Origin of the sequence: Herbaspirillum sp. 3R11 (genome assembly GCF_004563925.1) — a bacterium.
In the GTDB taxonomy this organism is placed as follows: domain Bacteria; phylum Pseudomonadota; class Gammaproteobacteria; order Burkholderiales; family Burkholderiaceae_D; genus Herbaspirillum.
Genome location: NZ_SPNJ01000003.1, coordinates 284684 through 400026, shown reverse-complemented (window position 1 = coordinate 400026; position 115343 = coordinate 284684). Strand labels below are relative to the sequence as shown.

At 60.0% G+C, this 115343-nt stretch carries 101 protein-coding genes (1 of these 101 cut by a window edge); 48 read left to right on the top strand and 53 right to left on the bottom strand.

Features of this window, described 5'->3' with window-relative positions; translation table 11 throughout:
• Positions 1–173: 173 nt before the first annotated feature.
• Positions 174–887, top strand: coding sequence for a hypothetical protein (locus E4P32_RS15240; protein WP_116434982.1), 714 nt, complete (start codon positions 174–176; stop codon positions 885–887).
• A gap of 242 nt (positions 888–1129) precedes the next feature.
• Positions 1130–2461 carry a hemolysin family protein gene (locus E4P32_RS15235; protein ID WP_116434983.1) on the top strand — a complete coding sequence of 444 codons (1332 nt, stop codon included), beginning with the start codon at positions 1130–1132 and terminating at the stop codon, positions 2459–2461.
• A 96-nt stretch (positions 2462–2557) separates the two neighbouring features.
• Here the strand turns inward: E4P32_RS15235 and E4P32_RS24135 are convergent, their stop codons facing one another.
• The 3 genes from E4P32_RS24135 to E4P32_RS15215 form a co-directional block, all read right to left on the bottom strand.
• Positions 2558–2971 (bottom strand): hypothetical protein, encoded by a 414-nt coding sequence (locus tag E4P32_RS24135; protein WP_147306547.1) that lies wholly within the window; start codon positions 2969–2971, stop codon positions 2558–2560.
• A gap of 230 nt (positions 2972–3201) precedes the next feature.
• Positions 3202–3984: a 3-hydroxybutyrate dehydrogenase gene (locus E4P32_RS15220; RefSeq protein ID WP_116434986.1), complete on the bottom strand. Its 783-nt coding sequence runs from the start codon at positions 3982–3984 to the stop codon at positions 3202–3204.
• A gap of 47 nt (positions 3985–4031) precedes the next feature.
• On the bottom strand, positions 4032–4772 hold the full coding sequence (locus tag E4P32_RS15215) for an acetoacetate decarboxylase (RefSeq protein WP_116434987.1): 741 nt from the start codon (positions 4770–4772) through the stop codon (positions 4032–4034).
• A 237-nt stretch (positions 4773–5009) separates the two neighbouring features.
• Here E4P32_RS15215 and E4P32_RS15210 point away from each other — a divergent pair, with 237 nt between their 5' ends.
• The 5 genes from E4P32_RS15210 to E4P32_RS15190 all read left to right on the top strand — a co-directional run bounded on the left by E4P32_RS15210 (position 5010) and on the right by E4P32_RS15190 (position 12379).
• Positions 5010–5777, top strand: a complete 768-nt coding sequence (locus E4P32_RS15210) for a GNAT family N-acyltransferase (RefSeq protein ID WP_116434988.1) — start codon at positions 5010–5012, stop codon at positions 5775–5777.
• On the top strand, positions 5774–6634 hold the full coding sequence (locus E4P32_RS15205; protein WP_116434989.1) for a UDP-2,3-diacylglucosamine diphosphatase: 861 nt from the start codon (positions 5774–5776) through the stop codon (positions 6632–6634). Before E4P32_RS15210 ends, E4P32_RS15205 begins: the two co-directional genes overlap by 4 nt.
• Entirely contained in the window at positions 6616–7662 is a 1047-nt protein-coding gene (locus tag E4P32_RS15200; RefSeq protein ID WP_116434990.1) for a glycosyltransferase family 1 protein, read from the top strand. Before E4P32_RS15205 ends, E4P32_RS15200 begins: the two co-directional genes overlap by 19 nt.
• Positions 7663–7975: 313 nt before the next feature.
• Entirely contained in the window at positions 7976–10093 is a 2118-nt protein-coding gene (locus tag E4P32_RS24370) for a methyl-accepting chemotaxis protein (protein WP_116434991.1), read from the top strand.
• Positions 10094–10642: 549 nt separating this feature from the next.
• Positions 10643–12379: a methyl-accepting chemotaxis protein gene (locus E4P32_RS15190; protein WP_116434992.1), complete on the top strand. Its 1737-nt coding sequence runs from the start codon at positions 10643–10645 to the stop codon at positions 12377–12379.
• A gap of 74 nt (positions 12380–12453) precedes the next feature.
• On the opposite strand, the gene E4P32_RS15185 is transcribed toward E4P32_RS15190, so the two are convergent.
• Entirely contained in the window at positions 12454–12912 is a 459-nt protein-coding gene (locus E4P32_RS15185; RefSeq protein ID WP_116434993.1) for a histidine phosphatase family protein, read from the bottom strand.
• A gap of 46 nt (positions 12913–12958) precedes the next feature.
• On the bottom strand, positions 12959–15067 hold the full coding sequence (gene ppk1 / locus E4P32_RS15180) for a polyphosphate kinase 1 (protein ID WP_116434994.1): 2109 nt from the start codon (positions 15065–15067) through the stop codon (positions 12959–12961).
• A 390-nt stretch (positions 15068–15457) separates the two neighbouring features.
• Here ppk1 and pstS point away from each other — a divergent pair, with 390 nt between their 5' ends.
• The 7 genes from pstS to phoR all read left to right on the top strand — a co-directional run bounded on the left by pstS (position 15458) and on the right by phoR (position 22466).
• A complete protein-coding gene (pstS, locus tag E4P32_RS15175; protein WP_116434995.1) occupies positions 15458–16507 on the top strand; it encodes a phosphate ABC transporter substrate-binding protein PstS in 1050 nt (349 codons plus the stop codon).
• A gap of 143 nt (positions 16508–16650) precedes the next feature.
• Entirely contained in the window at positions 16651–17670 is a 1020-nt protein-coding gene (gene pstC / locus E4P32_RS15170; protein ID WP_116435327.1) for a phosphate ABC transporter permease subunit PstC, read from the top strand.
• Positions 17670–18584 (top strand): phosphate ABC transporter permease PstA, encoded by a 915-nt coding sequence (gene pstA / locus E4P32_RS15165; protein ID WP_116434996.1) that lies wholly within the window; start codon positions 17670–17672, stop codon positions 18582–18584. Before pstC ends, pstA begins: the two co-directional genes overlap by 1 nt.
• 42 nt (positions 18585–18626) lie before the next feature.
• The gene (pstB, locus tag E4P32_RS15160; protein ID WP_116434997.1) at positions 18627–19412 is read left to right on the top strand and encodes a phosphate ABC transporter ATP-binding protein PstB; all 786 of its coding nucleotides are present in this window, start codon (positions 18627–18629) and stop codon (positions 19410–19412) included.
• A 207-nt stretch (positions 19413–19619) separates the two neighbouring features.
• The gene (phoU, locus tag E4P32_RS15155; protein WP_016835874.1) at positions 19620–20330 is read left to right on the top strand and encodes a phosphate signaling complex protein PhoU; all 711 of its coding nucleotides are present in this window, start codon (positions 19620–19622) and stop codon (positions 20328–20330) included.
• A gap of 39 nt (positions 20331–20369) precedes the next feature.
• Positions 20370–21047: a response regulator gene (locus tag E4P32_RS15150; RefSeq protein WP_116434998.1), complete on the top strand. Its 678-nt coding sequence runs from the start codon at positions 20370–20372 to the stop codon at positions 21045–21047.
• Between the two features lie 99 nt (positions 21048–21146).
• On the top strand, positions 21147–22466 hold the full coding sequence (gene phoR / locus E4P32_RS15145; RefSeq protein WP_116434999.1) for a phosphate regulon sensor histidine kinase PhoR: 1320 nt from the start codon (positions 21147–21149) through the stop codon (positions 22464–22466).
• 99 nt (positions 22467–22565) lie between these two features.
• On the opposite strand, the gene E4P32_RS15140 is transcribed toward phoR, so the two are convergent.
• The 4 genes from E4P32_RS15140 to E4P32_RS15125 all read right to left on the bottom strand — a co-directional run bounded on the left by E4P32_RS15140 (position 22566) and on the right by E4P32_RS15125 (position 26488).
• The gene (locus E4P32_RS15140; RefSeq protein WP_135008750.1) at positions 22566–23354 is read right to left on the bottom strand and encodes a DUF2846 domain-containing protein; all 789 of its coding nucleotides are present in this window, start codon (positions 23352–23354) and stop codon (positions 22566–22568) included.
• Positions 23355–23481: 127 nt separating this feature from the next.
• On the bottom strand, positions 23482–24369 hold the full coding sequence (locus tag E4P32_RS15135) for an NAD(P)-dependent oxidoreductase (RefSeq protein WP_116435001.1): 888 nt from the start codon (positions 24367–24369) through the stop codon (positions 23482–23484).
• Between the two features lie 81 nt (positions 24370–24450).
• The gene (locus E4P32_RS15130; RefSeq protein WP_116435002.1) at positions 24451–25269 is read right to left on the bottom strand and encodes a transporter substrate-binding domain-containing protein; all 819 of its coding nucleotides are present in this window, start codon (positions 25267–25269) and stop codon (positions 24451–24453) included.
• Between the two features lie 382 nt (positions 25270–25651).
• Entirely contained in the window at positions 25652–26488 is an 837-nt protein-coding gene (locus tag E4P32_RS15125; RefSeq protein WP_116435003.1) for a helix-turn-helix transcriptional regulator, read from the bottom strand.
• 147 nt (positions 26489–26635) lie between these two features.
• Here E4P32_RS15125 and E4P32_RS15120 point away from each other — a divergent pair, with 147 nt between their 5' ends.
• Positions 26636–27874 (top strand): MFS transporter, encoded by a 1239-nt coding sequence (locus E4P32_RS15120; RefSeq protein WP_116435004.1) that lies wholly within the window; start codon positions 26636–26638, stop codon positions 27872–27874.
• Between the two features lie 67 nt (positions 27875–27941).
• Here E4P32_RS15120 and E4P32_RS15115 read toward each other — a convergent pair whose 3' ends face one another.
• The 3 genes from E4P32_RS15115 to E4P32_RS15105 are packed head-to-tail and all read right to left on the bottom strand — an operon-like array spanning position 27942 to position 30278.
• Complete coding sequence (locus E4P32_RS15115; protein ID WP_116435005.1) at positions 27942–28976, bottom strand: alpha/beta hydrolase; 1035 nt, start codon at positions 28974–28976, stop codon at positions 27942–27944.
• Between the two features lie 46 nt (positions 28977–29022).
• Positions 29023–29547, bottom strand: coding sequence for a thioredoxin family protein (locus E4P32_RS15110; RefSeq protein WP_116435006.1), 525 nt, complete (start codon positions 29545–29547; stop codon positions 29023–29025).
• 11 nt (positions 29548–29558) lie between these two features.
• Positions 29559–30278: a cytochrome c biogenesis CcdA family protein gene (locus tag E4P32_RS15105; protein ID WP_116435007.1), complete on the bottom strand. Its 720-nt coding sequence runs from the start codon at positions 30276–30278 to the stop codon at positions 29559–29561.
• Between the two features lie 195 nt (positions 30279–30473).
• On the opposite strand from E4P32_RS15105, the gene E4P32_RS15100 reads away from it, so the two are divergent.
• The 4 genes from E4P32_RS15100 to E4P32_RS15090 are packed head-to-tail and all read left to right on the top strand — an operon-like array spanning position 30474 to position 33043.
• Complete coding sequence (locus tag E4P32_RS15100; RefSeq protein ID WP_116435008.1) at positions 30474–30845, top strand: GFA family protein; 372 nt, start codon at positions 30474–30476, stop codon at positions 30843–30845.
• Entirely contained in the window at positions 30842–30982 is a 141-nt protein-coding gene (locus tag E4P32_RS24130) for a hypothetical protein (protein ID WP_158559730.1), read from the top strand. The genes E4P32_RS15100 and E4P32_RS24130 overlap by 4 nt, the downstream gene beginning before the upstream one ends.
• Before the next feature lie 7 nt (positions 30983–30989).
• Complete coding sequence (locus tag E4P32_RS15095; protein WP_053195613.1) at positions 30990–31730, top strand: response regulator; 741 nt, start codon at positions 30990–30992, stop codon at positions 31728–31730.
• Entirely contained in the window at positions 31727–33043 is a 1317-nt protein-coding gene (locus E4P32_RS15090; RefSeq protein WP_116435009.1) for an ATP-binding protein, read from the top strand. The genes E4P32_RS15095 and E4P32_RS15090 overlap by 4 nt, the downstream gene beginning before the upstream one ends.
• Positions 33044–33129: 86 nt before the next feature.
• Here the strand turns inward: E4P32_RS15090 and E4P32_RS15085 are convergent, their stop codons facing one another.
• On the bottom strand, positions 33130–33549 hold the full coding sequence (locus E4P32_RS15085) for an organic hydroperoxide resistance protein (protein WP_116435010.1): 420 nt from the start codon (positions 33547–33549) through the stop codon (positions 33130–33132).
• A gap of 213 nt (positions 33550–33762) precedes the next feature.
• Between E4P32_RS15085 and E4P32_RS15080 the strand changes: the two genes are divergently transcribed.
• Both E4P32_RS15080 and E4P32_RS15075 read left to right on the top strand, forming a co-directional pair.
• Positions 33763–34239 carry a MarR family transcriptional regulator gene (locus tag E4P32_RS15080; RefSeq protein WP_116435011.1) on the top strand — a complete coding sequence of 159 codons (477 nt, stop codon included), beginning with the start codon at positions 33763–33765 and terminating at the stop codon, positions 34237–34239.
• Positions 34240–34569: 330 nt separating this feature from the next.
• Positions 34570–36321 (top strand): methyl-accepting chemotaxis protein, encoded by a 1752-nt coding sequence (locus E4P32_RS15075; protein ID WP_116435012.1) that lies wholly within the window; start codon positions 34570–34572, stop codon positions 36319–36321.
• Between the two features lie 12 nt (positions 36322–36333).
• Here the strand turns inward: E4P32_RS15075 and E4P32_RS15070 are convergent, their stop codons facing one another.
• Positions 36334–37203, bottom strand: a complete 870-nt coding sequence (locus E4P32_RS15070; protein WP_116435013.1) for a LysR family transcriptional regulator — start codon at positions 37201–37203, stop codon at positions 36334–36336.
• 93 nt (positions 37204–37296) lie between these two features.
• Between E4P32_RS15070 and E4P32_RS15065 the strand changes: the two genes are divergently transcribed.
• A complete protein-coding gene (locus tag E4P32_RS15065) occupies positions 37297–37737 on the top strand; it encodes a multidrug/biocide efflux PACE transporter (RefSeq protein WP_116435014.1) in 441 nt (146 codons plus the stop codon).
• Between the two features lie 231 nt (positions 37738–37968).
• Positions 37969–39591, top strand: a complete 1623-nt coding sequence (locus E4P32_RS15060; protein WP_116435015.1) for a methyl-accepting chemotaxis protein — start codon at positions 37969–37971, stop codon at positions 39589–39591.
• A gap of 75 nt (positions 39592–39666) precedes the next feature.
• Here the strand turns inward: E4P32_RS15060 and E4P32_RS15055 are convergent, their stop codons facing one another.
• From E4P32_RS15055 to E4P32_RS15040, 4 genes are all read right to left on the bottom strand, one after another.
• Positions 39667–40986, bottom strand: a complete 1320-nt coding sequence (locus E4P32_RS15055; protein ID WP_016835856.1) for an MFS transporter — start codon at positions 40984–40986, stop codon at positions 39667–39669.
• Between the two features lie 192 nt (positions 40987–41178).
• Positions 41179–41931: an SDR family NAD(P)-dependent oxidoreductase gene (locus E4P32_RS15050; protein WP_116435016.1), complete on the bottom strand. Its 753-nt coding sequence runs from the start codon at positions 41929–41931 to the stop codon at positions 41179–41181.
• Between the two features lie 138 nt (positions 41932–42069).
• Entirely contained in the window at positions 42070–42915 is an 846-nt protein-coding gene (locus E4P32_RS15045; RefSeq protein WP_016835854.1) for a fumarylacetoacetate hydrolase family protein, read from the bottom strand.
• Positions 42916–43505: 590 nt separating this feature from the next.
• Entirely contained in the window at positions 43506–44207 is a 702-nt protein-coding gene (locus E4P32_RS15040) for a glutathione S-transferase N-terminal domain-containing protein (protein ID WP_116435017.1), read from the bottom strand.
• A gap of 125 nt (positions 44208–44332) precedes the next feature.
• Between E4P32_RS15040 and E4P32_RS15035 the strand changes: the two genes are divergently transcribed.
• Positions 44333–45298 carry a LysR substrate-binding domain-containing protein gene (locus E4P32_RS15035; protein ID WP_348533511.1) on the top strand — a complete coding sequence of 322 codons (966 nt, stop codon included), beginning with the start codon at positions 44333–44335 and terminating at the stop codon, positions 45296–45298.
• A gap of 376 nt (positions 45299–45674) precedes the next feature.
• Positions 45675–47114, top strand: a complete 1440-nt coding sequence (locus E4P32_RS15030) for a sensor domain-containing diguanylate cyclase (protein WP_167735736.1) — start codon at positions 45675–45677, stop codon at positions 47112–47114.
• Between the two features lie 167 nt (positions 47115–47281).
• On the opposite strand, the gene E4P32_RS15025 is transcribed toward E4P32_RS15030, so the two are convergent.
• A complete protein-coding gene (locus E4P32_RS15025) occupies positions 47282–47551 on the bottom strand; it encodes a hypothetical protein (protein ID WP_116435019.1) in 270 nt (89 codons plus the stop codon).
• A 21-nt stretch (positions 47552–47572) separates the two neighbouring features.
• Positions 47573–48202, bottom strand: coding sequence for a carbonic anhydrase (locus tag E4P32_RS15020; protein ID WP_116435329.1), 630 nt, complete (start codon positions 48200–48202; stop codon positions 47573–47575).
• Between the two features lie 590 nt (positions 48203–48792).
• Between E4P32_RS15020 and E4P32_RS15015 the strand changes: the two genes are divergently transcribed.
• A complete protein-coding gene (locus E4P32_RS15015; RefSeq protein ID WP_116435020.1) occupies positions 48793–49734 on the top strand; it encodes a DMT family transporter in 942 nt (313 codons plus the stop codon).
• A gap of 7 nt (positions 49735–49741) precedes the next feature.
• Here the strand turns inward: E4P32_RS15015 and E4P32_RS15010 are convergent, their stop codons facing one another.
• From E4P32_RS15010 to E4P32_RS14980, 7 genes are all read right to left on the bottom strand, one after another.
• Positions 49742–50575, bottom strand: coding sequence for a transglutaminase family protein (locus E4P32_RS15010; RefSeq protein WP_116435021.1), 834 nt, complete (start codon positions 50573–50575; stop codon positions 49742–49744).
• Between the two features lie 124 nt (positions 50576–50699).
• Positions 50700–51389 carry an N-formylglutamate amidohydrolase gene (locus tag E4P32_RS15005; RefSeq protein ID WP_256371677.1) on the bottom strand — a complete coding sequence of 230 codons (690 nt, stop codon included), beginning with the start codon at positions 51387–51389 and terminating at the stop codon, positions 50700–50702.
• A gap of 213 nt (positions 51390–51602) precedes the next feature.
• Positions 51603–53036, bottom strand: a complete 1434-nt coding sequence (locus E4P32_RS15000; RefSeq protein ID WP_116435023.1) for an efflux transporter outer membrane subunit — start codon at positions 53034–53036, stop codon at positions 51603–51605.
• Between the two features lie 10 nt (positions 53037–53046).
• Positions 53047–56139: an efflux RND transporter permease subunit gene (locus tag E4P32_RS14995; RefSeq protein WP_116435024.1), complete on the bottom strand. Its 3093-nt coding sequence runs from the start codon at positions 56137–56139 to the stop codon at positions 53047–53049.
• Positions 56136–57233, bottom strand: a complete 1098-nt coding sequence (locus E4P32_RS14990; protein ID WP_116435025.1) for an efflux RND transporter periplasmic adaptor subunit — start codon at positions 57231–57233, stop codon at positions 56136–56138. The genes E4P32_RS14995 and E4P32_RS14990 overlap by 4 nt, the downstream gene beginning before the upstream one ends.
• Positions 57234–57334: 101 nt before the next feature.
• Positions 57335–57757, bottom strand: coding sequence for a MarR family winged helix-turn-helix transcriptional regulator (locus tag E4P32_RS14985; RefSeq protein ID WP_116435026.1), 423 nt, complete (start codon positions 57755–57757; stop codon positions 57335–57337).
• 137 nt (positions 57758–57894) lie between these two features.
• Positions 57895–58896: a helix-turn-helix domain-containing protein gene (locus tag E4P32_RS14980; protein ID WP_158559731.1), complete on the bottom strand. Its 1002-nt coding sequence runs from the start codon at positions 58894–58896 to the stop codon at positions 57895–57897.
• Positions 58897–59242: 346 nt separating this feature from the next.
• On the opposite strand from E4P32_RS14980, the gene E4P32_RS14975 reads away from it, so the two are divergent.
• From E4P32_RS14975 to E4P32_RS14965, 3 genes are all read left to right on the top strand, one after another.
• Positions 59243–60289 (top strand): carbon-nitrogen hydrolase family protein, encoded by a 1047-nt coding sequence (locus E4P32_RS14975; protein ID WP_116435027.1) that lies wholly within the window; start codon positions 59243–59245, stop codon positions 60287–60289.
• A 47-nt stretch (positions 60290–60336) separates the two neighbouring features.
• Positions 60337–61395 (top strand): phenylacetaldoxime dehydratase family protein, encoded by a 1059-nt coding sequence (locus E4P32_RS14970; protein WP_116435028.1) that lies wholly within the window; start codon positions 60337–60339, stop codon positions 61393–61395.
• A 62-nt stretch (positions 61396–61457) separates the two neighbouring features.
• Positions 61458–62426, top strand: coding sequence for a transporter (locus tag E4P32_RS14965; protein WP_199525650.1), 969 nt, complete (start codon positions 61458–61460; stop codon positions 62424–62426).
• Positions 62427–62522: 96 nt separating this feature from the next.
• On the opposite strand, the gene E4P32_RS14960 is transcribed toward E4P32_RS14965, so the two are convergent.
• The 3 genes from E4P32_RS14960 to E4P32_RS14950 all read right to left on the bottom strand — a co-directional run bounded on the left by E4P32_RS14960 (position 62523) and on the right by E4P32_RS14950 (position 65011).
• On the bottom strand, positions 62523–63521 hold the full coding sequence (locus E4P32_RS14960) for a sensor domain-containing diguanylate cyclase (RefSeq protein ID WP_116435030.1): 999 nt from the start codon (positions 63519–63521) through the stop codon (positions 62523–62525).
• Positions 63522–63641: 120 nt separating this feature from the next.
• Positions 63642–64238 carry an MSMEG_1061 family FMN-dependent PPOX-type flavoprotein gene (locus E4P32_RS14955; RefSeq protein WP_116435031.1) on the bottom strand — a complete coding sequence of 199 codons (597 nt, stop codon included), beginning with the start codon at positions 64236–64238 and terminating at the stop codon, positions 63642–63644.
• A gap of 23 nt (positions 64239–64261) precedes the next feature.
• Positions 64262–65011 carry a siderophore-interacting protein gene (locus E4P32_RS14950; protein WP_116435032.1) on the bottom strand — a complete coding sequence of 250 codons (750 nt, stop codon included), beginning with the start codon at positions 65009–65011 and terminating at the stop codon, positions 64262–64264.
• Between the two features lie 158 nt (positions 65012–65169).
• On the opposite strand from E4P32_RS14950, the gene E4P32_RS14945 reads away from it, so the two are divergent.
• The 3 genes from E4P32_RS14945 to E4P32_RS14935 all read left to right on the top strand — a co-directional run bounded on the left by E4P32_RS14945 (position 65170) and on the right by E4P32_RS14935 (position 67546).
• Entirely contained in the window at positions 65170–66033 is an 864-nt protein-coding gene (locus E4P32_RS14945) for a helix-turn-helix transcriptional regulator (RefSeq protein WP_116435033.1), read from the top strand.
• A 212-nt stretch (positions 66034–66245) separates the two neighbouring features.
• Positions 66246–67013, top strand: a complete 768-nt coding sequence (locus E4P32_RS14940; RefSeq protein ID WP_116435034.1) for an alpha/beta hydrolase — start codon at positions 66246–66248, stop codon at positions 67011–67013.
• Positions 67014–67114: 101 nt separating this feature from the next.
• Complete coding sequence (locus E4P32_RS14935) at positions 67115–67546, top strand: MarR family transcriptional regulator (RefSeq protein ID WP_116435035.1); 432 nt, start codon at positions 67115–67117, stop codon at positions 67544–67546.
• Between the two features lie 102 nt (positions 67547–67648).
• On the opposite strand, the gene E4P32_RS14930 is transcribed toward E4P32_RS14935, so the two are convergent.
• The 11 genes from E4P32_RS14930 to E4P32_RS14880 all read right to left on the bottom strand — a co-directional run bounded on the left by E4P32_RS14930 (position 67649) and on the right by E4P32_RS14880 (position 81945).
• Positions 67649–70030 (bottom strand): TonB-dependent receptor, encoded by a 2382-nt coding sequence (locus tag E4P32_RS14930; RefSeq protein ID WP_116435036.1) that lies wholly within the window; start codon positions 70028–70030, stop codon positions 67649–67651.
• A 96-nt stretch (positions 70031–70126) separates the two neighbouring features.
• A complete protein-coding gene (locus E4P32_RS14925; RefSeq protein WP_233526676.1) occupies positions 70127–71116 on the bottom strand; it encodes a FecR domain-containing protein in 990 nt (329 codons plus the stop codon).
• A gap of 1 nt (position 71117) precedes the next feature.
• Positions 71118–71630, bottom strand: coding sequence for a sigma-70 family RNA polymerase sigma factor (locus E4P32_RS14920; protein WP_116435038.1), 513 nt, complete (start codon positions 71628–71630; stop codon positions 71118–71120).
• Between the two features lie 159 nt (positions 71631–71789).
• On the bottom strand, positions 71790–74180 hold the full coding sequence (locus tag E4P32_RS14915) for a TonB-dependent siderophore receptor (protein ID WP_116435039.1): 2391 nt from the start codon (positions 74178–74180) through the stop codon (positions 71790–71792).
• 92 nt (positions 74181–74272) lie between these two features.
• Entirely contained in the window at positions 74273–75256 is a 984-nt protein-coding gene (locus E4P32_RS14910) for a FecR domain-containing protein (protein WP_116435040.1), read from the bottom strand.
• A 24-nt stretch (positions 75257–75280) separates the two neighbouring features.
• The gene (locus E4P32_RS14905; protein ID WP_233526677.1) at positions 75281–75769 is read right to left on the bottom strand and encodes a sigma-70 family RNA polymerase sigma factor; all 489 of its coding nucleotides are present in this window, start codon (positions 75767–75769) and stop codon (positions 75281–75283) included.
• 226 nt (positions 75770–75995) lie between these two features.
• The gene (locus E4P32_RS14900; protein ID WP_233526678.1) at positions 75996–78533 is read right to left on the bottom strand and encodes a TonB-dependent siderophore receptor; all 2538 of its coding nucleotides are present in this window, start codon (positions 78531–78533) and stop codon (positions 75996–75998) included.
• Positions 78534–78657: 124 nt separating this feature from the next.
• On the bottom strand, positions 78658–79674 hold the full coding sequence (locus E4P32_RS14895) for a FecR domain-containing protein (protein WP_233526679.1): 1017 nt from the start codon (positions 79672–79674) through the stop codon (positions 78658–78660).
• A 14-nt stretch (positions 79675–79688) separates the two neighbouring features.
• A complete protein-coding gene (locus E4P32_RS14890; protein WP_116435042.1) occupies positions 79689–80225 on the bottom strand; it encodes a sigma-70 family RNA polymerase sigma factor in 537 nt (178 codons plus the stop codon).
• 118 nt (positions 80226–80343) lie between these two features.
• Complete coding sequence (locus tag E4P32_RS14885; protein ID WP_116435043.1) at positions 80344–81243, bottom strand: alpha/beta fold hydrolase; 900 nt, start codon at positions 81241–81243, stop codon at positions 80344–80346.
• A gap of 81 nt (positions 81244–81324) precedes the next feature.
• Entirely contained in the window at positions 81325–81945 is a 621-nt protein-coding gene (locus E4P32_RS14880) for a TetR/AcrR family transcriptional regulator (protein ID WP_116435044.1), read from the bottom strand.
• A 176-nt stretch (positions 81946–82121) separates the two neighbouring features.
• On the opposite strand from E4P32_RS14880, the gene E4P32_RS14875 reads away from it, so the two are divergent.
• Positions 82122–82985: a patatin-like phospholipase family protein gene (locus E4P32_RS14875; RefSeq protein ID WP_233526680.1), complete on the top strand. Its 864-nt coding sequence runs from the start codon at positions 82122–82124 to the stop codon at positions 82983–82985.
• A gap of 130 nt (positions 82986–83115) precedes the next feature.
• Here E4P32_RS14875 and E4P32_RS14870 read toward each other — a convergent pair whose 3' ends face one another.
• The gene (locus E4P32_RS14870; protein WP_116435046.1) at positions 83116–83691 is read right to left on the bottom strand and encodes a C40 family peptidase; all 576 of its coding nucleotides are present in this window, start codon (positions 83689–83691) and stop codon (positions 83116–83118) included.
• A 231-nt stretch (positions 83692–83922) separates the two neighbouring features.
• Between E4P32_RS14870 and E4P32_RS14865 the strand changes: the two genes are divergently transcribed.
• The 4 genes from E4P32_RS14865 (at position 83923) to greA (ending at position 89728) form a co-directional block, all read left to right on the top strand.
• Entirely contained in the window at positions 83923–84330 is a 408-nt protein-coding gene (locus E4P32_RS14865) for a heme-binding protein (RefSeq protein WP_116435047.1), read from the top strand.
• 323 nt (positions 84331–84653) lie between these two features.
• Positions 84654–85817 (top strand): glutamine-hydrolyzing carbamoyl-phosphate synthase small subunit, encoded by a 1164-nt coding sequence (gene carA / locus E4P32_RS14860; RefSeq protein WP_116435048.1) that lies wholly within the window; start codon positions 84654–84656, stop codon positions 85815–85817.
• Positions 85810–89043 (top strand): carbamoyl-phosphate synthase large subunit, encoded by a 3234-nt coding sequence (carB, locus tag E4P32_RS14855; protein ID WP_116435049.1) that lies wholly within the window; start codon positions 85810–85812, stop codon positions 89041–89043. Before carA ends, carB begins: the two co-directional genes overlap by 8 nt.
• A gap of 202 nt (positions 89044–89245) precedes the next feature.
• Positions 89246–89728, top strand: a complete 483-nt coding sequence (greA, locus tag E4P32_RS14850; RefSeq protein WP_116435050.1) for a transcription elongation factor GreA — start codon at positions 89246–89248, stop codon at positions 89726–89728.
• A gap of 127 nt (positions 89729–89855) precedes the next feature.
• Here greA and E4P32_RS14845 read toward each other — a convergent pair whose 3' ends face one another.
• Entirely contained in the window at positions 89856–90320 is a 465-nt protein-coding gene (locus E4P32_RS14845) for a YhbY family RNA-binding protein (protein WP_116435051.1), read from the bottom strand.
• 96 nt (positions 90321–90416) lie between these two features.
• On the opposite strand from E4P32_RS14845, the gene E4P32_RS14840 reads away from it, so the two are divergent.
• The 5 genes from E4P32_RS14840 (at position 90417) to phoB (ending at position 96497) form a co-directional block, all read left to right on the top strand.
• Positions 90417–91061, top strand: coding sequence for an RlmE family RNA methyltransferase (locus E4P32_RS14840; protein ID WP_116435052.1), 645 nt, complete (start codon positions 90417–90419; stop codon positions 91059–91061).
• Positions 91062–91391: 330 nt separating this feature from the next.
• The gene (gene ftsH, locus E4P32_RS14835; RefSeq protein ID WP_116435053.1) at positions 91392–93275 is read left to right on the top strand and encodes an ATP-dependent zinc metalloprotease FtsH; all 1884 of its coding nucleotides are present in this window, start codon (positions 91392–91394) and stop codon (positions 93273–93275) included.
• 199 nt (positions 93276–93474) lie between these two features.
• Positions 93475–94326, top strand: coding sequence for a dihydropteroate synthase (gene folP / locus E4P32_RS14830; RefSeq protein ID WP_116435054.1), 852 nt, complete (start codon positions 93475–93477; stop codon positions 94324–94326).
• A 42-nt stretch (positions 94327–94368) separates the two neighbouring features.
• Positions 94369–95706 carry a phosphoglucosamine mutase gene (glmM, locus tag E4P32_RS14825; protein WP_116435055.1) on the top strand — a complete coding sequence of 446 codons (1338 nt, stop codon included), beginning with the start codon at positions 94369–94371 and terminating at the stop codon, positions 95704–95706.
• 95 nt (positions 95707–95801) lie between these two features.
• Positions 95802–96497, top strand: a complete 696-nt coding sequence (gene phoB / locus E4P32_RS14820) for a phosphate regulon transcriptional regulator PhoB (protein WP_116435056.1) — start codon at positions 95802–95804, stop codon at positions 96495–96497.
• A 60-nt stretch (positions 96498–96557) separates the two neighbouring features.
• On the opposite strand, the gene E4P32_RS14815 is transcribed toward phoB, so the two are convergent.
• Together E4P32_RS14815 and E4P32_RS14810 are read right to left on the bottom strand one after the other, a co-directional pair.
• Positions 96558–97862 carry a cytochrome c gene (locus tag E4P32_RS14815; RefSeq protein WP_116435057.1) on the bottom strand — a complete coding sequence of 435 codons (1305 nt, stop codon included), beginning with the start codon at positions 97860–97862 and terminating at the stop codon, positions 96558–96560.
• A gap of 10 nt (positions 97863–97872) precedes the next feature.
• Positions 97873–98550, bottom strand: a complete 678-nt coding sequence (locus E4P32_RS14810; protein WP_116435058.1) for a c-type cytochrome — start codon at positions 98548–98550, stop codon at positions 97873–97875.
• A 240-nt stretch (positions 98551–98790) separates the two neighbouring features.
• On the opposite strand from E4P32_RS14810, the gene E4P32_RS14805 reads away from it, so the two are divergent.
• Positions 98791–99354, top strand: coding sequence for a sigma-70 family RNA polymerase sigma factor (locus E4P32_RS14805; protein WP_116435059.1), 564 nt, complete (start codon positions 98791–98793; stop codon positions 99352–99354).
• Positions 99355–99791: 437 nt separating this feature from the next.
• Here the strand turns inward: E4P32_RS14805 and E4P32_RS14800 are convergent, their stop codons facing one another.
• Complete coding sequence (locus E4P32_RS14800; RefSeq protein WP_116435060.1) at positions 99792–102215, bottom strand: penicillin-binding protein 1A; 2424 nt, start codon at positions 102213–102215, stop codon at positions 99792–99794.
• 410 nt (positions 102216–102625) lie between these two features.
• Here E4P32_RS14800 and E4P32_RS14795 point away from each other — a divergent pair, with 410 nt between their 5' ends.
• Positions 102626–104536, top strand: a complete 1911-nt coding sequence (locus tag E4P32_RS14795; protein ID WP_116435061.1) for an ATP-binding cassette domain-containing protein — start codon at positions 102626–102628, stop codon at positions 104534–104536.
• 48 nt (positions 104537–104584) lie between these two features.
• Here the strand turns inward: E4P32_RS14795 and E4P32_RS14790 are convergent, their stop codons facing one another.
• Entirely contained in the window at positions 104585–105424 is an 840-nt protein-coding gene (locus E4P32_RS14790; RefSeq protein ID WP_116435062.1) for a tetratricopeptide repeat protein, read from the bottom strand.
• 91 nt (positions 105425–105515) lie between these two features.
• Positions 105516–107066, bottom strand: coding sequence for a murein biosynthesis integral membrane protein MurJ (gene murJ / locus E4P32_RS14785; protein WP_116435063.1), 1551 nt, complete (start codon positions 107064–107066; stop codon positions 105516–105518).
• 273 nt (positions 107067–107339) lie between these two features.
• On the opposite strand from murJ, the gene rpsT reads away from it, so the two are divergent.
• Positions 107340–107606 carry a 30S ribosomal protein S20 gene (rpsT, locus tag E4P32_RS14780; protein ID WP_034294187.1) on the top strand — a complete coding sequence of 89 codons (267 nt, stop codon included), beginning with the start codon at positions 107340–107342 and terminating at the stop codon, positions 107604–107606.
• Positions 107607–107833: 227 nt separating this feature from the next.
• Here rpsT and E4P32_RS14775 read toward each other — a convergent pair whose 3' ends face one another.
• The 3 genes from E4P32_RS14775 to E4P32_RS14765 all read right to left on the bottom strand — a co-directional run bounded on the left by E4P32_RS14775 (position 107834) and on the right by E4P32_RS14765 (position 109340).
• A complete protein-coding gene (locus E4P32_RS14775; RefSeq protein ID WP_116435333.1) occupies positions 107834–108283 on the bottom strand; it encodes a DUF192 domain-containing protein in 450 nt (149 codons plus the stop codon).
• Positions 108284–108425: 142 nt separating this feature from the next.
• Positions 108426–108620 carry a hypothetical protein gene (locus E4P32_RS14770; RefSeq protein WP_116435334.1) on the bottom strand — a complete coding sequence of 65 codons (195 nt, stop codon included), beginning with the start codon at positions 108618–108620 and terminating at the stop codon, positions 108426–108428.
• Between the two features lie 153 nt (positions 108621–108773).
• On the bottom strand, positions 108774–109340 hold the full coding sequence (locus tag E4P32_RS14765) for a pseudouridine synthase (protein WP_116435064.1): 567 nt from the start codon (positions 109338–109340) through the stop codon (positions 108774–108776).
• A 195-nt stretch (positions 109341–109535) separates the two neighbouring features.
• Here E4P32_RS14765 and icd point away from each other — a divergent pair, with 195 nt between their 5' ends.
• The gene (icd, locus tag E4P32_RS14760) at positions 109536–110789 is read left to right on the top strand and encodes an NADP-dependent isocitrate dehydrogenase (protein WP_116435065.1); all 1254 of its coding nucleotides are present in this window, start codon (positions 109536–109538) and stop codon (positions 110787–110789) included.
• A gap of 148 nt (positions 110790–110937) precedes the next feature.
• Here icd and E4P32_RS14755 read toward each other — a convergent pair whose 3' ends face one another.
• Positions 110938–111141: a cold-shock protein gene (locus E4P32_RS14755; protein ID WP_009665919.1), complete on the bottom strand. Its 204-nt coding sequence runs from the start codon at positions 111139–111141 to the stop codon at positions 110938–110940.
• A gap of 341 nt (positions 111142–111482) precedes the next feature.
• Here E4P32_RS14755 and clpS point away from each other — a divergent pair, with 341 nt between their 5' ends.
• The gene (gene clpS / locus E4P32_RS14750; protein ID WP_116435066.1) at positions 111483–111797 is read left to right on the top strand and encodes an ATP-dependent Clp protease adapter ClpS; all 315 of its coding nucleotides are present in this window, start codon (positions 111483–111485) and stop codon (positions 111795–111797) included.
• Positions 111794–114100, top strand: a complete 2307-nt coding sequence (gene clpA / locus E4P32_RS14745; protein ID WP_116435067.1) for an ATP-dependent Clp protease ATP-binding subunit ClpA — start codon at positions 111794–111796, stop codon at positions 114098–114100. The genes clpS and clpA overlap by 4 nt, the downstream gene beginning before the upstream one ends.
• Positions 114101–114324: 224 nt before the next feature.
• Here clpA and E4P32_RS14740 read toward each other — a convergent pair whose 3' ends face one another.
• Positions 114325–115343: the 3' portion of a M48 family metallopeptidase gene (locus E4P32_RS14740; RefSeq protein WP_116435068.1), read on the bottom strand. The gene runs 73 nt beyond the window's last position; the window shows 1019 of its 1092 coding nt (coding positions 74–1092); its start codon lies off the right edge, out of view — the gene reads right to left on this strand; it ends in the stop codon at positions 114325–114327.

Here is a 115343-nt window from a genome sequence, read left to right as displayed (position 1 = left end):
CTGTGTATGTGTAGTGTGACTGGCGCATGTCATTGTGGTTATTCTGCTCAGGTATTTCGAAATCTCCGGCTCGCATTCGATTTCCGATTGCTCGCGCCGGAAGCATGGTGCTAGCATCACGCCGGACGCAACGTCTTTCTGGTTGCGTCAGATTTCTGAAGACGGGGTAATCCATGAAAAAACAAATCGTGATCGCAACCGTGGCCGTCCACGGATTGCTGGGGATGCAGTCGGCGTTCGCCGCCGGCGCAATGAATGTCGACGACGCACAAGTCCTCGGCGCCAACAAATGCCAGCTGGAAGCCTGGGGCAAATTCAATCGCGACGGCACCGAGCGCTGGCTCAATCCGTCGTGCAACCTGACCGGCAACCTGGAAGTCTCGTGGGGTAATTCCTGGCAGCGCGACGGTACCGGCATGTACCTGGCCAACAGCCAGTTGCAGGGCAAGACCGTGTTCCGTGAAATGTCGCCCGACAGCTACGGCGTCGGCATGCTGGCCGGCGTGGTGCGCCAGACCGATAGTGGCGACGATGGCCGCAAGCGTTCCTGGAATGTCTATTCCAAGCTGTTGACTTCGTTCTCGTTCAAGGACGATGCGTTCCTGCTGCACACCAACCTGGGCGCGATTCGCAAAGGCAAGGAGCAGACCACGCGCCTGACCTGGGGTCTCGGCAATGAGACGAAGCTGATCGACCGGCTCTCGTTCATCGGTGAAGTGTTCGGCGAGAACAAGGGCAAGCCGTCCTACCAGGCCGGTGTGCGTGCGACCCTGGTGCCGGAGCATGTCGAACTCGACCTCACTTACGGCAATACCTTCGGAGCCGATACGCGCGGCGGCTATGTCGTGCTGGGACTGCGTTTCATCACTCCCGAGCTGAAACGCTGAGACGGCTTTTCTTGCCGGAATGACATCGATTCCGGAGAAGACGCCTGGTCGTACGCCGTCTCGTGGTAAATTACGTCTTGTGCTTGCAGCAACATGCAAGAGCAGCTAACAAAACCTTCGCAGTTTTTCCCGCTCGCGATTTCTTCATTGCGCATCCGCGGCCCGGCCCGTCGGACTTCGCGCTGTTTTGTTAGCTGCTCTTCGGCAGGTGCACTTTCTTTACTACTCAATAGGTACCCTCGTTGGAAAACATATTACTGATCGTCGCGGCCCTCTTTCTGGTCGCGCTGAACGGTTTTTTCGTCGCAGCAGAATTCGGTCTGGTCAAACTGCGCCAGACCCGCATCAGAGCCATCGTCAAGACGCAAGGTTTGCGCGGACGCATACTGGCGACTGTCCATACTCAACTCGACGCCTACCTGTCGGCCTGCCAGCTCGGCATCACGCTGGCGTCGCTGGGTTTGGGCTGGATCGGCGAACCCGCGTTTGCCAGCCTGCTCGAACCCTTGTTCGCCTTGCTCGGCGTGAGTTCGCCCGAGCTGATCCATGGCGTGTCCTTCGTGTTCGCCTTCGTGATCATTTCCTTCCTGCACATCGTGGTCGGCGAGCTGGCGCCGAAGTCGATGGCGATCCGTAACCCGGAGCGCATCGGCCTGTGGTGCGCGATGCCGCTGTACGGTTTTTACTGGACCATGTATCCGGCTATCTGGCTGCTGAACCTGAGCGCCAACTGGGTGCTGCGCATTACCGGCCTGGGCGGCGTGCATGGGCATGATTCGCACTATTCCTCGGACGAACTCAAGCTGATCCTGCGTTCCGGCGGCAAGACCGGCAAGTTCACGCCGCAGGAATGGAATGTGCTGGCGCAGTCGCTCGATTTCGGCGACCTCAAGGTGATGGACCTGATGCGCCCGGCCAACGAGATTGTCGCCCTGAGCGCGGCCAATACGCATGAAGAAAACATGCAGATCATTTACCGCAACCGGTTCAGCCGCTATCCGTTTTTCGACGCCGAGCAGCAGGAAGTCTTGGGCCTGCTGCATCTGAAGGACGTCTTCATTGCGCAGCAGGACGGCAAGGCCATCGTCGACTTGCGCCAGTACCTGCGTCCGGTGCAATACATTTCACCAAGCCTGTCGGCGCAAGAGCTGCTGCGCCGTTTCCGCACCGGTTCGCCGCACTTCGCGATCATCGGCCGCAAGGGGCAGACGCCGCTGGGCTTCGTCACGCTGGACAATCTGCTGAGCGTGCTGGTGGGCGAGATTCGCGATGAGTTCCGCCATACTTCCAATGAGTGGACGCGGCAGGATGACGGCACCTTGCTGGGCAAGGGCAGTCTGCCTATCGTGACGCTGGAGCACATGCTGGGCATTGACCTCGAATATGACGAGACGGTCGATTCGGTCGGCGGGCTGGTCATGGAGAAGTTGGGCGAGGTGCCGAAGGAAGGGCAGAAGGTCGAGTTTCATGCTTTTGACATTGTGGTCAAGAAGATGAAGGGGCCGAAGATTTTGTTGGTTAAGGTTTATCCGAAGATGCAGGATGGGGAGTGGGTGGGGGAGATGGAGGGATAGGTTTTTCTCTCCGTGTTTTGTTCCGACTTCGTGTGTGTTGTTGCTGAGGCTGTTCTCTCTTCGATCGACCTTTGCCGGGGGCGGCCCGGCAGCCGCTTACTTTCTTTGCTTCGCCAAAGAAAGTAAGCAAAGAAAGGCGACCGCGATTCGCCGCCCCTTCGGGGTTCCCGTTGGCGCCGCACTCAAATCGGGAAGGGAAACAAACTCGCTGCGCTCAAACAAGTTTCCCTTCTTTATCCGATTTGAGCACGTCACCAACGGCGACTCATAAGCGGAATTCTTCCTCGGCTCGCTTCGCATTGCCTTGGGTGGCTCGCCTGCGGCATCGTGATTCTCATCCTTGGTTTTATTGGTAGTGGAGAACTGCGACCGTCGTTCCATCTCAGTACCCTGGCGATGCGCAGCGAGCCAGTTTGGCCGTTCCGCTTGGAGCCAGCCGGTGATGCGATGCGAAAAATGGAAAAAGAGGGGAAACTTGTTTGAGCGCAGCGAGTTTGTTTCTCCTCCCATTTTTTGCTTCGCAGCACCGGGAAGTCCGAAGGACCTGGATCCCGCGGTCGCGTTTCTTTGCTTACTTTCTTTGGCGAGACAAAGAAAGTGAGTAGCTGCCGGGCTACCCCCGGCGAAGGGTTGATCGAAGAAAGAACAGCCTCAGCAACAACACACACGAAGTCGGAACAACAGAACAAAAAAAGCCGCCAACAAAGGCGGCCTCTTCATCCAACGTAAGCGCCAACCGCTTACTGCATAAACCAACCATGGCTAACCACCACCGACTGCCCGGTAAGCGCATTGGTAGGAAACGCCGCGAGAAACACCGCCGTCTGCGCCACATCCGCAGTCGTCGTGAATTCACCGTCCACAGTGTCTTTCAACATCACCTTCTTGATCACGTCTTCTTCGCTGATATTCAGTTCCTTGGCCTGCTCGGGAATCTGCTTTTCCACCAGCGGCGTACGGACGAAGCCCGGACAGATCACGTTCGAGCGGATCTTGTCCTTCGCGCCTTCCTTGGCGACTACCTTGGCCAGGCCGATCAGGCCGTGCTTGGCGGTGACGTACGGCGCCTTCAGCGGCGACGCTTCGTGCGAGTGCACCGAACCCATGTAGATGATCGAGCCGCCGTTGCCGGCCTTGATCATCGCGCGCATTGCGGCGCGCGTGGTCAGGTAGGCGCCGTCGAGGTGGATCGCCAGCATCTTGCGCCAGTTTTCCAGCGTGCTGTCGACGATCGGAGCGATGATCTGGATGCCGGCGTTGCTGATCAGGATGTCGAGCGTGCCGTAGGCGGCCACCGCGTCGGCGATGCCCTTGTCGACCTGCGCTTCGTCCACCACGTTCATGGCGACGGCCATGGCGGTGCCGCCGCTCTTGTTGATTTCTTCGGCGGCGGCCTTGGCGGCGTCGAGCGCCAGATCGGCGATGACGACCTTGGCGCCGGCTTTGGCGTATTCGATGGCGATTTCTTTGCCGATACCGCTGGCTGCGCCTGTGATCAGAGCGACTTTATCTTTGAGTACCATGACGTTCCTTTTTGTTAAGCAAGAATATTGAACAACATACTAAAAAACTATTTAGCAAGATAATCGTAAGCGACCGTGCCCAGCGGCAAAGTCAGGTCAGACAAGATGTGCACCGCGGAGATGACTTCCAGCACCGGCAGGTCGGCAATCGGCGCCAGTGCATGCGAATGCAGGTCCAGCGCACCGGGACCGGTCCAGGCGCCCTTGATGGTGATGTCGGACAGACTGTACTGTACCAGTTCGCAGATGCGCGGTGTGCCGTCGACGTGAGGAATGATCTTCAGCAGGAAACTCGGCGACGCCAGCGTCTTCGCCACCGCCTCGTGATCAAGCGCGCGATGCTTGAATCCCATGGTGCCGGTGGCGATGCGGAAGTCGCTGTAGTCGAGCGTGCCGACCAGCGTGTCGGTGTGCACGCGCAGTTCCGGCGTGCCGAGCTTTTTCGGGAAGCCCCACAGCTCGCGTCCGCCCGCAATCGGCGGATGGTCGTTGAGGTACATGCTGTGCACGTAGCCGCCGGCGACGCCGTTGAGCGTAACCGGAATCACCTGTCCAGACTCGCAATAGTGGCCGAAGCCGGTGGAGTCCGGCATGTTGATGAATTCGAACTTGACGATCGGTTCGACGAACTGCAGCGGCGCCGGGATGATCTTCCTGAGCGCGTCCGGATCGGTGCGGTAGGTGATGATCAGGAATTCGCGATCGACGAAGCGATAGGGGCCGGGCGGGAACGCCGGGTTGTGGATGGGCATGGCGAAAGCATTGCGACGGATTTCGTCTTCAGTCATGGCGTCTTTCTCTGCGGGGAATGGGAGTGAAGCGAGGCGGTAATTCGCTCTTGCCTGTTCGAGGGAAACGATTGCATAAAGTTCACCTCTTTACCGCCTGTTGTCGCCCTGTAAAGCTTGCTGGAGGCTGACAGCCGCACTGGTGTTGCTATCGCGCCATGCTGTGTTCAGGTGTCATTGGCCTGAAATAATCGACAGTTACGCTCTGCATCGTTGTCAACTGAAAAAGGACGATGCATGAGACTGCTTTCCACCCCGGCAGATGCTAACCCCAGTTCTTCCAAACTGTCCCTGAGTCTGGCCACCACGCCGGAAGAAGTTCGTGAAGTACAGCGTCTGCGCTACAAGGTCTTCATCGAAACGATGAACCTGTCGGCGCTGGCCAATGCAGAAGGTCTCGACAAGGACGAATTCGACGACTACTGCGACCACCTGATCGTACGCGACAACAAGACCCTGAGCGTGGTCGGCACCTACCGCGTGATGAGCCCGCACGCCGCACGCCGCATGGGCAAGTTCTACTCGGAACAGGAATTCGACCTGAGCCGCCTCAATAACATCCGCAACGTCATCTGCGAAGCCGGCCGTGCCTGCATCCATCCGGATTACCGCAGCGGCGCCGTCATCATGTTGCTGTGGGCCGGCATTGCCGACTTCATGCGTAAAGAGCGCTGCGACTACCTGATGGGTTGCGCCAGCGTCAGCCTGGCCGACGGCGGCCACAATGCGGCGGCGCTGTATCACGCCTTCCGCGAAAACAACATGGCGCCGCAAGAGTACAGCGTCACGCCGCACACCGCATTCCCGATCGAAGAGCGCGAAGCCGGCCACCAGCCGCAAGTGCCGCCGCTGTTGCGCGGCTACCTGCGCAGCGGCGCATGGGTTTGCGGCGAACCGGCCTGGGATCCTGATTTCCATTCCGCCGATTTCTTCCTGCTGCTGCCGTTGGCCAAGCTGGATGGCCGCTACGCTCGCCACTACCTGAAAGAATCGAGAGCCGCATGAAATCACGCGATCAATTTCTGGATGCCAACGGTATAGACGCCGCTCTGGGAAAGAAACGCGATCCTCTCCATTTCCGCACCATCTGGATCTCGGACGTGCATCTCGGCACGCCGGGATGCCAGGCGCAACGGTTGCTGGAATTCCTGCGCGCCACCGAGTCCGAGACGCTCTACCTGGTCGGCGACATCATCGACGGCTGGCAGCTCAAGCGTCGCTGGTACTGGGAACAAAGCCACAACAACGTGGTGCAGACAGTGCTCAAGAAAGCCAAGAAGGGCACCAATGTCATTTTTGTGCCGGGCAACCACGACGAAGTCATCCGTCAATTCATCGACCTCGATTTCGGCGGCATCAAGATCCGCGACGAACTGGTGCACACCACTGCCAACGGCAAGCGCATGCTGGTGATCCACGGCGACCGCTTCGACGGCGTCATTGCCTGCGCCAAGTGGCTGGCGTACGTCGGCGACAACCTGTACACCATGATCCTCAAGTTCAACCAGTGGTTCAACAGCTGGCGCGCACGTGCCGGATTGCCGTACTGGTCGCTGTCGCAATACCTCAAGGGCAAGGTCAAGAACGCGGTCAACTACATCACCTCGTTCGAAGATGCGCTGGCTGCCGAAGCCGCCAAGAAAGGCCTCGACGGCGTCATCTGCGGACATATCCACAAGCCGGAAATCCGCGACATCAACGGCATCACCTATTGCAACGACGGCGATTGGGTGGAAAGCCTGTCGGCTCTGGTGGAAGATGAAACCGGCGAATTGCGCCTGGTGACCTGGGGCGAAATCATGCAACTGAAGAAGAGTTCCAAATTGGCCGGAGTAGAAGATTTATGCGCATTGCCATCGTAAGCGACGCGGGCGAACCGCAAGTCAATGGCGTAGTCAACACCCTGCGGGCAACGCAACAATGCCTGCGCAACAAAGGCCACGAAGTCCTGATGCTGGCGCCGCGCGATTTCCGCACGTTCGCCTGCCCGACGTACCCTGAAATACGGCTGGCCTACAAGCCGTATGCCAAGATCGCCGCCGCACTGGACGCCTTCAAGCCCGACTGCATCCACATCTCCACCGAAGGCCCCATGGGTCTGGCGGCACGCCGTTATTGCCTCAGGAACAAGCTCGATTTCACCACCGCGTATCACACGCGTTTCCCGGAATACCTGAGCGCACGCAAGCTGTTGCCGAAGGCGCTGACCTATCGGTTGATGCGCTGGTTCCATGGTCCGTCCAAAGCCGTCATGGTGCCGACGCCGAAGATGAAGGAGTCGCTGGAAAAGAACGGCTTCCGCAACGTCGCCCTGTGGGGCCGCGGCGTCGACACCGAACATTTCCGGCCGGCGGCGGAAGACCATGCCTGCATCGCGCGGCCGCTATTCCTGTACGTCGGCCGCGTCGCCGTCGAAAAGAATATCGAAGCCTTCCTCAAGCTCGACCTGCCCGGTTCCAAATGGGTGATCGGCGACGGCCCGCAGCGCGAGGAGCTTGAGCAGCGTTATCCGCAGGTGCGTTTTCTCGGCGCCAAGGGACATGACGAATTGCCGGCGTATTACAACTGCGCCGACGTATTTGTTTTCCCCAGTCGCACCGACACCTTCGGACTGGTGCTGGCCGAAGCCATGGCTTGCGGCGTACCGGTTGCGGCCTATCCGGTTGAAGGACCGATCGACGTCGTGGCCAACGGATTCTCCGGCGCTTTGAACGAAGAACTCGACGTCGCCTGCATGGATGCCCTGCAGCTGTCGCGCGACGACGTGCGTGCGCATGCAATGACGTATTCGTGGGATGCCGCCACCCAGCAATTTCTGCAGCATCTCCACTATGCCCGCAGCGCGACCCCGGTGGAGTTGGGCGACGCCGTCCTGCATGACTCCCGATAAGTCCGCTCCGGATTTCCCTTCGGCATGCGCTGATCCTCGATAACGCCATCCCGCCCTGGGACTGGCGTTGCTGTTTCGATACGCCCGAACAAGCGGGCTTTTCATCATCTCTTTTCTCCATGCTCCTCTGCAGCCCGCACCGGCGCGGTCCGGTATGTTTTTTGCGTGCCGGCTGGCAGGTCAAGTCGCTTGCAATACGGCCGTTTCCATATAAAACAAATAAAGTGCGCAAGATGAAGTCCGCTTCATTGTCCTGTTGTCCGATGTGGTCATTTGCCGGCGATGCTTTACGGAAACATCCTTGGGGGGAGTCATGAAAAATCTGTTTGCCAGATTGCAGTTGTGGAAGAAATTCGCTCTGCTTGGAATTATCGGTCTCGCCTTGTTCGGCGTGCCGACCACGTTGTACATCATCAGCGCAGAAGGCGTGATCTCTCACAAGACCCTGGAAATGAAAGGCGTGGTGCCGGCGCGCGCCTTGCTGCGTTCCATGCAGCTGATGCAGCAGCATCGCGGCATGTCGGCGGTCCTGCTGGGCGGCAACGCCACGATCGCAGCGCAACGGCAAGCCAAGGCGCAGGAAGTCGACCAGGCGTTACAAAACCTGCAGGCGCAGTTGCAGAAAGCCGGTGCGCGCAATCCTGCCATCGGACAGAATCTCGCCGCGGTGATGACGGCGTGGAACGCCTTACGTGATGGAGTCGCCGCAGGACAGGTGACCGGGCCGCAGAGTTTCAGCGGACACAGCGAGGGTATCGCCAAGCTGTTCGAGATCAACGACCTCATCCTCGACGACTTCAGGCTCAGCCTGGATCCCGACCTCGATAGTTCGAAGCTGATCACCGGCGGCTTTGTGGCGTTCCCGTTGCTGACCGAAGAGCTCGGCAAGATGCGCGCACGCGGTTCGGCCATGCTCGGCAAGAAGGTTGCCACGCCCGACGACAAATTGGCAATCATCAGTCCTCGCCAAGGCGCCGTCGAGCGCCTGAGACAAGCCGATCAGTTGTTCCAGCAGGCTTTCCTTATCAACGCTTCGCTCAAGGACGTGCTCGGCGCGACGGTGGAAGACGCCAGGAAGCAAGCCGCCGCCGTGATTGCGCTGGCCGATGAAAAGGTCCTTAAAGCCGAGACTCTGGAATTTCCACCGCAGGAATATTTCGGCAAATTCACCGAAGCCATTGACGCCCAGTTCAAGGTCGTCGACGCTGTCATCGGCAGTCTCGAAAACACGCTGGGCCAGCAGACCGCAGAATTGCGCCGCATGGAAATCTGGCTGCTCGGGGGCATCGGCGCGCTAGCGTTATTTGCAGCCTGGGTCGGCTACATGCTGTCGCGTTCAATCACGGTGCCAATGTCGGAGTCGGTGGCGATGGCGCAGCGTGTGGCTTCCTGCGACCTGACTTCGCGTGCGGTGGTGACGGGCAGCGATGAGTCGGCGCAGTTGCTGCATGCGCTCAATGACATGACCGGCAGCCTGGTGCATATCGTCAGCGATGTGCGCACCAGCATCGACGTGATTCATGTGGCGTCGAAAGAGATCGCGATGGGCAATGCCGATCTGTCCAGCCGCACCGAATCGCAGGCGTCCAGTCTGGAAGAAACCGCCAGCTCGATGGAAGAACTCACCTCCACCGTGCGCCAGAATGCCGACAACGCGCGCCAGGCCAATTCGCTGGTGACCTCGGCTTCCGAACTGGCGGTCAAAGGTGGCAAGGTGGTCGGCGACGTTGTGCAGACCATGGGTTCGATCAAGGAGAGCTCGGGCAAGATCGTCGACATCATCAGCGTGATCGACGGCATCGCCTTCCAGACCAATATCCTTGCCTTGAACGCCGCAGTCGAAGCCGCGCGCGCCGGCGAGCAGGGCCGTGGATTCGCCGTGGTCGCATCGGAAGTGCGTAGCCTCGCACAGCGGTCGGCATCGGCGGCGAAAGAGATCAAGCAGTTGATCAGCGATTCGGTCGGCAAGGTCGACGCCGGCGGCAAGCTGGTCGATGAAGCGGGGGCGACGATGACCGAGATCGTGACTTCGGTCAGGCACGTCGCCGACATCATGGGCGAGATAACCGCCGCCAGCCAGGAGCAGAGCAGCGGCATCGAAGAAGTCAATCGCGCCATCACGCAGATGGATGAAATCACGCAGCAGAATGCCGCGCTGGTGGAGCAGGCGGCCGCTGCCGCCGAGAGTCTGCAGGAGCAGGCCTACGTGCTGGCCAAGGCGGTCAGCGTGTTCCGGATCACGCCGGCGGAGGCGCAGCACAAGCCGGCGATTTCGCTGGCTGCACTGTCGCGTACTCCTCCGGCTGTTGCGCCGGCGAAGTTGCCTGCGCCGGCAAAAACATCGGCGCTGAAAGCGACCGGCAAGCCTGCGCCGAAGACGATTTCCAAACCGGTCGAAGCCGGCGGCGCCAACGAGTGGGAAGAGTTTTAAAACGCGATTGCAAGCGCAGCATGTTGTGCCGCTCAAGGAAATACGCGCCAGCCCGCACGATCCGTCGTGCGGGCTTTTTTCATGCATTTTTCCACCTTGGGTGCGCCGCTTTCGTGCGTCTGGATTGCGTTTAAAACAACTATGCGATAAAGGTATAGTTACATGCGCACAAAGCATTAGCCTTGTTTTCAGCGCTTATCTAAGATGCGCCACAAGCATCAAAGGGCAACGAAACGCCGGAACAGGACACGCGCGCAGACGCGGCATTCCCGGCATTCATAGCAATAACGGAACGACCGAGGCAGAGAAATCCCGCCTTGGTGTACCGCGTTTTCCCGATTGAATAATGTTGCTGCAAACCAAGAAAAATAAGTGCGAAAGCCGTACAATTTAAAAATATTCAGGCAGGCATGAATCCTGCTGACGAGACAAGGCAGACCGTCACGCCGGTGACCCCGGTCCGATCTGCCGGCAACAGTAAGTAATCGAACTATCCGGCGGTTTGCATCTTCAGGGACGGCAGTTTTTTATCAGGGGAAGTTGAGCGTTATGATTTCAAATATCAAAATTGGTGCACGCCTTGCACTGGGATTTTGTCTGGTCTTGCTCTGCGCAGCGGCGATCCTGCTTAACGGCCTGTGGCGCATGACCGAGATGGAACGCAGCAGCGCCTACATCATCGACCAGAAGGTCGCCAGCATGACCGCGGCGATGAGCATGCGCGAATCCGGCAGCGCCCTGGCGCTGGCCTTGCGCAAGGTGGTTACGCCTACCGACGCCGCCGAAGGGCAACAGGAAAACCAGCGCCTCGCCAAGATCCTGCAAGCCTACGCAGGCTATGAAGGCCAGCTCACCAAACTGACTTCCACCGACAAGGGCAAGGCGCTGCTGACGGCGTCCGCCGCGGAACGCAAGGTGCTGTTCCCGATCGTCGAGAAGATTCGTGAAATGGTCGGCGGCGGCAATTATTTTGACGCAGCCCAACTCCTCAAGAGCGATTTCCTGCCGTCCTACGACAAGTGGATGGCCAGCGTGGCCGCACTCGCCGCGTATCAGCAGGAAGACATGTCGGCAGCGTATGTCGACTTCCAGACCAGCTACCACAACGGCCAGATCGGCATGATCGTGATTGGCCTGGTGACGCTGCTGCTGGGCGCCTTCTTCACCTGGTCGATTACCCGCACCATCACGGCGCCGCTGCTGCGCGCCGGCAAGATCACCGAGACCATCGCCAGCGGCGACCTGACCCAGACCGTGGAAGAGAAGAGCCACGACGAAGCCGGCCAGCTGGTGCATTCGCTCAATACGATGCAGACCAAGTTGGCGGCGACCGTCAATGAAATCAAGCAGAGTGCGGCCATCATCGCAGTGGCCTCGCAAGAGATCGCCACCGGCAATGCCGACCTGTCGAATCGCACAGAATCGCAAGCGTCCAGCCTGGAAGAAACCGCCAGCTCGATGGAGCAGCTGACTTCGACGGTCAAGCAGAATGCCGAGAATGCGCACCAGGCCAACCAGCTGGTGATGTCGGCTTCCGACTATGCGGTCAAGGGCGGCAAGGTGGTCGGCGACGTGGTGCAGACCATGGGCTCGATCAAGGAAAGCTCGCGCAAGATCGTCGACATCATCGGTGTCATCGACGGCATCGCCTTCCAGACCAACATCCTCGCGCTCAATGCCGCAGTTGAAGCGGCACGCGCCGGCGAGCAAGGCCGTGGTTTCGCAGTGGTGGCTTCCGAAGTTCGCAGCCTGGCGCAACGTTCCGCATCGGCCGCCAAGGAAATCAAGACCCTGATCGGCGACTCGGTCAGCAAGGTCGATGCCGGCGGCAAGCTGGTTGATGAAGCCGGCGTGACCATGAGCGAGATCGTGACCTCGGTCAAACACGTGGCCGACATCATGGGCGAGATCACTGCCGCCAGCAAAGAGCAGAGTGCCGGCATTGCCGAAGTCAATGGCGCCATCGCCCAGATCGACGAAATCACCCAGCAGAATGCGGCGCTGGTCGAGCAGGCTGCGGCCGCGGCCGAGAGTCTGCAGGAACAGGCTGATCTGCTGGCGCGCGCGGTCGGCGTATTCAAGATCGACAACACCGCCTTTGCTGCTCAGGCAGTGAATACGCCATCGATGCTGAAGACCGTCAATCCGCCGTTGGAATTGGCGGCTGAAGCAGCCCATGCGGCTCCTCCGGCGATCAGGCCGGCGGCAGCGCGCAAGACCACCCTGGCGCCGACGCCGAAGCGTCCTGCCGTGCCGCAGGACGAAGGCAGCTGGGAGGAGTTTTGATCGGCGCTGATCGCTTCTGACCTGAACGATCTGGTCTGCTCATGGAAAAAGGCTGCTCATCGAGCAGCCTTTTTTTATTTGGTGATCAGATCCGGCGCCATCACCGCACGCAAATAATTGGTGGTGATGTCGCCGCGCTCGCGCTGCGCGATCCACCACACATTGGCCTTGCGGATAGACCATTCCTGTTGCTGGCCGCTGATCAGTTGCGCGGCGACCAGGCCCAGTGTCGGCTGGTGGCCGATGATCAGCACCGGTTCGCGGCTGTCGGGCCAGTTGGCGGCGGCCAGCAGGTCCTGCGGACTCTTGTCGGGCGCGAGGTCGGGATGGATCTTGAACTTGCGGCCGAGCGCTTCGGCAGTCTGCAAGGTGCGCGTGGCCGGGCTGACCAGGATGCGGCAGCTTTCCGGCAGGTTGCGGTCGAGCCAGTCGGCGACCTTCCAGGCCTGCTTGTGTCCCTTGCCGGTGAGGGCGCGGCCCTCGTCGGGTTCGCCGAGTTCCGCTTCGGCATGACGCCATAAGATCAGTTCCATGGGGATTCGCCTCCGGGTGATGGACTGGAAAACAAACTTGGTCGCGTCATTCCTCGCCTGGCGCGGCAATGCCGAGCGTGTGCATCAGGTAAGCCTGGGCGCTGAATGCAGCCTGGCGCGTGCGCGCCTTCTTCTGCACATACGCACCGTCGCAATTCAGGTGCCAGGCGTTGGTGTTGTCCTTCAGGTAGGGATCGAGACCTTCGGTGATGATGCGTTTCTTGAGCGTCTTGTCCAGGATAGGGAAGGCCACTTCGATGCGGCGGAACAGGTTGCGGTTCATCCAGTCGGCGCTCGACAGATAAACATCATGCGCCAGGTCGTTGCGGAAATAATAGATGCGCGAGTGTTCCAGATAACGGCCGATTACCGAACGCACGCGGATGTTTTCCGACAGGCCTGCGACGCCCGGACGCAGCGCGCAGGCGCCGCGCACGATCAGGTCGATCTTGACGCCGTCGGCCGACGCGGCATACAAGGCGCGGATGACCGACTCGTCCAGCAGCGCGTTCATCTTGGCGATGATGCGCGCCGGCCGGCCTTCGCGTGCGATCTGCGCTTCGTTGCGGATGGCGCGGATGATTTCCTTTTGCAGCGAAAACGGCGCCAGCCACAAGTGATTGAGGGTGCGCGGCTTGGTCAGCGTGGTCAGGTGGATGAACACTTCGTTGACCTCGGCGGTCAATTCGCGGTGTGAGGTCAGCAGGCCGAAATCGGTATAGAACTTGGTGGTAGTCGGGTGATAGTTGCCGGTGCCAAGGTGGGCGTAGAAGTGCAGGGCGTTGTCTTCGCGGCGGATCACCAGCGCAATCTTGGCATGGGTCTTGAGGCCGACCACGCCGTAGACTACTTGCGCGCCGGCCTGTTCCAGCTTGACCGCCCAGTTGATGTTGGCTTCTTCGTCGAAGCGCGCCATCAGTTCCACGATGACGGTGACTTCCTTGCCGCGCTGAGCGGCGTGGATCAGCGCCTCCATCAGGTCGGAGTTCATGCCGGTGCGGTAAATCGTTTGCTTGATCGCCATCACGTTGGGGTCTTGCGCCGCCGTGCGGATGAAATCCACCACCGGCTGGAACGACTGGAACGGATGATGCAGCAGCACGTCGCGTTTCTTCAGCACAGAAAAAATATTCTCATTCTGCAAATGCGGCGGCAGCGTCTGCGCAAACGGCGGGAAGCGCAGCGCCGGCTCCGACACCAGGTCGACCAGTTCCGACAACCGCACCAGGTTCACCGGACCCTTGACGGCGTACAGGCGGTTGCGTTCGATCGAGAACTGTTCGAGCAGGAATTGCGCAAGGTGTTCGGGGCAGTTGCTGGCGACTTCGAGACGCACGCCGACGCCGAACTGGCGGCTCTGCAATTCGGTCTGCAAGGCCTGGCGCAGGTTCTTGACTTCTTCTTCGTCGACCCACAGGTCGCTGTTGCGGGTGACGCGGAACTGCGAATAAGCGGTGATTTCGCGTCCGGTAAACAATTCGGCAATATGCGCATGGATGACGGAGGACAATAGGCAGAACGACACGCCTTTCTTGTCCGACAGTTCGTCCGGCAGGCGGATCACGCGCGGCAGCACGCGCGGCGCCTTGACGATGGCGATCGCCGTGCCGCGGCCGAAGGCGTCCTTGCCGGACAGTTCGATGATGAAGTTCAGACTCTTGTTCAACACCTGCGGGAACGGATGGGCCGGATCGAGACCGATCGGCGTCAGCAGCGGCCGCACGTTGTGTTCGAAGTACTGCTTGACCCAGGCGCGCTGCGCCTCGTTGCGGTCTTCGTGACGCAGCAGGTGGATGCCCTTGTGCGCCAGCTGCGGCAGGATGTCCTTGTTCAGCAATTCATACTGGCGCGCCACGATCTGGTGGCATTCGATGCTGGTGCGTTCGAGCGCCGCGCTCAGTTCGGGCGGGTCGATATGTTCGCCTTCGATGCGGTTGGCCAGCAGGCTGGCGATGCGCACCTCAAAGAATTCATCGAGGTTGCTGCTGCAGATGCACAAATAGCGCAGACGCTCGAGCAGAGGAATCTGCTTGTTCTCGGCTTGCGCCAGCACCCGGCGATTGAATGCCAGTTGGGACAATTCGCGGTTGAGGTAAATGGCGGTCGGATTGATCTCCGTGTGAGCGTTATCGTCCGGTTTTACTTTTCTGGTCATGCGCCGATCCCATTGGTTTCCATAGCAATTTTTCGCAGTGTAGGGGGGCTGTATGACAAGTTAATGACAAGCCCGGAGGGCTATGTCACAAATGCCGTGTCCCATGTGTACCTACGTTTCCGCCTGGAAATTGTCTCCTGAGCCCCTGATTCTAACCCCGTCTGCGTAGTGCTTTCCTTGTTGTCGATCAAGCAATGCCTTCTTTTCCTTTCATGACAGGGGCGGGTCATAAACTCGTCACATTTGCTGGTTAAAGTTCACCCCGTCCCAGGAACGCATTTCATCGGTTCCGCAGGTTTCTTCGTGAAGGTCGTCAGGCAGTACAGGTAAGACGGCAATTCATTAAATGGGTTCTTCGACAAACTATCTCGTCAAACAAAGGAGCAAGACATGGGGTTCAATCACATTCTTAAATCTGTTGCGGTAGCAGTGTGCGGTACGGTCGCGTTTTCCGCCGCAGTGCACGCAGCAGAAATCACCGGCGCCGGCGCATCGTTCCCGTATCCGATCTACGCCAAATGGGCGGAATCGTACAAGGCCGCTACCGGCAACAGCCTGAACTACCAATCCATCGGTTCCGGCGGCGGCATCAAGCAAATCAAGGCCAAGACTGTTGACTTCGGCGCATCCGATGCTCCGCTGTCGCAAGCTGAACTGGACGCTGACGGCCTGACGCAATTCCCGGCAGTCGTCGGCGGCGTGGTCCCGGTCATCAACCTCGACGGCACCACCCCAGGCCAGGTCAAGCTGTCCGGCCAAGTGCTGGGCGACATCTACTCGGGCAAGATCACCAAGTGGAATGCTCCTGAAATCGCAGCCCTGAACGCAGGCGTCAAGTTGCCGGCCGAAGACATCACCGTGGTCTACCGTTCCGACGGTTCGGGTACATCGTTCGTGTTCACCAGCTACCTGTCGAAGGCCAACGCAGACTTCAAGTCGAAGATCGGCGCAGGCACAGCAGTGAAGTGGCCGGTCGGCGTGGGCGGCAAGGGTAACGAAGGCGTCGCCGCCAACGTGCAAAAGGTCAAGGGCGCAATCGGCTACGTCGAATACGCTTACGTGAAGAAGAACAAGCTGAACTACACCCAGCTGAAGAACAAGGACGGCACCTTCGTGTCGCCTGACGACGCGACATTCAAGGCGGCGACTGCTGCTGCCGACTGGGCCAAGACTCCTGGCTTCGCCGTTGACTTCACCGATGCAGCCGGCAAGAACAGCTGGCCTATCAGCAGCGCAACTTTCATCCTGTTGCACAAGGCACAAGCTGCCGACGGCGCCAAGGGCAAGGAAGTCCTGAAGTTCTTCGACTGGGCTTACAAGAACGGCGGTACAGCTGCAGCCGATCTGGACTACGTGCCGCTGCCGGCCGCAGTCGTCAAGCTGGTTGAAGATTCCTGGAAAGCCAATGTCAAGGACAGCTCCGGCAAGGCAGTCTGGTAATCACGGATCGAAAGATTCAGTCAGTCAGAACTTGTTTTCGGTAGTGCATTGAATGATGTATAGCGGATTGCGGCGGCGTTCACCATCGCTGCAATCCGCACCAAATGGTGAAAATAATGAGCTCAAACATCTCTGCCACGACCATGTCGAACACCGATTTAGGCAAGCCTCCCGCAGATAGTGGCGCCATGCAACAAGCTCAGCACGCGCACGCCGCGCTGTTGGCGACCATGCGCAAGCAGCGCATTCAGGATTTCCTCTTTCATAAAGTCACGCTGATCTTCGCCTTGTCGGTACTGGTGATGCTCGGCGGGATTATTGTTTCCCTCTTCATCGGCGCCTGGCCGGCCTTCCATGAATTCGGCCCCGGCTTCATCACGCGCGTCGAGTGGGACCCGGTCAATGACCAATACGGCGCTGCGATCGCCATCGTCGGCACGCTGACGACGTCGCTGATCGCGCTGCTGATCGCGTTCCCGGTCAGCTTCGGCATCGCCCTGTTCCTCACGGAAATCTGCCCGAGCCGCCTGCGTCGTCCGCTCGGCACGGCAGTCGAACTGCTGGCCGGTGTGCCCAGCATCATCTACGGCATGTGGGGTTTGTTCGTGTTTGCGCCGCTGTTCGCCGAATACGTGCAGCCGGCCCTGAAAGCCACCCTCGGCCAACTTCCTGTAATCGGCGCCTTGTTCCAGGGACCGACCATGGGTATCGGCATTTTGACCGCCGGCCTGATCCTGTCGGTCATGATCATCCCGTTCATCGCCTCGGTGATGCGCGACGTGTTTGAAGTGGTGCCGGCCGTGCTGAAGGAATCCGCTTACGGCCTCGGCTGTACGCGTTGGGAAGTGGTGCGCAAGGTGGTGCTGCCGTACACCAAGACCGGTGTGGTCGGCGGCGTCATGCTGGGCCTCGGCCGGGCGCTTGGCGAAACCATGGCGGTCACCTTCGTGATCGGCAATTCGCACCGCCTCTCGTGGTCGCTGTTCGCCGCCGGCAACAGCATCGCTTCCACACTCGCCAATGAAATCGCCGAAGCATCGTCGACGTTGCACGTATCGTCGCTGTTCGCACTCGGTCTGATCCTGTTCGTGATCACCTTCATCGTGCTGGCGGTGGCGAAGGTCATGTTGATGGGTATGACACGCAAGGAAGGCGCAAAATAATGAACCAACAAGTCACTCCGCAAGCCGGCTCGAACAAAGCCGACACTGCCATTCCACTGAACTCGCCCTTGAACCCGGTGTATCGCCGCCGTCTGCTGCAGCATCGCATCGGCATGCTGTTCTCGTTCCTGGCGATGGCCGCCGGCCTGATCGTGCTGGCCTGGATCCTGCTGACGCTGTTGATCAAGGGCTTCGGCGCACTCAACATCGGCATGCTCACGCAAAACACCCCTTCGCCGGGCGGCGACGGCGGCGGTCTGCTCAACCCTATCGTCGGCAGCCTGATGATGGTCGGTCTCGGTACGCTGATCAGCACGCCGATCGGCATCCTGGCCGGCATCTACCTGGCTGAATACGGCGAGGAGAGCAAGCTGGCCCAGACCACACGCTTCGTCACCGACATCATGCTGTCGGCGCCGTCGATCGTCATCGGTCTGTTCGTCTACGCGATCTATGTCGCCAACGTCGGCCACTTCTCCGGCTGGGCCGGCACCTTCGCGATCTCGCTGATTGCGATCCCGGTGGTGGTGCGTACGACCGACAACATGTTGAAGCTGGTGCCGAGCAGCCTGCGCGAAGCAGCTTTCTCGCTCGGCGCGCCGCGCTGGAAAGTGGCGATGATGATCCGCCTGCGTGCCGTCAAGGCCGGCGTCGTGACCGGCGTGCTGCTGGCGGTGGCGCGTATCTCGGGTGAAACGGCGCCGCTGCTGTTCACCGCGCTCAACAACCAGTTCTTCAGCACCAACATGAACAGTCCGATCGCCAACCTGCCGGTGGTGATCAATCAGTTCGCCATGAGTCCTTACGACAACTGGGTGGCGCTTGCATGGGGCGGCGCCTTGCTGATCACCGTCAGCGTGCTCGCACTGAATATCCTGTCCCGCACCATGTTCAGCCAACGCGTCCCTGGTTAATTGATACCGGACAACCGATAAGCGAATCGACAAGTGAATACTATGACTACGCAAACATCCGCAACAGCAGACAAGAAATCGACCATTGAAATTTCGCAGCTGAATTTCTACTATGGCGGCTTCCAGGGCCTCAAGAACATCAACCTGAACATCTTCGAAGGCAAGGTCACCGCCTTCATCGGCCCGTCGGGCTGCGGCAAGTCGACCCTGCTGCGCACCTTCAACCGCATGTATGACCTGTACCCGGGTCAACGCGCCGAAGGAAAGATCATGTACGCCGGCAACAATATCCTCGAACCAGGCCAGGATCTGAACATGCTGCGCGCCAAGGTCGGCATGGTGTTCCAGAAGCCGACGCCGTTCCCGATGTCGGTCTACGACAACATCGCCTTCGGTATCCGCCTGTACGAAAACCTGCCGAAGGGCGAGATGGACGAGCGCGTCGAATGGGCGCTCAACAAAGCCGCGCTGTGGGGTGAAGTCAAGGACAAACTGAACAAGAGCGGTCTGTCCCTGTCGGGCGGTCAGCAACAACGTCTGTGCATCGCCCGCGGCGTCGCGGTCAAGCCGGAAGTGCTGCTGCTGGATGAGCCGACCTCGGCGCTGGATCCGATCTCGACCGCCAAGGTGGAAGAGCTGATCGGCGAACTGAAGAAGGACTACACCATCGCCATCGTCACGCACAACATGCAGCAAGCGGCGCGCTGCTCGGATTACACCGCCTACATGTACCTGGGCGAGTTGATGGAATTTGGCGAGACCGACCAGATTTTCATGAATCCGGCACGCAAAGAAACCCAAGATTACATCACAGGCCGTTTTGGCTAATTGAATCATTGTCTCGGCTACTGCGCGACGCGATTTTGCGTCTGCGATGCTCACCGTACCTCCGTACGGCTGCGCTTCTCGACGCAAACTCACGCCGCTCGCTACGCCGATACAACGATCCAAGGTTAGTCGAATAGGTTCTTCTGCCGCACCTCTTGAGGCCGGTTGGTTGTTAATAAATATTTATACATTTTCTAAGGACGTCACATGACAGGCGATCACTCTTCCAAGCAATACGATGCCGATCTGGAAACCATTCGTTCCAAAGTGCTGGCCATGGGCGGCATGGTGGAACGTCAGTTCCAGGATGCGATTTCGGCTTTCCGTAACGGCAATCTTGAGCTGGCCGCACGCGTGATGAAGGACGACGAGTCAGTCAATCGTCTGGAAGTCGAACTGGACGATGCCTGCAGCCACCTGATCGTGCGTCGCCAGCCGACCGCCAACGATCTGCGCACCGTGATGGCGACCATCAAGATCATCACCGACCTGGAACGCGTCGGCGACGAAGCCACCAAGATCGCCCGCAATGCGATCCACCTGCACAAGCGCGGCGTCGGTCCGATCAATCACTATGAGACCGTGCGTGTCATCGCTGAAGAAGCTTCCGAGATGCTGCGCAGCGCACTCGATTCCTTCGCCCGTCTCGATACCGAACAAGCGACTGCGCTGATCGCACAGGACGCCAGCATTGACCACGGCTTCCGTTCGATCACGCGCAGCCTGGCGACCTTCATGATGGAAGATCCGCGCACCATCTCGGCCTCGATCGACACGTTGTGGGTGGCCAAGGCCATCGAGCGCATCGGCGACCACGCCAAGAACATCGGCGAATACGTGATCTACGTTGTCGGCGGCAAGGATATTCGTCATACCGATTTCGGTTCGGCGCAGATTTCCGTGACCGAAGAAGATTGAACCGGCGTTTTCCTTGAACCCTTCAGATAGCGCAACTCCATGACTACCATCCTGATCGTTGAAGACGAGCCTTCGATTGCCGAGCTGATTGCCTTCACGCTCAAGGAGGCGGGATGGTCGAGTTTCGTGGTGTCCAATACGGCCGCGGCCTGGGAATTCGTCCAGCGCCGCGCGCCGCAACTGGTGCTGCTGGACTGGATGCTGCCTGACCGCAGCGGCCTGCACTTGCTGTCGCGCATCCGCGGCGACCGCCAGTTGCAGCAACTGTCGGTGATCATGCTGACCGCCAAGAGCATGGAAGAGGACAAGATCGCCGGCCTCGACAATGGCGCCGACGACTACATCACCAAGCCGTTTTCGCCGCGCGAACTGACCGCGCGCATCAAGGCGCTGCTGCGCCGCAAGAGCCCGGAGTTCGCCCAGGAAGAAATGACGGTCGGTCCGGTGACGCTCGATCCGGCCAGCTGCTCGGTGGCGCTCGGCGGCGACAAGATCGACATCGGCCACGCCGAATACAAGCTGCTGAAATTCTTCATGGCGCATCCGGATCGCGTGTTTTCACGCAGCCAGTTGCTGGACCGCGTCTGGGGCGACCATGTCGTCATTGAAGAGCGCACTGTCGACGTCCACGTCCTGCGCCTGCGGAAGGCTTTGCGCGACGCCGAGCACCTGATCAAGACGGTGCGTAGCGTCGGCTACATGCTGTCGGCAAAATAACAAGAACAGCAGGAGCGGGGCGCTGTCGGCAGATGCCGTGAACCCCGAAACACCTCTATACTGGACGCCTGTTCCAGTCCTGAAACTAACGAGCATCACATGAGTCCACAACTGCTGTTCTGGGTTCCGGCAGCCTTGCGCTTCCTGATCTGCCTGATTGGCGTCTGCGTCGTCTGGTTTTTCTTCGGCGCTACCGCCGGATTGATCGTCGCGCTGGCCGGCATGGGCGCGCTGGCGTTCACCCAATTGCATTATCTGTTCCGCCTCGGCAGCTGGCTCGACAATCCCAGCCATGCCAAGTTGCCGGATGGATGGGGCGCCTGGACCGACATCTTTGCGCGCCTGTACCGCATGCGCCGTGACGACGAAAAGAACCAGATCGAGCTGGCCGAATGGCTGGCGCGTTTCCGCCAGGCCATGAGCCTGCTGCCGGATGGCGTGGTGATCATGGATGATGTGCTGTTCCTCGAGTGGTGCAATCCGGCGGCGCAGCAGCACCTGGGTTTGCAGCTCGAGCGCGACAAGGGCATGCGCGTCACCAACCTGATCCGCAACCCCGCCTTCATCGATTACATCATCCTCGGCCGCTATGAGCAGCCGCTGATCCTGAGCGTGCAGGAGCGCAAGCTGATCGTGCAGATCATCCCGTTCGAGAACCGCCGCCAGATCCTGGTCACGCACGACGCCACCGAATCGGAGCGCATCGACATGATGCGGCGCGACTTCATCGCCAATGCTTCGCATGAATTGCGCACGCCGCTGACGGTGATCAATGGTTTCCTCGAAATTGCGCTGGCGCAACCTAACCTCGACACCGACGTGCGCACTTCGCATCTCAAACTCATGACCGAACAGGGCCAGCGCATGCAGAACCTGATCGGCGACATGCTCACGCTGACGCGGCTGGAGTCGGTTGACTATCCGTTGCGCTCAGAGCGCGTGCAGGTACGACCACTGCTGGAAGGCATTCTGGAAGAAGCCAAGGCCTTGTCGGCCGGCAAGCATCAGATCACGCTGGAGTCCGACGGCCCCGATCTGCAAGGCAACGTCGACGAACTGCGCAGCGCCTTCAGCAACCTGGTCTCCAACGCCGTACGCTATACGCCGAAAGACGGCGCCATCAAGCTGTACTGGGAACGCAAGCCGGGCGGCGGTGCGCAATTCGTGGTCAGGGACAACGGCATCGGCATCAGCCAGGAACACATCTCGCGTCTGACCGAGCGATTCTATCGCGTCGACAAGAGCCGTTCGCGCGAGACGCAAGGCACCGGCCTGGGTCTGGCCATCGTGCGCCACGTACTGCTGCGCCATCGCGCCACCCTCGGCGTGGAGTCGGTGCCGGACAAGGGCAGCACCTTCACGGTGGGTTTTCCGGCGAACGTGTTGATTGAGGAGTTTGTGCCGGTGGAGAGCAACTGAGTTCAGCTGAGCTCGACCGAGTTCAGCTGAATTGCCGTCACCGATGGTGCGGAAGGAAGAGTCGAAGGTCGCCTGATTGAGGGCGACCTCCGGAGAAATTCAGCAAGTAGCCGAGTCGGTGCAGTTTGTCGGCATTGGTTGCACAACTGGTTGCGAGACTGATTGAGTCACCGGTTGTGTCATTGGTTGCTGCATAGGCTGCTGCATCTGTTGCGGCGCTGGTTGGGAAGCTCGCTGCGGCGCTTGCCTCGGCTCGGGTTTGACGGTCCTTCCGGTATAACTCAGCTTGCGCAGTTCCGGCTCGCCGACGGATTCATCCATCAGGGTGAAGGCGATGCTGCCTGGCATGATGCCCATCAAAGCGATGACCAGTTCGGTACGCACGTATTTTGTTTCGCCAGGGTAAAGATCAAAAGTAAGCGTGCTGGTGACCGAGGTGGAAGTCCGTGCCTGGTAAGGACCGGCCGGACGGTCGACAAAGAAGAAGCCGCGCGCCCGCGACCTGCCGACGACCTGGTTGTTGAGCAGTATTTCCGGTTGAACGGGAGAGCCGAAGAAAGCCGATGAGCGCAGGAAATAGATGCGGCCATAACCAGGCTTGAGCGCCGGCATGGCGACTTCCAGGTCAGCAGGTTTTGGACCGTAGGCGCAACCGGCCAGCACGGCGGCCAGCATCAATAAGGCCAGCAACGGGCGTATCATTTTCATCACAGCTTTTCTTTCTTGTCGTCGCTTGATTGTATGGGGCGTCGTGTGCCCCATCCCCGGATCTGCCCGTTTTACCCCCATTTTGGTCTTGCCAACGGACAGGGTGTAAATATTAGCAAACAAAACCGGCGGGCCGTCGTTTTCCCGGACAAATTCACCCCGCACATGCGCCGAAACCACAGGCAGCCGTCAAATAGGCCTACCTGCGCTGTTCCCCGGAGCAATTGCATCGCATCAAGCCGAAACAAGGCACGCCGCCGGCGTCCGGATATCGATACCTGATACCGAATACCGGCGGCGTAGCCGCCTACTTCTTCAACGCCAGGCGTTCTTTGTGCGCCTGCACCATCGCCCCCAGCATCTGCTCGCCGAAACCTTCCTTTGCGCTCTGCTGCAAGGTCGCGGCAACATGCGGGCCGATCATGGATGGATTGGTGAACTGCGCCGTCATGTTGTTGTAATAGCTCAGATCCTTGCCCGCGTTGGCGATGCTGAACTTCATGCCGTCCGAGCGGCCTTCGAGGATGCCGCCGGCGATCATCTGGAAGATGCCGCTGTTGGCGCCGCCCTTGCTGATGACGTCGAAGAACTTGCGCTGATCGACGCCGACGGCGTCACACATCGCCAGCGCTTCGGTCGCCAGCGTGGCAGTGCCGATGGCGATGAAGTTATTGAGCAGCTTGAGCTTTTGCGCGCTGGTGGTGCCGCCGATATGGAAGATGTTTTCGCAGAAGGCTTCGAGGATGGGCTTGACCTTGGCGAAGGTGGCGTCGTCGGCGCCGACCATGGTGTTGAGGCGGCCCTGCATGGCTTCGACCGGGGTGCGCGCCAGCGGCGCATCAACGAAGCTGACGCCCTTGGTCGCCAGTTGTTCGGCGATGCGTGCGCTCGACATCGGCTCGCTGGTGGAACAGTCGATCAGGATCTGGCCGCTGCGGCAGTTTTCCAGAATGCCGCCGGCGCGGAAGATCAGGTCTTCCACCTGCGGCGAGCCGGTGACGCACAGGATGATGGCGTCGACGTTGGCCACCAGGTCTTGCAGGCTGGCGGCTTCGCGTGCGCCTTCGGCGACCAGTTCTTCCACCGGCTTGCGATTGCGGTTGCCCATCACGGTGACGTTGAAACCCTTGACGACGAGGTTGTGCGCCATGCCCTGGCCCATCATGCCGACGCCTATGAATCCGATATTTTTCATGACTGGTGAAATGCTTTCTCTAAAGTGGAAAAAGCCGACGCAACCGGAGGCTGCGCCGACGTGAAGCGATCTATGATTCGATTATTTCGGCATGTATTGCGAAAGGTCGGCGAGCGGTGCACCGGCGGCGGCTTCATAGGATTTAGCCAGATTGCCGTTCTTCATATTGGTGACAACCCAGTTGTTGATCCAGGCCAGCAGCGCCGTGTCTTCCTTGCGTACGCCGATGCCGTGCGGGACCACCTTGACTGCAAATTTGGTTTCAATATTGCGGCCCGGATTCTTGCGTGCCGTTGTCGTCACCAATTCCTTGGCGGTGCCGATGGCGTCGACCTGGCCCGACAGCAGCGCGGCGGCATTGGTCGAATCGTCGTCATAACGCACCAGCGTCGTACCCTTGGGGACCAGCGGCGTCAGCAGCGTGTCTTGGAGGTTGCCGCGCACCACACCGACGCGTTTGCCGACCAGGTCGGCCAGGCTCTTGATCTGCATCGAATGTTCGGCGCCGACCACCGATTCCGACGCGCTATAGGGCACGCTGAAATTGATCACCTTGGCGCGCTCCGGCGTGATGCTGAACGACGCAATCACGATGTCGGCCTTGTTGGTCAGCAGGAAAGGCACGCGGTTGGGGCCGGTGACCTGGATGATTTCCATCTCGACGCCGAGGTCCTTGGCCAGCATCTTGGCGGCGCTGACGTCGGAGCCGTAAGGTTGCAGCTTGTCGTCGGTCATGCCGAACGGCGGCGAGCCGAGATCAATGGCGATGACGATTTTCTTGCGCTGGCGGATGTCATTGAGCGTGTCGGCGCTGACCGACTGGGCCAGGCAGACCAGGCCGAGGACGGCTGCGGCGGCGTATTTCATGTTGGATTTGATGCTGGATTTGAAGGTGTTCATGCAATCTCCTGGAGTAAGAATTATTGTTGTTTCACTGCTTGTGTTGCTTGTAAAGCACTACTGAAAAACGAATTCAATTCGGAATTGCGGTCACAGGAAATTACGGGCGCAAGAGGGCCTTCGCGACGGACGCAATGCGTCGCCGGCGTGGAAGTCGTTCTCGCGTGAAAAATCCTGTGTTGTCTCCGCCTGAAGCGTGACGTCCCGAAGCTGCTGCCCCGGGTGCGTCCGCCGGCTTTTATGGTTCTTGATTCTGTTGCCGGTTCTCTTTGAATACGAGCTACCGGTTGGAAGGCGACACTACGCCCGGCCCCCGGCACTGTCCAATGAAACTAATTCATCGCGTGATAACCGATCGTGATGAAGCGTGTTTTGCGCGGCATCATCCGGTTTCTTTGGCGCGTTGCAACATGCTGTCGGCGGCGACGTTCCGGCGCGCCAGCCCACCGTACTGGCTCGGGGTCTTGCCGAGCACGCTGCGGAACATGCTGGTGAAGGCGCTGGCGCTTTTGTAACCGAGCCGCTCGGCGATGCGTTCGACTGCTTCGCCTTGCGACAGCCGCAGCAGCGCGTCGGTGATGTGGACCTGCTGCACCCAGTGACGGAAATGCAAGCCGGTTTCTTTCGGGAACAGGCGGATCAGCGTGCGCGGGCTGGCGCCGGCGAATTCGGCCCAGTGCTCCAGCGAGTTGGCGTTGCCGGGATCGGCGAGGATGGCTTCGCACACGGCGACCACGCGCCGGTCGGCCGGCCAGGGAATCACCACCGGGATGGCGGCGGCGCCGTCGATTTCCGACAGGATCAGTTGCGCCAGGTGGCCGCCGCGGGCGCGTGTGTCGTAATCGGATTCTTCCTGCAGCAGCGCCAGGATCAGTTCGCGCAGCAGTGCGCTGACTTCCAGCAGGCGGCACTCGACGCCGATCAGCTCCGATTCGTGCGGACGGATGTAGAGCGTGCGCAGGCGCACCGCGCTGAGCATGCGGATTTCATGCGCCAGGCTGCACGGCACCCACAGCGCGCGCTGCGGCGGGATCACCCAAAGGCCGTGCGCGGTGCGCACCTGCATGACGCCTTCGGCTGCGTACAGCAACTGGCCGCGCGGATGCGAGTGCGTGGCGAGCAACTGGTCGTGATCGAAATCGCGGCTGAAGGCGACTACCGCATGCGGCAAGTGCTGCAGCTGTGCGGCCTTGGGGCTGGAGTGGACTGTGTGGACCATGGCAGGAAAAAGAGGGGGGAGGGGCGCGAGTGAGGTCAAAAAGGGTTTTGTCACTTAATCGACGGAAAATGTCATTCCGGTTTTTAAGTGTCAATATACCATTCACTCATCGTTCCATCATTCCTTGCCACCTCACCTTTCATTGCCATGACCGTCCAGACATCCTCTCCCGCCGTGTTGTCCGATGCGCCCGCTGCAAGCGCACCGGCGGCCACACTACAAGGCAGTTCACCCTTGGTGCTGCGCATCGTGCTCGCGGTCGGCTTCGCCCATCTGATCAACGACCTGATCCAGGCGCTGTTGCCGTCCATCTATCCGATGCTCAAGCAAAACTACGGACTGACTTTCACCCAGGTCGGCCTGATCACGCTGACCTTTCAGGTCACGGCCTCGCTGATACAGCCGTGGATCGGCATGTATACCGACAAGCATCCCAAGCCATTGCTGCTGCCGTGCGGCGCGCTGTTCACGCTGCTGGGCATCGTCCTGCTGTCGATGGCCGGCAGCTTCGGCTGGTTCCTGCTGGCGGCGGGGATGATCGGCGTCGGCTCGTCGACCTTCCACCCGGAAGCCTCGCGTATCGCGCGCATGGCGTCGGGCGGTCGCTTCGGCTTTGCGCAGTCGACGTTCCAGGTCGGCGGCAATGCCGGCTCGGCGCTCGGACCGCTGCTGGCGGCGGCGATCGTGGTGCCGTTCGGTCAACCCAACATCGCGTGGTTCTGCATCTTCGCAGTGGTGGCGATCGTGGTGCTGTCGCGCGTAAGCAATTGGTATCGCCATCATCTGGCTACCGGTGCAAAGAAAGCGCGCGCGGCGGCGCATCATCACCTGTCGCCGGCTGCCATCAAGAAGGCTTTGCTGGTGCTGGCGTTGCTGGTGTTTTCCAAATACTTTTACATGGCGAGTTTCACCAGCTATTTCACCTTCTATCTGATCGACCGGTTCCATCTGGCCGTCGGTGATTCGCAGATCCTGCTGTTCCTGTTCCTCGGCGCGGTGGCGGCCGGCACCTTCTTCGGCGGACCGATCGGCGACCGCATCGGGCGCAAGCGCGTGATCTGGTTTTCCATCCTCGGCGCAGCGCCGTTCGCCTTGCTGCTGCCGCACGCCAACCTGTTCTGGACCGGTGTGCTGTGCGTGTGCGTCGGCTTCATCCTGGCGTCGGCGTTCTCGGCCATCGTGGTGTATGCGCAGGAGCTGGTGCCGGGCAAGGTGGGTTTGATTTCGGGTGTGTTCTTCGGACTGATGTTCGGTTTCGGCGGCATCGGTGCGGCGCTGCTTGGACATCTGGCCGACCTGTACGGCATCGCTTACGTCTACCTGCTGTGTTCGCTGCTGCCGCTGGCGGGCGTATTGACGGTGTTCCTGCCGGACCTGAACGAATAAGCCAGGCGCGCAATGACAAAAACGCCATCCGTTTGCGCGGATGGCGTTTTTTTTCGGCTCAAGGAATTTACAGCTTGGTCACCGCCAGCACGGCATTGGCGAATTCCTGCGGCGCTTCCTGCGGCAGGTTGTGGCCGATGCCGCCGCTGAGGTTGCGGTGCTCATACTTGCCCGCAAACTTGTTGCGGTACGCAGCCGGCGGCAGGAACGGCGCGCCGTTGGCGTCGCCTTCCATCGTGATGGTCGGGATGCCAATCACCGGCAGGTCGGCCAGACGGCGTTCCAGCGCGTCGTACTTGCGCTCGCCGTCGGCCAGGCCGAGGCGCCAGCGGTAGTTGTGAACGACGATGGCGACATAGTCCGGATTATCGAACGAGGCGGCGCTGCGGTTGAAGGTGGCGGCGTCGAAATTCCATTTCGGCGAGGCTGTCTTCCAGATCAGTTCGGCGAACTCGCGACGGTACTGCGTGTAGCCGGTCACGCCGCGTTCGGTGGTGAGGTAGAACTGATACCACCAGTCGAACTCGGCTTTGGGCGGCAGCGGTTTTTTTGCGGTCGCGAGGTTGGTCATCAGATAGCCGCTCACCGACACCAGCGCCTGGCAACGTTCCGGCCACAGCGCCGCCATGATGCAGGCGGTGCGCGCACCCCAGTCGAAACCGGCGATGACCGCCGATGGAATATGCAGGGCATCCATCAGCGCGATGATGTCCTGCGCCACCGCCGATTGCTGCGCATTGCGCAACGCGTCTGCCGACAGGAAGCGGGTGCTGCCGTGGCCGCGCAGGTGCGGAACGATCACGCGATGGCCGGCGGCGGCCAGCAGCGGTGCGACCTCGACGAAGCTGTGGATGTCGTACGGCCAGCCGTGCAGCAGGATGACCGGCTTGCCGTTGGCTGGGCCGAGTTCGGCGTAACCGATGTTGAGTACACCGGCATCGATCTGCCTGATCGAGGTGAAGCCGGCTGCGGATGCCGATGAGGATCCGGCGGCGACAGTTTGGGCGTTGGCGAGTGCACTGAAGCTCAGTTGCGCGGTGGCGACGGTGGCTGCTGCTGCGCCGAAGAAACGGCGGCGGCGTTGATCGATCTGGTCGGACATTTTTTCTCCTTGGTCTGAGTACGATGGTTGAACTGCGTTTGGGTTGTTACTGCGGTTGCGCCAGCAGGTTCTTGATGGCGGCTTCGGTCTGCGCGTACTGGCCTTCGCCGAAATGCGTGTAGACCACCTGGCCCTTCTTGTCGATCAGGTAAAAGGCGGGCCAGTACTGGTTGTTGTAGGCGCTCCAGGTGGCGTAGCGGTTGTCTTGCGCGACCGGGTAGGTGATGCCGAAGCGCTTGATGGCGGTCTTGACGTTGTCGGTGCTGCGCTCGAACGGATACTCCGGCGTGTGCACGCCGACCACCACCAGGCCCTGGTCCTTGTACTTCTGGTGCCAGGCTTTCACGTAGGGCAGGGTGTTGATGCAGTTGATGCAGGTGTAGGTCCAGAAGTCGACCAGCACTACCTTGCCGCGCAGTTGCTGCATGGTCAGCGGTTCGCTGTTGAGCCATTTGTCGACGCCGGTGAATTCAGGCGCGGCAACGCTCTTGCTGAGTGCGCCGGCGGAAGCGGCAGAGGTTGCGGCGGCGAGCACGGTCAGGGCGGCGAAAGTCTTGAGTCGGGAAAGCATGGTGAATCCTTTCAGTTGGCAGAGGAAAACAGGGAGGACAAGGCGGCGGTAATCAGCACGTCGTATTGCAGGTAGATCGCCAGCGCAGTCAGCATCACCAGCACGCCGAACAGCTGTTGCAGGCGCTGGGTGTGGCGCGACACCATGCGGACATGGCGGCTGATGTACTGGCCGCCGTACAGAATCGCCAGCATCGGAATGGCGGCCCCGATGGCGTACATCAGCAACAGCAGGGCCGACCAGCCGAGGTCTTGCGCCTTCACCACCAGCACCAGGATCGAAGCCAGAACGGGACCGGCGCAGGGCGTCCAGACCGCGCCCAGCGACATGCCGAGGACGAAGCCGCCGGTGTTGCCGGCATGGACCTTGGGTACGCCTGGCGTGGCGTGCATGCGTTGCAGCGGCGCCTGCAAATGCGCCACCAGCCATTCATAGGGACGCGGCCACAGGCGCAGCAGGCCGGACAGCGCGAGCAGTGCGATGGCGGTATTGCGCAAGGCTTCCTGCGCCACGTGCACGGTGCTGGACACCGCGCCCAGCAACATGGCGAAGGCCGAGAAGCTCAGGATGAAGCCGGCGATGATGAATAGCGGGCGGGTACGGTCGGGAGACTTGCCCGGCTCCGTGACTGCGCTGCCGAGCAAGATCGGCAGCACCGGCAGCACGCATGGCGAGGCGATGGTCAGCAGGCCGGCCAGCAGGGCAAAGGGCGTTTCGATGAAGTTGTGCATGGTGGCATTCCAATGTTGGTTGCGATGACCGTATTGGAACGCCCGCACGTATCTGGCTTGTGTCTGCAACAGCACACGGGTGCAATGTTTTGTGTATGTACACGCGCCAGATACATTGGGACACAAATCAACCCGGGGCTTGTTTTCGCATTGATTTATAAAGTGGTCATTGCCAACCACCTGAAGGAGAAAACAATGACCGTCGAACTCTACAAAGGCTCTTGCCACTGCGGCGCCGTCCGTTTTGAAGTCCGCACCGCGCTGACGCCGGCCGGGCGCTGCAACTGCAGCCTGTGCCGCCGCAAGGGCGCACTGATGACGCCGATGATCGACGCTGCCGATGTCAGGATCGTCAGCGGCGAAGAGTCGCTGACGCTGTACCAGTTCAATACCCGCACCGCGAAGCATTATTTCTGCAAGCACTGCGGTATCTATCCGTTCCACCAGACCCGCAGGGATCCCAACTTCTGGCGCGCCAACATCGGCTGCCTGGAAGGCGTCGATCCGTACGCGCTGGAAGCCGGTGTGGGCGACGGCGCCAGCTTGTCGGTGGTGGAGGACGCGTGACCGGCCTGAAACGTTTTCTGGCGATCTTCGCGTTCCTGGCCGGCGGGTTTGCGGCTGAGCTGGCCAAGCCGGTGTATTGCTCGCTGCTCAATGTGGCCAGTACGCCGGCGAGCCGGCGCAAACGCGCTAAGGTATGATCGCCGCATGGAAAACCAAGACCACATCCTGATCGTTGACGACGACCGCGGCATCCGCGAACTGCTGGCCGCCTACCTTGAGAAAAACGGCATGCGCGTGTCGCTGGCCGCCAACGGGCGCCAGATGCGCGCGGTGCTGGAGCAGGGCGCGCCGGACCTGATCGTGCTCGACCTGATGCTGCCCGGCGAAGACGGCCTGGTGCTGTGCCGCGAATTGCGCGTCGGCAAATTCAAGGCCGTGCCGGTGCTGATGCTGACCGCGCGCAGCGAAGAAACCGACCGCATCGTCGGCCTCGAAATGGGCGCCGACGACTATCTCACCAAGCCCTTCGCGGTGCGCGAACTGATGGCGCGCATCCGTTCGGTGCTGCGCCGCGCGCGCATGTTGCCGCCCAACATGCAGGTCACGGAAGCGGTGCAGATGCTGGGCTTCGGCGACTGGCGGCTGGACACCACGGCGCGTCACCTGCTGGATCAGGACGGCACCATGGTGGCGCTGAGCGGCGCCGAGTACCGACTGCTGCGCGTGTTCCTCGACCATCCGCAACGGGTGCTCACGCGCGACCAGCTGCTCAACCTGACGCAAGGACGCGCATCGGATCCGTTCGACCGTTCCATCGACCTGCTGGTGAGCCGCCTGCGCCAGCGCCTGCTGGACGGCGCGCGCGAGCCGCGCTACATCAAGACGCTGCGCAATGAAGGCTATGTCTTCTCCGCGACCGTCACATTGATCGAAGGCGAGCAATGAAATTCTCCCTACTGCGCTGGCCGCGCACGCTGTTTGCCCGGCTGGCGCTGATCCTCTGCGTCGGCCTGGTGCTGGCGCAGACGCTGTCGTTCTGGCTGACGCTGACCGAACGCGACCAGGCCACTACCAACGTCATGATGGGTTACATCGAACGCGAAGCGGCCAGTTCCGTCGCGCTGCTCGATCACCTGCCGCCGGCCGAGCGCGCGCAATGGCTGCCGCGCCTGGCGCGCCGCAGTTATGAATTCATCCTCGGTCCCGGCATCACCGGCACGCCGCCGGACGCGCGCCTGTCGAAGATGGTGGCGAAGTCGATTGCCGACGGCATCGGCACCGAATACGCGTTGACCGTCAACGCCGTGCCCGGCGACAAGGAGCGCATGCAAGTGCATCTGAAGTTGACTGACGGTACGCCGCTGACCATCGACATGCGACCGATGTCGGGCGTGCCGCTGTCGCCGTGGCTGCCGCTGGTGCTGGCCCTGCAACTGATCGTGCTGGCGGCGTGCTGCTGGCTGGCGGTGCGGCTGGCGACGCGGCCGCTGCATGCATTGGCCGCTGCCGCCGACACGCTCGGCCCCGATCTCAAGGCGGCGCGCTTGCCGGAAGACGGCCCGTCGGAAGTTGCCCGCGCGGCCAAGGCCTTCAACGCCATGCAGGACCGTATCGCCACCTACATGACCGAGCGCATGCAAATCCTGGCGGCGATTTCGCACGACTTGCAGACGCCGATCACGCGCATGCGCCTGCGTGTCGACGTGATGGATGAAGGACCGCAACACGCCAAGCTGCAACAGGATCTGCAAGAGATGGAAACGCTGGTCAAGGAAGGCGTCGCCTATGCACGCACCTTGCATGGCGCAGCGGAAGCGCCGATCCGCATCGATCCCGACGCGCTGCTCGACAGTCTGGTGTGCGACTACGTCGACGCCGGCAAGGAAGTCTCCTTGCACGGCGCCGTCGGCGCGGCGCTGGTGACGCGACCGCAGGCCCTCAAGCGCATCCTCGGTAACCTGGTCGACAACGCGCTCAAGTTCGGCGGCGCGGCGGAACTGGAAGTCAGCGCGCAAGCTGATGGGGCGGTGACCATCGCCGTGCTCGATCGCGGTCCCGGCATCCCGGCCGAATCACTGGACGCAGTGTTCGAACCCTTCGTGCGCTTGGAAACTTCGCGCAACCGTAACACCGGCGGCACCGGGCTGGGACTGGCGATCGCGCGTCAGCTGACGCTGGCGATGGATGCGAAGCTGTCATTGCATAACCGCACCGGCGGGGGATTGGAAGCACGCCTGACGTTGCGGCCGCAGCGCTGATCCTTTCCATTTTTCGGTTCAAAAAAAAGCCTGCCGTAATCTACATGCGGCAGGCCTTTTCATTTGCAGCCAGCGGATGTGTCTGATCAGATCAGCTTGATTTCAACACCGATGTTGCCGCGTGTGGCTTTCGAGTACGGGCAGATTTCGTGCGCGGTATCGACCAGCGCCTGGGCGACCTCGCGATCGAAGCCGGGCAGGCTGACATTCAGGCGCGCTTGCAGGAAGTAGGCGCCGGCAGTGGTGCCCAGGTCGACTTCGGCGTCCACGTGCAGGTCGGCCGGCAGCTTGATCTTCCTCTCGGCGGCGGCCAGGCTCATGGCGCCGATGAAGCAGGCCGACCAGCCGGCAGCGAACAACTGCTCGGGATTGGTGCCCTTGCCGGTGCTGCCGGGCGACGACAGTTCGATGTCGAGACGGCCGTCCGGGCTGCGCGCGGAGCCGTCGCGGCCGCCGGAAGTGGTGGTGGTCTTGCCGGTGTACAGGACGTTTTCGATGGTGGTCATGGTCAGGTTCCTCAGGAAGTGAAGTAATGGATTGGTGTTCGCTAATTTAAATCGTATCCGATGTAATCGAATGCGATTCATGTTACCCGAGTTTTTAAAAATGTCAACGCATTCGATTAAATCGTATCCGATGTATAATTTCGGCAACGTCCGGCCGGCTTCACCTATTTCACCGATTGCGCCGATGAGCAATACCCATCAGGAGTTCACGCCATGTCCCGACCTTCACGCGCCAAGCAGGCGCCGGTATCCGCAGCAGTCCCGAAGCTGTCCGATTTCCTGTGCTTCGCGATCTATTCCGCCAACCTGGCGTTCGGCAAGGCGTACAAGCCCATCCTTGATGAGCTCGGCCTCACCTATACGCAGTACATCGCGGTCATCGCGTTGTGGGAGGAGGACAACCAGACCGTCAGCGGCCTCGGCGAAAAGCTGTTCCTCGAATCGAACACGCTCACGCCCATCCTGAAGAAGCTTGAGGCGATGGGTTACCTGAATCGCGAGCGCGACGCCGTCGACGAGCGCCAGGTGCGGGTAGGGCTGACGGAGGCGGGCCGCCGCCTGCGCGAGAAGGCGCTGGACATCAATCTGGCCGATGCCTGCGGACTGGGCGATGAGGAATTCGTGAAGGTCCAGAATGCGGTGGCGACGCTGCGCGACAACCTGATCAAGGCGACGCGCGCGCGTACCTGATCCAATTCATTTTTTTCTTCGCTTGCCGCCGCCGATGCATCCTCATACTCATCGGCGGCAGTTGTCATTTCAGTTGCCAACCTCGCGCTGAAATCTTCCTCTTTATTTTGTATCTTCGACAACATTGCGGCGCAATGAGGTCCGCGCAGCGTTTCATGAAGCGGACATGTTGCAATGGTATTAAGACGATACGGCGATTTTCTAGGTAGAAATACCTATAGCTCTGACGTCGCCTTATTGCAGACAATACGGGCCATTCCGGGCGGCGTGGTTGTGCGCAACGAGGTTGTGGGAGGAGGCCGGGATCGACATATACAGGAGGATAAAAAAATGAATTTCTTTGCCAACATGAACATCAGCAAACGTCTCAACCTGGGCTTTGCGATCATTCTGTTTTCTTCCATCGCGGTCATCGCGTTGAGCATCTGGCGCTTGCATGAAGTGGCCGAGACCACACAAGCCATGATGGAAAAGCCGCTCGCCAAGGAACGCCTGGTCTCTGACTGGTATCGCACCATCCACACCAGCGTGCGCCGCACCACCGCGATCGCCAAGAGTTCCGATCCGAGCCTGAGCGCGTTCTTTGCCGAAGACGCCGCCACCGCCACCAAGCTGTCCAACGAACAGCAAAAGACGCTCGAAGGCCTGCTCAGCAGCGACAAGGAAAAATCCCTGTTCGCGCAACTGGGCACGGTGCGCAAGAGTTACATCGTGGCGCGTGACGCCATCTCCAAAGCCAAGGCCGACGGCAACGTGGACGAAGCCGCGCGCATCCTGGCAAAGGATTTTCCAGTCGCAGCCAAAGGCTACCTCGACGCCTTGCAACAACTGCTTGATCTGCAGCGATCCAGTATCGATGAGATCGCCGCCAGCATCCAGAAGCAATACACCCAGAGCCGCAACCTGCTGATCGCTTTCGGCGCGCTGCTGTTCATCGCCGGCTGGGTATTCGCCTGGCGCCTGGCGCTGAGCATCATCCGTCCCCTGAAGCAGGCGCTCGGCATCGCCGAAACGGTTGCGGCAGGCGACCTGAGCTCGCGCATTGACGCCAGCCGCAAGGACGAAACCGGTCAGTTGCTGCGTGCGTTGAAAACCATGAACGACAACCTGCAACGCATCGTCGGCCAGGTGCGCACCGGCACCGACACCATCGCCACCGCGTCTGCCGAAATCGCCAGCGGCAACATGGACCTGTCCACCCGTACCGAACAGCAGGCCGGCTCGCTGGAAGAAACCGCTTCCGCCATGGAACAACTGACCTCGACCGTCAAGCAGAACGCCGACAACGCGCGCCAGGCCAATCAGCTGGCCGTGTCCGCCTCCGAAGTGGCGGTGCAGGGCGGCAGCGTGGTCGGGCAAGTGGTCGACACCATGGGCGCCATCAACGCCTCATCGAAGAAGATCGTCGACATCATCAGCGTCATCGACGGCATCGCTTTCCAGACCAACATCCTGGCGTTGAACGCAGCGGTGGAAGCGGCGCGCGCCGGTGAACAGGGCCGCGGCTTTGCCGTGGTGGCGTCGGAAGTGCGCAGCCTGGCGCAGCGCTCGGCCTCGGCGGCGAAAGAAATCAAGGAGCTGATCAGCGACTCGGTCGACAAGGTCGACTCGGGCAGCAAGCTGGTGGAACAGGCCGGCGCGACGATGGCGGAAGTGGTCGCCAGCGTCAAACGCGTGACCGACATCGTCGGCGAAATCAGCTCGGCCAGCCAGGAGCAGAGCGAAGGCATTGAGCAGGTCAATCGCGCGATTGCGCAGATGGATGAGACCACACAGCAGAACGCTGCGCTGGTGGAGCAGGCCGCAGCGGCCGCGCAATCCTTGCAAGATCAGGCGGCGACGCTGACGCAGGTGGTCGGCATCTTCACACTCGACAGCGCGCACACCGCCGGCAAGAACGTTGCGGTGGCTCAGGTCAAGCCGGCGGTCATGGTGTCCACTGCGGCAACCACGAAAAGCGCGTCGCACAAGCCAGCGCCAGGGCTGGTAAAAAGCACCGCGAAGACAGCCGTCTCCGCCCCTGCAGCCACACCGAAACGCCTGCCGGCCGCAACGTCGGACGACGACTGGGAACAGTTTTAAGCGCTGAAATATTCAGGCCGGCGTTTGCAGGAAGGTATCGCAAAGCCATGCGCCGGCCTGTCCCAGTCCGCGTTCGCGCGACCAGATCACATGCACGCGGATACTGCGCGGCCAGCCGTGTACTTTTAATTCCTTCAGATCCGCCGCACCGAAACGCTTGACCACCCAGCGCGGCAATTCCGCCCAGCCGAATCCCAGTTCGGTCATCTCCAGCAAAATCAGATAACTCGACGCCGACCAATACAGGCCGGGTTGCTGTTGTCGCGTCGGGTCGCGATGGGTGTAGGTGTTCACGCGCAGCTCGCGCACCTGGCGCAGCATGTCGCCGCTGATGTGCGCGGCCTGCGCCAACGGATGCGCGGTGCTGACATACAGGCCGATCTCGGACTGGTCGGCGATGGTCTCAAAGCCGATGTCCGGCGGATACGACGCTTGCGCCGCCACCAGCGCCAACTGCACGCGACCCGATTGCACCAGGTCGACGGCGTCTTCGTCTTCGGCGATCAGGCACTCCAGGCTGAGGTCGGGAAAGCGCTGCTCGAGTTGCGACAGGCTCTTTTCAAACACGTCGGACTGATAGGTGTCGGACAGCGCAAAACTCAATTGCGCCTCGCGGCCGCCGGCCAGTTGCTGCGCCGCGCGGCTCAGCTTGTCGTTGGCGTCGAGCAGCTGGCGCGCATGCGTGAGCAGGGCGTGGCCGTGTTCGGTCAGCGTCGGCTTGCGCGTACTGCGGTCGAACAGGGTCACGCCGAGGTCGATTTCCAGATTGGCGATGGCTTCGCTGACGCTGGACTGCTGCTTGCCGAGCTTGCGCGCAGCAGCCGAAAACGAGCCGAGGTTAGCGGCTTCGATGAACATCAGCAGGGCGTCGAGGGAGTACATGTGTATTTTTATGTATCGGTTATTCCGATGGTTAATAACTTCATTCTATCAGTAGGGCCGTCGATAATCGAGGCATTCCCAAGGAGAGAATCCATGAAGCAAGAGAAGTCCTTATACGAACGTTTGCTGCACGCGGTGCTGTTCGAGATCGTTGCGCTGCTACTGTGCGCGCCGGTGATGTCGTGGCTGCTGGGCGTGTCGTTCGCGCACGCGGGTGCGCTGACGCTGATGATTTCGCTGGTGGCGATGAGCTGGAACGTGATCTTCAACACCGTATTTGATCGCCTCGAACGCCGCTGGAAGGCGCCCGCCGCCGAGCGCAGCTTTGCGGTGCGCATCGCCCATGCCGTGGTGTTCGAAGCCGGCCTGATCCTGGCCGTGGTGCCAATGGCGGCCTGGTGGCTCCATATCGGTCTGATCGAAGCCTTCGTGCTGGATATCGGCCTGGTGTTGTTTTTTCTTCCTTACACGCTGGTATTCAACTGGTGCTACGACAAGTTGCGCGCCGGCATGCTCAGGCGTGCAACTTGCTGACATGGGCTGAATTGGCTTGTTAACAGTGTTTACAGCCTGAGATAGTAAAACTGCTCAAAAACAGGAAGCCGCCGTCAGGCGGCTTTTCTATTTCTTGACGCCAATTTCCCCCGCTGATCCGGCGAATGACGCCACACCCCGGAAGCTATACTTGCGCGCCGCCGTGGGAAATCTCCATGCGTTCCTGCTGCATTCGTTGTCATTCCAACATCGTATAAGAACAGAGACTCTATGAACATTCTTGCCAACCTCAAGATCGGCAAACGCCTGGCGCTGGGCTTCTCCATCATTCTGCTGCTGGCCATCACCATCATCTGCATCGGCATCTGGCGCCTGCAAGGCGTGACCGACGCCACCAAGGCCATGATGCAGCGGCCGCTGGAAAAAGAACGCCTCATCAGCGACTGGTTTCCGATCGTGCAAACCTCCATCACGCGCGTGACCGCCATCGCCAAGAGCACCGACCCGGCGTTGGCGCCGTTCTTCGCAAAAGAAGATGCGGCATCGTCGAAGATCTCGACCGAGCTGCTCAAGAAATTGCAACCGATCCTGGAAAGCGAACAGGAGCTCACGCTGTTCAAGAAGATCGAGACGCAGCGTTCGTTGTACGTCGCGGCGCGCGATCAGATGCGCAAGGCCAAGGCTGCCGGCGACCTGGAAGAAGCCAACCGTTTGCTGGAAAGCGCCTTCATGCCGCGCGCCAATGACCTCAAGGACGCGCTGCAGAATTTGCTGACGATGCAGCGCAAGAGCATCGACGATACCGCCATCGATATCGAACGCATGGCGCAGACCGGCCGCTCGCTGCTGATCGTGCTGGGTGTGCTGATCCTGCTGTTCGGCGTCAGCAGCGCCTGGTACCTGACCGTCAACATCACGCGTCCGCTGACTGTCGCGGTCGGCGTGGCGCGTTCGATCGCCGATGGCGACCTGACCGCCCACATCGAAGTGCGCAGCAAGGATGAAGTCGGCATGCTGTTGTCGGCGCTCAAAGACATGAACAGCAGCCTGCTGAAAATCGTCGGCGACGTGCGCGGCGGCACCGATGCCATCGCCACCGCATCGAGCCAGATCGCCAGCGGCAACCTCGACCTGTCTTCGCGTACGGAAGAGCAGGCCAGCTCGCTGGAACAGACCGCTGCGGCAATGGAGCAGTTGTCGGCGACCGTCAAACAGAATTCCGACAATGCGGTGCAGGCCAATGCGCTGGCGACTTCCGCATCCGGTGTGGCTGCGCAAGGCGGCGACGTGGTCGGCGCAGTGATTTCGACCATGCGTTCGATCGACGCGTCGTCGAAGAAGATCGTCGACATCATCAGCGTGATCGACGGCATCGCCTTCCAGACCAATATCCTGGCGCTGAATGCGGCAGTCGAAGCGGCGCGCGCCGGCGAGCAGGGCAGGGGATTCGCCGTGGTAGCGTCGGAAGTGCGCAGCCTGGCGCAACGCAGCGCCGCCGCCGCCAAGGAGATCAAGCAACTGATCGGCGACTCGGTCGAGAAGGTCGGCGCCGGCACCAAGCTGGTGGAGAAGGCCGGCGTGACCATGGATGAGGTGGTCGCCAGCGTCAAGCGCGTGACCGACGTGGTCAGCGAAATTTCCGCCGCCAGCCGTGAACAGAGCGAGGGCATTGATCAGGTCAAGCATGCGGTGACGCAGATGGACGGCGTCACCCAGCAAAATGCCGCGCTGGTCGAAGAAGCCGCCGCCGCTGCGCAATCGCTGCAGCAGCAGGCCGCCAACCTGGCGCGCATCGTCAGCGTGTTCAAGCTGGGGCACGAGTTGACGGCCAGCCACGCACCGCGGGCACGGCGTGAAATCGACATTACCGCCGCTCCTGCACGACTGCGCTGAGGTATTTTTCGACGCAAAAAAAGCCGCCCGAGGGCGGCTTTTTTCATGCTGCGGATACGACAAATACCAGAGCGACTACTTGGCGACAGGCTCGCGGAAGTAGATGCGCTTTGGCAGCGCCCATAACAGCAAGGCTGCACCGACCAGGCATTCCAGCGCCACCACGTACAGGCCCAGTGAAGCGCTGCCGGTGATGTCGCGGATCTTGCCGACCATGTACGGCGTGATGATGCCGCCGAGCTGGCCGACCGAGTTGATCAGCGCGATGCCGCCCGCCGCTGCAGCGCCGGTCAGCACGCGCGGAGGCAGGATCCAGAACAGGCCGATGCCGGCGATGATGCCGGTTGCGGCGAACGACAGGCCGACCACCAGCACCAGCGTGTTGCTGCCGAAGTAGGCGCTTACGGCATAACCGACGGCGCCGGCCAGCGCGCAACCGGCCAAGTGCCAGCGGCGTTCACCGGTGCGGTCCGAGCTGCGGCCGATCAGGATCATGCCGATGGCGGCGCACAGGTAAGGAATCACCGTGATCAGGCCGATGATGAAGGTGTCGTCGGTGCCGGCGGTCTTGATCAGTTGCGGCATCCAGAACACCAGGCCGTAGATGCCCGAAGCCAGCACCAGATAGATCAGCGACATGGTGATGGTCGACGGCTGCTTCAACGCGTCGCGGAAGGAATGCACCGCTTCGCTCTTCGGCTCGGCCGCGAGGCGGGCCAGCAGCAGTTTCTTTTCATCGTCTTTCAGCCAGCGCGCGTCTTCGATCTTGTTGTCGATAACGATCCAGCAGATCACGCCGAGCACGATCGATGGAATGCCTTCCAGCAGGAACAGCCATTGCCAGCCGTGCAGCGAGCTCACGCCGTGGGTGAACTTCATGATGCCGCCCGAGATCGGGCCGCCGATCATGCCGCACAGGGCGATGGCCGCCATGAACAGCGAGTTGATGCGGCCGCGGCGTTGCGACGGGAACCAGTTGGTGAAGAAGTACAGCGCGCCCGGCACGAAGCCCGCTTCCAGGCTGCCGATCAGGAAGCGCAGGATGTAGAACCCGGTTTCATTGGTGACGAACATCATCGCCGCCGAGGCGATGCCCCAGGTGACCATGATGCGGGCGATCCAGCGCTTCGGACCGACCTTGTGCAGGATCATGTTGCTCGGGATCTCGAACAGGAAATAGCCGACGAAGAAAATACTCGCGCCGAGGCCGTAGACGGCGTCGGAGAAACCGAGATCCTGCTGCATCTGCAGCTTGGCGAAACTGATGTTGACGCGATCGAGATAAGCGAACACGAAGCAGATCACGAGCAGCGGCACGAAGCGCAGCGTGATGCGGCGGTATAGATTGGATTCCTGGATATCCTGCGCGGTGGCCGGATAGGGTACTGCTGCCATAACATCTCTCCTCTGAAGCAATAAAAGGGCGCAGCTTGCCGACCCGGGATGCTTGTGGCATATCGGGCAAACAGGCTGGATAATAATTTTTATTATTGGCGGATAGCTCGGCGCATGTTCAATGCGCCGCCGCCGGCGAGGCGGACGCTACCCGTTTGATTCCTGCTGAATCAGTACTGATTCAGCGCCGGATCAATAAGTCGCGCGGCCGCCGGACAGGTCGAAGACCGATGCGGTGGTGAACGAGTTTTCTTCCGATACCAGCCAGCTCACCATGGCGGCGATTTCTTCCACTTTGACGAAGCGTCCGCGCGGGATCTTCGACAGCATGTAGTCGATGTGTGCCTGGGTGCATTGTTCCAGGATGCGGGTTTGCGCCGCAGCCGGAGTGATCGCGTTGACGGCGATGTTCTTGGTCGCGGTTTCCTTGCCGAGGCTCTTGGTCAGAGCGATCAGGCCGGCCTTGGCGGCGCTGTAGGCGGACGCGGTCGGGTTGCCTTCCTTGCCGGCGATGGAAGCGATGTTGACGATGCGGCCGTAGTTTTGCGCGATCATGCGTTGCACGACTACCTGGTTGACGTAGAACGCGCCGTTCAGGTCGATGTCGATGACGCGACGCCATTCTTCCGGCGAGTAGTCGGCGACGAGGCCGTTCTGGCCGGCGATGCCGGCGCTGTGCACCAGCACGTCGATCGATTGCGTGACTTTTTCAGTGGCTTCGATGGCGCGTTGCACGGCGGCCTGGTCGGCGATGTTGACGGCGACGGTTTCGACGTTGCCGAGCGGCTCGAGCTTGGTGCGCGCTTCCTGCAGCAACTTCTCATCCAGGTCCCACAGGACGACTTTGGCCTTGCCTTGCAGCAGGCGTTCAGCGATGGCGAAACCGATGCCTTGCGCACCGCCGGTGATGATCGCGCTGCGACCCTGGAAATCGTAATGATTCATGTGAACTCCGTTCTCTTTTACTCTTGAGGTGACCTGTTTGGAATCTGCCTTCTGCGGGCAGTCTTCAATCCTTGTTGATGCGGCTCAGTGCGGGCCGTCAATGGATATCGACGGCCCGCATCTGGAAGCGGATCAGATTTATGCGTTTACAGTCTTTTGCTGTTGCTCGCCCAGGCCTTCGATGCTCAGGCGCATGGTTTGGCCGGCAGTCAGGTAAACAGCATTTGGCTTGACGCCCATGCCGACGCCCGGAGGCGTACCTGTCGAGATCACGTCGCCAGGCTGCAGGCTCATGAACTTGCTCAGGTAGGAAATGATGAACGGTACATTGAAGATCATCGTGTTGGTGTTGCCGTTCTGGTAGCGCTTGCCGTCGACTTCCAGCCACAGTTGCAGGTTGTTCGGGTTGGCGATTTCATCGCGCGTCACCAGCCATGGGCCGATCGGACCGAAGGTGTCGCAACCCTTGCCCTTGTCCCAGGTGCCGCCGCGTTCGGTTTGGTATTCGCGCTCGGAGACGTCGTTGACGACGCAATAGCCGGCGATGTGCGACAGCGCATCTTTTTCTTCGATGTACGAAGCGGCCTTGCCGATGACCACGCCCAGCTCGACTTCCCAGTCGGTCTTCTTGGAGCCGCGTGGGATCTTGACGTCGTCGTTGGGGCCGACCACGGCCGATGTCCACTTGTTGAACACGACTGGTTCGGCAGGGATAGGCAGGCCGGATTCAGCAGCGTGGTCGGCGTAGTTGAGGCCGATACAGATGAACTTGCCGATGTTGCCGACGCAGGCGCCGATACGCGGATTGCCGTCGACCACCGGCAGGCTTTGCAGGTCCAGTGCGCGGATTTTCGCCAGGGTGGCGTCATCCAGAGCGGCGCCGTTGACGTCCTTGATGTGTGCCGACAGGTCGCGGATCTTGCCGGCCTGATCCAGGATGCCTGGCTTTTCTTGGCCGACAGGGCCGTAACGGAGTAATTTCATTGCTCTTCCTTTGGTGGTTGGTCTGAAGTAAAGCGCCGTCGTGGCGACTGCGGCGCATGGTCCTGCTTGGGAATCGAGATAATACCAATTAATTGGTAAGACCATCAAACAACTTTGCCGGCTTTCAGGTGAAAATTTCTAATCGGGCGGCTGTCGGTTGGAATTCATTGTGGAAATATCCAATTCATTTTTTGGTTTGGAATTCAATTGCAGTAGGGCAGTTGATTTGCTCGCGGAATTGACCCTCTCCAATGATTCACCTTCCAGCGTCCGGCGCAGGCTGCGGCTCGATCGTAAGATCCCTCATAACCTAACGCTCGCAGTTCCAAATGGAGTTGCTTTAACGTCCGACTGGGTCAATTTTCTATGCAAATCAACAACATGGGACGACGCCTCTGCCCGATAGCGGGCGAAGTTGCGGGCTGGAAATTAGAACGATGGGTTTCATACAGAATGCTTGAATGAGTGGCTTTAAGCAGGGAATTAAGTCTTAAAAATGTGTGAATGTCATGGATGTTATGAATTTTTCCTGGAGGTGCGGCGAGCGTTTTTCCGCACCTCTCTCAAGAGCATGTTTTCTACGATCTGATCTATTTACCGAGGTTATCCAGTTCCGGCACACCGCTGCTGCGGTCGGCATAGGCAGCTTGGAAACCAGGACGGAGCTGCCAGCGCTTCCAAAATGCATCCAGATATTCGAAACGCTCGTCCAGTGGCGTTGCATTCACCGGAAACTTGGAAAACGCGATAGCCGTCGCCAGCGTGATGTCCGAGAAAGTCGGTTCATCACCACCGAGCAACCACTTGCGACCGTCTGACAGATGGCGATCGACCAGAGCTGCGTGCGCCAGAGCTTCTTTGCGACAATGCTCGCCCCAAGCCTCATTTTTGGTCAACTCAAGTTTCAGTCCGAGTCCGGTATGCAGGACGTGGAAGGCCGTCACGATCCGGTAGAGAATATGCACCCAGATACGGTTATCCCACATGTTGTCCAGTCCTTGCTGCAACGCATCCTCGCCCATGATCTTGCGTCCGGGATAGGCCTGGTCGAGATAGCGGGCGATCGCAGCAGTCTCGGAAATGAAGCTGCCGTCGGCGAGCTGGAGGGTAGGTGTTTCACCCCATGGATTCATTTTCAAATGCGGCCACTGACGTTGTTCGCCGCCCGGCGCCATATCGTACACGCGCTCATCAAACTGGTCGGCGATGCCCTTCTCGTGCATGAACAAGCGTAGACGCTGTGGGTTGGGGAATGCGGAAGGTGAAGTGAAGAGATGAAGTTTGCTAGTCATGATGGTTGTTCCCTATAAGTTTGAACTGAATGTGGCTTGCTCCAGAAAGCATGCCGGATCGGCTTGATGTGTATGTTTTTCCTCAAGCAGTGACTGCAGTGTATTCAGTAGTTATGTCGTGATAAATGGGGTTAAAATCATTTCATTTATTACATTTGGGAATGAATATGGGAGCGCCGGACTCGCCTCAGCTGGGAAGCATCGAACAATTTTGCAAGGCGGCGGAGTTAGGCAGTTTCACCGCAGCGGCCGAGTTCTTCGGCGTTACGCCTGCAGCGGTCAGCAGATCGATCAGTCGGCTCGAAAAGCGTTTGGGTGTGCGTTTGTTTTCCCGTACAACGCGCAGCATCAAGGTCACCAATGAAGGTGAGCTTTATTGGAAAGAATGCCAGCTCGCACTGGAGCAGATTGCAGAAGCGGAGCGCGCCATCACCGGTGCTCAGACCGTTCCCAGCGGACTGTTGCGCATCAGTGTCAGTGCAGCCTACGGCACGTATAGATTGCTGCCCCTGATGCCTAAATTTACCGAGGCATATCCGCAGATAGAAATTGAGCTAAGTATCTCGGACAAGATCATTGATTTCGTTGAGGAGGGGTTCGATCTCGCAATACGATTGGGCATTCAGCGCGACTCAAGACTGGTTGCCTACAAGCTCGAGGATGTTTTTTTGGGCGTATTCGGAACGCCGCAATACCTCAAAAAAAAGGGCACTCCGCGTTCTCTGAATGACCTTGAGGCGCATGATTGTATTCAGTACATATCACCGAATACGGGGCGCCCGCTAATGTGGATCTTCAAAGATGATCTGGGCAACGAGATTGACTATCCGATACGCAGCCGGATGCGCATACTCAACGATGCTCTTGGTTGCATCGCATGGGTCAATGCAGGGGGCGGGCTTTATCAGACTTATCGTTTTGCCGCCACCGACGCTGTAGCACGCGGCGATTTAGTGGAGGTTCTTCAAGCCCACGGCGGGCGTTCCCGCCCATTTTCCATTTTGTATCCGCAAAATCGCCATCTCTCTGCGAAGGTACGTGCATTTGTTGATTTTTTGCGGTCAACCTTGAGTGTCTTGCCTGCGCAATAAGGCGACGATGATGACCGCAACTGGCCGATTGCGACTTCTGCCTACACGCAATTTTATATTTTCAGCCCATATTCTCGCGGAAACTCTTGGCGTCCCTGGGGATTTTCAGGTGGCGTAGCACAAGACTTTGCGTCGCCGAAGTTAAAAAACACAACTGTCGTCTCCAGCATACGTTGCGCTTTGGAAATCTGTCGAAAGATATGCTTTTGTGCGTTAATTACGCCCATCGGATTTCAAGTATGGAAGCGTTCACAGTGGAGATGATGTGCCGCTTGCCACAGTCTTTCATCTTGCTTGCGTTCAAACAAACAGAGCAAATGGGGGTTTCAAAATTAAGCGTTTAGGGAAGGCTCTTAAAATAAGCGGGGTGCTTCTGATGGCGATGGTATTCGGCTTGTTCGGCTGGATACTCTACACCAGCCATGAGGAGGCACGTCAATATGCGATCGAGACGTCGCAGAACATTACGCTGATGGCCCAGCGCGATATAGTTCGAAATATCGAGATACTTTCGTTGTCTCTGGACGCGCTGGCGAATCGCTATCAAAGCCCGATGTTCAGGCAGCTCACGTACAACCAGCAACACTCCTATCTTTTCGGCGGCGTTGCAGCCGCGAAGCATGTGGTTGTCATGGCGGTACTTGACGATGCCGGCAAAGTTGTCGTGTCCTCTTTGCCAGGCACACCGGCCAACACCTACGGCGAGCGCCTCTATTTCACGGTTCATCGCGATCAGCCCGACACCGGCCTTTATATTTCGCCGCCAATTAGCGCCAAATTCGATCGGGATCTGCAGGTTGTGGTCTTGTCCAAACGCCTGTCCAATCAAGATGGCGGCTTTGCAGGCATCGTCGTTATGGCTCTCGATCTAACTTATTTCCGCGAGCTGTTCAGCGGAATCCTGTTGGGAGAAGATGGTGTGATGTCGCTGTATTCTCGCAGTGGAGTGGTCTATATGCGGCTGCCATACTCTGCTTCAATGATTGGGCGTGACATCAGTACCAGCGCGAATTTTTTAAAGATCAAGTCTCTAATTCAACAAAATAGCGGCAGCTTCTTTGCGCAAGCCATCACTGACGGGATCAAGCGTTTGTATGCGTTCAGAAACGTTCCCGGAACCCCGCTCGTCGTTTTTGTCGGGCGCTCCGACAAACATATCTTCAGACACTGGACCGAGAGCCTCTATACCCTGGGCTACATGATGCTGCTCTTCATGACGGTGTGCGTGGTGCTCTTCCATATATTGCGGAATGAGCTCAAGAAGCGACGTCGCGCAGAAGAGAAATTGCAGGAGTTGGTGCGCATCGACGATTTGACCAAGCTGCTTAACCGGCGAGCGCTGGACCATGCACTGGACGATCTGTGGAATCGAAGCAGACGCAGCAGCGGAATATTTTCGATTTTGTTTATCGATGTCGACTATTTCAAATTTTACAATGACACTTATGGCCATCAAAAGGGGGATGAGGTTCTGGCCGCCGTCTCTGGCGTCATTTCTGTACAGCTGCCGCGCAGCTCCGATATTGCCGCGCGTTACGGCGGAGAAGAGTTTATCGTCGTGCTCGCTGAAACGAATGCCAATGGCACCATCTTTGTGGGTGAAAAGATCCGAAGCGCAATTGAAGCACTCAATATTCCGCACTCGAAAAGCCAGATCGGCCACATTTCAGTGAGCATTGGTGCGGCTGTGTATGACAGCGCGATTCATGACTCGATCAACGCCGTGTTGAATGCTGCCGATAGCGCCTTGTACAAGGCCAAGGGGAGCGGGCGAAACAAGGTACAAATAAGCGAGAGGCCGGTCGACGCGCAGTAGCTGCAATGAATCTTGCCTGATTCAGAAATGATAGCCGTGGTCGACAAAAGAATGGCAGCTACCGATTGCGGACATTGGGGAAATGGACTTATCTCAGCGAGTGCCTACGCGTTGCGGTCTATTTTCTTACTGTCAAAACAATCGACGCATGGAATTTTTAAAACGCATTATCTCAACTCAAGAGCTGGTAATTTATATTTTGCGTAAGAGTCGAGGTAGTTCGATAACAGTTGGTTACTGAGCGCCAATGGTATCTGCCCATATTTATTCAGAATTTCCGCCTGTCCCAACGCCAAAAACCAAGCATTATTCTCCGCCAACCTTCTTCCGAGTGATGTTTGAAGTAACGGTACGCCTTCGTTTTTGCTACCGTCGAACATGGTGAAAAGAATCGCTGCTGCTCCGGCACCACTGCGCTGAGCTTCGTCTTTAGACATCGTCTTTTGCGGGACGGATTTTCAAAGCCGAGTTGCTGGATGTTCCGCCAAAGGTACGAACGTATTGGTCGAATCAAGCGCGTCTATTGAGCCGCTCTCGATATCGTAGACCCATCCGTGGAGTGTCAACCGACCTTGGGCGAGAGCCAACGCTACCGATGGATGTGTGCGGATATTGTTCAACTGTGCAATAACGTTCTCGCGAACCATGCCGTTTATTCGGTCATTCTCGGCCGCGTGATTCTTGGACTCATTAATCATCCGAGCGGCATCTGCATAGTGCAGCCAGTGTTTTACCGCCGGCATGTGATCCAGGCACGCGCACGTGGCGACAGCTTTCATTGCACCGCAATCAGAGTGACCACATATCACGATGTCCCTTACCTTCAATTGCGCTACTGCATACTCAACCGTTGCACTGACACCGCCCGGTTCGGGACCAAATGACGGAACGATGTTTCCTGCATTGCGAATGACGAACAGCTCGCCCGGTTCTCTCTGTGTCACAAGTTCCGGCACCATGCGGCTGTCGGAACAAGAAATGAATAGCGCTTTAGGAGTTTGGCCAGTCGCAAGCGTCTTGAATAACTCTTTACGTGCTGGAAAGATCTCTTGTTGGAAGCGTAGAAAGCCATTGATGATGTCACGCATATTCATTTAAATGCCATTTGGGGAGCATTATTATCGCTTGTATTTTGACAAGCCGTCATCCAAGAACAAGTAATTTCGCAACGTCTCCACCTCGTTCCAATCAGAGAAAATCAAAGCCCGCCAGCTCTGAAACTTCTTGCTCATTGTTCCCAGATTTATGGGGGCACAAAAATTGTCTGACAAATTTCATATCCACACCTCCCCACCACAACCAGTCGCGAAAGCTGGCCTCTGAACTGTTCTCCGCTTATTTTGAGTAGCTGCTCTACTTTCGAATATTCTCCCCCAGACAACGGACGTTCTTGCGTAGCAATGAAATACGGACGCCAGCTGTATGAGTTTTAGATGCGGATCCGCAGTTAGGCGTTAATCCTGAATTTTATTTCCACAAAAGCATAATTGATCGTAAAAATATAAATATTAGGATATTTATGCTTTTAAATGACGTTTGTTCCAGGCAATACGGCAGCACTATCCGTGTGTGAATCGTTACCATAACGATCAAATTGGATGCAGTGCAGCATCAGATTCCCACGGGCATCTTCGCAAGCACTTCGCGTCCATCCCTGCCTCTTTCATCCGGAACATCCATGTCGCTCAGCAGCCCGTCCGCCCCTCTCAAAAAAACAAAAACCATCAGCGGACCCTTCCTCATATGCGTCATATTGGCGATCTGCGTCTGGGGCGGCAACTGGCCGGTGATGAAGTTCGGCAGCCAGTACATCCCGCCGCTGTGGTTCGCCGCCAGCCGTTTTGTTTCTGCCGCTCTGCTCAGTTTTGCGATCGCCGCCGCCATCGGCAAGCTGCGCCTGCCGCGCCGCGAAGAATGGCCGGTGGTGCTGGGAGTCGGTATTTTGCAGATGGGATTGTTTACGGCATTGGTTACCGGCGCCTTGCATTTCGTGATGCCGGGACGCGCTTCGCTGATCGCTTACGCCACGTCGATCTGGGTGGTGCCCGGCGCGGCGCTGGTGCTCAAGCAGCGTCTCAGCGGCCAGCAAAGGCTGGCGACCATGTTCAGTTATCTCGGCATGGCGATTGTGGTGTTGCCCGCGTTGCTGCACGCCGACCTGCACGGCATGATCGGCTATCTGATGTTGGCGGCGGCTTCGTTGTCGTGGGCCATCAATATCCTGCAGATCAAGTCGATCAAGGGCGTGCGTCTCGATTTTGACTTGCTGCCCTGGCAAACGCTGGTGGCGGCGCTGCCGCTGACGGTGCTGGCGCTGGCTGTTGAAGGCGCGCCGGCTTTCCTCGTCGAGCCGCATGCCTGGTACGTGATCGCCTACACCGGTCCGCTGGCGACGGCGCTGACGTTTCTGATCGTGCTGCAGATGACCCAGCGCCTGTCGCCGGTGACCGTCTCAGTCTGCATGCTGGGTGTGCCGGTAGTGGGTATCACGCTGTCGTCGCTGATCTTTGGCGAAGCCTTGTCGGCGGATCTGCTCATGGGCGTGGCGCTGATTTGCCTGGGCTTGCTGATCCCGGCGTTGCCGCGCATGGCATGGCGGCGCAGCGCGGGCGTTCTCTAAAAGACGATCACAGCCACGGTTCGCCCGGCTGACGCTCACTGACTTCGTCGGTCCATACCTTGAAGCTGCTCAAGGTATTGGGTCCGAAGGTATTGTTGAGCGCCACATCGGCGGCATCGCGGCCACGGGCAATCAAGACGCGGCCGATGCGCGGCGTATTGTTGCGGGCGTCGAAGGTGTGCCAGCTGCCGTCGAGGAACACCTCGAACCACGCGGCGAAGTCCATCGTGCCATGTGGTGGCGGCGTGCCGATGTCGCCCAGGTAACCGGTGCAATAGCGCGCCGGGATATTCATGCAGCGGCAAAAGGCGACCGCCAGATGAGCGTAGTCGCGGCAGACGCCGACTTTCTCATTGAATGCTTCCAGCGCGGTGCGCGTCATGCGGGCATTTTCATAACCGAACACGATATGGCGATGGACGTAGTCGCAGATGGCCTGCACGCGGCCCCAGCCTGTTGGGGCATGCTCGAACAGTTGCCACGCAATCGGCGACAGGCGATCCGTCTCACAGTAGCGGCTGCCGAGCAAGAACAGCAGCGGCTCTTCCGGCAAGTCCTGCACCGCCAGTTGTCGCGCCTGCGGCGACAGCACGTCAGGGGCGCCGCTGTCGTTGACGACGGCATCGGCGGAAATGCGCATACGGCCTTGCGGCGCCACGATACGCGTACACCAGTTGCCGAAACTGTCGCGATAGGCCGTGCGGGGGACCGGAGGATCGAACATCAGGTCGTCGCGGCTGACCAGGTCGGATACCCGCGTGAAGTGGACGTTCAGGTTGAAAATCATGGGCGTCGGTTGCGGGCAATCGTAGACCATTTCAAAACCGATATGGATTTTCATGACAGGTTCCGGTTTTCAGTCGCATCGAGCGAGACACAAGGTGCAGGCAGGACAAACGGCTGAGGTTGAGGGGCGTCAAGTTAACAAGACAGTTAACAAGACCGCAGGTAGCGAAACACGTTCATCAAACCTGCAATGCACATACCGTGCCCAAGCTGTCCACCAGCAAAGTACGCAACGCCGTCCATTGCCCGGCGTCTGACTGCACGATCTGTTGATTGACCTCCAGTTCGATGCCGATATAAGTGTTTGGTGCGAAGCGCTGGCGCAGGTAGGCAGTCAGACCGTCGCCTTTGCCTGCATAGGGGTAATTGCGGCGCACGCGCAATGATGGTGCAAGTTCAGCCAAGGTCGCCCGCCAGCGGGCGCACAGTTCGACCTCGCCGTGTCGGGCGGGATCGTAGAGCAAGCCGACATCGGCGTTGCGCACCTTGCCGTTCAGCTCGGGCGTGAAGCTGTGCGAAGAAATGTGGATCACGCGCTGCCCGTCGGCTACGGCTTGCGCCACCAGATGCTCGACCTGCTCGCGATAAGGGCGGTAATACTGCGCCAGGATTTCTTCGCGCACCGGTGGCGGCAAGCGTCGGATCGTCTCTGAAAAGAGTTGCGGATGGCCGACAGAGCGATTGAGATCGACCAGCAAACGGCTCACGGTCGAGGTCACCAGCGCTCCATCGAAAGCTGTCGCCAGATCCTGCGCCATCAGCAGCGCACCGGCATCGTAGCCGCGATGAGAGTCGAGCAAACTCAACTGATCCAGAAACAGACCGTCATGCGGCGCAGGAATGCGATTGCCGCCGTGTTCGCAGGTGATGATGAAAGAGTGGATCAGAGCCCCTTCGAGACATGGTGTTCAGCTGCATGAGGGAACACGGTCCCCGGCAAAGTCAGCCGGAAGGGTGTGAGCTTCGTGCGGCAATGCGCACGAGCTCACCTTAACACGTATGTCGCCAAGGACACTTGTTGGCGGTGTTGAAGCATTTTCCCGCCCCTGAAAAAGAGGCGAGGCCGGCTTCTGTTTCTGTTCCTATTGTTTGGCCGTCTTCCAGCCGCCGCCAAGAACCTTATAGAGCGTGATGCGATTCTGCAGCTCCGCAAGTTGCACCTGGATGGATTGCTGCTGGATCGCAAACAGCGAGCGCTGCGCGTCCAGGTATTCCAGGTAGCTGGAATAACCGGCTTCATAACGGCTCCTGGCAAAACCGTAGCGTGCCGATTCTGCCGCCTCCTGGGCTTTCACGGCGCCGGCTTCATCGGCCAGCGTGGCGCGTCCCGCCAGCGCATCGGCGACTTCGCGGAAGGCGACCTGCACCGTCTTTTCATATTGGGCGACAGCAATTTTCTGTTCGGTCTTCGCCACGTTGAGATTGGCGATATTGCGGCCGCCTTCGAAGATCGGGATGGAGATCTGCGGAAGGAACGACCACGAACGCGACCCCGAGTCGAACAGTCCGGACAGCTGGCTGCTGGCGGAGCCGAAATTCCCCGTCAGGGAAATCCGCGGGAAAAATGCCGCCCGGGCCGCGCCAATGTTGGCGTTCTGCGAACGCAGCACGGCTTCTTGCTGGAGGATGTCCGGCCGCGCGGTGAGCAGGTCCGAAGGCAGGCCGGCAGGAAGGTCCGGCAGAACCTGTCCTGCCGATGCCGCGTTCGCCGTACCGATATCAGCTGCAAGCGGTTGGCCGACCAGTACGGTCAAGGCATTTTCATCGAGCGTCTTGCGCCGTTCCTGTTGCGCGCGTGCGGCCTTGGCGGCTTCGAAGAGCGACTCCGCCTGCCGCAGGTCATATTCGGAACTCGCACCCTCGGCATACAACTGCTTTTGCCGGTCATAGGAATCGGCCCGGCTGGCCAGCGTGTTCTCGGTGAGCTGCAGCAGCCGTCGGTCAGCCACCAGCGCTTCGTAGGTATTGGCCACTTCAGCGATCAGGCTGATCTGCGCGCTGCGTTGCGCCTGCTCGGTGGCAAAGTAGCGTTGCAGCGCCGCTTCGCTCAGGTCCCTGACCCGGCCGAACAGGTCGATTTCAAACGCGGCCAGCCCGACGCCGGCGAAATAGCTGCTGTTGACGCCTGCTCTGCCGGTCGGATTGACGTCCGCCGGCAGGCGCTGGCGTGCGCCGTTGCCGTTCAACGCGAGGTTGGGCAGCCGGTCGGCAGACTGGATGTTGTACATGGCGCGGGCGCGTTCAATGTTGAGCGTGGCCACGCGCAGGTCGCGGTTGTTGTCGAGTGCGGCGGCGATCACCGACTTCAGTTGCGCATCCTGGAAGAAATCGGTCCAGGCAATCGATGCTGCCTGCAGGGTATCGGGCTGCACATCGGCAGCATCCGTTTTTTGCCAATGGGCTGCGACCGGAAGGGCCGGCTGTTCATACGACGGCGCCAGAGAGCACGCCGCGAGCAAGGCGCTGATCAGGGAAATGCCGGCGAGTGTCCGCAAGGACTGGAAATGGGTTTTCATCGTGCTTGCCTCAGATAGGGGAGTGGCTGACGCCGAGCGGTTGATCGGACGCGGCCGGACGTTTCACCTTGAACCAGATGGCGTACAGGGCCGGCAGGAACAGCAGCGTCAGCACCGTGCCGACACCGACGCCGCCGATCAGGACGTAGGCCAGCGGACCCCAGAACGAGGAATGCGTCAGCGGAATGAAGGCCAGCATGGCGGCGACCGCCGTCAGGATGACCGGGCGCGCACGTCGCACGGTGGACTCGATCACGGCCTGGTAGGGCGTCATGCCCGACAGCAGGTCGCTGCGGATCTGATCGACCAGAATCAGCGTGTTGCGGATCAGGATGCCGGCCAGGCCGATCAGGCCGAGGATGGCGTTGAAGCCGAACGGCTGGTGGAAGATCAGCAAGGTCGGCACCGCGCCGACCAGACCCAGCGGCGCGGTGGCGAAGACCATCCACATGGTGGCAAACGAGCGGACCTGGAACATGATCACGGCCAGCATCAGGATGATCATCAGCGGGAACATCGCGGCCAATGCGACGTCGGCCTTGGCGCTTTCTTCCACCGAACCGCCGGTGTCGATGTGATAGCCCACCGGCAACGCAGCCTTGATCGCATCCAGTTTTGGCAGGATGGCATGCGTGACGTCGGGCGGTTGCACGCCGTCGCGCACGTCGCCCTGCACGGCGATGTACAGCTCACGGTTGTAGCGCTTCAATACGGCGTCTTCGACGTTCGACGACAGCTTGCTGACCTGCGAGAGCGGAACGGCAACGCCGTCCTGGGTCGTCAGGGTCAGGTTGCCGATTTCCGCCAGGCTGGTGCGGTCGCGCTTCACGCCGCGCACCATCACGTCGACAATGCGCAGTCCGTCCCTGACCTGTGTGGTCGAGGCGCCGTTGAGGATCGATTGCAGTTGCAGGGCGGCATCGCGCGGATTGAGGCCGACCTGGCGCAGGCGTTCCTGATCCAGCTCCAGACGCAAGGTCTGTGTCCGGTCGCCCCAGTCCAGATGGACGTCGCGGGTGTCGGGATTGCTCTGCACGGCGTCCCTGACCTTGAACGCGATATCGCGCACGGTATTGAGATCGGGGCCGACGACGCGGAACAATACCGGGAACGGCACCGGCGGGCCGAACACGAACTGGCTCACACGGACGCGGGCATTGGCAAATTTTCCGTCGTCTATCATCTTGCTGAACTTGGCTTTGAGGGCATCGCGGTCCTTGGCGTTGTCGGTCAACACGATCAACTGCGCGAAAGCTGGATTGGGCAACTCGGGATTGACGGAGAGGAAGAAGCGCGGCGCGCCCTGGCCGATGTAGCTGGAGACGATTTTCGCTTCAGGTTCCTTGTGCAGCGTTTCTTCTATCTTCTTAACGGTGGCATCGGTGGCGCTGAATGCGCTGCCCGGCGGCAAGTTGACTTCAATGGTCAGCTCCGGCCGTTCGGAATTGGGGAAGAACTGTTTCTGCACAAAGCCCATGCCGAAAATGGCGGCGGCAAACATGCCGATGGTGACGGCGGCCGCAATCCATTTTTTATCGACGCACCAGCGCACCAGCGCGCGGAAGCGCTGATAGTTTTTGGTGGCGTAGATGGCATCCTGTCCGCCGGCATGCACGGGGATGTTCGGCAGCATCTTGACGCCCAGATAGGGAATGAAAAGGACCGCAACAAACCACGACGTGATCAGCGAAAACGCCACGACCCAGAAGATGTTGCCGGCATATTCACCGGCCGTGGAGCGGGCGAAGCCGACCGGCAGGAAGCCGATGATGGTCACCAGCGTGCCGGACGCCATCGGTGCTGCGGTAGCGCCCCAGGCGTAGGTTGCGGCGGAAATCCGGTCCATGCCTTCTTCCATTTTCACGACCATCATTTCGATCGCGATGATGGCGTCGTCAACCAGCAGCCCCAAGGAGAGAATCAGCGCGCCCAGCGTGATGCGGTCGAAGTCGCGACCGGTCGCCAGCATGATGATGAACACCGCCGACAGCGTCAGCGGCACCGCCGCCGCGACGACGACGCCGACGCGGAAGCCGAGCGTCACCAGGCTGACGATGATGACCACGGCCAGCGCCATGACGAACTTGATCATGAATTCGTCGATCGCCGCTTCAATGGCCAGCGCCTGGTCTGACACCTTGGTCAGCGACATGCCCAGCGGAAGCGAGGCCTGAATCAGGTCACGTTCTTTTGTCAGGGATTTGCCCAGCGTCAGGCCGTTGAAACCCTTCTTCATGACCACTGCCAGCATCAGCGACGGTTCATCCTGGATGCGTACCAGGAAAGACTTGGGGTCTTCATAGCCGCGCTTGACGTCGGCAATGTCGCCGAGCTTGAAGCTGCGCCCGCCGGCCGCAACCGGAATCGCCTTGACTGCATCGATGTTGTTGATCGCGCCGTCCAGGCGCAGATAGACGCGCGGGCCGGTGGTTTCGACAAAGCCGGATGGCGTCATGTCGTTCTGGCGATTGAGCGCGTCGAAGATGGCTTGCGCCTTGACGCCCAGCGTGGCGAGGCGTTGATTCGAGATGTCGACGTAGATTTTTTGCTGTTGTTCGCCGAGGATGTTGACCTTCTGGACGCCGTCCACGTGCAGCAATTGCTGACGCAGGGTTTCGGCTTGCGTCACCAACTGGCGATGCGGCAGGCCCGGTGCGTTGAGTGAGAACAGCGTGAAATAGACATCCGAGTATTCATCATTGATGACCGGGCCGATGGCGCCGCGCGGCATGTTGATGACTTCGTCGCCCAGTTTCTTGCGGGCTTGGTAAAACTGTTCCGGCACCAGCGCGGGCAGCGTCGAATCCTTGAGGAACAGTTTCATCGTGATCAGACCTGGCCGTGCCGCAGTCTCCACGCGATCGTAGAATTCCAGTTCCTGCAGGCGTTTTTCCAGGCGGTCGCCGACTTGCTGCTGCATTTCCTTGGCGGTGGCGCCCGGCCACAGCGCCGTCACGGTCATGATTTTGACGGTGAAGCTGGGGTCTTCCGCACGCCCCAGCTTGATGAAGGCGAAGGCGCCGGCAACGGCAATCGCAATGATCAGGAACAGCGTGACCGCACGTTCCCTTACGCCGAAAGCGGAGAGATTGAAGCCGCTCATGACGCACCACCCGTACGTGCAGCCGGCAGCGTCGACACCTTGTCGCCGGCCTTCAGCAGATGCGTACCGTAGGCGACGATCACATCACCCGACTTCAAGCCTGCACCGATGGCGGCGAATTCTTCACCGAGGCGGACTACCGTCACGGGGACCAGTTTGACGACCTGGGTTTGTTTTTCGATCAGCCAGACGCTGGCGCCGTGACCCTTGTCGATCAGTGCGCCGATCGGGACTTCGGTCTGCTCGTTTGCAGAGGCGTCACCGGTAAGCCGGATGGTGACTGTCGAACCCAGCGGCGCCTGTTCGCCTTTGCCGGACAGCACGTAGCGCGCCTGATAAGTGCGGGTGAGGGGATCGGCCATGGCCGAGAGCTCTCGCAGCTTGGCCGGGAATTTTTGCGTGTCGTCGGTGTAGAGCGCCGCGCTGGCCTGGCGACGCGCCTGGCCGAGACCGTTCTCGGGGATGCTGACGACCGCTTCACGCGGACCCTTCTGCGCCAGTCGCACAATCGTCTGTCCTGCGCTGACCACTTGTCCGGCATCGGCCAGGACGTCCATGACGACGCCTTCGGCATCGGCGCGCAGGACGGAGTAGTCGGATTGGTTTTCAACCTGGCCGGCACGTGCTCGTTCGGCATCGAGTTGCGCCTTGGTGGAATCAGCCAGCGCCTTGCTTTGCTCATACGCCTGTTTGGAAACGGCGCCGGAGCTGAGCAGCTTGCGCAAGCGCACTTCATCCGCCTGGGCCTGCACGTCGCGTGCTTCGGCGGCGATCACGGCGGAGCGCGCTGCATGTTGCGCCAGGGTGTAATCAGTGCTGTCGAGCTTGAACAGCGCCTGGCCGCGTTTGACCAGTTCGCCCGGATCGACCAGGCGTTCCACGATCTTGCCCGGCACCCGGAATCCCAGATTGCTCTCGGTGCGTGCATGCACGACACCTGTGTAGCTGGCGGAATCATGTTCCACGTTTTGCACGGTAAAGGAGGCAACTTTAGGTGTCGCTGCAGGAGACGGCGCCGGTTTGCTGCAGGCGGCAAGCGTTGCGATCAATGCGCCTGACAGCGCCATGCCCAGATACTTTTTATTGATTCCCATGAAACCCCTCGCTGATGAATTTGATTTAATGTGCATATGCACTTTATGGTGTTAAAAAATAGCGAGGACAGTGCCTCGCCATGGAACCTGAAACTTGAAAACTAACGTTGGGTAATCGCCATCAATTCCTGCCGCAGCAATTTGGCGCGATCCTTGCCGACCAACTCCTCGTACTCTTCCTGAGCCGCGCGCCAGCAGGGGACTGCATCGAGATATTTCCTGGCGCCTGCCTTGGACAACGACAAGCTGATCTTGCGGGATCCCGGCTCCGACTTTTGCAAGATATATCCGTCGCGGCTCAAGGGCTGGATTGCACGGACCAGGCTGGTGCGATCCATCACGACCATTTCCGACAATTCCGTCATCGTGATGTCGGGGCGCTGATGAAGCACAGCGAGGATGGTCACCTGCGAACTGGTGACGTTGACCACCGCCAGATGACGTTCATACAATTGAGTGACAAAGCGCGCAGCTTGTTTGGTGGCGAATAAATTGCAATCCGCAATGGAAGGTATGGTGTCCATTTCCAGACCATATCATGTGCATATGCACATGTCAATTGTTTCTCGTGTTGATTTCAGGCAATGGCAATGGCAATGGCAATAGCAATGGCAATGGCAATGGCAACCTCGACGTGTTTTATGCACCATATGCAAAAGACTCATTTCTTCAACTGCGAAGAACAGAAGTCACGCGGTCCGATGCCGAACTGATTGCGGAACGATCTGCTGAAATGCGAGGCGTCGTTGAAGCCCCAGCGCAGCGCGATGTCGTAGACGCGCAGATCCGGGCTATTGCGGTTCAGCATGTCGGCCCGGCAGCGCTCCAGGCGGCAGCGCAGGACGTAGCGCATCAGCGAGGTGCCTTCTTCCTCGAACAGCTGGTTCACGTAGCGCGGCGACAGACCGGCGCCGTGGGCGACCATGTTGCTGTCTAGTTCGCAATTGCCGAGCTGGCTGTCGATGAAACTCTTGACCCGCGCCAACGAAAAGGGACGGCTGCGCGACAGACTCAGATTGACCGGCGCCACCGACGCCAGCGCCAGCGACAACAGATCCAGCGCCTGTTCGGACAGGCTGGTGCGTTGCTGATCGTTGAGCTGCACCGAATGGCCGGCCAGAGAGCGGAAGAAGCCGGACGCAATCGCGCCGGCGCCGTCGCCGCCCGGGATCGTCAGCGCTGTGGAACGGTCCAGCCCGGTGACGCGCTTGCCGAGCTCATGGCGCGGAATCTGGATGATCAGTTTCTTGAAGTCTTCCGGAAAAATCAGATTGTGCGGCAGCGTGGCGTCATAGATTGAGATGTCGCCGGGGCGCAAGCGTGCTTCGCGGCCGTTCTGTTCCAGGAATTCGCAGCCGGCCAGCAGGATGACGGCGAAGTAGCAATCTTCGCTTTCGGTTTTGGCTTGCCGCGCTACGCGCGATACCGACTGCGCCTTCGCGACCACATTGGTGACGCGCAAGGGGCCATATTGATGCGTCAGCATTTCTCCCGAAAAGTCGCGACCCAGGCGCGAAGAGATCTGCACCTCGGCAAAGCGCCTGCATACCATTTCCCGCCAATAGTCCACCCGTTCATGCGGCAGCAGGCCATCGGTGGACAGCGCAATCGCGCCGCCGGCCGGTGCGGCGGAAATTGTTTCCGTGTGCAGCTTTGGGTTCATCTTTGCTGGGCCTCCCCGTGTAGCCTCATTGTCCCTGCCTGTGTCTCGCCTGGTGTCCGGAGACTGATGCCCTCCATCAACACGCATGTGCCGCAAATCCTTACCGCATCTGACATGCAGACAATACTCCCGGCTTTGCGCAACTGTAAAGCAAGCCATCTCCGTTTCAGTCAAGTCCACTGCCGTCCTGAGCAAGACGCATGCCGGGCTTGTCCACATACTGCGCTTCGACGGCTGCTTAACCGGCCGTGCAAGCGCAGCTGCAGTCTCAACCTCAACCTCGGCCTCAGCCCTGTTGATATCGCAACTGCATCTTTCATCCTGGACTTTATTGTTGGAGAAACGCATGTCCTCATCAAGCACGCACCCCGCCAAACTGAAAGTGGCGGCAGTGCAGGCCGCTCCCGCCTTTCTCGACCTGCAGGGCGGCATCGACAAATCGGTGCAACTGATCGATGAAGCCGCCGCCGCCGGCGTGCAACTGATCGCCTTTCCCGAAACCTGGTTGCCCGGCTATCCGTTCTGGACCTGGATAGGCACGCCGGCCTGGGCCATCCTGCGCGGCTTCGTCAGCAGCTATGTCGACAATTCGCTGCGTTACGACAGTCCCGAAGCCGAACAACTACGCGCCGCCGCCCGGCGTAATCGCATGTACGTCGTGATGGGCCTGTCCGAGCGCAGCGGCAGCACGCTGTATATCGGGCAATGGATCATCGGGCCGGACGGCAAGGACGTGGCGCGCCGCCGCAAGCTCAAGCCGACCCATGTCGAACGCACGGTATTCGGCGAGGGCGACGGCAGCGATCTGGCGGTGCACGACCTCGACATCGGTCGTCTCGGCGCGCTGTGCTGCTGGGAGCATCTTCAACCCTTGTCCAAGTACGCCATGTATGCACAGAACGAGCAGATCCACGTCGCCGCCTGGCCCAGCTTCTCCATCTACGATCCGTTCGCGCATGCGCTCGGCGCCGAGGTCAACAACGCCGCCAGCCGCATCTATGCGGTGGAGGGTTCCTGTTTCGTGATCGCGCCGTGCGCCACGGTGTCGCCGGAAATGATCGCGCTGCTGTGCGACACCGACGACAAGCACCAGCTGCTGCATGCCGGCGGCGGCCATGCCGTCATCTATGGACCGGATGGCGCGCCCTTGTGCGACAAGCTGCCGCCGGACCAGGAAGGCCTGCTGATTGCCGAGCTTGATTTCAGCGCCATCCATATCGCCAAGTCGGTGGCCGACCCGGCGGGTCACTACTCCCGTCCGGATGTCACGCGCCTGCTGCTCAACAAGCGCAAGGCGGCGCCGGTCGAATATTTTTCGCTGCCGCTGGATCAGCAGGAGCGCATTGACGACGACATCGCACCGGCCATGCCTGCAGCCGGGATGGCTCAGTAAAGACACCAGCAACCAACACTTCCTTCCGATCCGAACAGGAGCACTTCATGGAATCAGCAATCGCCCCCCACCTGCAATGCCCGCGCACCCGCACCCGGCGCATCGAAGACGACTACGCGCCGCCTTATCCCTGCTGGACGTCGCGCGCCGATGGCGCCGTCACTCAAGTGGTGATGGGCTATTTCGGTGTGCAATCCAAGGGCCGGGAACAGCACGGCAAGGCTTGCCGTGCGCTCGCCCAGATCGTCGCCGGCTTTGCGGTGACGGACGGCCCCGGCCATCACGACCTGACGCATTACGTCGACGCCGACGGCTACGACAACATGATCGCCATCGCCTACTGGAGCGAGCCCGCCGCCTATCTGCGCTGGCGCGACAGCCAGGCGGCGGCGTCGTGGTGGAACGACGAACAGCGGCTGCAAGACGGCGTCGGCTACTTCCGCGAAATACTGACGCCGCGCATCGAACATTTTGAAACCATGTTCAACACGCCCAATCACGTCGAAGGCGTCGGTGTCGTCATGGAAGGACTGAGCGGCGAATTCCAGGAGCACGGCTATTGGGGCTCGATGCGCGACCGCATCCCGCTGGCGCAGACCGATGCGCTGGTGGCAGAAGGGCAGGTGCAGGTGACGAGCGGCACGCCCGGCTTCGGCAAGCGCGTCAAGCTCGCCGGCCACAACAACGTCGCGATCATCCGCTCCGGCCAGGAATGGACCGACACCGACGGTCGCGAACGCCAGCTGTATCTCGACGAGATGGAACCGGTGCTGGCGGCCGGCATGAATTTTCTGCGCGACGAAGGGCGCAGCATCGGTTGCTACAGCAACCGCTACATGACGCACATCGACGCGCAGGGGAAGCCGCTCGAAAAGAGTTTCGGCGTCAGCTACTGGCGCTCGCTGGCCGACATGGAGCGCTGGTCGGAATCGCATCCCACCCACGTCGAAATCTTCGCCACCTTCATGCGCATGGTGCAGGCCTTGCAGTTCCAGCTCAAGCTCGCGGTCTACCACGAAGTGTCGATCCTCAAGCCGCAGGAGCAGGACTACGAATACATCAATTGCCACCCGCACACCGGCTTGATGAATGCCGTCGCCGCTTGATTCGCCGCTATCGCCTCTGCAGTTCCATCGTCATGTCCTTACAACTATTCAGGGAGAGAACCATGTTTTCAACAACAAAATCGGGTAGCAAGAAAGATCAGATGTCTTCATCGCACCAGGACCATCCGCCGCAATGTACGGGCAATGGCACCGGCATCTGGCGCGCGGTGCTCGCCGCCAGCCTGCTCTATGCGCTGTCGCTGTCACAATCCGCATCGGCGCTGGAGGTAACCGCCGGCGACTATGAAGCCTATCCCGCCGGCGCCAACATCGCGATGCTCTATTACCAGTATGCCGAACGCAAGGATTCCTACGTGCACGGCAACAAGGTATCCGGCAATTTCGGGCTGACGTCCAACGTGGCGCTGGCGCGTTACATTCACGTCGTCAAACTTTCCGAGAGCGCCGTACTCGATCCGCAGTTCATCCTGCCGTTCGGCACGCTGCGCACCAACGGCGACGCCACCGTGCTGGGCAACGCCAGCGGCACCGGCGACCTGATCCTCGGCGCGCCGGTCAAGTTCATCCTCGACCAGACTACGCGCGACGTGATCAGCATCGGTCCCTATCTGTATCTGCCCACCGGCAACTACGACAGCAACAAGCTGTTGAATCTCGGCGAGAACCGCTGGAAGGCCTTGTTCCAGCTGGCCTACATCCGTCACTTCAACGCCGACTGGGCGCTCGACCTGGTGGGCGACGTGACGATCAACGGCAACAACACCGACTTCACGCCGGCGCACGCCACCATGAAGCAGGCGCCGCGCTATGAAGCGCAGGCGCATCTGCGCTACAACCTGTCGTCAGCCACTGCCCTGTCGGTGGGCTTCGGCAGCGTGCGCGGCGGTGAGACGGAGGTCAACGGCGTCAAGCAGGGCGACAAGCTCAACACGCAATATGCGCGCCTCACGGTCACCAGTTTCATCAACCCGAGCACGCAAGTGCAGTTCCAGTACGGCCAGGATGTCGCCGTCGACAATGGCCTGAAGGAGCGCAACCGTATCAACTTCCGTATTGCCAAGCTGTTTTGAGCGACTCGCTCTGCACGAAAGAAAACGTCCGGCGCGATGCCGGACGTTTTTGCATGTGCGGTCCGGTCGGATGGACTTTGTTTGAGCAAGCTCGGTTCATCCCGACATCTGCTCGTCGTCGAAGACGGCAAGAGGGGCAGAAACTTCAGCGCAATGCTGGTAGCAGACGATCTTGTTCCGCCCGCCATTTTTCGCCTGATACAAGGCGTTGTCGGCATTGGCGAGGAGCAGATCGCTGTCTTCGGTTTGTCTTGCTCCTGCCTCCGTGGACGCCAGACCTCCGGAAAACGTGTAGCAGATATCCGGCGCGATCTCCACCATGCACTCCGTGTGCAAGATGTCGATGATTCTGTTCAATACAAACATCGCATCGGCCAGCTTCGTCTCGGGAAAGATCACGACAAACTCTTCGCCGCCGAGTCGCCCGACGATGTCTTGCGCCCGCAGATGCGTCCGGAGAAACGTCGAGAAGTGTCGTAGCACGGCATCGCCGACGGGGTGGCCGTACTTGTCGTTCACGCGCTTGAAGTGATCGATGTCGAGGATGCCGATGCAGAGTTCATGTTTGTAGCGCGCGGCGCGCAGCAGCTCTTCATGGAACCGGCTCAATACATGGCGCCGGTTGGGGAGGTTGGTGAGCTCATCGGTCTGGGCGATGTGCTTGATGGTGGCGATCGCTTCCTTCAGATCCCGTTCGGTCTTCTTTTGCAGCGTGATGTCGGCGCAATGCAGGACCAGGTGGCCGGAGGAATAGGTTTGCTCGCTGACCAGCAGCCAGCGACCGTCGATCAGGTCGGTTTCGAAACGGCGGAACGGTTTGGAGCGGGACACGCTGTGCACGTAATTCAGCCACGCCTCCAGCGAATCCCATTCAATATTGACGCCGCCGCGATGCACATACATCCAGGTCAGCCAGTCATCGGAATGCCAACCCTCCATGGATTCGGCTTCCAGCCCGAAGGTCCTGACAAAGGCTTGGTTGTGGAAGACAAAGTTGCCATCCGGATCGAAGATGGCGATGGCGTTTTCGGTGAACTGGATATGGTGCTCCATCACCTCCGGCAACGTCAGCGGCCGCGATTGACTCCCCGTCATGACTGCCTCCCCCGGTAGACTGCACGGGACCAGCGTAGTCGTTGTCAGGCGGTCATGTCAATTGCCGATTTGGCTGTTGTTGGAACGCTTGTTGAAACTCCTGATGTCGGCATCGGGGTTTCAGTAAAGATCCGTCCTGACGCTGTGGGAATAATGCTCATCCACCAGCCTGGCCTGTTCTTCGCCGGCGCCGGTGAGCGAGGCTTTCATGGCGCCGACGCTCGGCAGCGCCTCGCGGTCGAGGCGCGATTCGTCGGCCCATAACCGTGCGCGGTTGATTGCCTTGCCGCAATGGAAGAGCACTTCGTCGATCAGGATGACGATGGCGGTCTTGGGTATTTTTCCGGACTCGCCCAGGGTGGCGAGCAGATCCGGATCGGTAGAGACCGTGGCGTTGCCGTTGACGCGCATGAAGATGTCGAGGCCCGGGAAGATGAACAGCAGCGCGGCGCGCGGATCTTCCTGCAGGTTGCGCATCGATTCGATGCGGTTGTTGCCGGGCCAGTCGGCGAAGGCCAGCGTCTTCGAATCGAGGACGTGGACGAAGCCCGGTTCACCGCCGCGCGGCGAGGCGTCCAATCCTTGCTGCCGACCTGTAGCCAGGCAAAAGAATGTCGCCGCCTCGATATAGGCGACGTGGAACGGCACCAGATGCGGCAGCACTGACTTCTGGATCATTTCGGAAGGCGGAGAGTAAAGGCTGTCGAGGTCGGGCATGGGGGCTCCATTGTGAGAATGTTTCAGTCCAGACCGGCCTTGCCGGGCGCCCAATAGGCTTTTGTGAGGATGCGCGCGCCGGGGACGCCGGTGGATTTCAGGCTGCGGCGCAATTGCTGTATCGACTGCGCCTTTCCGGTCAGGAGGAAGATCGCACCGGTGGCGGCCAGCGCCGCAAGCTGTTCGGTGATGACGTGCAAATGCGCGTCGCCTGCGGTCCTCTGCGACAGGTGGAGGCCGCCGATTCCAAGGTGTGCCGCCACGGCGCGGACGCTGTCGACGTCATCGGTTTCCAGGAAGCTTTGCACCGATTTCGCCTGATGCAAGTGTCGTAGCGAACCTGCGAGTCCGATGGATGTTTCATCGCCAAAGAGGACGATCGGTCCGGCGATCGCTCGCGTATCGAGTGAAGAGCGTGGGCCGAACACATCGCACTCGTCATTCTTCCTGGCGCTGCGCAGCCAGTCGCTGCCCGGTCCCGCTCCATGGGCATAGCCGAGGAGGCGCGTGCGACCGGCTGCGGCATCCCATTCGACGGGTGTGAAGGTGCGCGCGACGAAGGCTGATCCCATCGCTATCTGCACTTTCTGGCCGGGTTGCCATGCAACCGCCCTGAGCGCAGGACTCTCCAGCGTGAGCAAATAGAATCGTCCGGCCAGGTTCTCCGCCGCGACGATGACGGCGCGTTTCATGAACAGGCGCAGCAGGGCTTTGCTGAAACCGCCGGTTTGGCGTGGCGTTGTATCGGTCGTTGCGTGAGTAGAGTTGGTCATTGAGGACGAGGTGATTGACATCGGAGTGGCATCGGAATGCCGTCGGAGTGGCATTGCCTGTTCAGGTCAGCATATCGGCGCTGCCGATGTGCAGCAATGCTAAACTTTGCCAATATCTTTCGTATTCTTGCCAATCACACCTTGCGGGCGCTCTCATCATGCCGATCCTGACAGAACTTCCCCGGCCTGAATTGCCGCCGCCGACCAGCTGGATTGATCCCGACGACATTCCTCGCCCGATTACGGCCTTTGGTATCGCCATGGAAACAACCGGGCGGCTGGAGCTGGATTTTCATAGCCATAAAAAAGCGCAGGTGTTGCTGTGTCTGCGCGGGGTGCTGACCTGCGAAGCTGCGGGCGGGTTGTGGCTGGTGCCGCCCCACAGCGCGATCTGGATTCCGGGCGACATGCTGCACGCGATCAAGGCCGAGGGGACGATCGAGGGTTATAACGCTTTCCTCGATCCTGCCATTCCTTCCCAGCTGCCGTCGACCTGCTGCACCTTTGCCGCGACGCCCTTGTTGCGGGAATTGCTGATCCGCTCAGCCGGTTTCCCGGTCTTGTATCCGGAAGGCGGCATGGAGTCGCATCTGGCGACCTTGTTGTTCGATGAGATCAACGCCGCACCGATCAGCACGCTGCACTTGCCGATGCCGGTCGATGAGCGACTGCGCAGGATAGTCGGCATGATGCTGGCGACGCCGTCCGAACGCGGGACGATAGAGACGTGGGCCAAATGGGCCGGCCTGAGCGAGCGCACGCTGTCGCGCCTGGTCGCGCAGCAGACCGGCATGAGCTTTGGCCGCTGGCGCCAGCAGTTCACCATCGTGCTGGCGGTGCAATGGCTGGCGAAGGGCGCTTCCATCCAGCAGGTTGCCGCCGATCTCGGATATGAGAGCGCCAGCAGCTTCGTGACGATGTTCCGCAAGTCGATCGGCGTGTCGCCGGGGCGCTATATGACCGAGATGGCACAGAGTGCGCAATCCTCGCGGCGGACCGCTGCGAGCGCCGGTGGCGGTTAGAAGCGGGTGCTCTTGCCGGAAAGCAAACAAGCGACAAAATGACCAAGGTTTAAAATTTATTTAAAATTATATTGCGCGCTAATTAATTGTTCGCTATAGTTAATCCCGTCGTCCCCGCCGCGCCCCTTGAAGCGCGTTTTTAATACTTTATTACTTAGCGCGCTAACTAATTTATCCGACTTTTATCTGACCTCAACCCAAAAGGACTCATCATGAAACTGACCACCATCGCCAACGCCGTTCTCGCTTCCACACTCTTGTCGGCCGCTGCATTCAGCGTGCAAGCCGCGCCTTTGGCCGCCGACGCCACCACCGTCGTGCTGGTGCATGGCGCCTTCGCCGATGGCTCCAGCTGGGACAAAGTCATCCCGTTGCTGCAAGCCAAGGGTCTGAAAGTCGTCGCCGTACAAAATCCGCTCAGCTCGCTGGCCGATGACGTCGCCGCCACCCAGCGCGTGGTCGATGCCCAGACCGGCAAGGTCGTACTGGTCGGTCATTCCTGGGGCGGCACCGTGATCACGCAAGCCGGCACCAGCGACAAGATCAAGGCGCTGGTCTACGTCGCCGCGTTTGCGCCGTCGGAAGGTGAAGCCACCGCCACGCTGGGCAAGGATTACGCCGTGCCGGCCGGCATCGCCACGCTGCAACAGGATGCGGGCGGCTATCTGTGGCTGCCGGCTGACTCGGTCGCCAAGAACTTTGCGCAAGACGTATCGCCTGCCACGGCCGCACTGATCGCCGCGACCCAGGGTCCGATCGCCGCCAAGGCGTTCGGCGACAAGACCACCGTCGCCGCCTGGCGCAACAAGCCGAACTACTACATCGTGTCGTCGCAAGACCGCATGATCTCGCCGGAACTGGAACAGGCTTTTGCGAAGAAGATCAACGCCACCACCACCACGCTGGCGACCAGCCACGTGCCGATGGTGTCGCAGCCTGAGAAGGTCGCGGAAGTGATTTTCGCCGCCGCCCAACGTTAATCGGCAACACTCTAGCTGCAGCCGCGGCCGCCAAGGCGATTTGCCTTGGCGGCCGCGAGCCGTTAGGCTAGGGGATTCCGATTTTTCGCAGCTTCTTCGCCATGGCCAAATTCAACCCGCCCACGCTCGACCAGCATCTGTGTTTTTCGCTCTACAGCACCTCGCTGAAGATGACGCAACTCTACAAGCCGTTGCTGGCGCCGCTGAACCTCACGTATCCGCAATACCTGGTGATGGTGGTGCTGTGGCAGCAGCAGGGACTGGGCGTCAAGGATGTGGCCGAGCGCCTGCAGCAGGATTCCGGGTCGGTCACGCCGCTGATCAAGCGGCTCGAAGCCGAAGGCCTGATTAGCAGAGTGCGCGACACGCGCGACGAGCGCAATGTCCTGCTCAGCCTGACCCCCGCCGGCGAAGCCCTGCGCGAAGCCGGCCTGCGGGTGAGCGAAGCGATCGCCGACAGCTGTTCGGTCACCAGCGCGGAATACCAGCGCATGATGGCCGATCTGGCCAAACTCAATAAAACGCTGAGCTAAAAAAGCAGCATCAGCAATCCCATCATTCCATTACAACCGACGAAAAAAAGCCCGCCAAAAAAGGCGGGCTGATAAAGCGTCGGATCTGCAGCAATTTCCCGATCAGAAGTCCACTTGCGCCGACAGCACGAAGGTGCGGCCGGATGCAGTGCCGACATAACCGTTCTGCATCACCCAGTAGTTCTTGTCGAACACGTTCTCGATGTTGGCGCGGTAGGTGATGACCTGGCCGGCCGCCTTGGTGATGTAGCGCGCGCCGATGTCCGTACGCGTCCAGCTCGGCACCTTCAGGTTGCTGGTGTTGCTGTACAGGGTGGCGCCGGTTCGGGTGACGCGGGTATTCAACGCCAGTCCGGTCAGCCATGGGGTATCCCAATCCAGGCCCAGGTTGAAGTTGTTCTTCGGTACGGCGCCCAATTCCCGGCCATCGCTGGTGCCGCCAGCGGTGTGGGATTGCTCGGTATCGAAGAAGGTGCCGCTGGCGTTGAAGCGCAGGCCTCGCACCAGTTCGCCGTAGCCCGCCAGTTCAAGGCCGCGGATGCGCGCACGGCCATCCTGGGTGGCGTATTGCAAGCCGTTGATCAGTTGGGTGGAGTTGTTCCGTTGCTCGATCTGGAACACTGCCGCAGTGGTGGTGATGCGGCCCCAGTCCATCTTGGCGCCGGTCTCATATTGCTTGGACTTGGATGGCGGGAATGCCTGGCCCTGGTTGACATTCGGCGGCTGGACAATGCTGCCCGCCGTCAATGCCGCCGTGTAGTTGGCGTACAGCGACAGATTCTCGACCGGCTTGACGACCACGGCCACCACCGGCGAAATTGCCGTCTTGTTCGAGGTCTGCGTCGCGTCGGTCAGGCTATGCGTGTAAACCTGTTGATGGCGCAGGCCTGCAATAAAGATCAGACGGTCATTGAGCAACGACATGGTATCGGTCAGCGCCAGACTGGTCAGGCGCTGTTGGCTGCGTGGTGTTGGATCTCCACGTACGCCCGTCATTGCCGGCAAGGGCACCGGGTTGTACAGGTTGGACGCGACTGCCGCGCTCGCTGCAGGATAGAAATAGTCGGTCTGCTGATTGAGCATGTTGGCGCCCGCGATCACCGTGTGCTTGATGCCGGCGGTGTTGAAGCGCACGCGCATGCCGACGTCGGCAGAGGTGGATGTCACCTTCTGGTCGTAGTAGCCGTTGGTCACGCTGGTGGCTCCCTGCACGGAAGTGATCGTGGCGCGCGGGAAGTTCTGCGCCGATTGCGCCACGTGGTAACCGACTGCGCCATAGGCCGTCAGGTTGTCATTGATATCGTATTCCAGACGCGTGGCGACGGCCTTGTCGTCACTCGACATCGTGTTGCCCGGATACAGGTTGGTCTCGCCCGACGGCGCCTTCGGCACTGCAGTGAGGGCGGCGCCCAGGCTGAATTGCGGACGGAAGTTGCGGGTGTCTTCATGCTGGGTGTAGGCATCCAGGCTCCAGCGCACGCGGCCGCCGTTGTAGTCGAGGCCGACAGAGCCCATGCTCTGCTGCTGGTTGCTGCCGGACAGGCCGGTGTTGCCGTCGGCGTACAGCGCATTGACGCGGATGCCCCATTCCTGGTTCTCGCCGAAACGACGGCCGATGTCGCCCTTCAGGCCGAACTGCGAATTGGACAGGTAGGTCGCGGTCACGCTGGAAATCGGATCTTCGTGCGCGCGCTTGGAGACCAGGTTGACTGCGCCGCCGATGCCGCCGGCCGGACCCATGCCGTACATCAGGGTGCCCGGACCTTTCAGCACTTCGATGCGCTCGACCATGGCGATCGGCATGCGCGTCAGCGGCACCATGCCATACAGGCCGTTGAACGCCACGTCGTTGGCCGACATCGTGAAGCCGCGGATCTGGTAGCTGTCGCCAAAGCCGCCGTTGCCGTTGGTGTTGCGCACGGAGGAGTCATTGGCGATCACGTCGCCGATCGCGCGCGCCTGCACATCTTCGATGCCTTGGGACGTGTAGTTGGTGGTGCTGAATGGCGTGTCCATCACACTGGCCGTGCCGAGCACGCCGAGGCTGCCGCCGCGGGCGACCAGGCCGCCGGCGTAGGGCGCGGTGGGATCGGCGCTTTCGGTGATGGTGACGGTGGGCAGCACGGCATTGTTGTTGCTGCCGACTGTCGCAGTGCTCAATACGTAGCCGCCGTCGGCGTTCTTCACCGCTTGCAGGCCGGAGCCGGCCAGCAGGATGGTGAAGCCTTCGGTCACGGTGTAGCGGCCGGACAGGCCGGGGGTCTGGCGGTCATGCGTGATGGCCGGGTCGAACGACAGCAGCACGCCGGCACGTCGGGCGAAGTTGTTCAGGACGCGGTCCAGCGGACCGGCCGGGATGTCATAGGCCAGGCGCTGGCCATCGACGACCTGCGCTTGCAGGCCGGCCATCGGCATGGCGAAGGCGGCCAGTACGGCAAGCCGGGCCAGGGTCGGGCGGGAAGGGAAACGGGTCAGGTTTTTCATGGCGTGATTACGGTGATTGGCAAAGGTGCTATCAGGTAAACCGAACGAGCCACGAAAACCTGCAGAACAAATTGAAGATTTTTTACAGCCCTGCTTCTAACCTTGTGCGCCGGCGCGTGGGCGCAGCGTGATCCAGTAAGGAGTAAAGGTATCGATCTGCACCGGCAGGGTCCGTGCGATCGCGGCCAGGATGCGCGCAGGCTGGTCAAGCGGGAACACGCCCGAGATGGTCAGGCCGGCGATGGCAGGGTCGCAGCGCAGCTTGCCGGGCATGCTGCGGTCCAGTTCCGCCACCAGTTCGCCCAGCGGCATGCGGTCGGCCACGATGACGCCGTCAGTCCAGGCGACTGCTTCTTCATTGGCCGGCGACAGGCTGCCGATCAATCCTCGCTGATCAAACAGGCCCTGGCGTCCAGCATCGATGCGGATGGGGCGGGATGCTGCCGCCGCTTGGAATTCCACTGCGCCCTCGAACACGGCGACCTGCATGCCGGCCTCGCTGTCGCGGACCTGGAAGCGGGTGCCCAGCGCGCGCACCTGGCCCAGCCGGGTGTGCACGACGAAGGGACGATAGGCGCGCTGGTTTTCTTTTGCCGTCGTGATCAGCACTTCGCCGCGATGCAGGCGCACCACGCGGGACTGTTCATCATAGGCGGCGTCGATGGCGGTGGCGGTATTGAGTTCGACCGCCGTGCCGTCGGCCAGCACCACGCGGCGGCGTTCGCCGGCTTTGGTCGCATAGTCGGCCATCAGGGTGCGCCACGGCATGATTTCATTGCCGCCGGCGGCCAGCAGGCCGACACCGATGGCGACGCAGAGGGATTTGACGGCGAAGCGGCGATTGTGGTGATGCCGGTTGCTGGCGTCGCCGATGCTGCCGTGAGCCAGCGCACTGGGCAGGGCGGAGACGCGTTCGCTGAGCGATTGCAACCGCTGCCAGGCGAGTTCGTGGCGCGCTTCTGCGGCGCGCCAGCGGCGGCATGCTTCGCGCTCCTGTTCGGTGGCGGCGCCGGATTGCAGCTTCACCATCCAGTCGATGGCGGTCATCACGATATCGCCGGGCGGCGCGGCGGAATCGGCAGCCATGTCAGTCGCCATATTGCACGTGATAACAAGCCGCGAAGGCGCGCTTCATGTATTGCTGCACGGAACTCAGGGAGACGTCCAGTCGCACGGCGATTTCGGCATAGCCAAGGCCGTCCAGCTGCGACAGCAGGAAGGCGCTGCGTACCTTGGCCGGCAAGGCGGCCAGCATGGCGTCGACCTGATTAAGGGTTTCCAGCACGGCCAGCCGTGCTTCGGGTGAGGGGACGTGCTCGGGCGGCAGTTGCGCCAGCATTTCGAGGAAGGCGGCTTCCAGCGCGCAGCGGCGGAAATGATCGATCACCAGGCCGCGGGCGATGGTGGCCAGCAAGGCGCGCGCTTCGTCCAGGTAGAAGTCGCGGCGCGACACCATGATCCGCAGGAAGGTGTCCTGGGCCAGATCGGCCGCCAGTTCCGGGTTGCCGGTGCGGTGGCGCAGCCAGCCCAGCAGCCAGTGATGATGGCCGGTGTAAAGGCCTGCCACGTCTTGGTGTTGGGAATGGATGACGGCGGTCATGACGACAGAAAATAATGAGAATGGTTCTCATTGTAATCTGCAAACGGCCTTCGCGCCAAGATGCGCGCCGCCGCAGTTGTTTTTCAGAACAAGCCGGCGCTGCGATTTTTGCGCCGCGCCGCCGGCAAAACATCCCTGCGGCGCGGTATTTGTTTTACCTCAGAAACGATACTTCACGGTCGCGGTCACCGCGCGCTCGGCGCCCTGATAGCACTCGCCGTGATAGCAGATGCTGTAGTAGTTCTTGTTGAGCAGGTTGGCGGCGTTCAGGCGCAGCAGCCAGGGACCGTATTCGTAGCGCATCATCGCGTTGAACAGCGAGTAGCCCCCTTGCACCGAGGTATTGGCCTCGTCGTTCTGGCGCGGGCCGACGTAGTTCACCCCGCCGCCGAAGCCGAAACCGCCGCCGGCGTCATAGTCCAGCCACAGCGAAGCGGTGCGGTCGGCCATGGTGGCCGGGACTTTGCCGACTTCGGTGGCGTCTGCGCTTTCCAGCACCTTCATGTTGAGCTTGGTGTACGACGCGATCAGGTTGAGCCGGCGGCCGATCTCGGTCTTGGCTTCCAACTCAAGGCCCCGGGTGCGCTGCTTGCCGATTTGCCGCGCGTCGCCGGTCAGGTTGTCGTAGGTCACGACATTGGTCTTGGTCAGGTCGAAGATGGCGGCAGCGAACATGGTGCGCGAATTCTCCGGCAGGAACTTGACGCCGAGTTCACTCTGTTTGCCGCGGCTGGGTTTGAACGGATTGTTGTTGATGTCGACGCCGCTCGACGGCAGGAAGGATTCACTGTAACTGGCATACGGCGCCCAGCCGTTGCCGAGCAGGTAGCTGAGGCCGACGCGACCGCTGAACACGCTGTCGTTCTGCACTTTGTGCGTGGAGTTGAGCGCGTCGTCGGTCACGCTGCGGACCTGGTCCTGGCGACCTCCCAGCGTCAGTACCCAGCGGTCCAGCAGCTTGATCTGGTCTTGCGCATAGACGCCGAGCTGGCTGACGGTCTGCGCATAATTGGCCAGCGGCGTCTGCGGTGTGGGGATGCTCAGGCCGTACACCGGATTGAGCAGGTCGAGGTCGGGCGCGGCGCCGCGGAAGCGGTTGGCATCGCCGCGATTTTCATTCCAGTCGACGCCGAACAACAGCGTCTGCGCGACGATATCGCCTTGCAATTTTCCATGCAGCTGCGTATCCAGCGAAGTCTGGCGCAAGCGGTCGTCCCACGTACGGGCGATGCGCGAATAGGTGTGTCGGTCCGGCTGCAGTTCGTCGACCCACACGACGTTGCGCTTGAGCGTGGTGTCGCTGTAGCGGAAGTTCTGGCGCAACTTCCATTGATCGTTGAAGGCGTGTTCGAGCTGGTAGCCCAGCGCGGTCTGTTCGTGGCGGAACTTGCTGAAAGAGTGATCGCCCATCTTGATGTTGGTGAGTTTGCCGTCGCCGCCGATGGCGTAGTAAGGATCTTCGCCGGAATCGTTCTTGAGGAATTCCGTCAGCACGGTCAGCGAGGTCGCCGCGCTCGGTTGCCAACGCAGCGATGGCGACAGCGCGTAGCGCGTGCGGTTGATGCGCGTGCCGTCGGGATAGCGGTCCTGATCATTGCTGTCGAGAGCGACGCCGACCAGGCGGTAACTCAGGTCGCTGTTCTCGCCGAACCGGTCGCCCAGATCGACGCCCAACTGCTTGCGGTCGAAGCTGCCGTACTGGACTTCCACTTCGCGGATGCGCTCGCCGGTCGGCGTCTTGCTGACGCGATTGACCACGCCGCCGACGTCGCCCTGGCCGAACATCACGGAGGCCGGACCGCGCAGCACTTCCACGCGCTCCAGGCCGTAGGTTTCGGTCATGGCATAGACCGGAATGAAGGGCGTCTGCGGCAAGCCGTCGCGGAAGTTGCCGGAGTAGGCATTGAAGCCGCGCAGGTTGATGTATTCCCAGCCGCGGTTGTCCGCACCGTACACATTGACGCTGACGCCGGGCGTCTGCGCGACGACGTCCATCATGTCCTGCACGCCGCGTGCTTCCATTTCCGTGCGGCCGATGACGGAGATCGATTGCGGAATTTCGGAGAGCGGCGTATCGGTCTTGGTGGCCGTCGCGCTGCGGCGCGCGACATAACCCGGGACGGGACCGTCGGCGTTTTCCAGTCCGGCGTTGACGGTCAGCGTCGGCAGTACGCTGCTGGTTTTTCCGGCGACGCCGATGGCGATGGCGGAGCCGCCGGCGGTTGCTGTCAGGCCGCTGCCGGCCAGCGCCTTGTCCAGCGCTTCACCCAGGGTCATGGCGCCGTGCACGGCGGGCGCCGTCTTGCCTGCGACCAGCGACGCGTCGACCGAGATGGCGACGCCGGCCTGGCGCGCCAGCGCGTTGATGCTTTGCCCCAGCGGCTGCGTCGGCACCGAGAATTGCTTCTCGACCGATAAGGCCGCCGATGAACTCAGGCTTTGCGCCTGCGCCGGATGCACGCTGCCCATGATGGCGAGGGCGCCGGCGCAGGCCAGTACGATGGCGCTGATGCGGATGGAATGGATCCCCTTGGAATTCGTCTTGCGCATTTCTGTGTCCCTTTTGTGAAGTTGTCACAGTGAAGACGAACGGCGGCGCAAAGACCGGACAATTATTTTTTGACGTGCAATCGGCGAAGGAATCAGCGTGGCACGATCATCGCCGCGCCGTCGGTATTGCGACTGATGCGAACCGGGAGAATCCGCGGCAGCACGCTCAGGAAGGCGTTCGGATCGCGCAGCTGGAAGCTGCCGGTGAGGCGCAGCTCGCGCAGGCGCGCATCGTCGGCCAGCGCCAGCGGCTGGTAGAGGTAGTCGTTCCAGCGGCTGACGGCATCGCTCAGGCTGGCGCCGTCGAACACCAGCCAGCCGTCTTTCCAGGCGCCGACGCTGGCGACCGGGATGCTGCGGCGCGCGCCGATGCCGTTCCGGTCGGCGAGCACTGCGTCGCCGGCGCGCAATTCCATGTCCGGCGGTCGGCGTTCGGATTCCGGCGCGAGCGTGTTGCCGCGGCTGGCCCAGACGGCGACGTGGCCTTCCGCTACTTCGACCGACATACCGTTGTCGCGCACCGCCACGGTGAACACGGTGCCGCGCACCTGCACCTGACCCCAGCTGGTGCTGACCGTGAAGGGACGTGCGGCGTCGGGGCTGACCTGCAGGCGAATCTCGCCTTGCGTCAAGCGGACTTCGCGACGGTTGCGGAAGTACGTCACCTGCGCTCTTGTGAGTGCGCCGAGATCGAGCTGGCTGCCGTCGCCCATGCGACGGGCCAGCGTTTGCGCGCGGTCGGTGCTCAGCGCCGCCTGTTCGGTCGGTTGCAGCCACCACCAGCGTCCGCCGGCGCCGGTCAGTGCAGCGATACCGACCGCACCCAGCACCGACAGCAGCGCGCGTCGCCCGGCATTCGGACGCCCGGCTTGCGGTTGGGGTACGCGGTCCCTGAGGCCTTGCAGGTCGGAGGCGGCCCAGGCGTCCAGCGCCAGTTGATAAGTGGCTTCGTGTTCCTCGCTTTGTTCGCGCCACAGCGCCAGTTCTTCGCGCGCCGATTGCGCGGTGGCCGCACTGCCGCCGTATTGACGGGCGATCAGCAGCAGGGCGTGTTCGAAGGATTGGCGTGGCGACATGGCGGCGAAGATAATGATGAGGGATCAGGTGGAAGCTTCGGCATGCATCCGGGCCAGATCCATGCAGTCGATCACGCCGCGCACGATGTGCTTTTCGACTGCCGCTTCGGAGCAATTCAATTGCGTGGCCGCTTCGGCGTGCGTGAAGCCGTACAAGCGCACCAGCACGAACGCATCGCGCCGTTTGCGCGGCATCACATCGAGACGCGCCAGCAGGCGGTCGAGCTGGCGGCGCGAGCTGAGATGACGTTCCGGCGACGGCGCTTCATCGGGGACGATCAGCGCCAGTGTTTCCAGCATCTGCGTTTCGGCGATCTTGCGGCGGGCGGCGTCGGTGACGATGTTCTTGCCGACGCGGTAGAGCAGGGCGCGCGGTTCGTGGATGGTGGATGCCGCTTCCATGGCCAGCACGCGCGCATAGCATTCATGGACGATGTCGGCCGCCGCGTCGCGATCACGCAGCGAGCGGGAGAAAAAACCGACCAGTTCATTGTAGTAGCGCAAGACCACCATAGCCGATATACGACTCCGACAAAGTGCATCACCGGTATCACCCGGACGAAAAGCATGAATTAGTAATGAAAACCATTCTCATTAAATTATACGCGATATCTTTATCGGGAAACCATTCCAGGATTGGTGGGAAGGTCGTGCAGCGAGAGGATCGGCGGGCGTTGCGGAGGAAACGATACGGCCGGACGGGCGTCCGGCCGTGGAGAGAGAATTGCCTGCTCCTTGATTACCAGCCGTATTTCACGGTCAGATAAACATTGCGACCATCGCCGTAGTAGCAGCCGGTGGCCGAGAGGCAAGCCGCGACATAGGTCTTGTTGAGGAGGTTGGCGGCATTGATCGATGCGCGCAAGCCCTTCAACTGCGGATTGTTCTTGCCGAAGTCGAAGCGGATCGCCGCATCGAACAGCGTCACGCCCGGCATGTGGTACACGTTCGCGTTGTCACCGTAGTTCTCGCCGATATGGCGCGCGCCGACGCCCATGCCGAGGCCGGCCAGTGCTTCGCTTTGCACCGTGTAATCGAGCCAGGCGCTGGCCTGGTTGCGCGGCACGAAGGCCAGGCGATTGCCGGTGGTGTTGACCGTGCCGCTGGGGTTGGCCTTGGTGATCTTGCTGTCGGTGTAACCGTAGGAGGCGATCAGATCGAGACCCTTCTGTAACTTGACCTTGCCTTCCAGTTCGATGCCGCGCATGCGTACTTCGCCGGTCTGGACGCTGAAGTTGGTGTTGACCGGATCGGGCGTGCTGACATTTTGCTGGGTCAGCTGATAGGCCGACAGCGTGATCATGGTGTTGGAACCGTCAGGCTGGTATTTGACGCCGGCTTCGTACTGCTTGCCCTTGGTCGGCTGGAATGGTTGCAGCGTGCGGCTGGTGCCGACCGCCGGCTGGAACGAGGTCGAGTAGCTGGCGTAAGGTGTGATGCCGTTGTCGAAGCTGTACAGCAGGCCGAGGCGGCCGGTGAAGGCGCCGTCGCTTTGCTTGACGCGCGTGTTGGCCGCGCTGGTCACCGTACGCGTGGTGGTATCGGCCCAGTCGTAGCGGCCGCCGGTCACCAGCGTCCAGCGATCGAGCTTGATCTGGTCTTGCAGATAGGCGCCGAGTTGATCGCGATTTTGTTCGATGTGCGTCGCCACCGGCGGAATCGCGCCGCTATACGGGACATACACCGGCGCATAGAGGTTGAGTGCTGTCGGCAACGGGCTCAGCGAGGATTCGTCGTAGACCGAACGCTCGGAAGAATAGTCCACGCCGGCCAGCACGGTCTGCTTGACCGCGCCGGTAGTGAAGATGCCCTGGACCTGGTTGTCGACGGTGAACAGTTTCGATTTTTCCGGGAAGGCCCATGCATAGCGGCCCATGCTGGCCGGGTTGCACGCGGTCGTCAGGCAGAACAGCTGCACGCGCTTGGTGTCGGACATGGTCTCGCCGTAGCGCAGGTTCTGTCGCACGGTCCAGGTGTCGTTCAGGCGATGTTCGAACTCATAGCCCAGAAAATATTGCTCGTTGCTGTAGTGGTCGAAGTTCGGGTCACCGGCAAAGGTCTCCAGCGGCAGCGCCTTGAAGACGCTGGTGTAGAGCGTGCCGTTGGCCGGCAGCACCGGCGCGCCGCCGCCGCCCTGGGAACTGATCTTCTGGTACTGCGCCATCAGCGTCAGGTGCGTGTCGGCATTGGGACGCCAGGTCAAGGAAGGCGCAATGTAAGTCTTCTCTTCGTTGACGTAGTTGTAGGCGGTGTCGCTGCGACGGGTCAGGCCGACCAGGCGATAGCTGAGCTCGCCGGTTTCGTCGAGCTTGCCGCCGAGGTCCAGCGCCAGTTGCTTGCGGTTGTGGCTGCCGTATTGCAGTTCCACTTCATGCACGGCGTCGGTGGTCGGACGCTTGCTCACCATGTTGACCAGGCCGCCCGGCGTGCCCTGGCCGTACAGCAGCGAGCTCGGTCCCTTCAGGACTTCAATGCGTTCCAGGCCGAATGGTTCGATGCGCGGTTGCGAATAGCCGCGCGAACCGAAGGGCAGGCGCATGCCGTCGAGGTAACGTCCCGGCACGAAGCCGCGCACGGTCAGCCAGTCATAACGCAGGTCGGTGTTGCCGTATTGCGTGACCACGCCGGGTGTGTAGCGCAGGCTTTCGGCGATGCTCTCGACGCCTTGCGCATCGAGTTGTTCGCGCGTGATGACGGAGATGGTTTGCGGGGTTTCCTTCAGCGAGGTGTCTGTCTTGGTGCCGGTGCGGCTGCGCGTGGCGACGTAGCCGGCGACGGGACCCAGCGGATTCTCGCGTTCGGCGGCGGCGTTGACGCTGACGGCCGGCAAGCTCTGCGGCGCGGCATTGGCGCCCGGCGCTGCGGTCGCGCCCGGTTGCAGCACGTACGTGTTGGCCGAACTTTCAACGGCGCGCAGACCGGCGTTGCCGAGCAGTGCGGCAAAACCTTCCGCCACGGTGTAGTTGCCGTTGAGCGCATTGCTGCGGCGGCCTTCGACCAGGCGCGCGTCCATCTGCATGGTCACGCCGGCGCTGCTGGCGAAGCGGCTCAGGGCGTCGCCCAGCGGGCCGGCGGAGATGTCGAAATGACGACGCGCCGCATTGGCGCTGGCAGCCGTGGCGTTGGTCTCGGCTGCAATCGCGTGCTGCAACGGCGCGGCCAGCGCCAGGCTCAGCAGGGCGCCGCGTACGGCACAATGCATCGCCTTGGGCGCGCTGCGCAGAATGGAAGCAGCCGCGGGTGCGGCCGAAGAAGGTTGCTGACGTGCTTGCTGCATGGTGGATGTCCCTGGTCGGATGATCGGATGGCGCTTCTTATCTCGATGACACGCGGGGGACGTAAAAGGGGACAAAGAAAATGAAAATATTTTTGAAAACTTCGGCGCTGCGGTTAAAGCCGCCTCAGGATGCCGTCGGCGAGGGAATCACCGTCACCCAATAACGTGAGCGATACAACACCGCGACCGGCAAGGTGTCGGGCAGCGCGTTGAGGATGCCGTCGATGTTGTCGAGCTGGAAGGCGCCCGAAATGCGCAGGCCGGCAGTCTGCGGGTCGCAGCGCAGCAGGCCGCGGCGATAGCGGCCGAGTTGCGCGACGAAATCATCCAGCCGCATGGCATTGACGATCAACTTGCCGTCGACCCACGCAGCAGCGTAGCGGTCAGCAGGTTGCGGTGCGTCGATGTTGCTGCCGTTGAAGCTGACCTGCTGGCCCGCTTCGATCACGCGCGTGCGACCGGCGTCGATGGCGGGGCGGATTTCAACCGCATGTTCCAGCACAGTGACGCGCGTGGCTGGCGCCATGGTGGGATGGGTATCGGCGGCCGACACGATGAAGCGCGTGCCGAGCGCGCGGATGTTGCCTTGCGTGGTGCGAACAACGAAGGGTCGGCTGGAACCTTGTTCGGCAGCAGGGTCGCGCGCAGTGCGGATCATGATTTCGCCTGCGTGCAAGACCAGCAGCCGCTGCTGCGCATCGAAGCGCACGTCGACGGCACTGGCGGTATTGAGGATCAGCTCGCTGCCGTCGGCCAGCGCCACGCTGCGGCGTTCGCCCGCGCCGGTGCGCAGGTCGGCGCTCCATTGCTCCCACGGCAGGGTGCGGTACGTGGCATAGCCGACCGGCGCGGAGATCAGCAGCAGCAAGGTCTTGAGCACCGCACGGCGTTCGACGCGACTGCTGCGATTGAGGCTTTGCAGCGCGATGCCGCCCGGCAGTCCGCCGAGTTTGCTGCTGACCTGTTCGGCGCGCTGCCAGGCGCGTTCATGTTCGGGATGGGCGGCGCGCCAGCGCGCGCAGGCGTCGAGATCGGCGGCACTGACCGGATCGTCATGCAGCTTGACCAGCCATTGTGCGGCCTGCCTGGCGATGGCGCGGTCGAAAGAAAAAGGTTCCGGCGGCGATGCGCGCCCGTTCATGAGTTTGGCCACCGTCAATTTCCCAGCATGATGCATTCTTCGAAGGCCAGCGCCATGTAGCGCTTTACGGTGCGCACGCTGACGTCGAGCTGATCGGCGATTTCCTGATAGGACAGGCCTTCCAGCTGGGACAGCAGGAAGGCGCTGCGGGCCTTGACCGGCAAGGCATCCAGCATGGCGTCGACTTCGTTGAGGGTTGCCAGCACCAGCAGGCGTTCTTCGGGCGACGGCGCCAGCGCTTGCGGCATTTGTTCGAGCGCCTGCAGATAGGCCTGCTCCAGAGACAGCCGGCGGTAATGATTGAACAGCACGCGCGTGGCGACCGTGACCAGATAGGCGCGTGGTTCGCGCAACGTAAGTTCCGGCGTTTGCTCGCGCTGGTGGGAGACCAGGATGCGCACGAAGGTGTCCTGCGCCAGATCGGCAGCTTCCGCATTGCCGGACACGTGGCCCAGCTTGCGCCGCAACCAGCCCAGCAGCCAGCCGTGATGGCTGTACAGCGCCTGCACCTGCACCTGAACCTGCAGCAGTGACGAATCGATAGCCGCCATCTGTTTCCCCTTGCCCTGTGTTGCCTGAATTAAATAAGAATTATTCTCATTATATATTAGGCGTGAATGGACATGCAATGCACAGGGAAAGGGGCGGCAGTTGGAATTCGACGCTGGCTCAGGTCTTGAAAAAGCGCAGCAGCTCATCGGCTACCGCGTCCGGCATTTCTTCCGGCATGTAGTGACCGCAGCCTTGCAGAATGCCGCCGCGCACATCGGTCGCGATGTTGCGCAAGGTATTGAGCAGGACATCCTTGACGCCGTGTTCCGCACCCATGGCGAGGACGGGCATGGCGAGCGTCTTTTCGCCGCGTGCGCGGCTTTGTGCAAGTCCATCCGGGCTGAAGGCCACACGATAGTAGGACAACGCAGCGCGCACGGCGCCCGGGGCGGAAAACACGCGTTCATATTCATCCAGATCGGCCGGCGTGATGGCCCAGCGGTTGATTGCCTTGGTGTGGAACAGGTAATTGAGGAAGGCGCGTTCATGGCCTTGCAGCAAAATCTCGGGCAGGTCGTCGAGACGGTTGAACGGAAAATGCCAGGTTCTGAGATTGACTTCGGCAGAAGGAATGCCGGCGGGAGGCGGCGGTGTAATGCCGGGCAGGGCGGCGTCGAACAGCGCCAGTCGCCGGATGTCTTCCGGCCAGTCGGCGGCATAGGCGTGTCCGATCCAGGTGCCGATATCGTGTCCCGCCACATCAAGCGGACCGTCTTTGAGCAGGCCGAGCGCATTGGCGAATTCATGCAGGTCGGCGGCGATCGTCTTCAGGTCGTAACCGGACGCGGGTTTGTCCGAGTCGCCCATGCCGCGCGGGTCGATGGCGATGACGCGACGACCGTTCGCGGCCAGCAAGGGCATGACAAGACGCCACGCATACCAGCTCTGCGGCCAACCGGGGATAAGCAGGATTGGCGCACCGCTGCCGCCTTCGACGTAATGCAGCCGCACGCCGTTGACATGTGCGCTGCCATGATGGAAGTGGTTCCAGAATGTATCGGGAGAAAATGTCGGCATGACGGATTCCTTTGGATGAATTGATGTTGATGGATGTTTTTCTAAATAGGAAATGAATGTTTCCTAAATTGGGAAAATTTTTTAATCGAGCACTTTCATTGCCTTGTCGATCAGGCTGTTCATTTCTTTTTTGCCGCGACCTGTTTTGCCGATGACACGCATGCCCTGCAATACGCAGAGCAGCAGCCGGGCTGTCACCGTCGCTTCGACGTGGGCGGGGATACTGCCGTCGTCTTGTCCCTGGCGAATGAACTGGGTCAGTCGCTTTTCGTGGAGATCCAAAGACCGGGCGACACGTTCGGCGATCTCCGGATCGGACATCGCGAGCTCGACGGCGCTGCTGACGATGAGGCAGCCGCGGCGGCCCTCGTCTTCGTAGCTGGATGCCGCGTAGAGCGCCAGTACAGTACGCACACGCTCGCGACCGGTCCTGGTAGGTTGCAGCGCTTGCTGCAGGCGTTCGGTGCGCAGGGTGATATAGCGTTCGAGGGCCGCGACGAACACGGCTCTTTTGTCGTCGAAGGCCTTGTAAATGCTGCCGGCGGTCAACTCCAGCGCGCTGCTGAGGTCAGCGATCGATGTACCGTAGTAACCCCTCTCGCTGAAGATGACAATTGCCTTGTCCAGTGCGGCGTCGATATCGAACTCACGCGGGCGGCCTCGGCTGCGGCTGGGGGTCATGCTGGTCTCGGAGGAAGTCATGGTTTTTATTATAGGAAATGATTGTTTCCAAATCAAGCGCGGAATGGGTGGATTGATTGCGCTAAAATGGCTGCGCCCGTTCGGGCTGAGATTTTCTGCTCTCCAAGAACATGTCCGTTTTACATCGCCTCATCGCGTTATCCTCCCTTTCTCTCCTCGCGGCCTGTAATGCGCTGATGCCCTCCAAGTCAGTCACACCGGTCGAGACGTCCCCGGTCGTGCCGGTGGCGGCGCCGACCAAATTGCCGCAAAAGCCGCGTATCGCCCTGGCGTTGGGCGGCGGCGCTGCACGCGGGTTTGCGCACGTGGGCGTGATCAAGGCGCTGGAGTCGCAAGGTATCGTGCCCGACATCGTGGTCGGCACCAGCGCAGGCAGTCTGGTCGGCGCGCTCTACGCCGCCGGCAACAATGGCTTTGCGTTGCAGAAGCTGGCGCTGGACATGGACGAAGCGACCATTTCCGACTGGTCGGTGCCGTTCTTCGCCAAGGTCAGCGGCGTGCTCAAGGGCGAGGGTGTGCAGTCATACGTCAACCGGTCGGTGAACAACCTGCCGATCGAAAAATTCAAGATTCCTTTCGGGGCCGTGGCGACCGATCTCAAGACCGGCCAGGCCATCCTGTTCCGGCGCGGCAACGCCGGCATCGCGGTGCGTGCTTCGTCGGCAGTGCCCGGCGTGTTCCAGTCGGTCAAGATCGGCGATCACTATTATGTGGATGGCGGCCTGGTGGCCCCGGTGCCGGTGCATTTCGCGCGCGAGATGGGCGCTGATTTCGTGATTGCGGTGAATATCTCGGCTCAGCCCGAAGCGCAGGCGTCGGCCAGCTCGGTCGATGTCATGCTGCAAACGTTCGCGATCATGGGGCAGAGCATCAACAATTACGAGCTCAGGGATGCCGACGTCGTGATTCAGCCAGGTCTGGGCGCGATGAAGGGCAGCGATTTCGCCGGCCGCAATCTGGCGATCCTGGCCGGTGAGCAAGCCACCATGAAGGCAATGGCGGACCTGAAGGCGAAGCTGAAGCTCAAGGGCGGGAACTGAGTTGCGTTAAGCTAAGTTGAGTTGCGTTGCCACGCAGGAAGTTAACCGCGAGCGGATCCGAAGCGATGCGGGCGCTGACTATATTAGAGGGTGATGAGGAGAGCTGCGGAACGGATGTCCCGCAGGAAACTTATTGCGTGTCTTCAGCCGTCGCCGAAATGCGGCGCGCACCATTAAAGCGCTTTTTCCAGTAGGCCACATCCATGTCTTCGATGCGCACCTGGCCGCCGGCGGAAGGCGAATGGATGAACTTGCCGTCGCCCAGATAGATGCCGACGTGCGAGAAGCCGCGACGCAGCGTGTTATAGAACACCAGATCGCCCGGACGCAGGTCAACGACTTTTTCACCGACGCGGCTGATCTCCGCCGAGGTGCGCGGCAAATCGGTGCCGAGCGCTTCCTTGAACACGTAACGCACCAGGCCGCTGCAATCGAGGCCGGTTTCGGGCGATGTGCCGCCGTAACGATAGTTGATGCCGAGCATGCTCAATGCCTGGACAGCGAGTTCGGAAGCGCGGTTGGTGATGTCGTGCAGTTTGGCGAGAGCGATGTTCGCTTTGCCGGGAGAAGTAGGAGGGGGGTCTTGTTGCAGGGGTGTTTCGATACTCCACGCAGTGCTGCAGAACCAGAATCCGGCCGCCAGCACGCATGATTTTGCGAGGTGTCGTCGGAATCGGCTGGTTTTTGCGGCGTTGCGTGTTGTCATCAGGACATTTCCCTATCGGTATGACTGCTGGAATGTAAACAATTTAGCCAGTAATGTCAAAAGCTTATTTCATGTTTTCCTACAAAAATTGCAATAAAGTCAATGCCTTACGCTGTAGGAGGATGCCGCTCAACGAGGGCGGCATCGCTGGGCTTTTGCATATTTTGTGCCAGCGCGCCAATCTCGAATTACAATCAGCATTCTTTTTTACTTGAGCCATTTGGGAGCATCATGCAAACGAAACCGTATCTGACCCTCGACGATCTGAAGAAAATTGCCGCCGGCGCCGAAGCCGAAGCAAAAGCCAATAACTGGGCGGTCGTCATTGCCATCGTCGACGATGGTGGTCACTTGCTGTGGTTGCAACGCCTGGACGGCGCAGCGCCTGCTTCGTCGCACATTGCTCCGGCCAAGGCCAAGACCGCCGCACTGGGTCGCCGCGAAACCAAGATTTACGAAGACATGATCAACAATGGTCGTTTCTCCTTCCTGTGCGCGCCTGAATTGGACGGCCTGCTCGAAGGCGGCGTGCCTATCGTGGTCGACGGTCAATGTGTCGGTGCGGTCGGCGTGTCGGGCGTGAAGTCGTCGGAAGACGTGCAGATCGGCAAGGCGGGCATCGCTGCACTGGGTCTGTAATCATGCTGGTCGGCGTGTGATCGATTCGCTAATTAGTTGATTTTTAGCCGGTTTTTGTCTGCCGGCAAGCCCACGAAATGCGCTTTCCGGCAATCTTAGGATTTGCTGGGGGGCGCATTTTGCGCTATAATCGAGCGGTTTAGCTAATTTAAATTCCGCCGTAGCGCATACCGAATCCTCCATCTCGTCCCAGCACGCCAATCAAGGTCCCCATTGCATCAAAACGGGGAATTTGCGCCGGTCGTCGGTTGGGTAACTGAGTGCAGAATCTCTGCAGCACGATCTGGTCAGGCCAGCGGCGGTAACAATCTCAGGAGTTACCCTTGCTGCCTCTTCTTTCTGGCCCTACCGTTCCGGCCATCCTCGCGCTAGCAGACGGGTCCGTTTTTCTTGGTGTTTCCATCGGCGCTGCCGGCAACACGACAGGTGAGGTGGTTTTCAACACCGCCATGACCGGCTACCAGGAAATTCTGACCGATCCCAGCTACAGCCAACAGATCGTCACACTGACTTACCCGCATATCGGCAATACCGGCGTCAATCCCGAAGATGTCGAAGCCTCGCAGATTCATGCTGCCGGCCTGATCATCAAGGATCTGCCGCGTCTGACTTCCAATTTCCGCACCAAGCAAACACTGACCGAATACCTGCAAGCCAGCAACATTGTGGCCATTGCCGATATCGACACGCGCAAGCTGACCCGCATCCTGCGTGAAAAGGGCGCGCAAGGCGGCGCCATCGTTGCCGGCGACACCAACATCGAAGCGGCAACCGCCAAGGCGCTGGAACTGGCGCGCGGTTTCCCGGGACTGGCCGGCATGGACCTGGCCAAGGTCGTGTCGACCAAGCAAGCCTACAACTGGACCGAGACCGAGTGGAAACTGGGTCGCGGCTACGGTCAGCAGATCACCCCGAAATTCCACGTGGTCGCGTTCGACTACGGCGTCAAGTACAACATCCTGCGCATGCTCGCCGAGCGCGGCTGCAAAGTGACCGTGCTGCCGGCGCAGGCGTCCGCCGCTGAAGCACTGGCGCTGAATCCGGACGGCATCTTCCTGTCCAATGGTCCTGGCGATCCGGAACCATGCGACTACGCGATTGCCGCGTCCAAGGAACTGATTGAGCGCGGCATCCCGACCTTCGGCATCTGCCTCGGTCACCAGATCATGGCGCTGGCTTCCGGCGCCAAGACGCTGAAGATGAAGTTCGGCCACCATGGCGCCAATCATCCGGTCCAGGACCTGGACACCAAGCAAGTGCTGATCACTTCGCAAAACCACGGTTTTGCCGTGGATGCCGCAACCCTGCCGGCCAACTGCCGCGTCACGCACGTGTCGCTGTTCGACGGCTCGCTGCAAGGTTTTGCCCGTACCGATAAGCCTGCGTTCTGCTTCCAGGGCCACCCCGAAGCATCGCCCGGGCCGCATGACATCGCCCCCCTGTTCGATAAATTTGTGGCGATGATGGAGAAAAAGAAACATGCCTAAGCGTAACGACATTAAAAGCATCCTGATCATCGGCGCTGGTCCGATCATCATCGGTCAGGCCTGCGAATTCGACTATTCCGGTGCGCAAGCCTGTAAGGCGCTGCGTGAAGAAGGCTACAAAGTCATCCTGGTCAACAGCAATCCTGCGACCATCATGACCGACCCTGAAATGGCCGACGTCACCTACATCGAGCCGATTACCTGGCAAGTGGTGGAACGCATCATCGCCAAGGAAAAGCCGGACGCGATCCTGCCGACCATGGGCGGCCAGACTGCGCTGAACTGCGCACTCGACCTGCACCGCAACGGCGTGCTCGAAAAATACGGTTGCGAACTGATCGGCGCCTCGCCGGAAGCCATCGACAAGGCCGAAGACCGTTCCAAGTTCAAGGACGCCATGACCAAGATCGGTCTGGGTTCCGCACGTTCGGGCGTGGCGCACACCCTGGAAGAATCGTGGGCAGTGCAGAAGGAACTGGGCTTCCCGGTCATCATTCGTCCCTCGTTCACCATGGGCGGCACCGGCGGCGGTATTGCCTACAACGCCGAAGAATTCGAAACCATCTGCAAGCGCGGCCTGGAAGCATCGCCGACCACCGAACTGCTGATTGAAGAATCGCTGATTGGCTGGAAAGAGTACGAGATGGAAGTCGTGCGCGACAAGGCCGACAATTGCATCATCGTCTGCTCGATCGAAAACCTCGATCCGATGGGCGTGCATACCGGCGACTCCATTACTGTCGCACCGGCGCAAACACTGACCGACAAGGAATACCAGATCATGCGTAACGCCTCGCTGGCGGTGCTGCGTGAAATCGGCGTCGACACCGGCGGCTCCAACGTGCAGTTCTCGGTCAATCCGGCCGATGGCCGCATGATCGTCATCGAAATGAATCCACGTGTTTCACGTTCGTCGGCACTGGCATCGAAGGCGACCGGTTTCCCGATCGCCAAGATCGCCGCCAAGCTGGCAGTCGGCTTCACGCTGGACGAACTGCGCAACGAAATCACCGGCGGCGCAACCCCGGCCTCGTTCGAACCGTCGATCGACTATGTCGTCACCAAGATCCCGCGTTTTGCGTTCGAGAAATTCCCGCAAGCCGACAACCACCTGACCACGCAAATGAAGTCGGTCGGTGAAGTCATGGCGATCGGCCGCACCTTCCAGGAATCGTTCCAGAAAGCCCTGCGCGGCCTGGAAGTCGGCGTCGACGGCATGAATGAAAAGACCACCGACCACGAAACCATCAAGGAAGAACTGGGCGAGCCCGGTCCGGACCGCATCTGGTACGTGGGCGACGCGTTCGCACAAGGTTTCACACTGGAAGAAGTGCACGGCCTGACGCACATCGATCCGTGGTTCCTGTCGCAAATCAAGGAAATCGTCGACATCGAATTGTGGCTGGAAGACGGCCAGACGCTGGAAGGTCTGGACAAGGCCACGCTGTACAAGCTCAAGCAAAAGGGTTTCGCCGACCGTCGTCTGGCCAAGCTGCTGAAGGTCACCGACACCGCTGTGCGCGAGAAGCGCCATGCGTTGAACATCCGTCCGGTCTACAAGCGCGTCGATACCTGCGCCGGCGAGTTCTCGACCAACACCGCTTACATGTACTCGACCTATGAGGAAGAGTGCGAGTCGAAGCCGACCGACAAGAAAAAGATCATGGTGCTGGGCGGCGGTCCGAACCGCATCGGCCAGGGTATCGAATTCGACTATTGCTGCGTGCACGCTGCACTGGCAATGCGCGAAGACGGTTACGAAACCATCATGGTCAACTGCAATCCAGAAACCGTCTCGACCGACTACGACACATCCGATCGTCTGTACTTCGAATCGCTGACCTTGGAAGACGTGCTGGAAATCGTCGCGCTGGAAAAACCATACGGCGTGATCGTGCAGTACGGCGGCCAGACGCCGCTGAAGCTGGCGCTGGATCTGGAAGCCAACGGCGTGCCTATCGTCGGCACCTCGCCGGACATGATTGATGCTGCCGAAGACCGCGAGCGTTTCCAAAAACTGTTGCAAGACCTCGGCCTGCGTCAACCGCCGAACCGCACCGCACGTACCGAAGCCGACGCGCTGCGCCTGGCGCAGGAAATCGGTTATCCGCTGGTGGTGCGTCCATCGTACGTGCTGGGTGGCCGCGCGATGGAAATCGTCCACGAGCAACGCGACCTCGAGCGCTACATGCGCGAAGCGGTCAAGGTCTCGCACGATTCGCCGGTGCTGCTGGACCGCTTCCTGAACGATGCGATTGAAGTCGACGTCGACTGCCTGTCGGACGGCGAGCGCACCTTCATCGGCGGCGTGATGGAACATATCGAACAAGCCGGCGTGCACTCGGGCGACTCGGCCTGCTCGCTGCCGCCTTACTCGCTGGCGAAAGACACCATCGAAGAACTGAAGCGCCAGACCGCGCTGATGGCCAAGGGCCTGAACGTGGTCGGCCTGATGAACGTGCAATTCGCGATCCAGCAAACTGAAGTCGACGGCAAGCTGCAAGACGTCGTGTTCGTGCTCGAAGTGAACCCACGCGCATCGCGTACCGTGCCGTTCGTCTCCAAGGCGACCGGCTTGCAACTGGCAAAGATTGCCGCACGCTGCATGGTCGGCCAGTCGCTGGACAGCCAGGGCATCAAGAACGAAGTGATCCCGCCTTACTTCAGCGTCAAGGAAGCCGTGTTTCCGTTCGTGAAATTCCCGGGCGTCGACACCATCCTCGGACCTGAGATGAAGTCGACCGGCGAAGTCATGGGCGTGGGCAAGACCTTCGGCGAAGCCTTCGTCAAGTCGCAGCTGGGCGCAGGCGTCAAGTTGCCGACATCGGGCAAGGTGTTCCTGAGCGTCAAGGGCAGCGACAAGCCGCGCGCCGTGCAAGTGGCGAAGGATCTGGTCGGTCTCGGTTTCTCGATCGTTGCGACCAAGGGTACCGCCGGCGCCATCAGCGCCGCCGGCATTCCCGTGACCACCGTGAACAAGGTGGTCGAAGGTCGTCCGCACATCGTCGACATGATCAAGAACAACGAGATCACGCTGGTGGTCAACACGGTCGAAGAGAAGCGCACCGCGATTGCGGACTCCGGCGCCATCCGTACTTCGGCATTGGCGGCACGCGTGACGACGTTCACGACCATCGCCGGCGCGGAGGCTGCGGTGGAGGGCATGCGCCATCTGGATGCGCTGGATGTGTATGATTTACAAGGGCTGCATAAAGCTATACACTAAACCCACATACACGTTTTATTGCTAGCCACAGAGGGCATCTGAGTATTCGATGCCCTCTGTGTCTTTTTTAACGGCAAACTCTGTATTTGCCCGCAAGGGCTGTTGGGACATTGCGTTGGGCGGGTGACCGTTTCAAGGCAATGTCCCAACAGCCTTATGGGCAAGTCATACAAAAGTGCCTCATTTTTTTGTTGAGAGTTTTATGAGTACAGTTCCCATCACCAAGTATGGTGCAGAGCTTCTGAAAGAAGAGTTGCAGCGTCTGAAAACCAAAGACCGTCCATGGGTCATCAATGCGATTGCCGAAGCGCGCGCACAAGGTGACTTGTCGGAAAACGCCGAATACGATGCCGCCAAGGAACGCCAGGCTTTCATCGAAGGCCGCATTGCTGACCTCGAAGGCAAGCTGGGTTCGTCGCTGGTCGTCGATCCGGCGACCTTGAGCGCGGGTGCTGATGGACGCGTGGTATTTGCCGCGACCGTCGATCTGGAAAACCTGGACAGCGGTGAAAAGGTCACCTATCAGATCGTCGGTATCGACGAAGCCGACATCAAGGTATCGAAGGTATCGGTGACGTCGCCGATCGCACGTGCACTGATCGGCAAGAGCGCCGGCGATGTGGTTGCCGTCGAAGCGCCGTCGGGCGTGCGTGAGTATGAAATTCTGGAAGTGCGTTACGTTTAAGTCGTAGCGTAAAGGCCGACGCGGGTGCTGTTGATGGGCTGGAAATAATTTACGGCACTTTGCGATGGTTAAAAAAATGCCCGCTGAAGCGGGCATTTTTTCTTGCTGAAATCCGATGGCTGAATGATCAGCCCATGGATTTCTTGGCACTCTTCTGACGCGGTTTGGCGCGCTTGATCGAGCCGCCCGCAGTAACGCGTTCGTTACCCTTGATCATGACCTTGGTCACCGATGGGCGCTTGGTGCCGCTGGCGCTGGGTTTGACGATGGTGACTTCGCGCATGCCCTTGCCGCGTGTTTCGCTGCGTTCTTTTGCAGCTTCCTTCTTGGGGCGAAAGATCACCAGCAGTTTGCCGATGTGTTGCACCGGCGCTGCCTTGAGTTGTTCGCAAATGGTGTCATAGATGGCGACGCGCGCTTCTCGGTCATCGCCGAACACGCGGACCTTGATGAGGCCGTGGGCGTTCAGGCTGGCATCGATTTCCTTGGTGACGCCGGCGGTCAGGCCGCCTTCGCCGATGATCACGACAGGGCTCAGGCCATGCGCTTCGGCGCGCAATTCACTGCGCTCTGCAGGAGTAAGTTTCAACATAGTTTGTTTCCGGTGGGCGAGCGGCTTGTAGCCTGAGGCCGGCAAGAACCGGACCGAACTCTGTCCCTCAATATTTAAAACCAGTATTCTACGCGAATGGCAAAGAAGAAATTAAACAAAAACTGGCTGCACGATCACATTAACGACCCGTATGTGAAGCTTGCGCAAAAGGAAGGTTACCGCGCGCGCGCGGCCTATAAGCTCAAGGAAATCGACGAGGAAGAGAAGCTGATCAAGCCCGGCCAGGTCATCGTCGACCTTGGTTCGACGCCCGGCAGCTGGTCGCAGTACGCCCGCAACAAGCTGGCCGGCCTAGAAGGCGGCGGTATCCGCGGCACCATCATCGGGCTGGACATGCTGCCGATGGATCCGATTGCCGACGTCCACTTCATCCAGGGCGACTTCCGCGAGGAGGATTCCCTGCGCCAGTTGGAGGCAATCCTGGACGGCCGCCAGGTCGACCTGGTGCTGTCCGACATGGCGCCCAATCTGTCCGGCGTGGCGATTTCCGACGCGGCGCGGGTTGAGCATCTTATCGATCTGGCAATTGAATTCGCCCAGGCGCACATGAAACCGACCGGCTCGGTGTTGGTGAAATGCTTCAACGGTACCGGCTACAACGAGCTGGTGCACAAATTCCGGGCTGAATTCAAGACCGTGGTGTCGAAGAAGCCCAAGGCAAGTCGCGACAAGTCATCAGAAATTTTCCTTCTGGGCAAGATTTTGAAGAATCCGCAGTGAGCCTTGCTCGGCGTTTTCCCGTAAAAATCGTGTAATAAACCCACCTTTTGACCATTTTCCTTCTTGATTTCACGCTGTCCGGCCACACATCAACTGCAGGAAGCCTTCCTCTGCAGGTCCGAAAGGCATCGTTTGCGCCGGTTTTTCAGCTGTTTCCATGTTGTTTCCGACGCCATGTTGCCGTCTTTCCGCATTCAAGTTTGGCCGCCGGTTTGCCGTAGTTCAGAGCAAGGCTGCCGGTATGGACGGTTTCCTAGTAAGCGCAGATGAATCCGAGTAAAATCGGATATATATAAGGTAATGAGGCGCGCTCGCGTCGGAGGAGTTCTAGTGAACAACATGTTTTCCAAAGCCGCCATCTGGGTGGTCATCGCGCTTGTGCTGTTTATGGTCTTTAAACAGTTCGATAGCCGCAGCGCGGCGTCGGGCGCTACAGCGATCGCTTACTCCGACTTCATCAGCGAAGTAAAAGCCGGTCACATCAAGGACGCCACCATCGAAGATCGCAGCATCATCGCGACCACGCAAGATGGTAAAAAGGTCAAAACCGCCGCGACCTATCTGGACCGCGGCCTGGTCGGCGATCTGCTGAACAACGGCGTGAAGTTCGACGTCAAGCAGCCTGAAGAGCAATCCTTCCTGTCGCAAGTATTCATCTCCTGGTTCCCGATGCTGTTGCTGATCGGCGTCTGGGTGTTCTTCATGCGCCAGATGCAGGGCGGCGGCAAGGGCGGCGCGTTCTCCTTCGGCAAATCGAAGGCGCGCATGCTCGATGAGAACAGCAATTCGGTCACCTTCGCCGACGTCGCCGGTTGCGACGAAGCGAAAGAAGAAGTGCAGGAGCTGGTCGAATTCCTGCGCGATCCAACCAAATTCCAGAAACTCGGCGGCCGCATTCCTCACGGCGTGCTGATGGTCGGTCCTCCGGGTACCGGTAAGACATTGCTGGCGCGCGCCATTGCCGGCGAAGCCAAGGTGCCGTTCTTCACCATTTCCGGTTCCGATTTCGTTGAAATGTTCGTCGGCGTGGGCGCATCGCGTGTCCGCGACATGTTCGAAAACGCCAAAAAGCATGCACCGTGCATCATCTTCATCGATGAAATCGACGCGGTCGGTCGCCATCGCGGCGCCGGTATGGGCGGCGGCAACGACGAACGTGAACAGACACTGAACCAGATGTTGGTCGAGATGGATGGCTTTGAAGCCAACTCGGGTGTCATCGTGATCGCCGCAACCAACCGCGCCGACGTGCTCGACAAGGCGCTGCTGCGTCCGGGTCGTTTCGACCGTCAGGTGATGGTCGGTCTGCCGGACATCCGCGGCCGCGAACAAATCCTGTACGTCCACATGCGCAAGGTGCCTATCGCTCCTGACGTCAAGGCCGACATCCTGGCACGTGGCACACCTGGTTTCTCAGGCGCCGACCTGGCCAACCTGGTCAATGAAGCCGCCTTGTTCGCCGCGCGCCGCAGCAAGCGTCTGGTGGAAATGCAGGACTTCGAAGACGCCAAGGACAAGATCGTCATGGGCCCGGAACGCAAGTCCGCCGTGATGCGCGAAGAAGAACGCCGCAATACCGCGTTCCATGAATCCGGCCACGCGGTTGTCGCCAAGCTGTTGCCGAAGGCAGATCCGGTCCACAAGGTCACCATCATGCCGCGTGGCTATGCACTCGGCCTGACCTGGCAGTTGCCTGAGCATGACCGCGTCAACATGTACAAGGACAAGATGCTGGAAGAGATCGCCATCCTGTTCGGCGGTCGTATCGCAGAAGAAATCTTCATGCATCAGATGTCGACCGGCGCGTCCAACGACTTCGAGCGCGCAACCAAGCTGGCGCGCGCCATGGTGACTCGCTACGGCATGTCCGAAGCATTGGGCACGATGGTCTACGAAGACACCGAGCAAGACGCTTACTTCGGCCGCATGTCGTCGAAGACTGTTTCGGAAGCGACGCAACAAAAGGTCGATGCAGAAATCCGCAGCATCCTCGATACACAATATGCGCTGTCGCGTCGTCTGCTGGAAGAGAATCGCGACAAGGTCGAAGTCATGGCGCAGAAGCTGCTCGACTGGGAAACCATCGATGCCGACCAGATCAGCGACATCATGGCCGGCAATGAGCCGCGTCCACCGAAGTCCGGTATCCCGGTCAAGAAGTCTTCCGACAATACACCAGGCGATATTTCGCCGACCGCCACCGCTCCCGCCTGATCGCGGGGCAGGGCGCATAGCTGGTCTCAGGGTGAGGAGCAATCCTCGCCCTTTTTCTTTGTTTCGCGTCGGAGCGGGTAGTTGGATAGGCGACAGTCGGTAGTTATCAGCCGTATGCAGTCTGGAGACGGGCGAATCAATAACGACAATATCGCCTGCGGGCAGCTTGAGCGCCAGGTTTGAAAACGATGCAGCTTCAATGAATCAACACACTCTACAATGCGGGCGCTATCGCCTTTCCATCGCACAGGGGCGCAGGCCGCTGGTCATGGGCATCCTCAACGTCACTCCCGATTCCTTTTCCGACGGCGGCAGCTATTCCGCGCTGGAGTTCGCGCTGTCGCATGCCGAACAGATGATCGCCGACGGCGTCGATATCATCGACATCGGCGGCGAATCGACCCGCCCGGGCATTCCACCGGTGCCGCTGGATGAAGAATTGCGGCGCGTGATGCCGGTGATTTACGCCTTGCGCGATTGCGGCAAGCCGCTGTCGATCGACACTTACAAGCCTGAAGTCATGCGCGAGGCGTTGATTGCGGAGGTCGACATGATCAACGACATCAACGGATTCCGTGCTCCCGGCGCCATTGATGCGGTCAAGGACAGCGCCGCCGGACTGTGCATCATGCACATGCAGGGCGATCCGCAGACCATGCAGCAGCAGCCGAGCTATGGCGACGTGGTGCAGGAGGTTGTCGCCTTCCTGCAGGAGCGCGTCGTTGCCTTGCGCGCCGCAGGCGTGCAACACGACCGCATCTGCATTGATCCCGGCTTCGGCTTCGGCAAGAGCGTCGAGCACAATTACGACTTGCTGCGGAACACGCGCCGGATGATCGACACGCTCGATCTGCCGCTGCTGGCCGGCATGTCGCGCAAATCCATGATCGGTGCGGTCACCGGCAAGCCGCTCGACCGGCGTCTGGCCGGTAGCCTCGGCGCAGCCTTGGCAGCGGCGGCGCAAGGTGCGATGATCATTCGTGTGCATGACGTCGCGGAGACAGTCGACGCGCTCAACGTGTGGCAGGCCGGCATGGCCGCCACGGCGTGAAAACAATTTATAAAAATACCTGACAAGAGAGAACTCAGAATCATGGCTGCAAAATATTTTGGTACCGATGGCGTGCGTGGACGTGTGGGAACGGCGCCGATCACGCCCGATTTCGTGATGCGCCTCGGCTATGCCGCCGGCAAGGTGTTGACCAAGAAGTGGTCATCCTCGGCCAAACCGACAGTGCTGATCGGCAAGGACACACGGATTTCCGGCTACATGCTGGAAGCTGCGCTGGAAGCCGGCTTTGCCGCCGCCGGAGTGGACGTGATGCTGGCCGGCCCGGTACCGACGCCGGCGGTGGCGTATCTCACGCGCGCCTTGCGGCTGTCGGCCGGCGTGGTGATTTCGGCTTCGCATAATCCGTATCACGACAATGGCATCAAATTTTTCTCGGCCTCGGGCAACAAGCTGGCCGATGCAGTGGAAGCCGAGATTGAAGCGGAGCTCGAGCAACCCATGGGCTGCGCGTCTTCCGAAAAGCTTGGCAAGGCCAAGCGTCTGGACGACGCCCAGGGCCGCTACATTGAATTCTGCAAGGGCACTTTCCCAAACGACCTCGATCTGCATGGCATGCGTATTGTGGTGGATTGCGCGCACGGCGCCGCTTACCATATCGCACCGCACGTGTTTCATGAACTCGGCGCTGAAGTCATCACCATCGGCAACCAGCCGAATGGTCTCAACATTAACGAAGGCTTTGGCGCGACAGCGCCGGAGGCTTTGTCCCGATCCGTGCTGGCAAACAAGGCACACGTCGGCATCGCTCTCGACGGCGACGCGGACCGGCTGGTGATGGTCGACGCGACGGGTCGTATCTACAACGGCGACGAGCTGCTGTACGTGATGGTCAAGGATCGTCTTGCTACCGGCCCGGTGCCGGGCGCAGTCGGCACGCTGATGACCAATATGGCGCTGGAAGTGGCTTTCAAGAACATGGGCATCGGCTTCGCCCGTGCCAAAGTGGGTGACCGCTACGTGCTGGAAACCTTGCAGGAGCGCGGCTGGCTGCTGGGCGGCGAAGGTTCGGGCCATTTGCTGTGCCTGGACAAGCACACCACCGGCGACGGCATCGTCTCGGCGCTGCAGGTGTTGTCCGCGCTCAAGCGCGCCAGTATGAGCCTGGCCGACATGACTGCCGACATCCGCCTGTATCCGCAAGTGCTCATCAATGTGAAGATCCCGGCCGGTTTCGACTGGAAAACCAATCCCGGCATGCAAGCCGAGAAGGACGCCGTTGAAAAGGCGTTGGGCGACAGCGGCCGCGTACTGATCCGGCCTTCCGGCACCGAGCCGTTGATCCGGGTCATGGTCGAAGCGCAGCAGGCGGACGTCGCGCAGACGATGGCAAGACGGATTGCTGATAAAGTAACGGCCTGACGCGACACATCAGTGCAGAGCAGGAGCCGGGAAGGGCTGCTGCTCGCAAATGCGCTGCACCGGCGTCGCCCATGACAAGTCAAACATACCCGCGAATGTCAAAAGACCAGTTACACATCCTGTTAGTTGAAGACGAGCCCAGCATCGCCGAGCTGCTGCGGTTCACCATGCAGGGAGCAGGATTCATCACGTCCATCGCCAGCGACGCGGCGCAGGCGCGCAAGTTGATCGCCGACGCTCTACCGCATCTGGTGTTGCTGGACTGGATGCTACCCGATACCTCCGGCCTGGGATTGCTCAGTGAATGGCGTCGCGATGCCCGCACGGCAGCTTTGCCGGTGATCATGCTGACCGCCAAGGGCATGGAAGAAGACAAGGTCAAGGGACTCAACGAGGGCGCTGACGACTACGTCACCAAACCGTTCTCACCGAAGGAACTGGTGGCGCGCGTGCAGGCGCTGCTGCGCCGCAAGGCGCCCGAAGTCGGGCAGCAAAGCCTGTCTTATGGATTGGTCGGTATCGATACCGAGCGTCATCGCGTGACGATCGATCAGCAAGAGGTCGAACTGGACCAGGCCGAATTCAAATTGTTGCGCTATCTTGTGGCGCATCCCGAGCGCATCTTTTCGCGTGCGCAATTGCTGGACAAGGTCTGGGGCGACCACACCTTCATCGAAGAACGTACTGTCGACGTCCACATCATGCGCTTGCGCAAATCACTGGGCGCGGCCGCCGATTACGTCAAGACCGTACGCGGCATGGGCTACAAGCTCAGCATGGAAGAAAAGTAGTCAGCACATTCTGCGACGGCGTTCATTGCCGTCGCAGCAACGTGACAACGGTCTGCGTTGTCAATCCAGCGGAATCGACCGATAGCGGTTCACTTCCTGCGGCGACACAAAGCCCGCACGGTTATCCCAGCTGTTCCGGATGTACGACACCACCGCCGCCACTTCCTGATCGTTGAGCATTTGTCCGAACGGCGGCATGCCGTAAGGACGCGGATTGCCTTGCGTGGACGGCGGGAAGCCGCCATTCAACACCATCCTGATCGGATTCACCGCAGAGCCCATGGTCAATGCACGGTTGCCGCTCATCGGCGGATAGGCCGGCGCGATGCCCTGACCGCCGGCCTTGTGGCATTCGGCGCAATGCTGCTCATAAATCTTGGCGCCCGCCTGCATCACGCGATCGGCGGTGGGCTTGTCTGGTTGCGCTGTATCGAGTGCCGGCGGCGGATCGTTCTGCGGCAATGATTTCAGATAGACCGCCATGGCCTGGATGTCGTTGTCGTCGAGATGCTGCAAGCTGCGGCTGACGACTTCCGCCATCGGGCCGAACACGGTGCTACGCGGCGATACGCCAGTTTTCAGCAGCGCCGTGATGTGCTGCAGCTCCCAGTTACCAAGGCCGGCTTCTGCATCCGATGTCAGCGATGGCGCGTACCAGTTCATGATCGGGATCAAGCCGCCACCCAGGTCGGACTTGGCGACAGTCGCACCGAAGGCGTTGCGCGTGGTGTGGCAAGCGCTGCAATGGCCCAGTCCTTGCACCAGGTAGGCGCCGCGGTTCCATTCGACCGATTGTTTGCTGTCGGCGCTATAGGCGCCGGGCGTGAAGTACAGCGCACGCCATCCGGCCAGCAGGATGCGATTGTTGTAGGGGAAGCGCAACGCATGTTCCTGGCTGGGCTGGCGCACCGGCGTCACGGTTTGCATGTAGGCGAACAACGCGTTGGAATCTTCGCGGGTGATCTTGGTGTAGTTGGTGTACGGGAAGGCCGGGTAAAGGAAACTTCCATCCTTCGATTTACCGTGATGCAGGGCGCGCCAGAAATCCTTCGCGCTCCAGGAGCCGAGGCCGGTTTCCTTGTCGGCGGTGATGTTGGGTGCGTACATGGTGCCGAACGGCGTCGGGATGGCGCGCCCGCCCGCGTAAGGCTGGCCACCGCGGGCGGTATGGCATGCCATGCAATCGCCGGCGCGTGCGAGATACGCGCCGCGCGCGATCTGCTGTTCGGTCGCCGATGAAGACGGCGGTGCGGCCGCCGTGCTTTCCGCGTCCTCGTGATCGATGAATTCGGCGCCGATGATGACGGCCGGTACGGCGATGATCAGCAACAGCAGCGCCAGCAGAATACGTTTGAGGGATGTCATGGCGTGTTCCTTATTCCGCCACGCTGCCGCAGGGCAGCGGCAACTTGACTGTTGTTGCGGCGGCCGGACGCGCGCCTTCCGGAACCGTCTGCGCGGCCAGCCAACTGCTGGCGGCGTTGATGTCTTCCAGTGAAAGCCGTTGCGTGATCTGCGCCATGCAATCCGGCGCCTTGGCTTTGCGTACGCCATTTTTCCATGCACCGAACTGCGAGTTGATGTAGTCGCGCGGCAAGCCGATCAGGCCGGGCACCGCCGGCGCCACGCCGGTCAGCGCCTGGCCGTGGCAGGCGATGCAGGCCGGGACTTTCTTGCTGCTGTCGCCATTCATGACCAGTGCACGCCCGCGCTCCAGCACGGCCGGCGTCGCTTCAGCCGGTTGCGGCGCCGGGTAAGGCGGATGTTGGGCGGAAAAGTAGGCGGCGATTTCGTGCAGATAGGCGTCCGACAGATGATCGAGCAGGTAAGTCATCAGCGGATACTGGCGATTGCCGTCGCGGAAGTTGGTCAGCTGATTGTAGAGATAGCCTTCCGGCTTGCCGGCGATGCGCGGGTAGTAGCCGTCGCTGGAGGCGCGGCCTTCCTTGCCGTGGCAGGCGATACAGGCCGCGACGCGTTGGGCGATGGTGTCAGGTAATTGTTGCGCTTGGACAGGGGCAGTAGCGGCAATCCAGAGCGTCGACAGCGTCATTAGAGCGACGCGTGCAACGCGCGAAGCGGATGAAAGCGTAAGGCTGGCCATATAGTCTCGTTGTAAGTTATATGAGGCGAGCTGATCGGGCGACGGAGTCGAAGGATCGCGCGGTGTTTGCATTGTAACGGAGCCGTCCATTATCATGCCTGCACACCCGTTGTCCGAAAATCGAAGTACAGTACGGGCTGTTGCAGTACAGATCAATGAGCAAGCAATGAGCAAAGGCACAATCCAATCATGAGCGACAAGTCCTTCGAACAGGCCGTCGTTGCCGAGCGCAGCATGCTGGTGCGGTTCGCGCGCCTGCATTTGCAGGAGGACACCGCCGAAGATGCGGCCCAGGAAACGCTGCTGGCGGCCTTGCAGAACCCGGCCGGTTATTCGGGAAAGTCCTCTTTGCGGACCTGGCTGGTGGGTATCCTCAAGCACAAGATCGTCGACGTGTTGCGCAAGGAAAAGAAATACGTCCAGGCCGGACCGGCGGAAATCGGCGACCCGGGCGACTTCGACGTCCTCTTCGATGACACCGGTCATTGGGCCGAAGCACCCGCCGACTGGGGTAATCCGGCCGAAACGCTGCAGCAGGCGCAGTTCTTCGACATCATGGATTTTTGCCTGAACAAGCTGACGCCGGTGATGGCGCGCGTGTTTTCCATGCGCGAGCTGTTCGAGTTCGAGATTACCGAAATCTGCAAGGAACTGAAGATCACCGCCGGCAACTGCAGCGTCCTGTTGTACCGCGCGCGCATGCAGCTGCGACTGTGCCTGGACCAGAACTGGTTCGAAAGCCGCAAGGCCTGATCCTGATCTGCCCCGCCGAACTTTCCTTCCACCTCCGCAGCCGTTACAATAGCGACCACGCCCCCGTAGCTCAGTGGATAGAGCGATCCCCTCCTAAACAACATTGGGCACCGGCATCCGAAAGGCGCCGCGTGAATGGAGTCAAATTCGGTGAACCCTGACAGCGCCCGCAGTGCTTATGCTGCAAGCGGCTGCTGGCAATACCGAGCCAAGCCGCATCGGATCTCATGATGCGGAAGGTGTAGAGACTAGACGGCTCCGGCCTGCAGGCTGCAAGTCCATGGCCAAGGTATAGTCCAGACCACAAACAGGTTTCCTGGTGGCGAAAGCCATAGTGGTACGAAGGGATAGGTCACACGTTCGATCCGTGTCGGGGGCACCAGACAAAAAAAGCGCAGAAGATTTTTCTTCTGCGCTTTTTTCTTTTTGCGGCCGGGTCAGCGCCCCTGATACAGGTTGTCCCTGGCCTTTTCTTGCGGAGTAGGTGCAGGGCCGGAGGATGGCGGCGCCTGGGTTTCCGAATTCGGATTCTTCGACCAGCCGAAGAAGTTCGACAGCGCATCAACCACGCCGCCGCCTTCCACACCCAGCGACGCTACGAAACCATTGCCCGGCGTGAAGTTTTCATAGTACGGCTCGCCGTCGATGAAGCGGATCCCGGCCGGCGCCGGCGTATCGGATTGCGGCGTTCCGCGCAGCGCCACGCCCATGTAGTCGACCCAGATCGGCAGCGCCAGTTGTGCGCCGAATTCCTTGCTGCCCAAGCTCTTGGGCTGATCGTAACCCATCCACACCACCGTCGTCAGCGTGCGCTGATAACCGGCGAACCAGCCGTCGAACGCGTCGTTGGTGGTGCCGGTCTTGCCGGCCAGGTCGGTGCGCTTGAGCGAGTTGCTGCGCGCGCCGGTGCCGCGCTGGGCCACCGATTGCAGCAGGCTGGTCATGATGTAGCTGTTGCGTTCGTCGATCGCACGCGGCGCATTGCTGCCGACGATCAGCGGATCCGCCTTGGACAGCACCTTGCCGCGTGCGTCGGTGATCTGCGTGATCAGGTAGGGATTGATCTTGTAGCCGCCATTGGCGAAGATCGCATAGGCCGAGGCCAGTTGCAGGGGTGTGGTCTGGCCTGCACCCAACGCCATCGGCAGGTAAGGCGGCACCTTGTCGGTGTCAAAGCCGAAGTGCTGCGTAATGAAGTCCTGCGCATACTTCACGCCGATCGCGTCCAGCGTGCGGATGGCGACCAGGTTGACCGACTTCTGCAACGCGGTGCGCATCGCCATCGGGCCGGCCGGCGGATCGTCGTCCTTCGGTTCCCAGTTCGGTTGGCCGTTGCCGGCCGGGTAGGACACCGGCGCGTCGTTGATGATGGAGGCGGGTGCAAAACCTTTTTCCAGCGCCGCGGAATAAATGAACGGCTTGAACGTCGAGCCGGGCTGGCGCCAGGCTTGCGTGACGTGGTTGAAGTTGTTCTGAGTGAAGTCGAAGCCGCCCACCAGTGCGCGGATGGCGCCGTTCTGCGGTGTCACCGACACCAGCGTGGCTTCCACTTCGGGCAACTGCACGATCTGCCAGTTCTTCTTGCCGTCCTGCATGACGCGGATCACCGCGCCCGGCGCGATGCGAGTTTCCTTCTTGGCCTTCGGACTCAACGCCGCCGCGACGAACTTCAGGGTGTCACCCGACAGCGTGATCTTCTCGCCGCTGCGGATCACTGCCTGGATCTGTTTCGGATCGGCCGACACCACGACGGCGGCGAGGATGTCGTCGTTGTCGGGATAGTCGTCCATGGCATCATCGATGGCCTGGGCGCGGTCTTCATCCTTCGACGGCAGCTCGATGGTTTCTTCCGGCCCGCGATAGCCGTGGCGACGGTCGTAATCCATCACACCCTTGCGCACTGCATCGTAGGCCGCCTTCTGGTCGGCGGCGTTGATGGTGGTGGTGACGGTGATGCCGTGCGTGTAGGTGTCTTCCTTGTATTGTGCGTAGACCATCTGGCGCACCATTTCATTCACGTATTCGGCGTGGACGTTGTACTGGTTGCCGGGCGCACGCACCTGGATGTCTTCCTTGACGGCAGCGTCGTATTCCTTCTGCGTGATGTATTCGAGGTCGAGCATGCGTTGCAGGATGTATTGCTGGCGGATGTGCGCGCGCTTCGGATTGACGATCGGGTTATAGGCCGACGGCGCCTTCGGCAGGCCGGCCAGCATCGCGGCCTGGGCCAGCGTGATGTTCTTGATGTCCTTGCCGAAATAGGTGCGTGCCGCCGCTGCGAAACCGAACGCGCGCTGACCCAGATAGATCTGGTTCATGTACACCTCAAGGATCTGGTCCTTGCTCAGCGCCGCTTCGATCTTGTTGGCCAGCAATACTTCATACAGTTTGCGCGAGACGGTTTTTTCCTTGGTCAGGAAGACGTTGCGCGCCACCTGCATGGTGATGGTGCTGGCGCCCTGGCTGGCGTGGCCGCGCACCACGTCAGTCGCGATGGCGCGCGCGATGCCGATGTAGTCGATGCCGCCGTGCTGGTAGAAACGGTTGTCCTCGATCGCCAGCACCGCATTCTTCATGTTGGCCGGGATGTCGTCGAGCTTGACCAGGCTGCGCTTTTCTTCGCCGAATTCGCCGAGCAGCACGTTGTCCGCGGAGTAGATGCGCAGCGGGATCTTTGGCCGGTAATCGGTGATCACATCCAGCGACGGCAGGCGCGGATTGATGAAGATCAGCGCATAGGCAATGATCAGCGCGCCGATGATGGCGAGGCCGAGCACCGAGAAGGCAAGGAACTTGGCGATGTTGGGATTGAGGAAGCCGCGTTGACGCGAAAGAAGGTGCAAGCGAGAGTTGAAGCGCATGGTTATTGTTGGAAACCGTTGCAAAGTCAGGGCAGTGTGGTGTGCGCCAGCTTGATCTTGAAACGGCTTCGTAGTGAAGGGCGTGCCGTATCTTACAACATGGGCCGGGCGCAACAGCCGATCTGCGGCGGATCGGGCCGACGATTGTGTTTCCAAATGTATGCGGGAGCCCGTTTCAGTGCGCGGTCGTAATAAAAGAACATCAAAACGCCGCGCAATCCGCATCGTTTGTTGTTCAAAGGCAATGGATTGCGTTGGCTGCAACAGCCGATCGTACACAGATGGCGTCCAGACGCAGCATAGATACACCATCACCGCGCGCAATCGGTACAATGCGGTCTTTCTTCTTTAATTGAGTCGCGGCAAAGGCTTTTCCGCCCCGACCTTCGATCTCATCCCTCGGCATACTTATGGCAGTCATTTCCCTCTCCAATGCGCAGCTCGCATTCGGACACGTCCCGCTTCTCGACCACGCGGAATTTTCTCTTGAAACCGGCGAACGCGTCGGCCTGATCGGCCGCAACGGCACCGGCAAGTCGTCCTTGCTGAAAATCATCGCCGCCGTTTCCAAGCTGGACGACGGTTTGCTGGTCATGCAGCAGGGCCTGAAAATCGCCTACGTTGATCAGGAGCCGCATTTCCCCGCCGAGATGACGATCTTCAACGCGGTCGCTTCCGGCCTCGGTGAATTGCCGGCGCTGCTGGCCGAATACGAATCGCTGACCGGCCAGTTCGGCGGCGACAACGACGAAGCGCTCATGGAGCGCATGCACGACATCCAGCTGATCCTCGATGCGGCCGACGCCTGGAGCCTGAACAACAAGGTCGAGACCACGCTCGACAAGCTGAATCTCAAAGGCGAAGCCCTCATCGGCGAACTGTCGGGCGGCATGCAAAAGCGCGTGGCGCTGGCCTGCGGCCTGGTCGGCGCACCTGACGTGCTGCTGCTGGACGAACCGACCAACCATCTGGATTTCGGCTCCATCCTGTGGCTCGAAGGTCTGCTGCGCGACTACAAGGGCAGCGTGCTGTTCGTCACCCATGATCGCAGCTTCCTCGACAACGTCGCCACCCGCATCATCGAACTCGACCGCGGCAAGCTGTTGTCCTTCCCGGGCAATTTCAGCACCTACCAGGGTCGCAAGGAAGAGTTGCTGGACAACGAAGAAGTCGAGAACGCCAAGTTCGACAAATTCCTGGCACAGGAAGAAGTCTGGATCCGCAAAGGCGTCAAGGCGCGCCGCACGCGCGACGAAGGCCGTGTGCGCCGGCTCGAATCCTTGCGTCTCGAACGCAGCGTGCGCCGTGATCGCCAGGGCCAGGTCAAGCTGGAAGTGTCGTCCGGCGAGCGTTCCGGCAAGATCGTGGCGGAACTCGAAAACGTCAGCAAGTCGTATGGCGGCAAGACCATCGTGCGCGATTTCAGCGGCATCCTCATGCGCGGCGACAAGATCGGCCTGATCGGCCAGAACGGCGCCGGCAAGACCACGCTGCTCAAGCTGATCCTCGGCGAAGAAACCGCCGACGCCGGCACCGTCCGCCAGGGCACCAAATTGCAGGTCGCGTACTTCGACCAGATGCGCACCCAGCTCAATGAAGAAGCCACCCTGGCCGACACCATCGCGCCGGGTAGCGACTGGGTCGAAGTCAATGGCCAGCGCAGGCACGTGATGACGTATCTGGGCGACTTCCTGTTCGCGCCGGAACGCGCGCGTTCGCCGGTGCGCACCTTGTCCGGCGGCGAGCGCAATCGCCTGTTGCTGGCGCGCTTGTTCGCCAAGCCAGCCAACGTGCTGGTGCTCGATGAACCGACCAACGATCTCGATATCGACACGCTCGAACTGCTGGAAGAATTACTGGAAGATTACGAAGGCACCGTGTTCCTGGTAAGCCATGACCGCACCTTCCTCGACAATGTCGTCACGCAGGTGATTGCTTCCGAGGGCGATGGCGTCTGGAAGGAATATGTCGGCGGCTACAGCGACTGGGAGCGCGTGCGCGCCAGCTCGCAGGCAAGCGCGAAGAAATCGGACGGCAAGAGTGAATCCAAACCGGCTGAGCTGCCGGTGGCGGCGCCTGCTGTTGCCAAGCCGAAGAAGCTCAGCTACAAGGAGCAGCGCGAGTTGGAAGAGCTGCCGAAGCTGATCGCGCAACTGGAAGAAGAACAGACGGCGATTTCCGCCAAGCTGGCCGATCCGGATCTGTACAAGTCCGGCGCGGACGAAGCGGGGCGCCTGAATGCGCGTTTCGCCGAGATCGATGGTTTGTTGCTGGAAAATCTCGAACGCTGGGAAGTGATTGAAGCGCGTTCGAAGGGCTGATCAGCAGTCAGTACAGCAATCAGTAGCGCCGGGCTGGCGTCTCCAACTTCAGTTGGGGCGCCTGCTGGCGTGACGCAGTTCCGGCAGCCTCTCACGCATGCTGTCGGCGTCTTCCGCATCGGGACGCAAGGCCAGGTAGGCCTCCAGATCGTCCAGCGCCGCCTGCGGTTCAGCCAGGTTGGCGTAGGCCAGACCGCGATCGCGGCGTTCGGTAATTTCATCCGGCAACAAGATCACCAGGCGCTCCTGTACCTCGAGCACACCCTGCCAGCGCTGGGAGTCGGTGTAGATGGCTTTCAGGTTGCGCAGCATGCGGGTCAGGATTTCGCGCGGATGGGCGGCGCGCAGATACGCCGCCAGCGGCAGCTCGTCGCCGTATTCCTGCTGCTCCAGATACGGTTCCAGGCGCTCCTCCAATTCTTCACGCGACAGGCTGGCGCCGTTCATCGGGTCGAGCACGATGTCGCCCGATTGTACCGACAGCTTCATCAGGAAGTGGCCGGGGAAGGAAATACCCTTCATGTTCAGGCCAATCTGCTGTCCCAACTCCATATACACCACCGCCAGCGAAATCGGAATGCCGCGGCGCGACGTCAGCACACGGTCGATGTAGCTGTTGTCGGGATCGTAATAATTGTTGATGTTGCCGGCGAACGCCAGCTCCTGGAAAAAGAAGTGGTTGAGCATCCGCAATTTTTGGATATGCGATGCATCCGAGGACAGACGCTGCTTCAACTTGAGCGCCAGGGTATCCATCTCGATCTGGCATGCGGACAAATCCAGATCGGGATGCGCATCTTGCCCCAGCGCCAGAGCCGATTCAAAAAGCGGAATCGAATCGTCTTGACGAACCAGCGAAGAAAAATATTCGAGCGGTGTAAGCGTCATATATTGAACATGCTATCAAAATATGCGCGCTTGTGAAATGTTTGGCTGGCAATGGCGCATCAACGCAACATTGCCTTGGCCAGACAAGCTATCAACGACCGATGCGCTTGAAGTCGCGGAAGCGAAATCCCATTGCCATCAGCGCGCCGAAATACGCCACGCCACACGCTGCAAACACCAGCAACAGCGCACCAATGCGCTCGGCCGGATGGGCGCGCATGGCGATCCAGTCAAAATGTCGCGCTACCGCCAGCGCCACGCCAGCGAGCAGGAACAGCGCTCCGGTCAGCTTGATCAAGAACATGCGCCAGCCCGGTTGCGGGGTGTAGATGTTGCGGCGACGCAGGCCCCAGAACAGGAACGCCGCGTTCAGGCAGGCGCCCAGGCCGATCGACAAGGCCAGGCCGGCATGGGCGATCCACGGCACGAAAATGTAGTTCATCAGCTGGGTTGCGATCAGCACGCCGATGGCGATCTTGACCGGGGTGCGGATGTCCTGTTTGGCGTAGAAGCCGGGCGCCAGGATTTTCACCAGGATCAGGCCGATCAGGCCGACGCCGTAGGCAATCAATGCGCGGCCGGTCATGTCGACCGAGACCGTGTCGAATTTACCGTAATGGAACAGCGTGGCGGTCAGCGGCTCCGACAGCGTCGCCAGCCCCACCGCGCAGGGCAGCGCCAGCAGGAAGGTCAGGCGCAGGCCCCAGTCCAGCAATGCCGAATATTCGGCCATGTCGTTTTCGGCATGTGCGTTCGACAGGCTGGGCAACAGGATGGTGCCGAGCGCCACGCCAAGCAGGGCGGTGGGGAATTCCATCAGACGGTCGGCGTACGACAGCCACGACACGCTGCCGTGCGCCAGGCGCGAGGCGATATTGGTGTTGATCATCAGGCTGATCTGCGCGGCTGAGACGGCGAACACCGCCGGGCCCATTTTCTTGAGCACGCGCCTCACGCCTTCGTCGGAGAGACCGATCATCGGATTGAGGTACAGGCGCGGCAGCATGCCGATCTTGATCAGCGCGGGAATCTGCAGCGCGACTTGCAGCACGCCGCCGACGAACACCGCAAATGCCATCGCATAGATCGGCTGGTCCATGTAAGGAGCGACGAACAGGGACGCAACGATAAAGGACACATTCAGCAGCACCGAGGTGAATGCCGGGATCTTGAATTCGCGCCAGGTATTGAGGATGCCGCCGGCCAGCGCCACGAAGGACATGAAGCCGATATAGGGGAACATGATGCGGGTCATGATCACCGAGGCGTCGAAGGCGTCCTGGTTGTATTTGAGCCCGGTGGCGATGAAGTACACGATCAGCGGCGTGGCCAGGATGCCGGCAATGCTGGTGGCGACCATGACCCAGATCAGCACCGTCGCCACGTGGTCGACCAGATGTTTGGTGGCGGCGTCGCCCTTCTGGTTCTTGTATTCGGCGAGGATGGGCACGAAGGCCTGCGAAAAGGCGCCTTCGGCGAACAGCCGGCGCAACAGGTTGGGAATGCGGAAGGCGACGTTGAAGGCATCGGTGTAGGCCGAGGCGCCGAATGCACGTGCGAACAGGATTTCTCTTGCGAGACCGGTAATGCGGGAGAGCATCGTCATGCCAGAAACGGTGGCAAGCGTTTTATGCAAGTTCATGGGACGGCATTATAGCTTTCGTTTTCGGGGGGAGCTGCGGGTTTGCAGGGGATTCCCGCAGCGCTGACGCGATTGGAGGCGGACGCGCAAAGAACGTTCGCCTTGAATCTTGCATATCGGTAATTAAGCCTCTTTTGCAACAGACGACTGGCGATAGTCAGGCTGCATTTGCCAGTTTGAGGAAAAATGGTTATAATCCGTGGCTTTACAGAATTCCGCCTCGCAAGTTATCAAGATTGCGATGCTCTCGATCTCGATTTAGGATAATTATTCATGGCAAATACCGCACAAGCACGCAAACGTGCTCGTCAAGCTGTTAAGCAAAACGCGCACAACTCCAGCCAGCGTTCGACGCTGCGTACAGCAATCAAGGCTGTCCGCAAGGCGATCGAAGCAGGCGACAAGGCTGCTGCGACTTCCGTGTTCCAGGCTTCGGTCTCGACTATCGACAGCATCGCTGACAAGAAAATCATTCACAAGAACAAGGCTGCTCGCCATAAGAGCCGTCTGGCTGCTGCCCTGAAGGCACTGGCTGCTTAATTCTTGTTGTTGACCGGATCTTTGCTCACGCAAAGATCTGCGCAATGATGAATCGATAGTGATGTCGATTCGAAAACATCAACCCGCCCAAGCGATTTGGCGGGTTTTTGCATTTCCAGGTATTGATCAGCGGGAAACTGTTGATTCGGGTGTGTGTGGAGGCGCGCTACGAGGTTTGTAGCGACGCCTTGATGCCCCGGCTCCGGGGTTTGCGTCTCTGGTGGGATTTAACGCGGCAGGCCTTCGATGACCGTGCCGGGTTTGATGTTCTTCTGTTTGAACCAGCCCTTGTTCATTTCCAGGGCGTAGGTGGCGGGCTTGGATGCGCAATGCGAATCCAGCGTCTGTTCCTTCATTTCCTCGATATTGATGATCTTGCCGGTCTCGTCCATGAAGGCGACCGACAAGGGGATCATCGTATTCTTCATCCACATGCACACACCGGCCGGCGCGCCGAACGCGAACACCATGCCGTCATTGGCGCCCATCTTGTCGCGGAACATCAGGCCTTGCTCGCGCTGCGCTTCAGTCGAGGCGACTTCGGCCTTGATCAGGTACAGGCCGGCATTGAGCGTGGTGGTCGGGAATTTCTGAAGCTGCTGGGCCTGGCTTGGCAGGGGCACCGCAACGGCGGCGAGGGTGGCGAGCAGGGTGGCGAAAGGCAGGAAACGACGCATGATGGAATGTACGTGGCTGTATGAGAAATCGACTGCAGATCCGAAATCTGCCGGAATGCGGCGATTATAAAGGAAGCCGACAAATGCAGCGGACATGAAAAAAGGCAGGACTAGCCTGCCTTTTAGCAAAGCGAAAGCAAGATTACTTAGCAGCGTCAGCAGCTGGAGCAGCCTTCTTTGCCTTGTGGCTCTTCTTGGCTTTCTTAGCCTTCTTTGCCTTCGGTGCAGCAGCTTCAGCCTTAGGAGCATCAGCAGGTGCAGCAGCAGGAGCTGCAGCTTGTGCGAACACGGAAGTGGCGAACAGACCAGCGATCAGAGCGGCGATCAATTTTTTCATTTTGCAGTCCTTCAATTAGACATGTTAAGAAGACGGTGATTCTCATGAATCATTGCCAATAACGACGCGCCGAAGGCTTGGTTGACAAAAAATTCCAAAAAACAAAATTTCTTTGCGGACTCTCCTTGAAAAGTCGATTTTGTCAGTTGTTTGTCAGCTCTGACGGCGAAATCCCTGTGGATCGACGGTTTTCCACTCTCCCGGCAGCAGCGGATCGGTCGCCAGTGCAAATGGTCCGATGGCGATCCGGACCAGTCGCAAGGTGGGCAGTCCGACCGCGGCCGTCATGCGACGCACCTGACGATTTTTCCCCTCCGATATCTGTATCGTCAGCCAACTGGTCGGGTGATCCTTGCGCTCGCGAATGGGCGGATTGCGTGGCCACAGCCAAGCCGGCTCCTGCACGTGCCGGACTTCGCTTTTCTGTGTCACGAAATCGCCGAGGTCAAGCGGGTTGCGCAGGCGCTCCAGGCTGCTTGCCTCCGGTGTGCCTTCCACCTGCACCAGGTAGACCTTGGGTTGTTTGCGTTTGGGGTGGCTGATGGCGTGCTGGAGCTCGCCGTCGTCGGTCAGCAGCATCAATCCTTCGCTGTCGGCATCGAGACGGCCGGCAGGATAGATGCCGGGGATATCGAGGTAGTCGGCCAGCGTTTTGCGGTCATCCTGCGCCGAAAACTGGCACATTACCTGATAGGGTTTGTTGAATAAAATGAGAGGCATGCGTCAGTGTCGCAAAAACATGACGTCCAGTAAAATACTCGTGCATAATATAAATCAATGTCTTATGTCTTATATGAGACCTGATCCTGAATTTAATCGCCTTCGCTGCGATGTTGCTGGCGATCGGTTCGCACTCGTGCGCGTCCGCAGCGAGGCAGAATTCCCCTCTTTTCCGCACTATTCTCGGAGACCGTAATGTATCAACACATTCAGGTGCCGGCCGAAGGTAAGAAGATTACCGTCAATGCCGATTTTTCCCTCAACGTCCCGGACCATCCGATCATTCCGTTCATCCAGGGCGACGGCACCGGTCGCGATGTGACGCCAGTCATGCTCAAGGTAGTGGACGCCGCGGTCGCCAAAGCTTATGGCGATCAGCGCAAGATCAATTGGATGGAAATCTACGCCGGCGAAAAATCGACGCAGTTGTACGGCGCCGATGTCTGGCTGCCGGAAGAGACCGTCGCTGCGGTCAAGGAATTCGTGGTGTCCATCAAAGGCCCGCTGACGACGCCGGTCGGTGGCGGCATCCGTTCCCTAAACGTGTCGCTGCGCCAGCAACTGGACCTGTATGTCTGTCTGCGCCCGGTGCGCTATTTCAAGGGTGTGCCATCGCCGCTGCGTGAACCTGAAAAGACCAACATGGTCATCTTCCGCGAAAATTCGGAAGACATCTACGCCGGCATCGAATGGCAGGCCGGCACGGACGGCGCCAAGAAGCTGATCGACTTCCTGGTCAAGGAAATGGGCGTCAAGAAGCTGCGCTTCCCTGAAACCTCCAGTCTGGGCATCAAGCCGGTCTCGCAGGAAGGCACCGAGCGCCTGGTGCGCAAGGCGATCCAGTACGCCATCGACCATGACAAGCCGTCGGTGACGATCGTCCACAAGGGCAACATCATGAAGTTCACCGAAGGCAGCTTCCGTGACTGGGCCTACGCCCTGGCGCAGAAGGAGTTCAGCGGCGTGGTGATTGATGACGGTCCATGGGTCAGAATCAAGAATCCGAAGACCGGCCGCGACATCATCGTCAAGGACGTGATCGCCGACGCCTTCATGCAACAGATCCTGCTGCGTCCCGCCGAATACAGCGTGATCGCCACATTGAACCTGAACGGCGACTACATCTCGGACGCGCTGGCGGCACAGGTGGGCGGCATCGGGATTGCTCCCGGCGCCAACATGTCCGATTCCGTCGCGATGTTCGAAGCCACGCATGGCACCTCGCCGCGCTATGCCGGCAAGGACTACGTCAATCCGGGTTCGTTGATCCTGTCGGCGGAAATGATGCTGCGCCACATCGGCTGGACCGAAGCAGCGGCCTTGATCATCGAGGCGATGCAGACCACGATTTCGTCGAAGAAGGTGACCTACGACTTTGCACGTCTCATGGAAGGCGCGACGCAGGTATCGTGCTCGGGTTTCGGTGATGCGGTAATCGAGAATCTGTAATTCGGCAGGCGATTTTTGCTGAAGAAGGGCCGGGCTGAACTGCCGGCTCTTTTTTATAGTCCGTCGCAGATGCCGTTCGTCCACCGCGCAGGCGTAAAAAAAGCTCCTGTCGAAACAGGAGCTTTTTACAAAAGCGACTTAATGCGACTTAAGGAGCTTGAATGTTTGAAGCTTGCTTGCCTTTAGGGCCTTGCGTGACTTCGAACTGTACTTTTTGACCTTCTTTGAGGGTCTTGAAGCCGTTCATTTGAATTGCCGAGAAGTGTGCGAACAAATCTTCACCGCCGTCATCCGGAGTGATAAAGCCGAAGCCTTTAGAATCGTTGAACCACTTGACTGTACCTGTTGCCATAAAAAGCATCTTTCAATTAAAAAAAATCACACGAGCCGTAAAAGCAAGAAGCCTCGCGAGATTGAAACATTCCGCAGCCCCCCTTAAACTTGCCCCCTTCGTATTAACAAGCAGTAACTACTTATCAATGAATTCCATTGTTCTCGTTAAAAATACAAAAGTCAAGTCGTTTTCAACGGAATTATTAAGCTTTTGTTCCGTCATTTGAATCCAAAGCTCTTGATTTAGGATAATTCAATGTCATCTGCGCACTATCAGGAAAACGCGTAATATCTAATTTAATTGGGTATTTTCTTCATGTTGTGCGGTGCACAGTGGATTGATGGTTCTAGAATAAATGCATGGCAACCAAGCACGATAATGAAAACGGTACAGTCCTGGCGCGGCAGGAGCAAAAGCTCAAGCCGCCCCCTATGTACCAGGTATTGTTGTTGAATGATGACTATACGCCGATGGAATTCGTCGTCGCAGTCATTCAGGAGTACTTCAACAAAGACCGTGAAACTGCGACGCAGATTATGCTCAGCGTTCACCGCGATGGGAAAGGTATGTGTGGTGTGTATCCCAAAGATATCGCATCCACAAAAGTTGAACTCGTTTTAACCCACGCTCGAAAAGCAGGGCACCCCCTGCAATGCGTGATGGAGGAAGCATGATTGCGCAGGAATTGGAAGTCAGTTTGCACATGGCCTTTGTCGAAGCCCGACAATCGCGTCATGAATTTATCACCGTGGAACATTTGCTCCTCGCGCTGCTGGATAATCCATCGGCTGCGGAAGTGCTGCGCGCGTGCTCGGTCAATATCGACGATCTGCGCAAGACGCTGACCAATTTCATTACGGACAACACCCCGACCGTGCCCGGCACGAACGAGGTCGACACGCAGCCAACGCTGGGATTCCAGCGCGTTATCCAGCGTGCGATCATGCACGTGCAGTCGGCATCCAACGGCAAGAAGGAAGTGACCGGCGCCAACGTGCTCGTCGCCATCTTCGGCGAGAAGGACTCGCACGCTGTCTACTATCTGCACCAACAAGGCGTAACCCGCCTGGACGTAGTCAATTTCATTTCTCATGGTGTGCGCAAGGATCAACAGATCGATTCGCAAAAAGCGCCTGAAGGAGCGGAAGACGTGCAGACCGAAGGCCAGCAAAAGGAAAGTCCTCTCGATCAGTTCACCCAGAATCTGAACAAGGCTGCTGCAGAAGGCAAGATCGATCCGCTGATCGGCCGCGATGCCGAAGTCGAGCGCGTGATCCAGACCCTGTGCCGCCGCCGCAAGAACAATCCGCTGCTGGTCGGCGAGGCCGGCGTGGGCAAGACTGCCATCGCTGAAGGCCTGGCATGGCGCATCACGCAAAACGACGTACCGGAAATCCTCAAGAACGCCGTCGTGTATTCGCTCGACATGGGCGCGTTGCTGGCCGGCACCAAGTATCGCGGTGACTTCGAACAGCGTCTGAAGGCCGTCCTCAAGCAATTGAAGGATGCGCCCAACGGCATTCTGTTCATCGACGAAATCCACACCATCATCGGCGCCGGTTCGGCCTCGGGCGGTACCCTGGATGCATCGAATCTGCTCAAGCCTGCGTTGTCGAGCGGCCAGCTGAAATGCATCGGTGCGACCACCTACACCGAATTCCGCGGCGTCTTTGAAAAAGACCACGCTCTGTCGCGTCGCTTCCAGAAGATCGACGTCAACGAGCCGACCGTCGAACAGACCATCCAGATTTTGCGTGGCCTGAAGTCGAAGTTCGAAGAGCATCACGGCGTCAAGTATTCCGCTTCGGCGCTGACCTCGGCAGCCGAGCTGGCCGCGCGCTTCATCAATGACCGTCATCTGCCCGACAAGGCGATCGACGTGATCGACGAAGCCGGCGCAGCACAGCGCATCCTGCCGAAGTCGAAGCAGAAGAAGACCATCGGCAAGTCCGAGATCGAGGAAATCATTTCCAAGATCGCGCGCATTCCGCCGCAATCGGTCAATCAGGACGACCGCACCAAGCTGCAAACGATTGATCGCGACCTCAAGAATGTCGTGTTCGGTCAGGATCCTGCGATTGAAGCATTGGCGTCGGCCATCAAGATGGCGCGTGCCGGCCTCGGCAAGACCGACAAGCCGATCGGCTCCTTCCTGTTCTCCGGTCCGACCGGCGTGGGCAAGACCGAAGTGGCGAAGCAACTGGCGTTCATCCTCGGCATTGAGCTGATTCGTTTCGACATGTCCGAATACATGGAACGTCATGCGGTCAGCCGTCTTATCGGTGCGCCTCCGGGCTACGTCGGTTTCGACCAGGGCGGTTTACTGACCGAAGCGATCACCAAGAAGCCGCACGCCGTGCTGCTGCTGGATGAAATCGAAAAGGCGCATCCGGATATTTTCAACATCCTGCTGCAGGTGATGGATCACGGCACGCTGACCGACAACAACGGCCGCAAGACCGACTTCCGCAATGTCATCATCGTGATGACCACGAATGCCGGCGCAGAAAGCCTGCAAAAGCGTTCTATCGGTTTCACCGACAAGAAGGAAGCCGGCGACGAAATGGCGGATATCAAGCGTATGTTCACGCCGGAATTCCGCAATCGCCTGGATTCGATCATCAGCTTCGGCGCGCTGAACGAGGAAATCATCCTGCGCGTGGTCGACAAGTTCCTGATGCAACTGGAAGAGCAATTGCACGAGAAGAAGGTGGAAGCCGTATTCTCGGACGCATTGCGCAAGTTCCTGAGCAAGAAGGGCTTCGATCCGCTGATGGGTGCACGTCCGATGTCGCGTCTGATCCAGGACATGATCCGCAAGGCGCTGGCCGACGAACTGTTGTTCGGTCGTCTGGTGACGGGCGGTCGTGTCACCGTCGAGTTGGACGACAAGGATCAGGTCAAGCTGGAATTCCCCGAAGGCGACGATCCGACGCCACCGCCGGAAGAGCCACAAGAGAAGCTGGAAGTCGAGTAAGCCGCAAGCCATCCCGGCGCCTCGCAAGAGGCGTCGGGAGTGGACAAGCAAAAAGGCCGGAACGTTTGATCGTTCCGGCCTTTTTGTTTTTGCGGTGAGCTCGTGACGCAGTTTTTGCGCTAAGACATCAATGCGCCGACGTTGCAGGCGTCTGCAGATCTCAATCTGCAGACCTCACAGATGTCCTGTGACCTGCACAGGACATCCTGCCCCTACGGGTCACATCACGGCGTCAGCGGCTTTCCTGCCGCCTGCTTGGCCTTGAGCGCCTGTAATGACTTGTCGATCGCCGTCATGCGATAGGCCGTGCCCGGATGCAGCGCGGTGTAGCCGCTTGGCACGCTGACCGGATACTGCGTCGCCAGCCGTTGCCAGAATGCGGCGTAGCCGTCGATGCCGTAGCTGGCGCGCACCAGCATGTAGAGGGCCAGATTGTCGGCTGCCGCGTCCAAGTCCTGCGGATACGGGCGAATGCCACCGGTGCCCGCCGCCGCAGTCGGATCGGGACGTGCGCGCATCAGGTTGTCGATGACGCTGCCGGTGGTCGCCACCATACGCTGGCGAATCGCATGGCCCAGCGAGTTGTGGGCCATGTCCTTGGCGATCAGATAGGCCAGTTCTTCATCGGTCCTGGCGAAATTCATCATGCCGCGCGTAATCAGGACACGACGGCCGTCGGCGTAAGTGTTGACGTTGTCGGCGTTGCCCAGCTCGATGCTGAAGGCGCAGGCCAGCGTCAGCGGCACGATGACGTTTTGCTGCGCCTTGTTGCGCATTACGGTCAGTTTAATCGGCGCGCGGCCGTTGGTGACCAATGGGCCCAGCAGGTTGGCAGCCTGGCGCTCGGCGTCGGGACCTTGCTGCAGCGGCTTGTCGGCCACGGCCACCAGCACATCGCCGCGTTGCACGCCGCTCTTGGCCGCGCCGCTGCCGGGCAGTACGCCGGTGACTTGCAGGCGATCATCGAAGCCCAGCGACTGCGCCGCATCGGCGAATTCGCTCGGATAGGAATACTTGTTCTTGGCGGTGAAGCCAAGCAGGTTGCGCGCATTGCCGCGGCACAGCTGCGCATTGGTGGTCAACAACGGCGCCGCCACGTTGTACAGCCTGTCCTGCTGCGCCGTCAGCGCGCGCAATGCAGTCTGGTCGGGGGTGAGGGCCGGCGCCTTGACGGCGACGGACGCCGTGGCGGTTTGCGCCGGTTTGTTGAGGGTGTTGCTGTCTTGCGGTGTGACGCATGCTG

What these genes read in the sequence shown, in the direction of transcription:
- E4P32_RS15240 (WP_116434982.1), top strand. Translation starts at nt 174, where the DNA reads ATGAAAAAACAAATCGTGATCGCAACCGTGGCCGTCCACGGATTGCTG.
- E4P32_RS24135 (WP_147306547.1), bottom strand. Translation starts at nt 2,971, where the DNA reads ATGGGAGGAGAAACAAACTCGCTGCGCTCAAACAAGTTTCCCCTCTTT.
- E4P32_RS15220 (WP_116434986.1), bottom strand. Translation starts at nt 3,984, where the DNA reads ATGGTACTCAAAGATAAAGTCGCTCTGATCACAGGCGCAGCCAGCGGT.
- E4P32_RS15215 (WP_116434987.1), bottom strand. Translation starts at nt 4,772, where the DNA reads ATGACTGAAGACGAAATCCGTCGCAATGCTTTCGCCATGCCCATCCAC.
- E4P32_RS15210 (WP_116434988.1), top strand. Translation starts at nt 5,010, where the DNA reads ATGAGACTGCTTTCCACCCCGGCAGATGCTAACCCCAGTTCTTCCAAA.
- E4P32_RS15205 (WP_116434989.1), top strand. Translation starts at nt 5,774, where the DNA reads ATGAAATCACGCGATCAATTTCTGGATGCCAACGGTATAGACGCCGCT.
- E4P32_RS15200 (WP_116434990.1), top strand. Translation starts at nt 6,616, where the DNA reads ATGCGCATTGCCATCGTAAGCGACGCGGGCGAACCGCAAGTCAATGGC.
- E4P32_RS24370 (WP_116434991.1), top strand. Translation starts at nt 7,976, where the DNA reads ATGAAAAATCTGTTTGCCAGATTGCAGTTGTGGAAGAAATTCGCTCTG.
- E4P32_RS15190 (WP_116434992.1), top strand. Translation starts at nt 10,643, where the DNA reads ATGATTTCAAATATCAAAATTGGTGCACGCCTTGCACTGGGATTTTGT.
- E4P32_RS15185 (WP_116434993.1), bottom strand. Translation starts at nt 12,912, where the DNA reads ATGGAACTGATCTTATGGCGTCATGCCGAAGCGGAACTCGGCGAACCC.
- ppk1 (WP_116434994.1), bottom strand. Translation starts at nt 15,067, where the DNA reads ATGACCAGAAAAGTAAAACCGGACGATAACGCTCACACGGAGATCAAT.
- pstS (WP_116434995.1), top strand. Translation starts at nt 15,458, where the DNA reads ATGGGGTTCAATCACATTCTTAAATCTGTTGCGGTAGCAGTGTGCGGT.
- pstC (WP_116435327.1), top strand. Translation starts at nt 16,651, where the DNA reads ATGTCGAACACCGATTTAGGCAAGCCTCCCGCAGATAGTGGCGCCATG.
- pstA (WP_116434996.1), top strand. Translation starts at nt 17,670, where the DNA reads ATGAACCAACAAGTCACTCCGCAAGCCGGCTCGAACAAAGCCGACACT.
- pstB (WP_116434997.1), top strand. Translation starts at nt 18,627, where the DNA reads ATGACTACGCAAACATCCGCAACAGCAGACAAGAAATCGACCATTGAA.
- phoU (WP_016835874.1), top strand. Translation starts at nt 19,620, where the DNA reads ATGACAGGCGATCACTCTTCCAAGCAATACGATGCCGATCTGGAAACC.
- E4P32_RS15150 (WP_116434998.1), top strand. Translation starts at nt 20,370, where the DNA reads ATGACTACCATCCTGATCGTTGAAGACGAGCCTTCGATTGCCGAGCTG.
- phoR (WP_116434999.1), top strand. Translation starts at nt 21,147, where the DNA reads ATGAGTCCACAACTGCTGTTCTGGGTTCCGGCAGCCTTGCGCTTCCTG.
- E4P32_RS15135 (WP_116435001.1), bottom strand. Translation starts at nt 24,369, where the DNA reads ATGAAAAATATCGGATTCATAGGCGTCGGCATGATGGGCCAGGGCATG.
- E4P32_RS15130 (WP_116435002.1), bottom strand. Translation starts at nt 25,269, where the DNA reads ATGAACACCTTCAAATCCAGCATCAAATCCAACATGAAATACGCCGCC.
- E4P32_RS15125 (WP_116435003.1), bottom strand. Translation starts at nt 26,488, where the DNA reads ATGGTCCACACAGTCCACTCCAGCCCCAAGGCCGCACAGCTGCAGCAC.
- E4P32_RS15120 (WP_116435004.1), top strand. Translation starts at nt 26,636, where the DNA reads ATGACCGTCCAGACATCCTCTCCCGCCGTGTTGTCCGATGCGCCCGCT.
- E4P32_RS15115 (WP_116435005.1), bottom strand. Translation starts at nt 28,976, where the DNA reads ATGTCCGACCAGATCGATCAACGCCGCCGCCGTTTCTTCGGCGCAGCA.
- E4P32_RS15110 (WP_116435006.1), bottom strand. Translation starts at nt 29,547, where the DNA reads ATGCTTTCCCGACTCAAGACTTTCGCCGCCCTGACCGTGCTCGCCGCC.
- E4P32_RS15105 (WP_116435007.1), bottom strand. Translation starts at nt 30,278, where the DNA reads ATGCACAACTTCATCGAAACGCCCTTTGCCCTGCTGGCCGGCCTGCTG.
- E4P32_RS15100 (WP_116435008.1), top strand. Translation starts at nt 30,474, where the DNA reads ATGACCGTCGAACTCTACAAAGGCTCTTGCCACTGCGGCGCCGTCCGT.
- E4P32_RS15095 (WP_053195613.1), top strand. Translation starts at nt 30,990, where the DNA reads ATGGAAAACCAAGACCACATCCTGATCGTTGACGACGACCGCGGCATC.
- E4P32_RS15090 (WP_116435009.1), top strand. Translation starts at nt 31,727, where the DNA reads ATGAAATTCTCCCTACTGCGCTGGCCGCGCACGCTGTTTGCCCGGCTG.
- E4P32_RS15085 (WP_116435010.1), bottom strand. Translation starts at nt 33,549, where the DNA reads ATGACCACCATCGAAAACGTCCTGTACACCGGCAAGACCACCACCACT.
- E4P32_RS15080 (WP_116435011.1), top strand. Translation starts at nt 33,763, where the DNA reads ATGTCCCGACCTTCACGCGCCAAGCAGGCGCCGGTATCCGCAGCAGTC.
- E4P32_RS15075 (WP_116435012.1), top strand. Translation starts at nt 34,570, where the DNA reads ATGAATTTCTTTGCCAACATGAACATCAGCAAACGTCTCAACCTGGGC.
- E4P32_RS15070 (WP_116435013.1), bottom strand. Translation starts at nt 37,203, where the DNA reads ATGTACTCCCTCGACGCCCTGCTGATGTTCATCGAAGCCGCTAACCTC.
- E4P32_RS15065 (WP_116435014.1), top strand. Translation starts at nt 37,297, where the DNA reads ATGAAGCAAGAGAAGTCCTTATACGAACGTTTGCTGCACGCGGTGCTG.
- E4P32_RS15060 (WP_116435015.1), top strand. Translation starts at nt 37,969, where the DNA reads ATGAACATTCTTGCCAACCTCAAGATCGGCAAACGCCTGGCGCTGGGC.
- E4P32_RS15055 (WP_016835856.1), bottom strand. Translation starts at nt 40,986, where the DNA reads ATGGCAGCAGTACCCTATCCGGCCACCGCGCAGGATATCCAGGAATCC.
- E4P32_RS15050 (WP_116435016.1), bottom strand. Translation starts at nt 41,931, where the DNA reads ATGAATCATTACGATTTCCAGGGTCGCAGCGCGATCATCACCGGCGGT.
- E4P32_RS15045 (WP_016835854.1), bottom strand. Translation starts at nt 42,915, where the DNA reads ATGAAATTACTCCGTTACGGCCCTGTCGGCCAAGAAAAGCCAGGCATC.
- E4P32_RS15040 (WP_116435017.1), bottom strand. Translation starts at nt 44,207, where the DNA reads ATGACTAGCAAACTTCATCTCTTCACTTCACCTTCCGCATTCCCCAAC.
- E4P32_RS15035 (WP_348533511.1), top strand. Translation starts at nt 44,333, where the DNA reads ATGGGGTTAAAATCATTTCATTTATTACATTTGGGAATGAATATGGGA.
- E4P32_RS15030 (WP_167735736.1), top strand. Translation starts at nt 45,675, where the DNA reads ATGGCGATGGTATTCGGCTTGTTCGGCTGGATACTCTACACCAGCCAT.
- E4P32_RS15025 (WP_116435019.1), bottom strand. Translation starts at nt 47,551, where the DNA reads ATGTCTAAAGACGAAGCTCAGCGCAGTGGTGCCGGAGCAGCAGCGATT.
- E4P32_RS15020 (WP_116435329.1), bottom strand. Translation starts at nt 48,202, where the DNA reads ATGCGTGACATCATCAATGGCTTTCTACGCTTCCAACAAGAGATCTTT.
- E4P32_RS15015 (WP_116435020.1), top strand. Translation starts at nt 48,793, where the DNA reads ATGTCGCTCAGCAGCCCGTCCGCCCCTCTCAAAAAAACAAAAACCATC.
- E4P32_RS15010 (WP_116435021.1), bottom strand. Translation starts at nt 50,575, where the DNA reads ATGAAAATCCATATCGGTTTTGAAATGGTCTACGATTGCCCGCAACCG.
- E4P32_RS15000 (WP_116435023.1), bottom strand. Translation starts at nt 53,036, where the DNA reads ATGAAAACCCATTTCCAGTCCTTGCGGACACTCGCCGGCATTTCCCTG.
- E4P32_RS14995 (WP_116435024.1), bottom strand. Translation starts at nt 56,139, where the DNA reads ATGAGCGGCTTCAATCTCTCCGCTTTCGGCGTAAGGGAACGTGCGGTC.
- E4P32_RS14990 (WP_116435025.1), bottom strand. Translation starts at nt 57,233, where the DNA reads ATGGGAATCAATAAAAAGTATCTGGGCATGGCGCTGTCAGGCGCATTG.
- E4P32_RS14985 (WP_116435026.1), bottom strand. Translation starts at nt 57,757, where the DNA reads ATGGACACCATACCTTCCATTGCGGATTGCAATTTATTCGCCACCAAA.
- E4P32_RS14980 (WP_158559731.1), bottom strand. Translation starts at nt 58,896, where the DNA reads ATGAACCCAAAGCTGCACACGGAAACAATTTCCGCCGCACCGGCCGGC.
- E4P32_RS14975 (WP_116435027.1), top strand. Translation starts at nt 59,243, where the DNA reads ATGTCCTCATCAAGCACGCACCCCGCCAAACTGAAAGTGGCGGCAGTG.
- E4P32_RS14970 (WP_116435028.1), top strand. Translation starts at nt 60,337, where the DNA reads ATGGAATCAGCAATCGCCCCCCACCTGCAATGCCCGCGCACCCGCACC.
- E4P32_RS14965 (WP_199525650.1), top strand. Translation starts at nt 61,458, where the DNA reads ATGTTTTCAACAACAAAATCGGGTAGCAAGAAAGATCAGATGTCTTCA.
- E4P32_RS14960 (WP_116435030.1), bottom strand. Translation starts at nt 63,521, where the DNA reads ATGACGGGGAGTCAATCGCGGCCGCTGACGTTGCCGGAGGTGATGGAG.
- E4P32_RS14955 (WP_116435031.1), bottom strand. Translation starts at nt 64,238, where the DNA reads ATGCCCGACCTCGACAGCCTTTACTCTCCGCCTTCCGAAATGATCCAG.
- E4P32_RS14950 (WP_116435032.1), bottom strand. Translation starts at nt 65,011, where the DNA reads ATGACCAACTCTACTCACGCAACGACCGATACAACGCCACGCCAAACC.
- E4P32_RS14945 (WP_116435033.1), top strand. Translation starts at nt 65,170, where the DNA reads ATGCCGATCCTGACAGAACTTCCCCGGCCTGAATTGCCGCCGCCGACC.
- E4P32_RS14940 (WP_116435034.1), top strand. Translation starts at nt 66,246, where the DNA reads ATGAAACTGACCACCATCGCCAACGCCGTTCTCGCTTCCACACTCTTG.
- E4P32_RS14935 (WP_116435035.1), top strand. Translation starts at nt 67,115, where the DNA reads ATGGCCAAATTCAACCCGCCCACGCTCGACCAGCATCTGTGTTTTTCG.
- E4P32_RS14930 (WP_116435036.1), bottom strand. Translation starts at nt 70,030, where the DNA reads ATGAAAAACCTGACCCGTTTCCCTTCCCGCCCGACCCTGGCCCGGCTT.
- E4P32_RS14925 (WP_233526676.1), bottom strand. Translation starts at nt 71,116, where the DNA reads ATGGCTGCCGATTCCGCCGCGCCGCCCGGCGATATCGTGATGACCGCC.
- E4P32_RS14920 (WP_116435038.1), bottom strand. Translation starts at nt 71,630, where the DNA reads ATGACCGCCGTCATCCATTCCCAACACCAAGACGTGGCAGGCCTTTAC.
- E4P32_RS14915 (WP_116435039.1), bottom strand. Translation starts at nt 74,180, where the DNA reads ATGCGCAAGACGAATTCCAAGGGGATCCATTCCATCCGCATCAGCGCC.
- E4P32_RS14910 (WP_116435040.1), bottom strand. Translation starts at nt 75,256, where the DNA reads ATGTCGCCACGCCAATCCTTCGAACACGCCCTGCTGCTGATCGCCCGT.
- E4P32_RS14905 (WP_233526677.1), bottom strand. Translation starts at nt 75,769, where the DNA reads ATGGTGGTCTTGCGCTACTACAATGAACTGGTCGGTTTTTTCTCCCGC.
- E4P32_RS14900 (WP_233526678.1), bottom strand. Translation starts at nt 78,533, where the DNA reads ATGCAGCAAGCACGTCAGCAACCTTCTTCGGCCGCACCCGCGGCTGCT.
- E4P32_RS14895 (WP_233526679.1), bottom strand. Translation starts at nt 79,674, where the DNA reads ATGAACGGGCGCGCATCGCCGCCGGAACCTTTTTCTTTCGACCGCGCC.
- E4P32_RS14890 (WP_116435042.1), bottom strand. Translation starts at nt 80,225, where the DNA reads ATGGCGGCTATCGATTCGTCACTGCTGCAGGTTCAGGTGCAGGTGCAG.
- E4P32_RS14885 (WP_116435043.1), bottom strand. Translation starts at nt 81,243, where the DNA reads ATGCCGACATTTTCTCCCGATACATTCTGGAACCACTTCCATCATGGC.
- E4P32_RS14880 (WP_116435044.1), bottom strand. Translation starts at nt 81,945, where the DNA reads ATGACTTCCTCCGAGACCAGCATGACCCCCAGCCGCAGCCGAGGCCGC.
- E4P32_RS14875 (WP_233526680.1), top strand. Translation starts at nt 82,122, where the DNA reads ATGCCCTCCAAGTCAGTCACACCGGTCGAGACGTCCCCGGTCGTGCCG.
- E4P32_RS14870 (WP_116435046.1), bottom strand. Translation starts at nt 83,691, where the DNA reads ATGACAACACGCAACGCCGCAAAAACCAGCCGATTCCGACGACACCTC.
- E4P32_RS14865 (WP_116435047.1), top strand. Translation starts at nt 83,923, where the DNA reads ATGCAAACGAAACCGTATCTGACCCTCGACGATCTGAAGAAAATTGCC.
- carB (WP_116435049.1), top strand. Translation starts at nt 85,810, where the DNA reads ATGCCTAAGCGTAACGACATTAAAAGCATCCTGATCATCGGCGCTGGT.
- greA (WP_116435050.1), top strand. Translation starts at nt 89,246, where the DNA reads ATGAGTACAGTTCCCATCACCAAGTATGGTGCAGAGCTTCTGAAAGAA.
- E4P32_RS14845 (WP_116435051.1), bottom strand. Translation starts at nt 90,320, where the DNA reads ATGTTGAAACTTACTCCTGCAGAGCGCAGTGAATTGCGCGCCGAAGCG.
- E4P32_RS14840 (WP_116435052.1), top strand. Translation starts at nt 90,417, where the DNA reads ATGGCAAAGAAGAAATTAAACAAAAACTGGCTGCACGATCACATTAAC.
- folP (WP_116435054.1), top strand. Translation starts at nt 93,475, where the DNA reads ATGAATCAACACACTCTACAATGCGGGCGCTATCGCCTTTCCATCGCA.
- glmM (WP_116435055.1), top strand. Translation starts at nt 94,369, where the DNA reads ATGGCTGCAAAATATTTTGGTACCGATGGCGTGCGTGGACGTGTGGGA.
- phoB (WP_116435056.1), top strand. Translation starts at nt 95,802, where the DNA reads ATGTCAAAAGACCAGTTACACATCCTGTTAGTTGAAGACGAGCCCAGC.
- E4P32_RS14815 (WP_116435057.1), bottom strand. Translation starts at nt 97,862, where the DNA reads ATGACATCCCTCAAACGTATTCTGCTGGCGCTGCTGTTGCTGATCATC.
- E4P32_RS14810 (WP_116435058.1), bottom strand. Translation starts at nt 98,550, where the DNA reads ATGACGCTGTCGACGCTCTGGATTGCCGCTACTGCCCCTGTCCAAGCG.
- E4P32_RS14805 (WP_116435059.1), top strand. Translation starts at nt 98,791, where the DNA reads ATGAGCGACAAGTCCTTCGAACAGGCCGTCGTTGCCGAGCGCAGCATG.
- E4P32_RS14800 (WP_116435060.1), bottom strand. Translation starts at nt 102,215, where the DNA reads ATGCGCTTCAACTCTCGCTTGCACCTTCTTTCGCGTCAACGCGGCTTC.
- E4P32_RS14795 (WP_116435061.1), top strand. Translation starts at nt 102,626, where the DNA reads ATGGCAGTCATTTCCCTCTCCAATGCGCAGCTCGCATTCGGACACGTC.
- E4P32_RS14790 (WP_116435062.1), bottom strand. Translation starts at nt 105,424, where the DNA reads ATGACGCTTACACCGCTCGAATATTTTTCTTCGCTGGTTCGTCAAGAC.
- murJ (WP_116435063.1), bottom strand. Translation starts at nt 107,066, where the DNA reads ATGAACTTGCATAAAACGCTTGCCACCGTTTCTGGCATGACGATGCTC.
- rpsT (WP_034294187.1), top strand. Translation starts at nt 107,340, where the DNA reads ATGGCAAATACCGCACAAGCACGCAAACGTGCTCGTCAAGCTGTTAAG.
- E4P32_RS14775 (WP_116435333.1), bottom strand. Translation starts at nt 108,283, where the DNA reads ATGCGTCGTTTCCTGCCTTTCGCCACCCTGCTCGCCACCCTCGCCGCC.
- E4P32_RS14770 (WP_116435334.1), bottom strand. Translation starts at nt 108,620, where the DNA reads ATGAAAAAATTGATCGCCGCTCTGATCGCTGGTCTGTTCGCCACTTCC.
- E4P32_RS14765 (WP_116435064.1), bottom strand. Translation starts at nt 109,340, where the DNA reads ATGCCTCTCATTTTATTCAACAAACCCTATCAGGTAATGTGCCAGTTT.
- icd (WP_116435065.1), top strand. Translation starts at nt 109,536, where the DNA reads ATGTATCAACACATTCAGGTGCCGGCCGAAGGTAAGAAGATTACCGTC.
- E4P32_RS14755 (WP_009665919.1), bottom strand. Translation starts at nt 111,141, where the DNA reads ATGGCAACAGGTACAGTCAAGTGGTTCAACGATTCTAAAGGCTTCGGC.
- clpS (WP_116435066.1), top strand. Translation starts at nt 111,483, where the DNA reads ATGGCAACCAAGCACGATAATGAAAACGGTACAGTCCTGGCGCGGCAG.
- clpA (WP_116435067.1), top strand. Translation starts at nt 111,794, where the DNA reads ATGATTGCGCAGGAATTGGAAGTCAGTTTGCACATGGCCTTTGTCGAA.